Raw genomic sequence first — 115,343 nt, 5'->3', positions numbered from 1 at the left:
ATGAATAATAACGGCCATATATTGCAGAACACCCCGAGTACGCTGAAATTTATCCAGTGTGGACCAGTCTTCATACAACCGATCAAATATTTCTGGGTGGATAGGATATGAAGCACACATGCGCTCGAAATATTCATTCGACTGGGTTTCTACCGGGAAATAACTCGCATTATTGCGGTAAAAATCGCAAAACTGACGGCTTATACCTTCAATTTGTGATCGCTCACCAGAAAACTCAAATAAACGTCTACGAACAATTTCAAAAGCTTCTTCGGTTGCAACTGGTTTCCAGACCGATTCAACGCGGCCAAAATGTTTTTCTAAAGCAACCAGTGTTTTTTGGCCAAATGTATCGCCCACTTCTGTTTCAGACTCAGGCAGCGATGCTAATAAAATAGCATTTGGAACCATTTTAAAAGCTTCAGTAAGTGCTTGAATAAATTTCAAGTTAGCTTCGTAAGAGCCAGCATTTAATTGTTCACCGGGTTTTAAATCGCTGAAAAATTTTTGCAGCTCATCAATAAGCACCACACAAGGTGCGGCTTTCGATAACAGCTCATATAAAATGTCTTTGCCAGGTGCAGTACCATGCTGGTCACTTGCACGCAACATTTCATAACCAGTATCGCCTAGTAGCTGACAAGCCATTTCACCCCATAGGGTATTTGCGACAATATCACCATGTTTTTTGCCTTGGCTGACAGACATGTTAATACCGTCTAACACAGCGATATTTGCTTTAGGTAAACCCTGAATGCCTGCTTGGTCTAATAAAGGAGGAATGCCTTCGAGTTTATTTGAATTTACAGTGCTAGTAGCTAAATGAAGTACAGCCAGCATCGTGTGGGTTTTACCACCACCAAATGCAGTTTGTAACTGTATAACAGGGTCGCCGCCAGTGCCCGACAATCGCTGGGCAACCGACATTAATAACAAACGCATACCTTCGGTAATAAAGGTACGCGAGAAGAATTTTTCCGCATCCTGGTACTCAGGCGTCGCCGTACCATTGGCAACTTGAGTAATATCTGCAGCAAATTCTGATTGTTTGAAACTACCTTCAAGTACATCTTTGTGAGGGCGGGCAATTTCACGCCATGGTTTTAAGCTCATTAGTGTATCCCTCTTAAATATCTATTCCGAACTGTTCTTGGGTATGGCCTGCTTCTAGTGAAGCGGCAACAATGGCATGCCATGAACCAATCAACTCGTTGTAGGCACGGGCTTCTTCTGCCCATTTTTTACGCTCACATAAAGTGTATAAATGGTACGCCAGCTGCCTAATTGGCTCACCGCATTCAGGCATGCGTGCCAGTAATGCCCCGGCAGCAGCTTCACCTTGTTGGTTCAACATTCTAATCATTTGGTGGCACGCTTCCCAAATTGGCATGCGAACATCAGTAGTGGGGTTCCAGTTTTGTGGATATTCACTCCATTTTAATAAGCGTACTTTGCCGCTGGCGGCTTCAATCACACCAGCATCGCGAACACCTTTTACTGAAGTGCCTTTGGCGCGGGCCAAGGTATCTGCTTCACCAAACGGGCCTTCGCCCCAACCATATTGACTAAACCAATCGTCACAAAACAGGGTGCCGGCATCAAAGTTGCCGCTGTCGGGGTTGAGGTAATCGGTAATGGCGCGGTTAATTAAAATCAGTGCATCGTGCACACTCATTTTACTGCCATCTTGGTTGAGTACTGCAGCGTATTTGGAATAGATGGCCATACCCGGGCCAATAGCGGCTTGGGCTAAATCCACCGGCGCAATAGGGGTGGCACCTGTTTCGCCGCCGATCATAGCTTCTAGTGCATCAGGCATTTGGTTGCGCAATTCGCGTTGAAATTCTCGACGGGATATGGATTCGGCTTCAATTTCACGTTTTTTGCAGACTAAAACGACAGAAGATGCCAGTGCATTGGTGCCAGAGCCAATCATTCTGTTGGCCATCTCGGTGCGCATTGGCCAGGTGCCATCAATCGAAAAACCGGCTTGAATGACCGCCGCTAAAAAGGTCTCCCATCCCGTATTGGATGTACTACCTTCTTTGGTTTCAGATTGTTTAAATGCGTAATAAATAGATACAGGAAAAGCTGGGTGACCTTTTTCTGCCATATTATGAATGGCTTGTGTCATGCCATCTAAAAAGAAAACTTCAGCTTTTTCTTTTGAACCATGCCTATAAGGTGTTGCGACTAATTCCTCGGCCTTAGGTACGGTTAGAGTGGCGAATAAATTAGGGTAAATAGCTCGAAGTGAACGACGCATCCAAATATAGAAAAAGTCTGATAAATCGGCGTAACCAATATTGTCATAATATGGAGGATCTGTTGATATTACTTTATTTGTACTTATATTTTGTGTCGCGGCATCCTGCTGTTCAGCGAATCCTTGTCTATTTCCAGGCGTATGAGCTAGAGCTTTAGTAGTCCAATCTACCATTGCAATCCAATTACCAGAAGACTTGCAAAAAGGATTTGCTTCCGCGTAATCCCAAACCATAGGAATCGCTTGACGGCCAAATGTATTTCGCATTTTTTCACCAGAAGAATGCCAGCTACAAATAGAAGACCAGTAATCAGAAACTTTATCGGACACAAATCCCAAATAGACCGCTAACGCATCACCATAAGCAGTTGCTCCTTTGCCACCACCATCAATACCCAATCCATCATCGGCCATGCCTGCGGCTTTGGCATCGGCAATAGCTTTGTTCCTGGCTTCTTGAACTAAATCAGAAAAAGTCGTTAGTGCTACAAGCTGGCGGGGGGTAAACAAATCACCAAAACTACTCATACCATAATTAGGTGTTTTGAAATCACGTGGATTTACAGGTAATGTGTGTTCTGGCTTCCATTCAGGTTTAGCTTTTTCTGCTATATCTATCATTTGTTGAGTTGGGGAAAGGTAGACTCTGCCTCCTTTGCCTTCAGCAACTATAGCCATCAATCTTTCGCTTAACTTCCCAGCTTTTCCTTCTGCACGAATATGAGTAAATGGCATTGCAGACTGCGAGAGAATGCAAGTACCTCCAGTTCTTACAACAGTACCCTCAATAGCATCTTTAGGCATTTCTCCTGATCTGACTTCAAAGCGATAATTGCCATCTTTTATTACAGGATCAACCCAAGCTTCCTTACCCTTTTTACTTGATAGCACGAATGAACGAGCCAAAGGCACATCCACATGACTAAAAGCAGGGTTGGGGCTTTTTACAGTACGCGCCCATAGCCAGGCAATTACGGTTAATTCCTGCTCTGCATAAGGCTTTAAATCTGGTCGTTCGGTAATCATCTCATTGGTGATTTTGACTTTGGGGTATAAATGCCCAATCCGCTTAAAGGCTTCTTCACGCATCCAGTGGCCATAGCGGCGAACATCTTCGGCTAAACCTTTAGCACCACTCCAATCTTCATCTAATTGTTTGCCAGGTCGAATTTTGTCTTTACCTTTCGAGCCCAATTCTGGAATAGGGCCAATCGGTGCCTGTCCCGCAAACTTAGGTGGTATCTCGATCATCGCTTTGTTGATCATTACTGCCACTGGGTTTAAATCACTGGCGTAACTTTCTAGCCCTAAGCGTTGTGCTTCTAACGGAATGGCACCACCACCGGCAAAGGGGTCGTGAAAAGCCGGTAGTTTTTCTGGGTTAAATAATTCTTCTGCTTGCGGGTGGTTACGGTTTAAATGGCAGGTCTCGCGCCAGCTTTCTTTAATGGCTTCGCGGGCACGGTTAAGCACTTTTTCGTTATTTGTATTTTCCCACTTCACTAAATCGCGAATAATTTGAAACAGTTTTTCGCGCTTTATTTCTGCGCTTTTTTTATTCACGCCGTATTTAAAACCACTGTCTTGCTGGTAACCTGGGTCATTGACCATTTGCGCAAATATCACCGCACGCGCTGCCGCCAAAGGCCGACGCGCCCACCATAAATGCAAGGTACTTGGGTGGCCGTGACGAATGGATTTTTCTCGCGCGGCGGCAACGTTAATATCATCTAACGGTAGCGCTACTTCGATGAGTTTTTTGGGGCTGTAAATTTTGTATTCTCTGGCGTTGCTCATAATATTCTCTGTGCCATTTTCAGGCGGGCAAAAGCACATGTTTGATGGCAGTAGTAAAAGGAAAATCTTTTATTTGTTTTAATTCATCTTGCAGTAGCGGTAACCAGTCAGCTTCGTCAAATTCTGCTGCGTAAGTTGCAAGGGCTTCTGCGGTTTGTAAATAGCCTGAAATGGCTGTTTCTCTGATTCGCCGTAGCGGGCCATTTAGGTTAAAAATACGGATGGTTTCCGCTGCACGATGTTTATCTGCAGGGCTTAAATTTTTGATGGGCACTGCATTGCCGTCTGGCAGAAATGTTATAAATGCTTCTGGATCTTCTACATCCATCTTAATAAGATCTTGATGGTTGTAAGGTGGCAAGTCATCTTTGTGTTTGCCGCAGCTGCTATGGCGATTACAAGAACCAAATAGATTGTCCCACAAAAAGGTGTCTTGAGGATGGCTGCGTCGCTGTCTGAAATGTTCAATATGCGAATTACTATTACCTAAGTCAGTTCTAATTGTTGATTCACAATAGGCGCAGCGGTGCTGTTGCATCTGGTCCAGTTTGAGCCATATTGCGTTTTTATGGTCTGGCGTAACGCGGTTCCATTGATCTCTACCGTGCTGGTATTGATTTAAACAAGCGGGTTGTCTGGGGCGAATTAACTTATGCATTTTCGCCACCGGGTCTATGCTGATTGCGTTTTGGTAGCTTGGCTTTCATCTGCTGCAATCGAACTAAACGCTCACACTCTCTCCATTCTTGATGAGACTCACCAAAATGTTGAAGTATTTTTTCTTTTAGCGCTTTTCCATGGCTATTTTCATGGTTGTTTTCAATGATTAACTGCTTGTATTGAGAGAGCCAATGAGCTTCTTCTACATCTGGTATTGGGTCGACTAATTGCAGCTCGGCCATAATATCTGCACTGGCTACACCTTTGCTTTGTGTTAATGGTGGCGTTGCGCTTGAAAGAATTAAATCTGTTTCTGAATCTGAATCTATTTCATGCCTTATTATACGAATGCTTTCAGCGGGTACAGTCGATAGCACTTGTGGGCTGTGTGTAGTTACAATAAATTGAATATTTGGAAAGGCTTGCTGCAAAGAAGCGACCACTGTTTGCTGCCATTGTGGATGCAAGTGCATGTCAACTTCGTCGATCATTATAACGCCAGGGGATTGTTTAGCCGCTTGGTCTTGTAAATGCCCATTTAAAAGCACGCAGCGATAGGCGATATCAGCAATCATAGCCAGCATGTTTTTAATGCCGTCACTTAATTGTGATATTTTCATTACACCGAGTTTAGGATGTTTTAATACGAGAGATTTATCGTATTTTTCACTGTATTGTAGATGTTGCCAGCCAATAGGTTTTAGTACTTCATTTACTGCATCTTGCACAACTTTAACTGGACGACGCAGTTCATTAGGCACTTCAATAAAGGTTGCACCGCTTTCTAATTGCTTTATCTGGTATTCCATTACTTTTAAATAGGCTGATGTAAACCAGTCTTGAAACTGTTTAAAGCTGGATGCGGGGTCTAGGCAGTCGCGATAAGCGAAGGTTCGAATCTGCTCATTGTTTTTTTCTGCTTTACCTTTTTTGCTATCAGTTAGGCGTTTTTCTCGCCATAGCCGCCCCGTGCCGTAGTATCCAAATACTGGTAATGTTTTAGGTGTAGCACTTAGGTCTCGAATGGCTTTCTGCATTTCCTTAGCCGAGTTTTTTAATGCTTTTGTGCCTGTATCATCTTTAGTTTGTGATTTTTTAGCTTCACTATCGCGATATCGTCTCCAAGTATGCAGGCCATTTGAAGAGCTACTCTCTGCTACGACTGATGAAGGAAACTGCCTAGCCATTTCATCTAGTGCACCAAATACAGGTGATTTCTGATCTGTAGATTTTAATATATGTACGTCATCAATTGTGATTGTATTTGACGGATCTACATAAGGTGTTTTTGCTAAATCAAATTGACTGACATAAGGCCAAAGTGCTATGCGAACCGCATCTAAAATTGTGGTTTTACCTTGACCATTATTTGCCGCGAGTACAGTGGTCTTGGGGTGAAGTTCGATTTCCAATTGCTGATAACAGCGGAAATTTTCAAGGCTTATTTTTTTTAATTTCATAAACTTTGCTCCGGACTTATCGCCTTTGAAAGCAGTTCGCTTAAGTCATAATTAATACTGGCTACGCCAAAATCAGGCTCCACTTTAAACGGGTTTTTGATATAAAATGGGCCTTTAAATGACTCGTTATCAACAATTACGATGGCCAAAATAAATTTATCTGACTGATTTAGCGCGTAAATGATTTCATTGCGGCTTACTGTAATTGTGCTCTGCCCTTTGGCTCTGCCCTTTACCTCGATATGTCGATCAGGCTTGATTGAGCCATCTGTATTCACTGGAGGCCGTGAAGTAATATCCCAACCACATTTTTCAGCACCTACATCGGTCACTGTGTGACCAAAAACCTGCTCTGCCTGCATGACAGCGCTCATGGCAACTTGTTCAATGCGTGCTCGTGCGACGGCATCTACCGCAAATTGAGTTTCGCCTTTCCGCATGGCCAATAAACCTTGGGGAATGACTAAGGCGCCACCGATAACAATGGGCGTGCTGGATACAACATTTTTGAGTTCTTCTAATTCTGACTGTCGCTGTTCAAGCCTTGCTGTCAGGTCATCTACTCGCCTTCTGGCCATTTCTGGTTGCATTCGGGGGCGTTTACCGGAATCTAAGTCGTCTTTCAGTTTGATATAACGATCTGACCAATAATTAATTTCTTTAATTAATCGCTCGTGCACCGCAGTCATAGTTTTATTTGCCTGACGTTCTCGGCGATCTTTTATTTCCGCATAGTGCTCGGGCACCAATTTTTGTGAAGCATGATTAAGTGCCAAAGCTTCTAGATTATTATTTAACCAGTCTGCTCGGAGAATGTCGCCGACTAATTTGTGGTCAAATTCATCTATGGGCTGTAAATCCAGGTGTGGTGCCCAGCCAGCATTGATAGCAACGCCTTGGGCGTTGATTTCGACAAACTGTAACCGACGCGATGCTATGGCATTCGTGGCACCGGTTTCTCGAATACTATGGTCCACCATAAACAGTACGCGAGGCGCTGTGTTGTCATCATTTGGGTCGACTAATATAGCACCTTGCTTTAGCTTTGTTCTGTGTGCTTGTAGCACTAGGTCGGTCACTGAGTGCATTAAAGGATGTGCGGGGTGAACCATATCAGCCATTGGCTTGTTGCTGAGACGTACATGTTGTTTTTCAAAGCAAATTCGTTCGTACTTTTTTAGTACTGGTGTGCGTGTTTCGCCGATCACTCGATCTCGTTCACGAATGGCTGCGGGTACGTGACGTATTTCGTATCGGCCAGTCTCTCGTGGACGGAATTCACCTGTAAGAGTTTGAAATGCTTCTGTGAAAAATGCGCGAATAAAGTAAGGTTGCAATTTACGGGCTTCGGCTTTTTCCATTTCTTCTTTTACGGCATAAAGTTCTTCTAGTCCCATGTGTTGGTCGACCAATGCATTTCGCCTGATGATCTCTTTTAGGTGCTCTGCATCTAATGCACCTTCAATTACCTGATTCATTTTTTCTTTTACTTCAGGATCTTCACCATAGCGAATTGCTTTAACCAGCAAATCTTTAAGGGAAACATTATCAAAAGCTTCACCAAGCACATCAAAAACTTTGCCGCCTAGGGCTTCTTTTTCGATTTCGATTTTATCGAAAAGTTTTTGAAAGACTTCACCTTCACGTGTTTCATTAGCAACGATATTCCACAGGTGGCAAACTTCAGTTTGACCGATGCGGTGAATACGCCCAAAACGCTGTTCTAGTCGGTTTGGGTTCCAAGGTAAGTCATAGTTCACCATTAAGTTCGCATTTTGCAGGTTGACACCTTCGCCTGCGGCATCTGTTGCAATAAGTACAGTGACTTCAGGATCATTACGGAATTCTTCCTGAATTTTTCTGCGTTCATCACGGTTGGTGCCACCATAAATTTTGCGAACGGCATTGGTGTCACCGAGCATGCCGCTGATACGTGTGATCAGATAATTCAATGTATCTTTGTGTTCTGTAAAAATAATGAGTTTTCGGCGACTGCCGCTAGCTCTGAACATCTCGGGATTATCTTGTAGTAAGCAAGATAATTCTTCCCATTTTTTATCATTACCTGATTGCACTACTTTTAATGCTTGGTATTCTAGATCTTTAAGTATCAATATTTCTGCTTCGAGCTCAGGGATTGTTTCGGCAGCTGAGGCTTGATCAACTACTTGCTCGGCATAGATTTCATACTCTTCTGCACTTAATTCATCATCAAGATCATCAAGATTTTCTGGTAGGTCGATTTGTTTCTTTACACTGTATTCACCAATTGTTTCGGCGATGTCTCCAGCGGCGGATTGACCACGTGCGAGAAGCCTGGTTTCTGTCAGACGGTCTTCTAAGCGTTTACGACGGCGTTTAAGCGATTGATAGATTGCTTCGGGGCTGGATGCCAAGCGACGTTGCAGCATGGTTAATGCAAAGCCGACGTTATTTTTCTTTTTGCCGTCGAGATTGTCTGCTCGGTTCATTTCTTCACGAACATAGGTCGTCACCTGTTCATAAAGTGATGCTTCCATGGATGAAAGTTCGTAATTTGCTGTATAAGCACGGCGCTCAGGGAAAAGAGGGGTGCCATCAAATTTGAGTAGTTCTTCTTTTACCATCCTGCGCATCATATCTGTTACGTCGACCTTATGTGCACCTTCCCGGAATTTCCCATAAAACCTATCTGTATCCAGCAAAGATAACCAGACTTGAAAGTCTTCTTCTTTGCCGTTGTGTGGGGTGGCGGTCATGAGCAAGTAATGCCGAGTAATCGAACCGAGTAATTCACCTAATAGAAATCGTTTGGTTTTGTTTACTTTGTTTCCAAAATAACTGGCCGATAATTTATGGGCTTCATCAACGATGATGAGATCCCACTCAGTGTTTTTTAATTTGTTTTGAAAATCTTCATTTCTAGATAATTGGTCTAGTCTGCAAATAAGTTGATCTGATTCATTGAAATAATTACCTGAAGCACATTGTTCTTGTTTTTCTTTGCTAAATATATCAAAAATCACGCCGAATTTTTCTAGTAACTCATCTTGCCATTGTTCAGTTAAAGAACCTGGAGAAACAATCAAAATTCTTTTAGCGTCTGCACGCATTAGCAGCTCACTAATTAATAAACCGGCCATGATCGTTTTTCCTGCACCAGGATCATCGGCCAAAACATAACGCAATGGTTGTTTGGGTAGCATGTGTTCATATACAGCCGAAATTTGATGCGGCAAGGGTTCAACGCTAGAAGTATGTACGGCCATCATTGGGTCAAATAAGGCTGCTTGTGAAATGCGATATGCTTCTAGACCCAGTTTAAATTCTGCTCCTGGCGCATCAAAAGCCCAAGGGCGACCGGCAGTTGCTACTGATAAACGAGCTTCATCTGAGCGAAATAGCATTTGCTCGCCTAACGCGCCTTGGCTGTCCTTGTAATAGACAGTGATAGCAGCTTCACCAATAGGCTCGATTTGTACAATACGGACAATTGTATCGGCCAGAATACCTTGGACTTGTGCGTCTTTTTTGATGTCTTCTAATTTCAGCATTTAAATCCTCTCAATCATCCATGATATGAGTTGCGTAGTTGTTACCCGTTGCAAGAATGAGATTGTCGAGCCTCTTCAGTGCATCCTTATTTGCTAGCCAAAGATGAAATCCCGCTAGAGAACTATTGGGTTGGTCAGAGCAATCTACATTCCAATAGCGTAAAACATAGCCTGCAATAGCTGCTCGAACTTCTATTTTAAGTTCTCCGTTTTGCATTGCATACTCATGCTCTATAGTTTTTGGATGCTCTAGCTTTGGATGTGCTTGAATGCGTAATTCAACAATTTTATTCCACTGATCATCAGCAGTTTTGGTTTGATCCTTCGAGGGCGTTTTATCAATGAGTTGTGGCAACTCGATTCGATTGATTACAAAATCGGCAAATCGTTTCTGTGATCGGTCATAGCCTCGAACATGCCAATGTAGTCCATTATTAATTAAAGCAAAAGGGGTGATTTCCTTTTGAGATAATCCACTGGTTAGCGAGTGGTAAGTTATCTTTAAAATTTTCTTCTGATAAATGGCTTTAGTAATGAGCGCCAGTGATTGAAGATCTGGAGCATTCAAGAGTACTGGAGATATACAAGGAATTAGTGGTTCTTGAACCCCTAGAAAATCATCCCCAAAACCATGAAGAAGGCTTGCTAATGTTTGGTTTGCTGTATATTCAAATAGTGGTGCAAAGCAGCATTTTATGTTTTCGCTTTGTCGTTGAATATAGCTTTTGCCTTTGGTGTCATACTCGATATTTTTTGGTGCAATTTCTTTATATAATGACAGGTCACGTGATGCGGCGGCTTCTTTAATACCAAAGCGAGCAACTAGATCGGCCCGATTGATTGTGCCGTAGAAGAATAAGCGGAAGTCGATATAAAATAACCGCGCACGTTGGGCTTGGGTGACTTCAAGCAAGCGATTAGGGGCATGATTGTTGGCTGAGGGATAGTAGTCTTGAGTAATGGTTTCGTTCATGTGCCCTGCTTGAAAACATCATACCTAGATGAAGGTGATATTTATCTGCTTTCGGAGGTGTTTTGTATCGCACAGTCGAGTGTGTGTCAATATGATAACCACCATCATTCGTATTGGGTTGCGTTAAAACAAGTTTATTAACAGTCTGTAAGGGTTCTGTTTGTCAGAAATAGATGATGGTTTGCGCTAATCTCTTTTGCGATTGAAGAATTTACTAGAAAAGCCTCTTCAGTAAAACGGCGGGTGTGAACTATGGGAAAGATGCAATTTTTAACTACATGTTAGAGGCCTGATAAATGCCAATAATAGCCAGTTATAGTGAAGATAATATCGGTTGCACCTTTCTTGTGATGCAAGTTAGTGCGTTTAAAGCGGTATAACATTAAATTTATTTAGCTAAAAAATACAAAAAAATTGAAAATTAAAAAACAATTTGAATCAATCTGACAATGTATGAAAAGGGTGCTGTAGTTGATTCGTAAAGATATTTGCATTTCTCTAGAACACATAATGTATTATATGTATCGGTCGATAATGTAAGTGGCTTTTTGTTTTCTCTAAATGTAATTTTAATTGTTTTTGTTTGCAGTAGTTGCTCTTGGTTGTTTTTCAATAAAGAAAAGATGGGCGAATACCGCAGAATTAAGCGCGATTTGGAAGAGGCTTTTGATATTGAAGTGCCAGCTGTCGAGGTTAAATCAGTTTATGCAAGCAGTGACTTGATCTCAATCTGAAGCTTCCTGAAATGGTGCGACACTGTCGCACTATTTTTTGATTAAGTAATAAGTTACAAAGCGGTCGATATAATATATCGATAGGGTTTGTCTTTTAAAAAATCAGCCAATAATTCTGGCCGGGTTTGCAGGATAGTAAGCGCACTTTCAAACCAGCGTTTGCGCTCGGCAATTAGGTTGGTGCTTTTATTTAGCTCACGCCATCGTTACGCAAAATATTGCAATAATTTCAGACTTTTTGCACCAAAGTAATGTATTAATTAATTAGATTCCTTTAGCGCATACTTCTTTTGTGCTTCATCGATCGCGCGTTGCAAGCGGGTGTACAGTACTTCGCGCTCGGGTAATACGGTGAGGTATTCCGTTACGTGAATACCGGCATCATCCAGCTGTAGCAATTCAATTTGTTCTTTACGGTTTTCGGCGCAGAGAATAATGCCCAGTGGAGGTTCTTCGCCCGGCTGACGTTTGTGTTGATCGAGCCAGCGCAGGTAGAGTTCCATCTGCCCTTTGTAGTGAGCTTTAAAACGACCGATTTTTAAATCAATCGCCACCAGCTGTTTCAACTGCCGGTTGTAAAACAGCAGGTCAATGTAGAAATCGTCGCCATCGATCTGGATGCGCTTTTGCCGAGCGATAAAGGAAAAGCCTGCACCTAGCTCTAGTAGAAAACCTTCAAGGTCACGCAGAATTGCGTCTTCAAGATCTTTCTCTAGGTAATGGTCATTCAACTGTAAAAGTCCAGCACATAAGGGTCTTTTAGTACTAGGCTGGGTTCCATGCGGTTTTTCTCAGCTAGGTTTTGTAATTCTTGTTAAATCAGCTTTTCCGGCTTTTTTGACAGCGCGGTACGTTGATACAACATGGAGTCGATTCTTTCTGCCAACCCCCGTACGCTCCAGCCTTCAATGCGGCACATTTGGGCATAGAATTCCCATTGCAACGGGTCTTTCATGGGGATCAGGGCGATAAGGTGGGTCCAGTTAAATTGTCGCATCAGCGATACGACAATTTCTTGCTCCGGGAAGACCTCGGCAAACTGCATCATCCGGCGCAACTGCTTATCAGAAAAGCCCCGGCCAAACTCATTGGTCAATTGTCGCGCCAGTGTGACGACAATCTGCTTGCCGTATTCAGCTCGTTCACCACCCAGCACTTCTTGATTGATTCGCTAGCCGATCTGCCAGTACATAAAAGTCAGGGAGGTGTTGACTGCTGTTGTAGTTTTTTGACGAGAGTCGGTAATGAGGGTGTAGAGTTCAGAAAATAGCTTGGGTGTTGAAGAGGTTATTTCTGCCATTTAAGTAGTCCTCATTATAAAATCAATCCAAAGCTGGTCAGGATTATCTTTATTTGTACCCAGTGCAGAGCAAGAAAACTAATCTACGAGCTTTGATTGTTTTATTTAACCATTGCTGGATTTTTTAAAAGCTGCACGCAACGAATTTTAAATAGGCGCTTTTGGCCTTATTTTCCAGAAGCGTTACTTGAGTATATTGATATCAGGTTGAAAGTTAAGCGTTATCCAGTCAAATTTTCGAATAATGCCAATTTTAGACTTAGCGACTGATCTCGAAGAGATAAATTAAATAATATCGATTTAACGAATCTGCAGATACAAAAAAGGCCTGAAATTTAATAATTTCAAGCCTTTAATGTGAATTTGGTGGAGACGGCGGGAATCGAACCCGCGTCCGCAAATCCTCTGCCCTCGGTACTACATGCTTAGTCAAGTCTTCAAATTTAACCGCCGATTATCCGACTGACAGGATGCACGGAAGCGAGCCCTAAGATTTTCGATCTCACTAGTCGGGCACTAGCGAAACTTATTCTGTGTTAATTGTCTACCTAGAGCACCCCACAGACAAACCGTCTAGGTAGTCAGCAGCTGTTAAGCTGCTAAAGCGTAGTTGTCGTCGTTGGCAACTAAGAATGTGCAATTATGGATTAACGAGGGTGATTGCCCCCTCGACATGCACCTAAGGTTTTGTAACCCACGTCGAAGCCATGTCGTCCCCAAAACCAAGCTGATCACTGAAACCCAGAGGGTTCCCGAAATCCAGCCAGCGGAGTGTAGCCCAATTGATATAGGGGCTCAAGCGGAGATTAGGGGTGTTGTGATATTAGCTTTGAGGAACGAAATCAATGGAGGTTAGATAGGCGTAGTGCTACCCAGTACTTTCTCAACAAAATCAAAAATGTGTTGGGTGGTATGCAAGGGAATGATTTAAGGGCCGTGGAAATAAATAATTTTTCTGTGTTCTCTCGTAGGTCATCCCTGAGCCTCGGCGAAGCGTGACAATTTGTTGGCAAGTCGCTATTCGCTTCGCTCATGACGACCTACATTAAGGGTGTTTATTTCTTTCTACGCTCCTAACTTACATGTTGCATAGATCCTGCACTTCCTTGTGCAGGATGATGGTGCTTAACAATAGTGCTGGGCACCGGAACTGATTGCACAGAGCCATTAATTCTCTTTCATGATCCGGTTTTTCTGACGATCCCAATCACGTTCTTTTTCGGTGGCACGTTTGTCGTGCTGCTTTTTACCCTTACCCAATGCCAGTTCGACTTTAACCATGCCTTTTTTCCAATAGACTGCGGTTGCTAGCAAAGTGAAGCCTTTGCGGTCGATGGATGATTGCAGTTTGTAAAGTTCTTCTGCATGCATCAGAAGTTTTCTGGTGCGGGTCGGGTCGGGGAATATATGGGTGCTGGTGGTGTTCAATGGGCTAATGAGTGCGCCTAATAAAAAGGCTTCGCCATTTTTGAAGATCACGTAGCAATCGACCATTTGTAGTTTGCCTTCGCGGAGGCTTTTGACTTCCCAGCCTTGTAACGCAATGCCGGCTTCAATCCGATCTTCAAGAAAGTAGTCGTGTTTGGCCTTTTTGTTTAACGCAATAGTGCTGCTTGGTGCCTGAGGCTTTTTCTTTGCCATGAATCCTAACGCCTGTCTCAAGAATGATGTGGGCTAAAGTAGCAATTCGCTATTGACTAATCGGTCAGTCTTGAGGGAAATTGCAAAACAGATAACAATACGCCAACAATAACAAAAAGGGGTGAGTCATGTCAGCTGATAGCGGACAGTCAATCCATGGCCAGTGGTCAAATAAGTGGATGTTTATTCTTGCAGCAACCGGTTCAGCAGTCGGGCTGGGTAATATTTGGAAGTTCCCCTACATCACAGGTGAGAATGGTGGTGGCGCTTTTGTACTGGTCTATCTGATCTGTATCTCATTGGTTGGCATACCTATTATGGTCTCGGAAGTACTTCTGGGCCGAGCCGGCAAACAATCTCCAATCAATACCATGATGAACCTGGGTCGCCAATATGGTGGTAGTGGTGCTTGGTCATTTATTGGTTATATGGGCACTTTGGCCGGATTTTTAATTCTGTCTTTTTATACCGTGGTCGCCGGCTGGGCGCTGGCTTATGTGCAGCGCATTGCTTCGCCGGCATTTCATGAGTTGCCTCTAGAAGAGATTAAGGGCAGTTTTAGCGCGTTAGTGTCAAACCCTGGTGAGTTGATGTTATGGCACACCTTGTTTGCCTTAATCACCACAGTGGTAGTGGCACGTGGAGTTTCTGATGGTATTGAAAAGTTAGTTAAGTATTTAATGCCACTGTTATTTGCGCTGTTATGTGTGTTGCTGGGATATGCAGCAACCACCGGGCATTTTGTACAAGGGCTAGAATTTTTGTTTGCGCCTGACTTCTCAAAACTCAGCTGGGATTCAGTACTGGTCGCTTTAGGTCATTCGTTCTTTACTCTGTCTTTGGGTATGGGTGCGATTATGATTTATGGCTCTTATCTGCCTAAAGATATCAATATCGGCAAAACCGTGGTGATCATTGCGGGTATGGATACGCTGGTTGCTTTGATGGCGGGCATGGTGATCTTCCCGATTGTATTTGCCAATAATATGGACCCAGGCGCGGGCCCAGGTTTGCTGTTCTCGACCTTAACGCTGGCCTTCACTAGTATGGAGTTTGGCGGTTTCTTTGGCACTTTGTTCTATCTGCTGGTGGCATTTGCCGGTTGGACTTCGGCAATTTCTTTATTGGAACCAGGTGTCTCTTGGCTGGTCGAAAACAAGAACTGGAGCCGAGCTAAGTCAGCCTGGTTGGTTGGTTTGCTGTGTTGGGTAATTGGTATCGGCACCGTGCTGTCATTTAACGTGTTGGCTGATTTCAAGATTTTTGACCGAACCATTTTTGATAACCTGGATTATCTGACCGCTAACATCATGCTGCCACTGGGCGGATTGCTGATTGCCGTATTTGCCAGCTGGTTTATTAGCCGGGAAATGCAAACGCAACAGTTGGATGGTAAGGGCGGTTTGTTTACCATATGGTTGTGGACCAGCCGAGTGGTTGCACCCGGTTTGGTATTTGTCATCTTCCTTAATGCATTAGGTTTGCTGGGATAGATGGGTAACTTTTTGTTTTTGGTTAATTAATTTCGGGAGCAGTATGCCGAAAGTTGTACATTCAGCGCTTTTGCCGTTTACCGCGCAGCAGATGTTCGATCTGGTGCATGATGTGGAGCAGTACCCAGAGTTTTTACCCTGGTGTCGCGAAGCCAAAGTCATAGAGCGTCACGGTGAAGGTCTGGTGGCAACACTAGAATTGGCCAAAGGCGGATTGCATAAATCATTCACCACCCGTACCCGGGTGGTGGATGGTGAGTCAATTCATATTGAATTGGTCGAAGGTGGATTTAGTCATTTGACGGGTCATTGGGTATTTCGCCCATTGCAGGCCCAAGCATCTAAAGTTGAGGTTGAAATCGACTTTGGCTTTTCTAACAAAATGGCTAACTTGGCATTTGGGCCAATTTTTAATGGCATTTCCAATGGTCTTTTAGATGCTTTTAGTAAAAGAGCGCGTCAGGTTTATAAGTCTGCGTTCTAGTTTTTAAATGAAGATAATGGTGGTGCTGAAGTGTTAAATATCGAAGTGGTTTATGCACTGGAGCATCAACAAAGTTTGCTTTCAGTAAAGGTAGAAAAAGGGGCCGATGTTCAGGCTGCGGTCGAAAAATCTGGCATTTTGAACAAGTATCCGCAAATAGAATTAGGCAAAACTCCTGTGGGCATTTTTTCTAAAAAATGTAAATGGGATGATTTGCTCCGTGATGGCGACCGAATTGAGATCTACCGGCCATTAATTGCCGACCCGAAAGAAGTTCGTAAGCGCCGGGCTGAACAGGCCAAAGCCGCTAAGCAATAGCATGTATTGATTAAAAACGCCGGTGAATCACTCGATTCACCGGCGTTTTTATTTCCAGGGAAGGAATGTATGTCGATAGGAGGCAGGAAGCCGGATCGACGATTTCCAGGGAAGGAATGTATGTCGATAGGAGGCAGGAAGCCGGATCGACGATTTCCAGGGAAGGAATGTATGTCGATAGTAGGCGACTTACAGGATGTAAGAAGTGCAGAAAATGCACGGAGCAATTTTCTGTCAGGAAGCCGGATCGACGATTTCCAAGGAAGGAATGTATACCGCAAGGAGGGATGGATCCATTAATGCTGAGTTGCCATCCTTGGCGACTGGGTTCTGGCATCCCCGCTCGGAATGACGGGTTCGGAGCGTGCCGCAGGACTCGTCTCTAGTCACATGAAAGTGGTGCTACTTTATTGTTGGAAAAATGAGTCAGCTGCAACATCAACAAGCCATTGCCCAGTCAATCTTCAATCGGCTTAAAACGGGCATTGTTCTGTTGGACTGTGAAGGTAAGCCTGTATTCAGTAACAGACCGGCTAAAGATTTATTGCAAGGGCATGCAGCAGTGAGCATGATCGAGCCAAGTTTTGTGCTGACGTCGGCAAAACTTCAGGCCAGATTAAACGCCAAATTAAAAATCTGGTCACAAGGGATTAACGCCGAAGCTGAAACACTGTTATTGCAATCGACAGATAATATATCTGATTCAGTTGCAGCTATCGCTGGCCATGTTGCTGAAGGTGCGCAACCGATACGGGTCTGAGTGCTGCATCGAAATGGCCAGCTGATGACGTGTTTGTTCGTTATATGCTTGAGAAGGTAATTGAGGTTCAATCACACTGCTTAGGTCGCATCCGTTTAACCCAATAACCAAAGTTACAAACAAAATAAACTGTCGATTTAACTGCATAATTATATCCAAACCACTTCGAGCGAAACCTTGCACCTTGAGGTGGTTTGGGGGTGCTCGTTTGGCTAATGCTTTTTGCTGCAGATAATACGGAGTTATGCTAAAAGTATTTCCCCTCACCTGAGGGGGATCTCTTGAAGAGTGCCGATTTGATCACATTAATCGGTTATTTTATTCGCTCAGAATTGCTGCAAAATCAAAAGCATTATGAAGTGCAGGTATATACCCTTCGTATTTGAGGGTGCTAGGGAGTTGGCTGCTTTCGCTCACCCCAATCATTTACAACCCTAAGCTCGTGGGGCTTCGCTCTCTTGCGGCCTACCAGCATCTCCAATTACTTTGGGCATAGTAATAATAATGAATCATGCGCAATTGATCCCACTGATCTATAAAACCGCGATTGAACAAGGTGCTTTCATTCAGTTAATGGATGCGCTGACCGATCCAGCGGCTTAAGCAATTATATGGTTTGACCCCGGTTGAAGCTGATATCACCTGCAGGTTAGCGACTGGGCAAACCATCGATGAAATTGCCGAGCAGCGCAGTAGCAAGTCGCGCACCATTCGTGGTTATTTAAAAGCAATCTTTGTTAAAACCGGTGTTAGCCGTCAGGCCGATTTAATTTCTTTGGTGCTCAATGCGCCGCTGCAGGTGACCGATGCCAAAAAAATAGTCATGCAGTATGGCAAAGATGGTCTGGTGAAATTACCGGAAAAAAATATTTCCTATCGAGAATATGGGCCAAAAAATGGCAGGCCGATGGTGCTCTGTCATGCATCGTTAAGCTGCCGTTACGGCGTGCCATTGCATTTACCTTTGCTAGAAAAATACCAAATTAGATTGATTGTTCCTGAGCGAGGTGGGGTCGGTTTATCTAATGGTGCGCCGTATCAAAAAATTACTGATTTCGCGGCAGATTTTCGAGCACTGGTCGAGCATTTGCAGTTGAAAAAAGTCGATGTAATTGGTGTGGTGGCCGGTGGTGCCTATGCATTGAGTGCGGCTTGGCTGTGTTCGGATATCGTTAATCGAGTTTTATTACTAGAAGGCTTTGCGCCGAATATTGCTGAGCACACAATTAAGGGTGCGCCGGGATACTTTAGAATGATGCCGAGGTTAATTCGTTATTTCCCAAAAGTCAGTGAGCGGTTGATGTCATTTCAATTACGTGATTTTGCCAATGACTGGCAAAAGGCATTGCAGCACACTAGTAAGTTATTCAATCCATTCGATGCGCAAATTTTATTGCGAGAAGATGTTCGTGATTTTGCATTGATTGAAGCAATTGAGAATAATCGACAAGGTGTTTCAGCGCTAATTCGGGATATTTTATTAGTGCATGCTGACTGGCAGATTCCTCTGGAAGACATTAAGTCGCCTTGTTATATCGCCTATGGTAATGCCGATCCTGTAGCAGCCTGTTATGCCGAAACGTTAATTCAGCGATTGCCAAATACCAGACAGGTTTTTCGGGAAGATGAAGGCTTTGCCAGAATGCTTTATTTGAGTTTTTTCGAGATTATCGAGCAAGCGGGTTGGGTTGAGGTTAAATCTGAAAATTTGCCGGCAGAGAAAGTGGGCGATGGAAATTTATATCCGGCATAGATTAAATTCAAAACGTTGTGATTGGTTGGTGTTAAGCACAACCTCAAAACCAATCTCCAGATAGCAGTTCGCCCTCTTAGTCTGAAAAAAATCGGGCTAAGGGGGCAAACTGATTTGAAGCTTGCATCTAACTTATAGCTTGGCTGAACTATCTACCTTGCTACGATCAATTATATGCAACTGGCCATTTTTGAAATGTAATGTCAGGCGACTGTATTGATTTGGCTGGCGTTCACTGGTCAAGCTGTAAACGTATTCCCAATGCCCTGAGTCTTCCATTGAACGGAAGCTTGGGCTGCCAAGCAGATAGTTGACCTGTTCAGGGGTCATGCCTTGCTTGAGTTGCTCGATCTTGTCAGTCGGTGGCAAAGTGCCCTGGCGAATGTCGACCGTATAAATCAGTGAGTCAACCCAACTACAGCCGCTAAGGCCGAGGGTAAGTGCCATAGCCAGTGGCAACATCAGCTGGCGCATGGCGCTACTCCTTGGAAACTTTTGGACGAACGTACAACACCAGATTGTGATCGATTAGCTCAAAGCCTTCCGCTTCAGCAAGTTCTTTCTGGATTCGCTCGATCTCTTCGCTGTGAAATTCTACTACCCGGTTAGTTTCCAGGCAGACCATATGGTCATGGTGCCCACCGCGAGATAGTTCAAACACCGAGTGGCCACCATCAAAATTGTGGCGCAGTACGAGTCCGGCATTTTCAAACTGGGTTAATACTCGATATACCGTGGCCAGACCGACATCTTCGCCAGCTTCCAGAAGTGCCTTGTAGACATCTTCGGCGCTGACATGTCTTTGCTCGGTAGTCTCAAGGATCTGCAGAATCTTGACTCTTGGCAGGGTCACTTTGAGTCCGGCCTTTTTCAGTTCCTGATTTTCCAAAACAATCCTCTTGAATTCTGGTCCTGATGCTACTGGGTGCGAGTAGTCAGACAAATCACACATTAGAGCGCCATGATAGGTGATTAAAAGAATAGTGCCAAGTTGCAACTAAATGCAGTTATCAAACTCCGTTTGTCGCGGCAGTTTTCTGCATGAAAGGCACTCTAACAGCCAATAGGCCTTAGCTGACAGACCAATTTACTGACAGTGGGCGTGCAAATTGTCTATTTTGTAGTGTTATCAATAGTTATCGCCAAGTAGGGATTGGTTACAACTATATCGCTTTTATTCACTTCGTAGCGCATCTTCTAGCAAAGTCGTCGCATGTTGAAGGCCTTGGCGGGTTATTTTTCGACCGCCTAGCATGCGGGCTATTTCCTCAATTCTTTGTTGGGAGGAAAGGCTATCGAAACGGCTGTAGGTATTTTTCTGATCACTTCGCTTGGAAATTTTCAAATGCTGATCACCGCGACTGGCAACTTGTGGCTGGTGGGTGATGCAAAGCACTTGTTGCTGTTTGCCTAATTCTTGTAACAGCTCACCAACCGTTTCGGCCGTGGCACCGCCAATACCCACATCGACTTCATCAAAGCCTAGCGTGGTGTGGCTGCGTGAATCGATGGTGCTGACTTGTAGCGCCAAGCTAATTCGAGATAGCTCGCCGCCAGAAGCAATTTTGCTGATGGGACCCATCGGTTGGCCGGGGTTGGTGGTGCAAAGAAATTCTGCCTGCTCTAAACCACTCGGTCCGGCAGGTTTTGCTTCTAGAGCGACTGCGAACTGGCCCTTGGCTAAATCTAACTTACCCATCATGCGGCTGACTTTGCGAGATAGTTGTTCGGCAGTGGCCTGCCGCGACTGGCTAAGTTGCTGTGCTTGTAGCATGTAATGCTGTTCTAGCGCGGCAATTTGCTCAGCGAGCTGTTCACAATTTAAATCCACTTGCTCTAGTTGTATTAATTCATCATTTAATTGCTGCTGAATTTCATTTAATAGCTCCGGTGCACAGCGGTGCCGTTTGGCCAAACTGTAAATTTCAGATAAACGTTGGTCAACAAATTTCAGCCTTTGCGGGTCTAGGTTGCAGCTTTGACTGTAGTGATTGAGCTCGCTGGCCGCTTCGGCTAGCTGAATATGTGCGCTATCTAGCATTTGGCAAATCGGCTCAAACTGGGTTTCGGTTGCCTTTAACGGCTCTAGCTGTGCCTGCAGACGTTCAATTTCGTTAACTAAACTGCGTTGGCTGCTATCGAGTTGTTGGCCGCAACTTTTTGCAGTGGTGGCGAGCATGCTGACGCTGGATAGTTTTTTTTGTTCTTGTTCCAATTGTGCAATTTCATCGGTTTGCAATTGAAGTTGGTTGAAATCTACCAATTGAAAATTAAGAAATTCAATTCTTTGACCGCGAGTTTGAATGCTATTTTGCAGCGCTTTGAGTTGTTTGAGCTGCGATTGCCAATTACTCCAAGCCTGCTCAACCAGTTGCAGTTGAGGCAATAATTTGCCGCTATGGTCGAGCAATTCTGATTGGGCTTCGCGCTTGAGTAGCAAGTAGTGTTGATGCTGGCCGTGGATATCGAGCAGATAGCGGGAAAAATCACGAACCTTGGCTAACGGCAGCAGGCTGCCATTAATCCAACTGCGAGAACGACCTTCCGGGGTGATGACTCTTCGCAGTACACATTCGTGGTCGCTATCCATTTCATTGTCTTTGAGCCATTGCATTGCTTCTGGTAGTTGCTGCAATTCAAAGCTGGCGCAAATCTCTGCTTTTTCAGCACCGGGCCGCACCGGGTTTTGTTCTAGCCGGCCGCCGCATGCCAGTGTTAGGGCATCTAACAAAATAGATTTGCCAGCACCTGTCTCGCCGGTTAGAACGGTTAAGCCTGGTTGAAGGTCCAGTTCCAGATGGTCGATAATCGCAAAGTTTTGAATGTTGAGTAGCTTTAGCATGGTGTTCAAGCTCAAATCGGTGCGGCGGGATACAAGTTCGCCAAGACTGTATAAATGATCAGTTGTTTTGTAGCACAGGAATAAGACTGTGTAAATATACAGTATCGTAATGGAAGGTAAATTATTATGTCTAAGTAGCTAAAGGAGAGCTAAAAAAACGTGTTGAAATAATTCCTGAATTATTCAATCAAGATTCCGAGTAATTTTTATAGTAAAAACAATATGCTAATAAAGTTGATGCCTTGTTCCTTGTTCCTTGTTCCTTGTTCCTTGTTCCTTGTTCCTTGTTCCTTGTTCCTTGTTCCTTGTTCCTTGTTCCTTGTTCCTTGGTTGGTCATTTCTAATGGTTTGCGCAGGAGGGCGAAAATATTACTCACAACAATAAATTTTTGATTTTTTTGAAAGTTTTTTTTGTGGTACTAGCGGTTGTTTCAGAAAAAAATGTTTTAACCCTTGCCCTTGCCCTTGGTTGTTAGCACTTGATTTGTTATTTATATAATATATGAAGTTTTTATAAACAAAACACATTGTATTGCTTTGTTTATTTTTAAATCGTGAGTGGAATGATGAACCAAAGTTGTACGGTATATTTGTGGTTACCGAAAGGGGCTTCTAAGAGCGTTTTTTCAGGGAATGCGCTTTCCAATATGATGCGGCATGTTGGAACTGTTGGTCATGCAGCGATGCAGATTGGGGGCCACCTCGATACAGGAAAGTACGTTTGTTGGTGGCCTGATCATACTATTGGTCATTCTCATGTTTTGCCTGGGGTGAAGGCGCGGGCGAGTCACTTTTCAGCGGAAGATGATTTTAAAAAAGAGAAAACGCGACCTAGAAATAAAAAAATAAATGACCTATCAATGATTTTGCGTCAATTTTCATCTGAAGGGTTTTCAGAAGAAATGGTGGTGAATATGTTTCATGAGAATATGTTGCATACTGCGATGGGAGTGTCAGAGCAATATATTGATAATTGGTTTGAGCGTGGCCATAACGAAAATGAAGCGGCATTTATTGCCACTGTTATGAATAGTATTAAAGCAAAGAAAGAAATGGCTTTATCTAATTTAGACAAATCTTTTCATGCTAGACCTGATTTTTCAGACCGTTTGCCGTGGCAGGTTAATATTGATGGGCTAGATGAGCAAGCGATGGCAACTGAATGGCAAGCAATTCGAAGTAAGCCAGGTGCACATTATCGGCTTTTTAGGAAGAATTGTGCCACGGTTGTTCATCGAGTATTAGCTGCAGGAGGCGGTGATCAGCGTGCAGGTTGGCGTGCCAGTCATAATTTGATCTGGACGCCTAGTGCGTTGATGACTTATTGCATTAAATTACAAAGATCAAAGAATAAGAGCAAGGAAGCTCTCTATTAATTGTTATTCCACTGCAATTTACTGCGAAGTACTTGAAAGTAATTCTGATCATGCGGGTGAATGAGCTTTAACCGATTAGCCTGCTTTTTAATTAACACGCGATCACCGGGTGCTAAAGGCAAATGCACTTGGCCATCGCAGCTTAATTGCGGGCTGGTTTCATTGTTGTCGGTAATTAGTAATTCAATTTGACTGTCGCCGGGAATCACAATCGGTCGACTATTTAAGGTATGAGCATTCATTGGCACTAATGAAATTGCATCAATGGTCGGGTGCATAATCGGTCCGCCAGCGGATAATGCGTAAGCGGTGGAGCCAGTAGGCGTGGCAACAATAATCCCATCGGCGCGTTGGCGATAAACGAAGTGATCATCGACGGTGACTTCAAACTCGATCATTCGCAAGATTTTGCCAAGGTGCAGCACGATGTCGTTAAGTGCTCGCCCTTCGCCAACCTTTTCACCGTTACGTATCACTTGGCATTCAATTAAAAAGCGCTGCTCTTCAACGTATTTACCATCTAGCACCTGATCGACCAGTGAAAACATGTCATCAGGGTGAATATCAGTGAGAAAACCTAATCGGCCGCGGTTGATGCCCATTACTGGCACATTATGAACCGATAGGGCGCGAGCGGCATTTAACAAACTGCCATCACCACCAACCACTAGAACTAATTGGGCTTGTTGGCCCATTTCTTCTCGGGAGCTGGTGAGATAGTTTTCAGTATTTTCAAAGCCATGTTCCTGGAGTGCCGCAGCAGTCACTGCTTCCAGAATCACACTGATACCTCTGGCTTTTAGGTGCTGGCAAAGTGCGCTGACAGTATCTAATGCTTCCTGATTGCGAAACTTACCGATTACGCCGACCTGGCTAACTGACTGCATGACGGATCCTGACTGAAGTGACTCATCGCATTATGGGGTAAAAAGGCACTAAAACAGAAGAGATTCATAAACTGCAAAGAAAAACCCTTGAATCAAATCTGCTGATCCCCATATAGCCTGTCAGTGAATTGTCGACTTTATATTCTAGATATTGGTGACCCCATGAACGACAAGACAGAGGCTCAGCAAGAGCAGTCTATCGAGAATGAAGCGCAACAGCCTGAACAGGTTGTTGAAGCTGAAATAGAAGTTGAAACTGTTGCCGAACAGGCAGAGTCAGCTGAAGTAGATTTGCAGGGCCAATTAATGGCTGCGCAGAAGAAAGCACAGGAAAACTGGGATCTTGCATTACGCGCCCAGGCTGAAATGGAAAATATCAAACGTCGCGCCGAGCGTGATGTTGCTAATGCGCACAAGTTTGCATTAGATAAGTTTGTTGGCTCGCTGTTACCAGTAGTCGATAGCCTTGAAAAAGCATTGGAAAGCATTGCCGAAGACGATGAAGCCAACAAGGCAATTCGTGAAGGCACAGAAATGACGTTAAAAATGTTCACCGATAGTTTGAGCAAATTTGGCGTGGTTCAGATCAATCCAGTAAGTGAAGTATTCAACCCGGAGCGTCATGAAGCGATGGCAATGCAGGAAGTTGCTGGTTCTGAAGCAAATACAGTGTTGTTTGTGATTCAGAAAGGCTACCTATTAAACGAGCGTCTGGTCCGTCCGGCTCGGGTAATGGTTGCCAAATAGATAGAAAGCAAACAGCAGAATAGCTCTGAAAAAAATAAGGGCTTGAACTGAAAAACGCTGTCCCCATATCAGGGGCAGACTTTAACAAGCGTTAACAGATTTAATCGGAGAAGCCATACCATGGGCAAAATCATTGGCATCGACCTGGGTACCACCAACTCGTGTGTGGCAATCCTTGAAGGCAAAGACTGTAAAGTAATTGAGAACAGTGAAGGTGATCGTACGACCCCTTCCATCATTGCTTATACCGACGACAGCGAAATTCTGGTCGGCCAGTCTGCAAAGCGTCAAGCGGTTACCAACCCGACTAATACTTTGAATGCGATCAAGCGTTTGATCGGTCGTCGTTTTGAAGACGACGTAGTGCAGAAAGACATCTCTATGGTGCCTTACACCATCGCTAAAGCCGATAACGGCGACGCATGGGTAGAAGTAAAAGGTGAGAAATTAGCACCGCCACAGATTTCTGCAGAAATCTTGAAGAAAATGAAGAAAACTGCCGAAGATTTCCTAGGCGAAACAGTTTCTGAAGCAGTTATTACGGTTCCTGCTTACTTCAACGACTCACAGCGCCAAGCAACCAAAGATGCTGGCCGTATTGCGGGTCTAGACGTAAAACGCATCATCAACGAGCCAACTGCAGCAGCACTGGCTTACGGCATGGATAAGGCACGCGGTGATTCTACCGTTGCTGTTTATGACTTAGGTGGTGGTACTTTCGATATCTCTATTATCGAAATTGCAGAAGTTGATGGCGAAAGTCAGTTCGAAGTATTGGCAACCAACGGTGATACATTCCTTGGTGGTGAAGACTTTGACATGGCAGTTATTGACTACCTGGCAACAGAATTCAAGAAAGACCAAGGCATCGACCTGAAAGGCGATCCACTGGCAATGCAGCGTTTGAAAGAAGCCGGCGAGAAAGCGAAGATTGAATTATCTTCTAGCCAGCAAACTGAAGTAAACCTGCCTTACATTACTGCTGACCAAACCGGTCCTAAGCACTTAAATGTAAAAATTACCCGCGCTAAGCTGGAATCTTTAGTAGAAGATCTGGTAAACCGCTCATTAGCACCTTGTAAGCAAGCGCTGAAAGACGCTGGTTTAGCAGCATCAGAAATTGATGACGTTATCTTGGTTGGTGGTCAGATCCGTATGCCATTGGTTCAGCAGAAGGTTGCTGAGTTCTTTGGTAAAGAGCCACGTAAAGACGTTAACCCTGATGAAGCTGTTGCCATGGGCGCAGCGATTCAAGCGGGCGTTCTTTCTGGTGACGTTAAAGACGTATTGCTGTTAGACGTTTCTCCACTGTCTCTGGGTATCGAGACTATGGGCGGCGTAATGACTAAGCTGATCGAGAAAAACACCACGATTCCTACCAAGAAATCGCAGATTTTCTCGACTGCTGAAGACAATCAAAATGCAGTAACCGTTCACGTACTGCAGGGCGAGCGTGAAGTGGCTTCTGGTAATAAATCTCTGGGTCGTTTCGATCTGGCTGATATCCCACCAGCACCACGTGGCATGCCACAAGTTGAAGTAACCTTTGACATCGATGCTAACGGTATCTTGAACGTGTCGGCTAAAGATAAGGCGACCAACAAAGAACAGTCCATCATCATCAAGGCTAACTCTGGCTTGAGCGATGACGAGATCGATCAGATGGTTCGCGATGCTGAAGCTCACGCTGAAGATGACAAAAAGTTCCATGAACTGGTTAATGCACGTAACACTGCAGACAACATGGTTCACGCAACGCGTAAATCTTTGGGTGAAGTGGAAGATCTGTCAGACGAAGAAAAGCAAAGCATTGAAGATGCAATTGCAGCAGTTGAAGAAGCTCTGAAAGGCGACGATAAAGACGACATCGAAGCTAAGACTCAGACTTTAACTGAAGTTTCAGGCAAGCTGGCTGAAAAACTGTATGCCAAGCAACAGGCTGAAAACCCTGAGGCAGCAGAAGGCGCGCAGCAAGCTCAAGGCGCAGCACCAGAAGACGACAACGTCGTTGATGCTGAGTTTGAAGAAGTTAAAGAAGACAAAAAGTAAGCACGGCTGCTAATGGTGATTGGCAGTCAAGCAAAGAAGGCCAATCGCCATAAGAAACGCAGCCGTTAATAGCGGCTGCGTTTTTTTGGTTTGTTCGCGCGAAACATTTTTTCGCTATTACAGACGCTGGTTTGTCTGAAGACAGCTATTGATTGAGACGGTTATGTCAAAAAGAGACTTTTACGAAGTACTGGGCGTAGACAAAAGCACCAGCGATGCAGACCTGAAAAAGGCCTACCGCCGTTTGGCAATGAAGTACCACCCAGACCGTAACCCGGACGACGCCTCTTCCGAAGAGCGCTTCAAAGAGGTTAAGGAAGCCTACGAAATACTGTCTGACAAGCAAAAGCGATCGGCTTATGATCAATATGGTCATGCAGGTGTCGACCCACAAATGGGCGGTGGTCATGGTGGTGGTTATGGCGGCGCAGGCTTTGGCGATGTTTTTGGTGATGTTTTCGGTGATATTTTTGGCGGTGGTGGTCGCGGTGGCCGGAGCCAAACACAACGAGGCTCCAACCTTCGCTATAACCTGAATCTGACTTTGGAAGAAGCGGTTCATGGTTGTAACAAAAAAATTCGGATTCCCACATTAGTCGCTTGTGAGCCGTGTAATGGCACTGGCTCTAAAAAAGGCTCATCACCTAAAGCGTGTGGTACTTGTGGTGGTCATGGCCAAGTGCGGATGCAGCAAGGATTCTTCTCGGTTCAGCAAACTTGTCCGGCTTGTCATGGCCAAGGTCAGGTAATTTCTGATCCTTGTAATAGCTGCCATGGTCAGGGCCGTAAAGAAGATTCTCGCGTATTGCAGGTTAAGGTGCCTGCCGGTGTCGATACTGGTGACAGAATTCGACTGGCTGGTGAAGGTGAAGCGGGTGTTGGCGGCGCGCCTGCCGGTGACTTGTTTGTTCAGGTTAACGTTAAAGAACATGATATTTTTGCCCGTGAAGAAAGTGATTTGTACTGTGAAGTGCCCATTAGCTTTGTGACCGCAGCATTGGGTGGTGAACTGGAAGTGCCGACTTTAAATGGTCGAGTGAAGTTAAAAATTCCAGGGGAAACTCAGTCTGGTCGTATGTTCCGTTTGCGCGGTAAAGGTGTTAAAGGGGTTCGCGGCGGGCCGGTAGGTGATTTGATGTGCCGGGTTGCAGTAGAAACGCCTGTCAGCCTGACGACTAAGCAAAAAGAATTATTGCAAGAATTCAATGATTCGATGGGTGGAAAACACCATAAGCACAGCCCGAAATCTAAGAATTGGTTTGACGGTGTGAAAAAGTTCTTCGGCGATCGCTAATTAGCTTTGTGATCGTTTCGAGAATACTTCAAAATAGCTCGCCATAAGGCGGGCTATTTTTATTTCCAAGGATGGAATGTATGTCGTAAGGAGGCAGGGAGCCGATACGACGATTTCCAAGGATGGAATGTATGTCGTAAGGAGGCAGGGAGCCGATACGACGATTTCCAAGGATGGAATGTATGTCGCAAAGAGGCAGGCTGCCGGTGCGACGGCTGCCATTTGTGACGTGATCAATTACATGGCATCAGTCATTCGAGTATGGGTATCGGAGCTCAGTTGCCATGAATGGTAAATTCATCAGGCATCGAGAAGTTGCTAGATTAACTTCCCTGTCGCTGGGTCCTCGCCAATCCCTAGCGAGAATGACGTGGCCCACCAATAAAGCTTGAGGAATTGATGGCTTTGTTGGTTATTAAAACAGAACTATAAATCAGGAGTCACTATGCAGCGTATCGCAATTATCGGCTGTGCCGGTCGAATGGGCCGGGTGTTAATCGAAGCGGTCAGCGAAAGAGCCGATATGGAAGTGGGCGCAGCAGTTGAGCGGCCAGACTCTTCATTGATTGGTGCTGATGCTGGAGAGCTAGCGGGTCAGGGGAAGATCAATGTTCAAATCGCCGGTAGTTTATCTGATGTGCTAGACGATTTTGATGTGTTGATCGATTTCACCAGCCCAGAATCTACCTTAGAAAATGCTCGTTTGTGTGCTTTAGCTGGTCGTAAAATGGTGGTGGGCACTACCGGACTAACCGACGATCAAAAAGCCGAGTTAGCGCAATCTGCTGAAAAAACAGCGATAGTTTTTGCGCCGAATATGAGTGTCGGGGTTAACTTGTGCTTTAAGTTGCTTGAGTTAGCGGCTTCAGTATTGAATGAAGGCTATGACATCGAAGTATTAGAAGCACATCATCGCCATAAAGTTGATGCACCTTCTGGTACTGCATTAGGCATGGCCGAAGCCGTGGCTAAAACGCTGAATCGTGATCTAAATAAATGTGCTGTTTATGGCCGTGAAGGTCAAACTGGCGCTCGTGATCCACAAGAGATCGGCTTTGCCACGGTGAGAGCAGGCGATATTGTTGGTGATCATACGGTAATGTTTGCCACCGAAGGCGAGCGCGTAGAAATTACGCATAAAGCTAGTTCGCGAATGACTTTCGCTAAGGGTGCAACCCGTGCTGCAGCTTGGTTAGAAAATCAGCAGCAAGGTCTGTTCAGTATGCAAGATGTATTGGGATTAAATTAATATCGGATTGAAGTAATCGATATTTTTTTCTTGCTAAGCCCCGATCAATAAATCGGGGCTATTTAATAAGAATCATTTCAGTTTTTTAGATCGCTAATGGCTGCTGTTAATGCTCGAGAGAATTTGTCAGTGTTGCTTGGTGAGATAATTATGCTTCTGTTATCTATCTGTACTTTTATTCTTTTTAGCGATAAGGCGGGCGAACTCAGCATTGTCTTGCTGGGCTCTATAGTCAGTTGACTATTGCTATTAAATGCAAGTTTCCAACGAAATATGCCGCAATAGATAACTAAAGCTTCAGGTCGGATGGTATATCTAGTGTGTGCTAAGAAAGATACTGGAAGTATGCCGCCGAATATTACACTAGCCCAAAAAGTTATGGGTTGGCTGTAGAAGCTCGCTGTTGCCTGGTATGCGCTATAGAGAATGACACCTGTCATTAGTACAATAAACCACAGGTCGATTTTTGAATTAAAGGTTTTCATCCAAATCCCCTACTGTCTTATTCTTTTATAACGGGCTCGCGGTGAATTGTAATTCAGATTGGGTGTTTTTTTTTGATCTGGGTTATTTTATTTTGGCTTTGTTGATTATGCTTTTTATTTGAATGATTTAAAGAGGTAATGTGTGTTAAGTCCCAATCGAGTTTTAGTTGAAAAATTTCCTCTGTTGCAATCATTAATTAATCTTGAAGAAACTTGTTGGTTCAATCCAAAAATCACCAGCTTTACTGAAGCATTGCCTGATGTTGGGCTAACTGCCGCCGATATTAAAGATGCTAGTGACCGTTTGCAGCGGTTCGCACCATACTTGGTAAAAGCCTTTCCGGAAACTGCGGAAACAAACGGTATTATTGAATCTGACGTTGTAGAAATTTCTCAGATGAAAAATATTCTACAACAAGATTGTTCAACCGAGATAACTGGTCGACTGCTGCTAAAAAAAGATAGTCATTTGCCAATTTCCGGGTCGATTAAAGCACGTGGCGGTATTTATGAAGTATTGACTCATGCTGAAAAACTGGTAATCAAGGCCGGTTTGCTCAGTATTGATGATGACTACTCAAAGCTGTTTTCAGATGACTTTCGAAAATTTTTTAAAGGCTACAGCATTGCCGTCGGCTCAACCGGAAATTTAGGGCTGTCGATTGGTATTATTAGCGCAAAATTAGGCTTTGTCGTTTCGGTGCATATGTCTGCCGATGCCCGTCAGTGGAAAAAAGATAAGCTGCGTGCTCATGGCGTGACAGTTGTTGAATATCAGCAGGACTATGGCGTGGCAGTTGAGCAAGGCAGAAAAGAAGCTGAGAAAAACCCCAACTGTTTTTTTATCGATGATGAAAATTCCCAAACACTTTTTTTAGGCTATTCAGTTGCCGGTGAACGCGTAAAAGCACAATTTGATTCAGCTGGAATTAAAGTTGATACGCAGCATCCATTATTTGTTTATTTGCCTTGTGGTGTTGGTGGTGGGCCTGGTGGTGTGGCCTTTGGTTTGAAGATGGCTTTTGGCGATAATGTGCATTGTATTTTTGCCGAGCCAACTCACTCACCTTGTATGCTTTTAGGTGTTCATACTGGATTGCATGATCAAATTTCAGTGCAGGATTTGGGTATCGATAATCGCACTGCAGCTGATGGTTTGGCAGTTGGCAGAGCTTCTGGTTTTGTTGGGCGGGCAATGCAGCGATTGCTGGATGGTTACTACACCATTTCTGATCAGCGCATGTACCAGCTGTTGGCAGAATTAAATTCTCAAGAGAAAATTCGGCTTGAACCATCGGCATTAGCAGGAATGATTGGCCCAGCGATAGTGCATTCTAATGTTGAATATTTACACAGAATGAATTTTACGGACGAAAAACTAGCTAATGCAACGCATCTAGTTTGGGCTACTGGCGGTGGAATGGTGCCGAAGATTGAAATGGAAAAGTATTTGTCGAAAATAAATGATTAATTCTTTTTTTAAATAAAAAACCCGATGATTTTTCAATCACCGGGTTTTTTGTATTTGAGGTGCGGCGCTAATTAGTTAGCGATGCGCTCATATACATATACTTCGTGGATTTCACGATCATAACGTGGGTAATGGCCTTTTGGCATACCCAGTACAACACGTTTGCCGCGGTTAAACAAAACCATCATCTCACCGGTTGTTGGGTCGATAGTCAGGCCTTCAATTTCACCGTTTTGCTTCACTTCGGTAAATTTCTTTTCCTGAACAACAGAAGCGTAAGCTTGGTCGGTTACGTTAACCCGGTACATATTGTCTGCAGCGTTATCGTCAGCAATGCCGTCGTCAGCTGTCAGGAATACGTCGCCGTCATTAGCCAGCATGCCTTGGCAGTACTGAGGTACTGGCTGCATGTGAACCTTACGCAAGTATTTTCCAGTAGTCAGGTCATATTCATAAATATAACGACCAGATTCACCGCCGACCCATGAGCACATCCACGCGGTGTTTTTAATACGGTCAACTGCTAATGCAGCAACTTCACGCTGACCTGATGCAGGATCAAAAGCAAATGAACGCTTGAACTTGAGTGTTTTAGCATCATGAACTGCGATCTGGATGTCTTTGCCCGCACCATCTACAAAAAATTCTGCAGAAATATACAAGTCATCACCGACTACATCGATATCACCGATGTGGTTGGCTTCCAGAGGATAGCCTTTGAATGGCTTTAAGTTCTTGGCCATTAACTTGCCTTGCTTGTCATATTTGAAAATAGACTTGCTACCGCTGACGAAAATAAAATCTTCGTTTGCAGCAACGCCTTGACGGCCAGCAACTTCGAAAGAACTTTTCAGTTTGTATTCATATTTAGGCAGCATGTCAGACATATCAGCGGCCATTGCGCTAAAAGACATACCGGCAGCAGCCAGACTCAGCATTAAACCTGTTACAAGTTTCTTCATGTTTTCCCCTGCGAATACCTTAAAAGCAAAATGCTCAACTCGATTTAAAATCGATTAGCGAGCTTGGGCAAAATACTATTGAGCTTTCAGTTGGCTGGCTTGATGTGAATCAATCGCTAGAAATAAAATGATAAAATGTCGGGAATAATGCATATGAATTTTTGGAATATGCGCGTTTGTGAAAAGTAATGAAAGTTAAAGTCTTGCGTTCTATATGATCGCGAAAATATTGTTATAGCGATCTATTGTTTTTTGCGTTTACGGTCGCAAAAAGGAATCTTAGGTCGTGCATTTTCTTTTTGTTAACGAATATATCAGCTGAATATTCTCTAGGGCGCCGGACCACTAGTTTGGAATGAAATCAGACAACTTGTTTCGATCCAATTGAAATAAAGGTAAATTTCTGGATTGTGCAAGATGAAGGCTTAGGGTAAGATGCGTCCAATTTGCTTGGCGGGGATACAATTTTTCGTCATGCTAATTATTTATTTGGCATAAAAGCGGGGTTAGGCGCATTATTTGGGCTGTCTCGCTTTTTTTACGCCTGAAACGGGCTATAGAACAGAAGTATAAGGGAGGCCGAACGTTGACCACACCAGCCATTCTTGCCCTAGAAGACGGCAGTATCTTCCATGGGGTCTCAATAGGGGCCGAAGGACAGACCGTCGGTGAAGTCGTGTTTAATACATCGATCACTGGCTATCAGGAAATCCTGACTGATCCTTCTTACGCGCAACAAATCATCACGCTCACTTATCCGCATATTGGCAATACAGGTTGCAATAGCGAAGACCAGGAAGCGGTACAACTGCATGCCTCTGGACTGGTTATTCGTGATTTACCTCTGTTAGCCAGCAACTGGCGTAGCGAGCAATCGCTCGATGCCTGGTTGAAACAACGCGGTGTAGTGGCGATTGCCGAAATAGATACTCGACGATTAACTCGCTTGCTGAGAGATAAAGGTGCATTAAATGGATGCATTTTTGCTTGTGAAAAAGCAGCAGATCCAGCAGGACAGCAACAAGCTTTAGCTGCGGCTAAAGCATTTGCAGGTCTTAAAGGCATGGATTTGGCGAAAGAAGTTACTACCGATGAAAACTACCTTTGGCGAGAAGGCAGTTGGGATTTGGTAAAAGGCTATCAGGATTTATCGGATCAACCGACAGATTTCCATGTGGTGGCTTATGACTTTGGGGTCAAGCGAAATATTCTCCGCATGATTGCTGACCGCGGCTGTAAGCTGACGGTAGTACCTGCTAAAACACCTGCTGCTGAAGTGCTGGCGATGAATCCCGATGGGGTGTTCTTGTCCAATGGACCGGGTGATCCTGAGCCATGTACTTATGCAATTGAAGCGATTCAACAAATCTTAAAGACCGATATTCCGGTATTTGGAATTTGTTTGGGACATCAGTTGTTGGCGCTGGCTTCAGGTGCACAAACCATGAAGATGAAATTTGGTCATCATGGTGGCAACCACCCCGTACAAGACTTGGATTCAGGTGTGGTGATGATTACCAGCCAGAACCATGGTTTTGCGGTGGACGAAGCAAGCTTGCCAGAGAATTTGCGCGCAACTCATAAATCCCTTTTCGATGGCAGCCTTCAGGGCATCCAACGAACAGACAGACCGGCATTTAGTTTCCAGGGTCACCCGGAAGCCAGTCCGGGGCCGCACGATGTGGCGCCACTGTTTGATCATTTTATTCAGTTGATGCAAACGCATCAAAAGCAAAGCTGAAGCAGGATTTAAGAGGTTTGCCCGCATGCCAAAACGTACAGATATAAAAAGTGTTTTGATCATTGGTGCCGGGCCGATTGTTATCGGTCAGGCCTGTGAGTTTGACTATTCCGGTGCCCAGGCGTGTAAAGCGCTGCGTGAAGAAGGTATTCGGGTTATTTTGGTCAACTCTAACCCAGCGACCATCATGACCGATCCGGCAATGGCCGATGCCACTTATATCGAACCGATTGAGTGGCGCACGGTTGAAAAGATTATTGCCAAAGAACGGCCAGATGCCATCTTGCCAACCATGGGCGGCCAGACTGCACTGAATTGTGCGCTGGATTTGAACCGGGAAGGCATTCTCGATAAATATAATGTCGAGTTGATTGGTGCCAGTGTTGATGCAATCGACAAGGCTGAAGATCGGGATCGTTTCCGCGAAGCAATGGTTAAGATCGGCCTAGATATGCCACGCAGTGAAATCGTCAATAACATGGAAGAAGCGATGGATGCGGTGGAGAAACTAGGTTTCCCATCGATTATCCGCCCTTCGTTTACCATGGGTGGTTCTGGCGGTGGTATTGCTTACAACCGTGAAGAGTTTGATGAAATTTGCCATCGCGGCTTTGATTTATCTCCGACTAGCGAGTTGCAAATCGATGAGTCAATCATCGGTTGGAAAGAGTTTGAAATGGAGGTGGTTCGTGACCACAAAGACAATTGCATTATTGTCTGCTCGATTGAAAACTTCGATGCAATGGGTGTTCACACCGGTGATTCGATCACGGTAGCACCTGCGCAAACTTTGACTGACAAAGAATACCAATTGATGCGTAATGCATCGATTGCGGTATTGCGTGAAATCGGTGTTGATACCGGTGGATCGAATGTTCAGTTCGGTGTGAGCCCTGTGAATGGCCGCTTGGTTGTTATCGAGATGAATCCTCGAGTGTCTCGTTCTTCTGCTTTGGCTTCTAAAGCGACCGGCTTCCCGATTGCTAAAATTGCTGCCAAGCTGGCGATTGGTTACACACTGGATGAATTGCAAAACGATATCACGGGTGGTCAAACGCCTGCATCGTTTGAGCCTTCAATCGATTATGTCGTTACCAAAATCCCTCGTTTTAACTTTGAAAAATTCCCCGAAGCTGAGCCACGTCTGAGCACTCAGATGAAATCGGTCGGTGAGGTGATGGCGATTGGCCGAACCTTCCAGGAGTCTTTTCAAAAAGCATTGCGTGGTTTGGAAACAGGCCTTGATGGCCTAGATCCAATTATTCAGCCGAAGTCAGATGAAGACTTCCTGTTTATGCGCAATGAAATTAATCAGCCAGGACCGGAGAGATTCCGTTATTTGGCCGATGGTTTCCGTGCCGGTATGACCGCTGAAGAATTATTTAAAATCAGTCATGTTGATCCGTGGTTCTTGGCGCAAATGGAAGATTTGTTGCTATGGGAAGCTAAGGTTGAAGCGCTTGGTTTTGATAAACTAGACCAACCGACGATGCGTCGTTTGAAGCGTAAAGGCTTCTCTGATCGTCGCTTGGCTAGCTTGTTAAGTGTATCGGAGCAGCAGGTGCGCGAGCAGCGTCATCAGCAAAAGGTATTTCCGGTATATAAGCGCGTTGATACTTGCGCGGCTGAATTTGCTACCGACACGGCTTACTTGTATTCCACTTATGAAGAAGAGTGTGAAGCGGCGCCAACCAGCAACACCAAATATATGGTGTTAGGTGGTGGCCCTAATCGGATTGGCCAAGGTATTGAGTTTGATTATTGCTGTGTACATGCAGCAATGGCGCTTAAATCTAAGGGTTTTGAGACCATTATGGTCAACTGTAACCCTGAAACTGTTTCTACCGATTATGACACTTCAGATCGACTCTATTTCGAGCCGTTAACCTTGGAAGATGTACTGGAGATTGTTCGTATTGAACAACCTGCCGGTGTCATCGTCCAATATGGTGGTCAAACGCCGCTGAAGTTGGCGGAAGATCTGGAAGCCGCTGGTGTACCGATTATGGGAACACCGCCTTCGGCAATCGATCAAGCTGAAGATCGTGAACGTTTCCAGCAAATGATTGAAAAGCTCGGTTTGCTGCAACCACCTAACCGGACTGCTCGTAGCCTGGAAGAAGGCTTAGTTCAGGCAAATGAAATTGGTTATCCGCTGGTAGTACGTCCATCGTATGTACTGGGTGGTCGGGCAATGGAAATTGTTCATAGTGATGAAGATTTAGCTCGCTATATGACTACTGCAGTTAGCGTTTCCAATGACTCGCCCGTATTGTTAGATCGATTCCTTGATGATGCAATCGAAGCAGATGTTGATGCGATTTGTGATAAAGACGGCAATGTTTTAGTTGCTGGCATTATGGAACATATCGAACAAGCCGGTGTTCACTCAGGTGACTCTGCCTGTTCTTTGCCGCCTTATAGTTTGGGGCAAGAAGTCCAGCAGGTCATGCGTGAGCAAGTGGCAGCAATGGGGCGTGAATTAGGTGTTATCGGCCTAATGAACACTCAGTTTGCGATTAAGGGTGACCAGGTTTATATCCTGGAAGTAAATCCTCGCGCATCGCGAACGGTTCCTTTTGTTTCTAAAGCAACCGGCATGCCAGTGGCCAATATTGCGGCACTTTGCATGGCGGGTTATACGCTGCCTGAATTAGGTGTAGAAAAAGAAATTATTCCACCTTATTTCAGCGTCAAAGAAGCTGTGTTGCCGTTTGCTAAGTTCCAAGGTGTTGATCCAATTCTTGGCCCGGAAATGAAGTCGACCGGCGAAGTTATGGGGGTAGGTGATACCTTCGGTGCAGCATTCTATAATGCAGTACTGGGTGGAAACCAAACCTTGCCAGAATCGGGCCGGGTATTAATCAGTGTTCGTGATGCTGATAAGCCAGCTGCAGTTGTAGCAGGAAAAATGCTACTTGATCTTGGTTTTGAATTGGTTGCTACCGGAGGCACTGCTGCTGCATTGCAAGAGGCCGGTTTGGAATGCATCCAAGTGAATAAAATGCATGAAGGTCGCCCGCATTTGGTAGATATGATCAAGAACGATGAGATCGCTTATGTGGTGAATACCACAGAAGGCCGTCAGTCGATTCGAGATTCCTTTGATATCCGACGGTCTGCATTGCAGCATCAGGTGAGTTACACTACAACGCTTGCTGGAGCCCGAGCGACCGCTTTGGCGTTAGCTGACCGGCTAGATAGCCCGGTTCATCGGCTCCAAGATTTGCATACGAAGGTATCAGGATGAATCTAGTTCCCATCACAGTTGAAGGTGAGAAGGCACTGCGCGATGAGCTGCAGAAAGCTAAAACCATTGATCGCCCGCGAATTATCGAATCGATCGCAGAAGCACGCGCTCACGGTGATTTGAAAGAAAATGCTGAATATCACGCTGCGCGTGAAGAGCAGGGTTTTTTAGAAGGTCGAATTGCTGAAGTCGAAGGTAAGTTATCTAACTGCCAGATTGTCGACATTAGTCAAATGACCAATAATGGCAAAGTGATTTTTGGGTCGACAGTGACCTTGGTAAATGTCGAAACAGAAGAAGAAGTTGTCTACAAGATTGTTGGTGACGATGAAGCCGACATCAAACAAGGCAAAATCTCCTTTAACTCACCGATCGCTCGTGGTGTAACCGGTAAAGAAGTTGATGATTCAGTCAACATTCAAACGCCGGGTGGTGAAGTGGAATATGAAATTGCAGCAGTTAAATATAACTAGTATTTAACCAAGCATTTCAAAAAAACCGTACAGGAAACTGTGCGGTTTTTTTTGCTCAGAGAAAATAGCAGCAATCTATTATGTTTTGTAGGTAATAAGCTGACAATGCGGCAATATACTTGGCAAGCAGGCCATGGATATTAGCCCGTTTGTTAAGATACCTACCAAAATATAAAAGAGGGTAAAATGGAATATTTCATCGATGCATTTAAAAAAATTATTCAGATTTTAAAGGAAGAGCAAGAAGGAAAGCTTACTGGATGTTTATGCTTTTCTATCTGATTTTTTATGTAGCTTGCATTGTACTTGATGTAATGGTGGAGACTGGCGGCATAATCGCAATGGTATATGCTCTGGTAATGTTGGTTCCATCTGTTAGCTTGGCCGCTAGAAGATTACATGACATGAGTCGAAGCGGGTGGTGGCAGTTATTGGTGCTTATCCCATTGATTGGCCCAATTGTTTTGATTGTTTTTCTTGTTCAGGATAGCCATGATGCGAATGGTTTTGGAGTCAATCCTAAGCTGGCAGCTCAGTAAAAGGTGATTTGAATGATAATATTCGCTTAAGGTGAATTAGATTCGTCTTGACGATTTCATTCTGAAATAAAAAGGCCAGAAAATGCTGGCCTTTTTATTAACGATGACTGTTGGTAATTTACCCCAACTTATTTGGCAGCCACAATGAAATTGCTGGAATATAAGTAATCAATATTAGGAAAATCAGCAGCAGTGACAACCATGGTAATGCTGCTTTAATCACCCAGCCAATTCCCATGTTGGTTATGCCTGCGGTGACAAACAGGTTGAGCCCAACTGGCGGTGTTAGCATACCAATCTCCATATTGACCACCATAATGATACCCAAATGGATCGGATCGATGCCGAGCTGAACCGCGATAGGAAACAGAATGGGTGCCATAATCAGCAAAATAGCTGATGGCTCCATAAAATTACCGGCCATTAATAGCAGCAGGTTAACCACAATTAAAAAGCCCCAAGCGGGTAATCCCCAGTTTACAATGGTTTCTGCAATAGCATGTGGAATGCGCTCGGTGGTTAATACATGGGCAAACAGCATTGCATTGGCAATAATAAACAACAGCATCAAACTGACTTTACACGCATCAAGAATGACTTTGCGTACTTCTTCGTTGGCAAAAGATGTTGTGACTGAATAGGGCAGCTGCCATACCGCGCGAACTGATGCCGCTGCAATTGATTCGTCTTGTTTCTTCCAAGGCTCATTTTTAAGTGGGCCTAAATCTCGGTAGCCAAAAACAGCAACTAAAAATGCATAGACAGCTGAAGCAGCGGCAGCTTCGGTTGGGCTGGCGACGCCACCATAAATGCAACCCAGTACTAAAATTATCAGCATTAAACCGGCTAAAGCTTTAGAGCCGGAGATACACCATTTTTTAATGCCAGGAAAGGGTTGAGCCGGTAGTTTTTTAATTCGGGCGACGATATAGATGGCGATCATCAACATGCTACCCATCATTAAACCAGGAATTAAACCGGCCATAAACATTTTAGAAGCCGATACTTCTGTTGCGGCTGAATAGACCAGCATGACAATGGAAGGTGGAATCAGAATGCCTAAGGTACCGGCATTGGCAATGACGCCGGCGGCAAAAGCTTTGGGGTAGCCAGCGCGGACCATTCCGGCAATAACAATAGAGCCGATGGCTGCAACGGTGGCCGGTGAAGAGCCAGATACTGCAGCAAAGATCATACAAGCCATAACAGAAGCAATTGCCAAGCCGCCACGAATATGACCGACTGAATCAATTGCAAAATCAATAATTCTTCGAGCAACACCACCAGTCGATAGAAAAGCCGAAGATAAAATAAAGAATGGAATCGCTAGTAGAGTGTAATGTTCTGAAGTTGCTTCAAATAGTTTAAGTGCAACAGAAGCTAGCGAGTCATTAGAAAATAATAAAATAGTAGCGATGCTAGAAAATCCAAGAGCAATCGCAATAGGCATGCCAATTAGCATACAAAGCAAAAGTGCTGTGAATAATGTTGCTGTAGCCATTAGCGAACTCCCTCTGATTTAACTTCTTCATCGGTTTTTTGTGCCAGTTCTAGGCTTTCTTTGGCTTCGTCCGCTAATTTAAAGCCATCTTGCTTGTCGGTGATAATATTCCATAGCAATATTAAAAAACGAATAGCCAACAATACAAAGCCTATAACTAAAACACTCATGGCAATCCATTTTGGAATCGGTAAATCTTCCATTTCCAATTCAATCAGTTTCATTTTTGCCAGGTAAATCCAGCTGCCATAGATAAACAAACCGCAATAGATCAAGCAGCAGGCGACTGCAATGCTAGATAATATTTTTCGAGGTAGCGGAGGCATCAGTCGAATGAACGCATCTACGCCGATATGGGCGCCAACCCTAATGCCGTAGGAAGCACCTAACAAAACAAACCAAGCTGAAATATAGAGTGTGACTTCTTGAGCCCATAAAAGACCGGTATTAAAAAAGAAGCGCAGTACCACTTCGACAGCAACCAAAGCAGTCATCAGGCCTAATAAAGTGCAGAGAAGGTTTTCTTCAAATCGATGTAGTTTTTGCAGCATAATATTGCTCCATCCTGCAGGCACAACAATCTGTGCCTGCATTTTTAAAATAGCTGCTAATTATTAGACTTGATTGCTGCGCGAATAACGTCTTTACCGATTTCACGCTCAAACTCTTTCCAAACTGGCTTCATTGCATCAACCCACTGCTGGCGTTGACGGTTAGTGATGGTTAGTACTTCGCTTTTGCCAGAATCAATAATTTTTTGACGATCTTCGTTAACTTTACGTGCGGCAATTGAATTACCGTGAGCAATTGCTTCATCGAGAGATTTTTTAACGATAGGGCGAATATCTTTTGGCAAAGTTAACCAGAATTCGGCAGAAGTAACGATTATGTAATCGAGAAGGCCATGGTTTGATTCAGTAATATAAGGTTGTACTTCAAAGAATTTTTTGGAGTAGATGTTAGACCAGGTATTTTCTTGTCCATCAATTGCGCGAGTTTGCAACAGAGTAAACACTTCTGAAAAAGGCTTTTTAACCGGTGTCGCATCAACTGCTTCAAACTGTGCCGCTAAAACATCGGATGCCATGATACGGAATTTTAAGCCATCGATATCTGCTGGTGTTTTTAATGGGCGGCTAGCAGACAACTGCTTTAAACCATTATGTAAATAACCCAAGCCAACTAAGCCTTTTTTCTTTAGCGAGGTAAGTAGCTTTTGACCGGTAGGGCCTTGCTGGAACCTGTCTACCGCTTCCATATCTTTAAACAAGAATGGTAGATCAAAAACCTGCAATTTTTTGGTATATTTTTTAAATTTTGACAGCGATGGCGCAGCTAATTGAACGTCGCCAAGAATCATTGCTTCCAATACTTTATTATCACCAAAGAGTTGAGAGTTTGGGAATACTTTGACTTGTACTTTTCCTGGAAGCCTCTGTTCAACTAGCGCTTTGAATTTGAGTGCCATTTGGCCTTTTGGCGTGTTTTCTGCAACTACATGAGAAAATTTTATTTCAATTGGTCTGGCTTGTAACAAGCCTGACGCAATAAGTGTCGTGGCAGCAGCGATGGTGATTAAGGAGTGCTTTAATAGCTTTCGCATCTTCATAATTTGGCTCCGAATCGTTGTTTTATGCAGCATTGAAGAGCGCATCAAATCTTGGTTGTGCAGCGTTCAAGTAAGGTTTGCTTGCCTTGAAACAACCGAGTTGAGCAATGTGCTCTCGATATTTACTATTGGTGTTGGTTGCTGATAATAAATGCTAGATACGTGCCAGAATCAAAAAAAGTGATCTAAAGTATCGCTGGGTAAGTGTTTGCTGGAGTGCTGAAATCATGCCAGTAAAATGAAAATTGGCGGGAATCCGCCAATTTTATAAAAAGTAATGGGTGGATTGTCACCCAAACAAAACATTGTAATGCAGATGAGTAGAGTCTCTGTCAAAAGAGGTGTGCTTTATTCTGCCGATTTAAACATTTCTTTGTTTAATTGATGTTTTTTCATTTTGTCATAAAGGGTTTTTCGTGGCAGGTCTAGCACTTCCATTGCTTGTTTGAGATTGCCCTTGCTTGACTCCAGCGCCTGTTCTAGCAGACTCCGTTCAAATTGTTCTACTTGATCTGATAGAGATGAAAGTCCATTAGGTGAACTCACTGCGGCAGAAAAATCAAAAGGAGTATGGCTACCCATTAAGATATAGCGTTCAGCTAAATTACGCAGCTCGCGAACATTGCCCGGCCATTGATGTTTGAGTAATGCCTGACGTTGTTCAATAGATAAGGGTACGATTTCACTCTGATATCGTGCTGAAGCAATTAAGGTAAAATGTTGAAAAAGCAGTGCTATATCTTCGGACCTTTGTCGAAGTGGTGGAATATGTACATTGACTAAATTCAATCGATAATACAGATCGGATCTAAAACTGCCTTGGTCACTTAATGCCTTTAAGTCGGTTTTGGTGGCAGCGACTATTCGAATATCGAGTGAGATACTTTTATTAGACCCTAGTGGTTCTACTTTTCTATCTTCCAACACCCGCAGAATTTTCACTTGAAGTGATATCGGCATGCTTTCAATTTCATCTAGAAACAATGTGCCGCCATTCGCATGTTCAAACTTACCCACACGTTTTTTACCTGCACCGGTAAAAGCACCTGCTTCATGGCCAAATAGTTCTGACTCGATCAGGTTTTCTGGAATCGCACCACAGTTAATAGCAACAAAATTATGTTGTTGGCGGTTAGAGTGCTCATGCAAATAACGAGACACTAACTCTTTGCCTGTGCCTGTTTCACCTTCGATTAAAATATCTGCAGGTGCATTAATTACTCTTTTTAATATTTGCCGTAATTGACGCATTGGCTCGCTATTACCGAGAATTCTCGGGCCAGGAGCGGTATGGGCTTCTATGTCGACTTTTAACTGGCGATTTTCCAATACCAGCTGACGTTTTTGCATTGCGCGTTTTACCGCGTCCAGCAAGCGATCGTTAGAAAAAGGTTTTTCTATAAAGTCCCATGCGCCATCACGCATTGCTTGAACGGCCATGCTGATATCACCATGGCCAGTAATCAAAATAACCGGTAAATCTTTATCCCTTTGGTTGATCTGCTGCATTAATTGCAAACCACTCATACCCGGCATAGAAATATCAGTAATTAGTAGGCCGACTTGTTCGAGTTTTTGATCTTTTAATAAATGCTCACCGTTCGCAAAGCAATCAACTTGATAATCTTCTAATTCAAGCGTTTGTCGTATTGAATCACGTAAATAAGCTTCATCATCGACCAGTAAAATTCGAGGTTGAGGGTTAGGTAGATTACTCATATTGGAAATTTGATTTGTTGAATTCATAAATTATCGGCTTTAGCCAGTTCCATGGTGAAACAGGCTCCTTGTTGAATATCACTTTCGACAAATAAATTACCGCCAAGACGCTGCATGATTTGCCTGGAAATTGGCAGTCCCAAGCCAAGCCCTTCACCGCTGCCTTTGGTAGTAAAAAATGGTTCAAAGATATGTTCAATATCGTGTTGGCTAATTCCGCAGCCGTTATCCAGTACCGATAATTGCCAGCTATTGCTGGTTTCAATTAAATGAATTTCAATTTCAGGCCGAACGAGTGGTTCGGTTGTATCGGTTTCTGTTTCCAATTGTTTTGTTTCAAAGTTTTCTAAGGACTGCACTGCATTGCTGAGCAAATTGACCAATACTTGCTGCAGTAGAACCGAGTCACCTTTAACCAGTACTTTTTTATTGATGTTTGGTAGTCGTAATTTAACTTGTTGCTTTTCTATTTGTGGGTGAATAATTTTAATGGCGGCAGTGATTGAATTATTTAAATCCAGTTGACTGATATTGCCGGGACGCTTGCTAGAAAATATTTTAAATCGGGCAATGATTTCTGCCATGTGACGACTGAGTTCGACCACTAACTGCAAGTTGCTTTGTACTTTATCATACTGTTCTTTTTTCAATAGTTTGAGTGCATTTTCTGCGTAATTACTCAGAGCAGTTAACGGTTGGTTCAATTCATGATTGATGCTGGCAGACATTTGCCCTAACAATGCCATTTTGGCCGTTTGTACTAATTCATCGCGAGTTTCTTGCAAACTTTCTTGGGCTTGCTTGCGTATTTGGATTTCTTTTTTTAGTTGGACATTACTTCCCAATAACTCGTGAGTACGCTCTTCTACTCGAACTTCTAGCTGATTTCTAGCGAGGGTTAAGCGTCGCTCGTTACGAATGCGTTCTCGCAGAAATGCCGCTAACAATGTTAGTAGTGTTAGTACCACCAAGCTGAGTAGAAAAACTAATAATGTTTGGTTAGCCGGATAAGTCATGCGACTAAATAGATGAAGTCGCCATTGAGTGTCGGGCATATCAACTTGTTGGTGCAGTAAATGAAAAGCTGCTTGTTTATCTTGTGGGGCAATTTTAATCAGTTGCTTGTTATGCAGTGTTTGTAGTAAAGGCTCAGGTTTTACAAAAGGCAAAGCAGAAATGGTCTTGTCGGGGTAGCGTCGGCTGCTGATTAGTTGTTTTTTTTGTGCATCTGTAAGTGGTTGTAATGATTTTAAACGCCAGTCGGCTTGAGTTGAAATAAATAGCACGCCATCTGGATCTGAAGCGGCAAGGACTAATTGTCCTTGGTCCCACGGGCTTTCCCATTGGTCTTCAATATTAGAAAGATCGTAACCATTCAGCACAATTTAATATAAAAATCGCTTGACAGGTTTTTTTGATATTTTCCCGAATTTAAGCACCTCTTTCAGAATACCACTTAAACGCCGCATTAAACTGCTATTAACACACCTGATTATCAATGTTTTTTGCTCAGAATAGCGCATCAGCATTCCGCTTCTAAAAAGTCGCCACAGTAAGCCTCAGAGACAAAAAAACCACCCTGAAAACCTGTGCGATAATAACCGCATGGACTCAATCGAAATTAATAAAACCATCGCTGAAACCGAGCGATTGTTAGCCAAAAGCAAACGCTTACCGCCCGAACTGGTGGCGATGGTTCGTATGCTGATGCTCGTCGTTAAGATATTGCTTGATAGCAAAGGGCTAAACAGCAAAAACTCCAGCATTCCGCCATCGGCAGATCCTAATCGAGAAAAGAAATCGGGCACCAGAAGCAATAGAAGCCCAGGAGGGCAGCGGGGCCGTAAAGGCAGTAACTTATCACCGGAGAAAGACCAAGATGAAGTGCTGGATATTACGATTGATCGTAGCCAATTGCCGAAAGGAAAATACCGTGTTGTTGGCAGTGAAAGCCGCCAAGTAGTTGATGTTCGTATTACCCGATATGTCACCGAATATCGGGCGCAGATTCTACAAGACGAGCAGGGTAACCAGTTTGTTGCTGAGTTTCCGCAAGGGGTCACTCGGCCAATACAATATGGCAATGAGTTTAAAGCCAACGCGGTTTATATGTCGAGCTACCAGCTGATTCCTTATGAACGGACTCAAAAGCACTTCGCTGAGATATTGGATGCGCCAATCAGCACCGGTAGCCTTGCCAATTTTAATCAGGAAGCTTTTCATCGACTGAAGCCATTTGCTCAGTTAGTACCGGCTATTTTGCGTGCTGGAGATTTGATTCATGCCGATGAAACCGGCGTCAATATCAATGGTAAACGAAAGTGGCTACATGTCGCGAGCAATGACCGCTGGACGTGGATTGAAGCGCATGAATCAAGAGGTATCGAGGCAATGGAAGCGATCGACATCTTGCCTAAATTTACCGGTTTATTGGTACACGATCACTGGAAAAGCTACTACCGATTTGTGCTGTGCTTGCATGTATTGTGTAACGCCCATCATGTACGTGAATTGGCGCGAGCCCATGAGCAAGATGGCCAGCAGTGGGCCAAGGCAATGGAAGATCTGCTTTATGAAATGAATACAGCAGTCAATGAGGCGGGGGGTGAGTTGGATGAAAAGCAGTGTCAAAAATGGGTGAAGCGATATCGAAAAATATTAAAAGCAGGTGATCGGGAATGTCCGGCACCTGAGCCAAAAAAAGCGGATAAAAAAGGTCAATTAAAACGAGGGAAATTAGCACGAAGTAAATCGAGAAATTTATTAGAACGGCTGCGGGATTTTGAAGCAGACGTGCTGCGGTTTATGAGTAATACCCGAGCACCGTTTACCAATAATCAGGGTGAACGGGACTTCCGTATGAGCAAGGTTCAGCAGAAGATATCAGGCTGCTTCCGCTCATGGGATGGCGTGAAAGCGTATTGCAGAATCCGGAGCTATATATCGACCTGCCAAAAACATGGGGTCGGTGTTGGGGAGGCTTTGTCGTTATTATTTGCGGGTAAATGGCCGGACTTTATTCAGAAGAAATTGGATCGGTTGGTGTGACATGCTGAATGGTTACGAAAGATCAACCTTAACCACAACAACGCCAATTGCATCGGCACCTTGATAGATAGCTCTTGAAAAATAGTAACCGCGTTTTAGTGAAGTGGTGCCTAGTGCAAAATATTGTCCGTTACCGTTTTTAATTGCTTGAGTAAAATAAGGACGAAAAGAAAAATTACGACCAACAAAACTGTTGTTACTTCGCCAATCGCTGGAAGATATCGTAGTGCCCGCTTTATTCATCAAATAAATAGTGTCGCTTTCAGTGACATGGCGAACTTCTTCTAAAAACTGATTGGCTTGCTGTTGCGGATTTAGCCCAGATTCATTGGCTAGCGCGTTACTGAGTAGAGAGTGTTGTGCCAGAAGACCAGGTAAATATTTATGCCGATCTAGCAGGCTATCAAGACCTTTGCGAAATCGATACAGTTCTGCCAACGATTCCTTGCGGTGGTTATCTAATGATTGCTGCCAAGCAATTGCCGCCAAACTGGCAGACAGAGTGGCAATCATTAGGCAGCTCATGAATAAAGCGCTTTTTTTTCTCAAGATTGATTGTCCTGGGCTGATGCTACAGCGCTAGTTTTGCAGCTGTTGTTATTCAAACAGTATTAGATACGAAAGTTCAATGTCGATTAGTGCTGGTGCTGTCTGCCAGTTGAGTCGTTTAGTAAAGAGAGTATCGGCAGGTGAGCGGGTTCAAACTGTTAGCTTTTGTGTTGATTGTCAGTTTCTGACAGAGCAGCGCGCCGTGACAAGTCTGGCAGATGGATGGAAACTGGTCATACCTGTATGGCGGTTTTTGGCGCTATATCGTGACAAGCCAAATCGATTGTCGGAGCGATTCAAAGCATTGTGACTACCTATCAGAAATTTTTATGAAGATTTTTTTACAAGAGCATTGCTGGTAAACCAGTCGCTTTAAATGCGAGGTTTGCCACTAAGGAATCGATCGCTTATGCGCCTGTTGCGGCGTTATTCGATTGGCGCTTGACCAAATTGTGAATCACTATATATTGTGTCGGCGGTTCTGGTTTGCCTCACCATCTGGTGGAATTGAAATGGCGTAAGGCTATTGCATTTACTTGCAGATTCAGGCAAGGCAACAGGGAAGCCCGGTGAGAATCCGGCACTGACGCGCAGCGGTATTGGAGAACAAAAATGGCATGGCCAGCAGGCCAGGCACTGTTCATCAGGGATGTATCTATGAATGGGAAGCCGCCATGTAGGTGTCACAAATGATCGAGAAAATCATCATCAAGTGACGTGCTCCTAAGTCCGAATACCTGCCAGATCGACACAGTTTCACGCGGTCTTACACCGCTTTTACAGATAGTGTCACTCAGCGGAGCTGAGCATCATATTTTCTAGTCCTCGCGAAAAGGGCAGGGAAGCTAGCAAGACAATAAGACACCGATATTCGGTGCCTGTCTGCGAGCTTGTAGCTGCCCCGTGTGGAATTTACGCGATAATAAAGGAGCTGCAATGTCCCCAAGCCGATCTTCCAATGCCCTTGCATCAGATAACTCTGTTGTTTCCCTGAACCAGAAATACGGTCAGGCCTCAACTGATTTATTTCAGGTTCGCAAGCGCAGTGGGGAAGTCACCACTTTTGATGCAGAAAGAATTCGTGTTGCGATTAGCAAAGCTTTTTTAGCAGTTGAATTCCCTGAAAACAGTAATGCCATTATTCCCGAGCGTATCCATCAGATTGCCGACCAATTAACCGCTCAAGTATTGTCTGTTTTCTTTTCGCGCATGCCGACTGGTGGCACTTTAGACATTGAGCAAATTCAAGATCAGGTTGAGCTGGCATTAATGCGCGATGGACACCAGTTAATTGCACGTGCCTATGTTTTATATCGTGAAGCGCATGCATTAGCACGTCAGGCCAGTAAAGAAACTCAAGATCAAAATGAGCCAGAACCGGCTTTTGAAGTACAAGGTGAAAATGGCCAAAACTGGGCTATTGATCGTCAGTCGTTGATTGAATTGATAAAGCCTCTGGCAATTGGTCTTGAAGCCGTCGACTTAAAAGAATATACCGCACTGATATTCGATAGTTTGTACCAAGGGATTGCCCAAGCAGAGTTGGAAAGCTCTTTATTAATTACGGCCAGTTCTTTGATCGAAAAAGAACCTGAATATGATGCATTGGCTGCACGCTTGCTGTTATCTCAAATCAGGCAGCGGGTGGCAGGTACTTTACAATTAACCGCTATTGATGCTGATGCATTGGCAACAGTTAAAGCCAGCTTGGCAATCGGCATTGAAAACAAATTAATTAACCCTCAGTTGGCAGAATTTGATTTAGCTAAAATTGCTGAAGCGATTAATTTTGAAGCAGATAAACAATTCAGTTATTTAGGGCTACAGACGATTTTTGATCGTTACTTGTTGCATGTAAATGATCAGCGAATTGAAACACCTCAACTATTCTTTATGCGAGTCGCAATGGGGCTGGCATTAAATGAAGCAGATAAAGAAACACGAGCCATTGAGTTTTATCAGTTGCTGTCTAGCTTTGACTACATGGCATCAACTCCTACTTTATTTAACTCCGGTACCTTGCGTTCTCAACTGTCATCTTGTTATTTGACGACAATTCCGGATCATCTGGATGGTATTTTTGATGCATTAAAAGACAATGCATTATTGTCGAAATGGGCCGGTGGTTTAGGTAATGATTGGACGCCAGTGCGTGCGTTAGGTGCTCATATTAAAGGCACTAACGGAAAATCACAGGGTGTGGTGCCATTCCTTAAGGTAGCTAATGACACTGCGGTTGCAGTCAACCAGGGTGGCAAGCGAAAAGGCGCAGTATGTGCTTATTTAGAAGTTTGGCACTTGGATATCGAAGAGTTTCTTGAGCTACGCAAAAACACCGGTGATGACCGTCGCCGTACCCATGATATGAATACTGCTTGTTGGGTACCTGACTTGTTTATGCAACGGTTGGAAGCTGGCCAGTCATGGACTTTATTTTCACCCGATGAAGCGATCGATTTGCATGATTTATATGGCAAAGCCTTTGAAAAACGTTATCTGGAATTGGAAAAGCTAGCTGAGGCAGGTGAATTACGACAGTCACGGCAAATAGCAGCCAAGGATTTATGGCGTAAAATGCTGGGCATGTTGTTCGAAACCGGACATCCGTGGATCACCTTTAAAGATCCATGCAATTTACGCAGCCCACAGCAGCATACAGGTGTAGTGCATTCGTCTAACTTGTGTACTGAAATCACTTTAAATACTTCTGATACTGAAACCGCGGTTTGTAATTTAGGTTCGGTTAATTTACCTGCACATTTAAAAGCCAATGGCGATTTAGACTTAGAAAAACTGCAACGGACAATTACAACCGCCGTCAGAATGCTTGATAACGTGGTTGATATTAATTATTACCCGACTGAAAAAGCGAAAACTTCGAACATGCAGCATCGGCCAGTTGGCATGGGCATGATGGGTTTTCAGGATGCTCTATATAAGAAAAGCTTGAGCTGGGATGATCCTAAAACGGCGATATTTGCTGACCAGTCGATGGAAGTTATTAGCTACTTTGCTTTGAGTGCTTCGTCAGACTTGGCTAAAGAGCGAGGTGTTTACTCCAGCTACCAAGGTTCATTGTGGTCAAAAGGTATTTTACCAATCGACTCAATCAACCTATTGGAAAATGCTCGCCAGCCAGGCCAGCTGCAAATGAATTTAACCCAACAGATGGATTGGCCTGCACTGCGTGAAAAAATTGCCGAGCAGGGAATGCGTAATTCTAACTTGCTAGCGATTGCACCAACCGCGACAATTTCTAATATTGTCGGTGTTAGTCAATCGATTGAGCCGAGTTACAGCAATTTATATGTGAAATCTAACTTGTCTGGTGAATTTACCGTTGTTAACCCTTGGTTGGTTAAGGCATTAAAAGCAGAAGGTTTGTGGGATGAAGTGATGGTCAATGATCTGAAATACTTCGATGGTTCTGTGGCACAAATTGAACGGATTCCTGCTGCTATTCGTGCTCAATTTGCCACTGCATTTGAATTAGATTCTGAGAGCATGATTGTGGCAGCTAGCCGCCGACAAAAATGGATTGATCAGGCGCAGTCTCTCAATTTATATATGGGTCAACCTAGCGGCCAAAAGTTAGATGAAATGTATAGAAGTGCCTGGAGACAGGGTTTGAAAACCACCTATTACTTAAGAAGCCTCGGTGCGACTTCAACAGAAAAATCTACGGTGCAGCAAGGTTCATTAAGTAGTGTTGCGCCGGTTGCTCAGCCAGCGATTTGTAGTATTGATAATCCAGATTGTGAAGCCTGCCAATAAAACCTATTTAAATAAACAATATTGATAAAAATTCAGCGCCGATTATATCGGCGCAATGGAGAAACTATGCTGCAATGGGATGAAGTACCTGTCGCCAAAAATAAAGTAACCGCGGCTAAAAAAGCACAGCCAGTAATTCAGTCAGAAGTCATTACGCAAAAAATTATAAAACAAGCATCACAAAAAGCTGCAGAACCACAGCCAGTTCACCAGCAACCGAAAGCAGATCAACCAAGAACTGTTGCTGGTGCTGTGCTGTCTGCTGAAAATAGTGAGCGAGTGAAGGTTGATCAAAAAAGAATGATTAATTGCCGTGCTGATTTAAATCAGCTGGTGCCATTTAAGTATCAATGGGCATGGCAGAAGTATTTAGATGGCTGTGCTAACCATTGGATGCCGCAAGAAATTAACATGGCGGGTGATGTCGCACTGTGGAAAGATCCCAAAGGTCTGAGTGATGACGAGCGTTTAATTATTAAAAGAAGCCTTGGTTTTTTCTCTACTGCCGATTCTCTAGTAGCTAATAATCTGGTGTTAGCAGTTTACCGCTTGATTACCAACCCGGAATGTCGACAGTATCTTTTACGCCAGGCTTTCGAAGAAGCGATACACACCCATGCCTATCAATATTGTGTTGAATCTTTAAGCATGGATGAAGGTGAAATCTTCAATATGTACCATGAAGTACCCAGTGTTGCTGCCAAAGCAGAGTGGGGTTTGAAATACACTGAGCAAATTTCAGATCCTACATTTAATACCGGTACCGATGAAACCGATCAGATTTTGCTATTTAATATGATTGCCTTTTATTGCGTATTGGAAGGTATTTTCTTTTATTGCGGCTTTACCCAGATTTTATCAATGGGTCGTCGCAATAAAATGGTCGGTGTCGCTGAGCAATTTCAATATATCTTGCGTGATGAATCGATGCATGTGAATTTCGGCATGGATATGATCAATCAGATTCGACGTGAAAATCCACATTTATGGACCGAAGATTTCCGAACTAAAGTTCGAGATATGATCAAAGACGGTACTGAATTAGAAATTGCTTATGCCAAAGACACCATGCCACGCGGTGTGTTAGGTATGAATGCTGAATTGATGGAAGAGTATTTACAGTTTATTGCTAATCGTCGAATGACTCAGATGGGAGAGCCGGAAATTTATAATAATCCGCGTAACCCTTTCCCGTGGATGGCTGAAATGATGGACTTGCGTAAAGAGAAGAACTTTTTTGAAACGCGGGTGACTGAGTATCAAACCGGTGGTGCTTTAAGTTGGGACTAGTTTCGCAAATGCTAGATTTATCCAGTAATTAACAGCAAGAGATTAATAGTTGATCAAAGCCCGGAGTTAGGTTAAAAATCTAGCTTCGGGTTTGCTGCATTCAAAGAGAAGTAAAATGAAACTAGATATCGTTGAATCCCCATGTATTGGTCGCTGCTCCACTACCTATGGCGGTGATGAATGCCGAGGTTGTTTCAGAACCGTTGAGCAGATTCGGGACTGGTTCCAGTTGCCGAATGATCAACTGATTGAAATTCAAAAGCAGCGCTTTTTAAAAATAGAAACCATTGCTGCGGAGCATGCTCAAGTGGATGATTTAGATGCATTGGAGCGCGCATTAGAAAAGTACCATGTTCGTTATTACGCCGATGCACCGGCTTTGGTGCAGGTGGTGGATATTTTACGAGGCCGTAATGGGGTGATTGACGGTTTTGTAGAAGATGGCTTTTCACCGTTACAGGCGGGTATCTCTTCGGCTGACTTGTTCAATAAGATTGAAACTGCGCTGCGCAATTCAGTTGATATATAACGCCAAGTCGTCAGGTTTTTCTGGTCGGTGTAAATAAGATTGTTTATCATTTGCGTATCGTTCTCAACAGCTGCAGGAAAGTTGTGAAAATTACACGTTTAATGAAGGCTTCTCTGGTCGGCACATTGGTATTGCTCAGCGTTTTGGCTAGCCCGTTAGCGCAAGCCGAAGCACAGAAAATTCATATGGTGCATCAAACTTCCGATGTTAAATCATCTGATGTCACCCCAGGGCAAACGCATGATCAGGTATTTAAAAACAACAGCTTCTCAAGGTAGCTTTCATTCATGCAAGCTACCAGCCGTTTTCTTTTCATGCTGAGCCTTGGTGTCTTATCGTGCTTCAATAAATTCATTGATACTTGCCGCATAATCGTCATATTTTCTGCACTATAGTCTTTTCTAGCACGTTGTTCGTCTTCTCTGAAACACATGTCCAGCGTCCAGTGCATGATTTCCACCTGCCAATGCTGCCGGGCTGCTGAAAGAACCTCTTCTGCTGATAACTGATTGTTACTGCAAATATAATAATGTGTTTCGAAAGATGTTTTTTCATCGATTGTTCGGCTTCTATCTATCCGGACAATGCTGTTTAGCGATGTCCATTCTGCTCGATTTGGTATTAAGTCAGAGGCATCTGCCACCCAGCAACGACGAATTTCATCCCGGTTTCGATTCTTTTCACTACTTTCAAAAAAATTAATCTCTGGGCGCCTGTAAGCTTTGGGTTTCTTTTTTTCAAAATAATCATGAATATACTCGTGTAATGTAGGCTGATTACCTTTTACTGCCAGCAAATAATCTGCGCCCGATTCAATACACGCTTGAGTGATATCTTTTTGGCAATTTAGCGCATCTGCAGTAATGATACTGCCTTGTGCGTCGATCAATTTCAGTAGGTCGGGTAATGCAGTAATTTCATTAGTTTTTTCATCTACCACTAATTGCCCCAGCACGAGCTGATTTGCGCAACACCAGGCATTCATCATGTGCATTGCGCTCTTGCTATTTCTTTTGTCTTGGCTTCTTCGGGCTGTTTTCCCATCGAGTGCAATGACAGACAATGTTTCTTTATCTACATCTTTGTGTTGTTCAATAAATCCTTGAACCCACTCAATAAAGCATTGCGTGAACTGCTCAGGCCGTATTCTTGAGAATACTCTTCCAAGGGTGTCGTGACTGGGAACGCCATCACTCATATCAACAAACTGACCAAGCCATGCTTGTTTATTTTCAGCAAATGTTTCAATGGTCTCCCAGTCATCTGCACCGCATAGCATGCCGCATAGACTGATCAAAAGAATTTTATCTAGGGAATGAGTGACCTTACCTTTTTGGCGAGGATCTTCGATATCTGAAAAGTAATCAAGAACAGTAGGTGACATGGCTAAACACTAAGATTAAAAATGCCTGTATTCTAACATTTTTTTATGCGTTTGCCCTGGATGTCACCCATATGTTTCGTTTTGAACCCGACTATTTAAGAATTCAACCAGGTGATACGGTTCGTTTTACCGGTTCTATGGGTCAGCATACGGTGACTACGGTAAAAGGTATGCTGCCAGAAGGTGTTAAGCCAGTAGAAATTCATTCTATTCCCAGTAAAGATATAAAGTTTGATGTTCCTGGCGTATATGGTTTGAAGTGTCGGGTTCATAATCGTTATGGAATGGTGGCATTGTTAGTGGTTGGCGATCCATCTTCCAATTTGCAGCAAGCGCGAAAATTTCGTTTAAAGCGTTTTGGTAAAAAACGCATGAATGAATTACTTCATCAGTTAGAACATGAAGAAGTAGAAAAGCTGACAGTTAATAACTAAAAGGTTGCTTTTTCACGCAATTTACCTCTTTAGGCTTGCACTCTCCCTCTTGGTGGATAGACTGTGTCTGTCAAAACGACAGCCCCGCTTGGTTTGGCGACTGGCAGGGTTGCTTCGTTTTATTAGTTAATAATGTCTTATTCAGAATAAATATCTGAAAATGCTGCCTTATTGTCAGGAGAAGTCTATGACACCAGAACAAAAACAACTGGTACAGCAGAGCTGGGAAAAAGTAGTTCCTATTGCTGATACTGCCGCCGAATTATTTTATGGCCGACTGTTTGAGTTGGATCCTTCTTTAAAGCCATTGTTTAGTGATGATATTGCTGAGCAGGGCCGTAAACTGATGACGATGATTGGTGTTGCAGTACGTGGCTTGGATAATTTAGAAGCTTTAGTTCCTGCGGTGCAGAATCTTGGTCGTGGTCACGTCGCCTACGGTGTTAAAGATCAGCACTATGAAACAGTCGGTGCAGCATTAATCTGGACTTTGCAACAGGGTTTAGGTGAAGCATTCACCCCAGAACTGCAAGAGGCTTGGGTAACGGTCTATACCGTATTGGCTGATACCATGAAAGGTGCGGCTGCTGAAGCGGCTTAACTTTCTATTCAAAAATTAGCCAAAGTTTTGTTTGTCAGCGGATTAGCATGAGTTAATGCCGCTGACAAAATCATCTGTTGCAAACGTCATAGTTGCCCGATTTACTTATTTATTGCCTTCTTATATTTCTTTTTCATTATATTAATTCTATCAGTTTAAAACCAACTTTCTGCGTGCGATAAATAGAGCTGGCGGCGATACGCCTGCTGTTAATTTTGTTAATCATTCTATTCAATTCAATGATGCTTGGTCTGGCTGTAAACACTCATTTGCCAAATTTTCGTCAGGCTACAAGAGAAAGTTTAATTTGTTTCAATTTAGGACTAAAAATGCAATAAGGGTCTTATCGATTTACAGCGAAGGCTGACAGGGGTAATCTGTAGTCATTGAATCAGATCAGTCGAACAGCAAATTTCTGTCTTGAATATGCTACTCGATAATTGTTGTTTATTTAGCAGGTTTTGGCTGAGTGAAATATCATTGTTTAAATTAAGTGGTTTTACCATCTAATGATGTATTTTCAGGCTAAAATACATCGGCAGCTTTTGTATTTGTTAATCTAGTCTTTTGCCTTTCTGAATTTTGAAAGTTAGTTAGTAATTTGTAGTTATCCCATCCTTTAGGCTCAGAATGTTTGAGTCTTTTTTTTGTCTTGAAAAAGCCATACCATAAGTTTTTCATATTAATATTTATAAATGGCACTATTGACTTCATTAACAAAAAAATCAAAATGATAAATGAAATATTGAAAAGATGGTGGTCTGTATTGTTTATCAATTTAATATTTCAGTTTTATCTAGGCTATTAGCTTAGGATCATCATTTTGCCTATAGTAAATTGTTTGACCTAGATTTTGTCGATTGCAGATCTTTTTACGTTCAAGGAAAGAACTGAAATGACGCTCTTTCAATCACATTGCCAGATCAGTCTCACTTCAGTTGAAAGCTGATAAACGGCTTACTACAAAGTTTTTGCTCGACGAGTTGAAGCTTTGATTGTTATAACCTGCCATCTTTAGGCCCGCAATGCAGGCCTTTTCTTATGCGCCAGACCTGCCTTAGAGTGAGATTGTAATCTGAACGCTCAAGATGAGGCTTGGCAAACCTATTAAAAATAAGTCGGTAGGCCTACCAGCCGAGGGATGAGTGACTGCTGGTAAAGATAATTTTATGATAAGAAAATCAATTAGCTAATAAATTAGTCAATTTTAGATAAAAGTATTTTTGAGGAGATCAAAAATACTTTAGAAGGAAATGTTCGGCAGTAGCGAGACGTTATTTATTTTTTGTCTTCAGCTTTTTTTACACGAATTTGGTTGTTACCAATTGTTTGGTTGTTGAGGCCTTGCATTGCTGCCTTTGCTTCGCCTGGCTTTGGCATTTCAACAAATCCGAAGCCTTTAGATGCGCCATCTGCTTTGTCAATCACCAGATTGCAAGATTGGACTGTTCCGAACGCTTGAAATAAACCGTTTAACTCTTCTTCTGTGGTTGAACGATCTAAGTTGCGTATTAATAATTTCATATGTATTCCATGAATAGGCTATTCATTAGTGATAATGATGCTATAGCGGTTTGACTGTATGCAGGCTCGGTATGCAGGTATGCAGGTATGTAAGTATGCCTGTTTGTTGTTAACATTCAGATTTTAAAGAAATTTATCTTTTTGCCTTCTGCCAATCCAAGCAAACCTAGCGCACGCGTGTGTCGCCAAGATAACAGGTTTTTTGTTACCTTGGAAATTGAGCTAACCAACCTATTGATATTCATCTATTAATGTCGTTAATCTACTGATTTTCATGCTTGAGTTTGATGGTAAGCAAATAGCACGAGCTTATTAGCAGCCAAGGCTCGAAATTGAAGGTCGATACAACAGAGTGAGTCAGCAATATGAGAGGCAGAGGTGAGTCGTTAATCAGAATATTGACTAAGGCAGTTGATAAGTGCATCGATATGTTAATTTTGCGGCTATATCCAAAAGATGACTTCTTATTCTTTTGATAGCCAAAGTGGTGGTCGAGCCCAGCTTTTTTGAATAAAAATGTTCCGGCTATTGCTAGCCGGAAATAATGAGAAGCGCTTTTTAAATAGTTTTTTGACTATTAATGAGCAGCAGCTATCAGTGCTTCACAGGCCTTGTGTGGGTTGCCGCTTTCATCGTACGCTTTAACCCAGTCAGGGTAGTTGTGAATTACCGGAATCTCTTCTGGGTGGAAGCTAGGTTTGAAGTAACGCAATAGGCTTGGCGTAAAGGAAGATAAAATCCCTTTGTAACCATACATCCAGTTTAGGTTTTTGAAAAACATCTTACGGCGTTGCCATTTAGAGAAGCCGTCAGCTTCTAGCATGTTATCGGCAAAGCTGAACATAAAATACATTACCATCCAGGTGGCATATACCATGGCGCAGGAGCGTTTGAAGTAACCTACTTTGGCAATGCTCTTCATTACATTAAAGGCCACTGAGCGATGTTCCATTTCTTCAATGGCATGCCAAGCAAACAGGGCTTTCATTTTCGGATCCATGCCCGCGGTAGTTTCTTTATTTGAAAAATACGCATCTGCCAGCAGTGCGGTAAAGTGTTCAAATGCGGCAGTTAACGCCAAATTAAACTCTGGGGAAAAACGTTTTTGATCCTTTTGGGTCTTATCTTTATGAAACGCCAGTAGACGCTTCATTGGCATTCCCTGTTGTGCTAATAGCTGGTTGTATTTGGTATGAGCCATACCGTGCTGAGCTTCCTGATGGATAAATTCTTTTACTTCATGCTGAAGCTTAGGATCTTCAATACGGTCATTAAACACACGGACGCAGGCTATAAAATAGCGCTCACCTTCTGGAAAGGTTGACTGTAATGCATCGTGTAGGCGTGTTTTAAATGGATCGTTAGAGTGCCAGTATTTTGGAGTATTTGCGTCCAGGCCAAAATCAAGGTTTTTACGCGCTTCAATACCTGGTTGTGCTGTTTTTTTCATTATTATTGGCTCCTTTTCAGGTAATTAATTACTGCTCGATTCTAATGCAGCATCAACGGTGACTTTGGTTGATATGGTTATTTTATGGATGCTAGAAAATCCTGGTAAACTTTTGCGCTCTCATTTGGAATTTCTACCATAGGCAGGTGGCCAACACCATCAAAAATATGCACAGTTGCTGCGGGCATTAATTGCTTAAAGGCAGCGACGGCTGATACGTCCAATACTCGATCTTCTTTGCCCCACATAATCAGCGTTGGTAGTTTGTGTTCAGCAAACGTTGTTTGCATAGACTGTTGGAAATTGCTTTCGATTAAATGCTGTTTTGTTTCAATCATGTCGCTAAAGATTTTTTTGTTGATATCAACTCGAGCCATTGTTTTTCGGAATAAGGCTGGGCGTAAAGGCCAAGGTAATATCGGTGGTTGGCTCATGGTAAAATCCATGCGAAACTCAAAGCTTTCTTCATCGGTGGCAATTAGCGGGTTAGTGCCTTTGGCAAGTGCTTGGTAATACTCGCTAGGAGTGTCACCATCAACACCGGCAGCATCAATCAAAGTTAAGCTTTTTACTTTAGTTGGATAATTAAAACTAAAAATAGTACTAATTGCTCCGCCCATTGAATTACCGGCAATATGAAAGGTTTCAATACCTAAACCCGTCATGAGAGCATCTAAACGCTCAGCTTGCTTAACAAGACCATAATTGGTAGTGAGTGACTTTTCTGAATCGCCGTGTCCTGCTAGATCTACTGCAATGACATGATATTTTTCATCAAGTGCATCGGTAAAACGAATCCAGTTGTCTTTATTAGCAGAAAATCCATGCAACAATAAAACAGTTTCTGCATTTTCGGTTAAAGTGCTTGGGCGCTCCATATAAGTTAGGGTTACATCGCCCGCCAATGCTGTCTTTACTTCTAAATCAACACTACTTCTGGCAAAGCTAACTGCACTATCGAATAGGCTGTCCTGTTGGTTAGAAGTACACCCAGTAAATAATAAACTGGCGCTGATAATAGAAATGGCGCTGAGGTGGCTGATTTTTTTTATCATTATTATGCTCTTTAGATGAAGTATTAGGCCACGGTATTTTGGTAACGGGTGCTCTTGGATTAAGCGGTTTCTTGTGAATATGTTGTTTTATTAAGTAGACTTTCCGGGTAAGAAAATCTTTAGTCGGTATAGTACTGCTCTGCGGGTAGTGGCGATAGCGATTGATTAAAAATGGATCTACTCAGCATCTTCAGCGCGAACAGGAATAAACTGTACCTAGGTTTGTGCCAAAGTAGCAGGTTTTTGATTAACCTGGAACTCAAGTGGCTTAACGGTTTGGTTATTAATTGTTAGTTTCTAGCAAGTTGAGTATTAATAGCTAGTAGTTGTTGGAAAATGTATCAATGCAACCTTTCAATTGAAGAATAACGATTGCTGGGCGCAGTAATTGAGATGCAGAGACAGAACGTGAATGGTTTCTAAGTAGCAGTTTTAGAACCGTCTTTAGTCAATGGATCGCCTAAAAACGGTTCATGTTCCAGTTGAATAGCCCGCAAGCATTGCGACTATTCGGACGGGTCAGCTTTGTCAGTGAGCGTTTTCGGTAATTGCTTTTTTACTCGAACCCCCATGTCAAGAAACTTTCCAGCCTGAGCGATTAGATTGCCGCGCCCTTGGCTAAGGCTATTCATCGCGTCATCAAAGGTATTTCGTGCGGTGGTTAGCTGGGCATCTGTTTTCTCCATTTTTTCACAAAAAACCCGTAGCTTGTCATAAAGCTTGCCGGCTTGTTCGGCAATTTCTATTGCATTTTGGTTCTGCCGTTCATAGCGCCAAATATTTTCAATGGTTCTCAAGGTCGCCAGCAATGTGGTTGGAGTCACTACAATTATTTTTTGGTCAAAAGCGTCAGTGAATAATTGAGGGTCATGTTGGAATGCTGCAACAAAAGCCGGTTCAATCGGCATGAACATTAGAACAAAATCTAGAGAATTGAGCCCTGAAAGTTGGCTGTAATCTTTATCACTGAGTTGGCGAATATGACGGCGTACCGATTCAACGTGCGCTTTTAATGCAGTCAATGCTTCAGCTTGATCTTCACTGGAGATGTACTTCTGGTAAGCGGTTAGAGATACTTTAGAGTCGATGATGACATCTTTGCCTTCGGGTAATCGAATAATTACGTCAGGTTGACGGCGACTGCCGCTGTCATCTTTGAAGCTCTCTTGTACCTGATATTCCTCGCCCTTACGAAGCCCTGATTTTTCTAGCACTTTTTCTAGTACTAATTCACCCCAGTTGCCTTGAGTTTTGTTTTCGCTTTTTAAGGCGCGGGTCAGGTTAATCGCTTCCTGATTTATTTTCTGATTCAGGTTCATTAATTGAGAAACTTGTTCTCTTAACGAAGCACGGTCTTGGTTGTCTCGGTGGTGAGATTGATCTAGCTGGGTTTTGAACTGGCTGAGTTGTTCTTTAAATGGTGCAAGCAAGGCATCCATCGAAGACTGATTTTTTTCAGTAAAGGTTTTACCTTTTTCTTCAAAAATCTTTTGCGCCAGGTTTTCAAACTGCAAGTTCATTTGCTGTTTGTTTTTTTCCAGAGCAATCAGCTGTTCATTATGCTGCTGGTTTTGCTGACGAGCATGTTCCAACTGCGCGTGTAGTGTGCTAATTGTTTGTGTGGTTTCTAGTTCAAGATTTTGTAGCTGACTTGTCGATGACAGGTTATCTGCCGATAGCCGTTGGGCTGCTAGTTGAGCCTGGCTAAGTAGCGCTTTGTTCTTATTTGAAGCACTTGCTAAAACCACTGAACTAATCAGTAGAATCAGGCTCAATCCGATAAAAATAAAATGAAGATTGTCGAGTGTTAATGTCGTCATGCTAAGTCCGTTTTGCTAAGTCTGATTGATTAAATTCCGACCAGAGTCGTGCGTTTAAAGTTATCCATTATGAACTGGGTGAAAGCTTTAATCCGTGGCTGAGTTTTTTGGTCAGGATGGTAAAGTAGCCATAACTCAGACTGAGGTACTTCGGGAAAATCCATGGTGCTTATCAAGTCAGATGTTTCGCATTGCAAGCCGGGTAATAGTCCAACACCTTGGCGACAAAGTTGCTGTAACGCCAGCATGCTATTGCTGCGGCAAACGATTTGGTCTTTGGACAACATATGCTCCAGTACCGGCATAATCGGGGCTTCACCCAAATCACCAATCCCTAGCAAAAACTTATGTTGTGCTAGCTGCCCTTTTTCCGGGTAGCCATGCTGATCAAGATAATCTTGGCTGGCCCATAAACACCAAGGCTGACTGAATAATTTTTTACCAATCAGGTAATCAGGTGGTCGACGGGTTGCTCGAATCGCAATGTCAGCTTCACGACGTGCAAGATTGTGGCGACTTTCGCTAACCATTAAATCGATATGTACTAAAGGGTGAAGTTCTCTGAATTGGCTAATCACTTGAGGTATTAGTTGCAGTGCAACGGTATCCAGCGTTGAAACCCGAATGTTACCAGCCAACTGATCTTCAGCAGGTGAAGTGGTTTGCTTCAATTGATCGAAATGATCTTCTATTGATTGCGCGTGCTTAAGGATTTGCTCGCCAGCAGAAGTTAATTGATAGCCGGTCGAAGTTCGAATAAATAGACTAAAGCCTAAATCGTCTTCTAGTTGCTTTAATCTCCTAAAAACAGTGGATTGGTTAACCTGTAGCTTCTCTGCAGCACGTGCCAGTGTTCCATGGCTTGATAGCGCAAGGAAAAACCTGAGTTGATTCCAGTCTTGCATAGGCAATTTCGCAATGAACATTTGCTGCAAAGCTTATTCTAAGTTGGCATAAATACCAATATGCTGTGCGTCAGATATCCAGCTTTGTGCTGGCTGAGAATACTGATTTAAACTGATTGAATGCTACGCTGCTAGTTGAAAATCTATGTTTCAGTATCGTCGCAGTCTTAGTAGTAAAACAGAGTTTGGTCTGCGATATGTTTCAAAAGAATGCTTGCAAAGTTGCAAAATAGAGTTGGCTGATACCGCTTGATCTTATTGCTTACTGATAAAAGCAGTTACTCGAAAAAGAAACAAATGTGAAGTTAAATTTGAACGATTTATTTTGATCATTTGTCTGAGTAAGCTGGGCGAGATTCGAACAAAATGTATTTTCTTACAGCGCTTGAGGTATCAACGGCTGCTGTGGTTTATCAAATAACAGTAAAAGCAAGCTTACCCATATGGTTTTCAAAAGAGCCTTTAAAAGGTGAGCTTAAAAAAAATACAGTATAGGAATTTATAATGAAAAGCTGGTTTAAAGCAGGTGCGTTAATTGTTTCTTGTGGTTTATTTGCAGCGGGCGCTCAAGCTGCTCCAGCGGATTACCAGTTTGATCAGGCTCACAGTAAGGTTCTGTTCAAAGTTAATCATCACGGGCTATCCAACTTCCGCGGTCAATTTGCTGATTTTGATGGGCAGGTGACACTGGATCTGGACAAGATTGAAAACAGCAAGTTGGATATTATTATTGATCCTGCCAGTGTTGATACCGATGTCGCTGCGCTAGATAAGCATTTAAAAAATGCTGATTTTTTTGATGTAACTAAATATCCGCAGGCTCGTTTTGTTAGTAAAAATTTCCGTGCAATCACTAAAGCACGTTATGCGGTAGAAGGCGAGCTGACTATGCATGGTGTGACCAAGCCGGTGACTTTGTTTGCAACACTGAATTTTGATGGTCAGCATCCGCTCGGAAAATATGTACCTTCTTATAAAGGTAATTGGGCGGGTGTTTCAGCCAACGCGACTATTTTGCGTAGTGATTTTGGTATGAATACCTATGTGCCAGCTGTGGGTGATGAAATCCAACTGGAATTTGAACTTGAATTAAAGCAAAAGAAGTAAATTAATATGAACTGGCGAAATCATGCAGCAGGTTATGGCCTGCTTTCCAGAGTATTACACTGGCTCATCGCGCTATTTGTTTTTTGGATGCTCTATTTAGGGCTGACCATGCATGACTTACCGTTGGGCTTGGAAAAGTTAAAGCAAATTAACCTGCACAAAGCATTGGGCGTTACGGTGTTTGCTCTGGTGTTGATTCGCTTAATTTGGAAGTTGTCTAACCCATCAGTGAAGGCGCCACCAGGTCAGCCGAAATGGCAGCAAAGAGCAGCTGAAGCAGCTCATTGGAGTCTTTATGGGTTTATGTTGGCAATGCCGATTAGTGGTTGGGTGATGTCAACTGCAGCTGGCTATCCAGTCAGCTATTTTGGATTGGCCAAATTTCCATTATTATTTGAAAAGAATAAGCAGCTGCAAGATATCGGCCATGTTGTACATGAGTTTGCAAGCTGGGCATTTATTGCGGTATTAGTTGCTCATGTCGGTGCTGCGCTCTATCACCACTTTGTAGTGAAAGATGAAGTATTAAAGCGAATGCTAAAAGATTAGCTGTTGGAGTAGTAATCAATGAATGTTTTCAAAAAAGCAGTGGGTTACTCTGCATTAGCATTGACATTATCAGGTATGGCGTCAACTTCGCTGTTAGCAGTTGAAAAACTTACCTTTACCGCGAGTCTAATGGGTGAAGATTTTCAGGGTGGATTTTCTAAGTTCAATAAGAATTTCACTTTTGATGCAGCAAAACCTCAAGCAGCACTACTGGAGTTGCAAGTGAATACTGCCAGCTTTTTTAGTGGTGATGCTGAGCGAGATGAATTGGCGGTTGGCTCTGAATGGTTTGCTGCTTCGAGTTTTGCTACAGCGATTGTAAAAGGTTCTTTAGCGGCAACTACTGTACAACAGCAATATCAATTTAACGGCACTATCGAGCTAAAAGGCCTAATTAAGCCGATTAGTTTTCCATTGCAAATTAGTAAAACATCCACTGGTTATCATTACCAAGGTGAAGCACGTTTGAATCGACTGGATTTTAATGTTGGTACGGGAGAATGGACTGATACTTCAACCATTGGCAATCAAATAAAAATTCAGTTTCAGTTCGACAGTTAGTATTTGATAGCGAATAGTTTCTGAACTCTTTGTCTTCTAGGATAAGTGCGCAAGGCCAGCAACTGCTGGCCTTTTTTATTGCTAGCATTTACTGGTTGGCAAGCTTGATGTATGCTGCAAATCCCGCAATAAAAACCTAGATCGTTATCTATGAATATCAAGCTATTTACAGAGTTAACTGATGAGATAGAAACACAAATCGAGCAGTTGTTTGACCTCTGTGGTGGCTATAGCCAGCGGGTGTTTGACTATATTTTATGTGGAAGAGATGTTCTGTTTTGCATGGCGTATCAAGGTGACATGCTTGTTGCTACATCGATTGGTTATGTCACGCGACCAGGAATTTTTGAGAGTTGGGTTGGTGCGGTACACCCTGACTATCGAAGCAAAGGAATAGGCCTTGAACTGCAACTAGCTCAGCATGCACATTGCCAGGGGAATGGTATTCATTTTATTGAAACCATAACCAGTAATGATAATTTTCCAATGCAGCTGATTAATTTAAAAACAGGAATGAAAATTGTCGGGATGATTTGTGATAAACCCGATGAAATAAAACTCAAATTTACTAAATGCTTGCAGACAATCGATTCAGAATAGTAATGACGGCCTTATATATTTTCGCCATGGTGAAACTGATTTAAATGCACGAGGGTTTTTTCAGGGACTGCTGGATTCGCCTTTAACGGAATTCGGTAGGTCACAAGCTATCGAAGCACGAACAAAAATAGCGAATATCAACTTTTATGCCGCTTACTGTTCTGAAACTATTCGGGCAGAATAAACCATGCAGTGTTTATTGTAGCGTGACTCAAAAGATATTGTTTCGATGCCGTGTTTTTGTGATAAACAATATTCGATGGGTGCTATTTCGTAGAAAAAAATGCCAGGTTAATTCCTGGCATTTTTAATTTATAACAAGAGAATTTTAGTGCTGAACCCGTAACGATAAATCGATTGCTGTTACGTGTTTGGTAATCGCGCCAACTGAAATAAAATCAACGCCGGTTTCTGCAATAGAAGCAATGGTCAATAAATCAACATTACCCGAAGCTTCTAGCTTGGCTTTACCTGCATTGATTGAAACTGCGCTGCGCATATCATCCAGAGAGTAGTTATCCAGCATAATGATATCGGCGCCGGCATTTAGCGCTTGTTGCAGTTCATCAAGGTTCTCTGTTTCAACTTCAACGGGTTTGCCTGGTGCGATCTCTTTGGCTTTTTCAATTGCTTGGGCAATACCGCCACAGGCCATAATATGATTCTCTTTAATTAAAAAAGCATCCCATAAACCAATCCGATGGTTTTTACCCTGACCGCATAAAACGGCATATTTTTGAGCGAGCCGCATGCCGGGTAAAGTTTTTCGGGTATCGAGTAAGCGACAAGATGTGTGGGCAATCGCTTTGGCATAAGCTGCGGTCGCAGTTGCCGTTGCGGACAAGGTTTGCAAGAAATTCAATGCAGGTCTTTCAGCAGTCAATAGTGCCCGAGCTGGGCCGCTAATATTGCACAGCACTGAGTCGGCAGATACCTGGTCGCCATCTTTTACCAGCCATTCAATTGAAAGTGTTGGATCGACTTGTTGTAAGCAGCTTTCGACCCAATCGATACCACTAATAACCGCATTGTCGCGGCATAATACACGTGCGGTACATTGGGTGTTTTGGTCAATTAATTGTGCGGTGATGTCGGCAGACGGGTCGAGCTTTTTATGGGCGGATTGGCCGAGATCTTCTTTTAATGCCAGTCGGCAGTCTCGATCAATCAGGTCTTGGGTCAGATAGTCAGGTCGATTCATGATTACTACCAATACAGCGAAAGCGCATCAGGGTCAGAGATGGCGATATTCTAAGACCTGAAACTACAAGAGTCACCAAAGAACTCGTTAAGCAACTGATTAAAAATCTTATCCGTATAAAACAAAAGGTTTTTCTGTGTTCAATGGACTTTTACAAGCAGGTTTGGCGCATCTTGCAAGTGTAATTTCCCCAAAGTGCTGTAGATCAGGTTATTGAATCAAATTCGCCTGGCCGTAGTTAACCGCGGAGAAAGTGAGAGCTGTGTCCCGTTTGGTAACCAATACCGCTGATAGTATCATGCTCAGGAAGTTGTAATTATGCACCGTAACAGGGGTTAGAAGTGGTTAAAGCCCGCCATATAGAGGAGCGTCATCCTATGAACGATTCCTCTCTCGGTAATGCCAGAGGAAGAGCAGTTATTGACCGGATGAAAGACCCGGTCGGCCAGAAATTATCTGGTTTGCTGGTTCACATGTTGGATCAAGTGGATGATGCTTTGTTTGAATTGGCTGATCGAGCTGTTGCTGGCGACCAAACGATTTACTTCGATGCGATGCGAGAAATTCGGATTCGCCGCAAAGGTCTGCATACCCGTTTTAATCAGGAAGTTGATCAGTATTTTCATTTGATGACGCGTGAGCCTCAGGTTTCGGAAACTGAAGTGGCTGCTGAGCTAGATAGTTTGAGCTTGGTTAAAGAAGATGAAATGGAAGAACAATTGGCGCTGACTGGAATGGTCGAGCGAGTTGTTAAAATATCTACCAATTCAATGACGGTGCTTGACCAACGTACTGCCTGGTTATGTAGTTGTTCCCCTGATGATTGTCGTTCGCTATCTCCCAAAGTGATTGCCGAAGCTTTTTTTGAATCCAGTCGAATACTTGAACTGCCAATTAAAGCTCGAATTGTTCTTTACAAGTTGTTTGAAAAGCATGTGATGCTGCAATTGCCAGAATTTTATCACTGGCTTAACCAGTGGTTAGAGCAAGCAGGTGTATTGCCAGATTTGACGATTGATAGCATGCGCAAAGAAGCTTGGCAGAGGCGTAATGCTGCAGTTCAAGCTTCAGTTCAGAATACAGTTAATTCTGCTGGCCAGCCGTTACCCGAACTTGCAGAACAAGCCATTATTGGTGGTGAAATGCCACCGCAGCAAAATATGCAACCTGTTATGCAGCAAGGGCAACACAACATCATGCCTGCGGTTCAGCAGTTGATGGCGAGCTATCGGCAAGGCCAAGGTGTTAATGAGCCAATGCCGCCGCAACAGGCGCAGATTATTCCACGCGATATGTTGCTTAATGAGCTGACTGGATTGCAAACTAGCCAGCAAATGATTGCAGTTCAACCAAGCCAATTAAAAGAAGTGATTCAAAATCAGATCGCCAATAATATGCCTTCAGCAAATATTGGACGATTTGAATCAGATGCGATTGATCTGATTAGCATGATGTTTGAATTTATTCTTTCTGACAGTTTGCTACCCGATCCAATTAAATCCCAAGTGAGTCGTTTACAAATTCCGGTGGTTAAAGCAGTGATCGCTGATCCGGGTTTTTTCAGTCAGCACGGACATGTTTCGAAAAAGTTAATTAACACCATGGCGCACGCTGGTGTGGGGTGGCATGACGATGAGCGTGGTAAGCGTTTATTGTCTTTTATGACCAAGCAGGTAGATAATATTTTACAGCGCTATCAGCAAGATGCCGGTGTTTTCGAATTGGCAGAGCTTGAGTTAACTGATTATTTGCAAAATGACCAGCGCCGGACTGAGCTGTTAGAAAAAAGAATCCGCGAAGCGGAAGAAGGTAAGGCTCGAAATCAGCAAGCTGTTGAAAAAAATGACAAGATATTAAAGCCATTATTAAGTGGTGCTTTGGCTGAGCCAGTAGCCAAGTTATTACATCACTGGCAGCAGGTTTTAAAAATTGATTGGTTAAAGCATGGCGATGATCCGGGCGGTATTTGGGATAAAAATTGTCAAGAAGCAGCGCTTTTATCTGGGCTTGGTAAAGGCTTGCCAATTAATGCAGGTGAACTAGGGCGACTGGCGGAAGCGTTAAAACAAGGTTTTATGCGCAATGGCTTAGATGAGCCAGAAGTGCGTCGGTTGTTAAAACAAATTCAACAGCCATTGCAAATTCCTCAGCAAGCATGCTCTGCAAATGAAGCGCTTTACCAACCAGCCGACGAAACTACTGGTTTGGCTGCAGATGTAATACCGCAGGCTGATTTGGATGAGCAGGTTGAAGATCAGTCTTCCCAGGCGTTGTTAACTGAACCAGCACCAATGGAGCAATTTATTGCTACGTCATCAGCGCAAGGTGCCGAACAAGCTGTGAGTAATGCGCCGGTTGAGCCGGATATGAGTTCTTGGTTATCGATGGTGGATAGCTTTTGCCGTGGCCAATGGTTTGAATGGCAAGATCAAGATAATAAACTTCGTTGTAAATTAGCGGCAGTTATTGGTAGTAGTGGCCGTTATATTTTTGTCGATCGTAATGGTATGAAAGTGCGAGACAACAATCGTGATGAGCTAGCTCAAGCGCTACAGGCTCAGCAGTTAAGGTTATTAGATGACGCGGCAATGTTTGACCGTGCGCTAGAAGCGGTGATTGTTAATTTGCGGGAAGTGGGTGAAAAAATAGGTTAATTGTTTGTTAGGTTATTTTTATTAACTGAGCTCGTTATACTAAAGGCTGTTTTTACTGAACAGCCTTTTTTAATGGAAATTTCAAACGAGACAGGATTGCTCTCTTTGGCATGTCAATTTGCCAGCGCTCATTTCAGTGAGCGTCCAGATCCAAATGATATTTCTTTATTAGTAATTCATTGCATCAGCTTGCCGCCAGGGCAGTTCGGTGGCAGAGAAATTCATGACTTGTTTATGGGTCAGTTAGATTGTGATGCTCATGAGTATTTTGAGCAATTACGTGGTTTGGAAGTCTCTAGCCATCTGGTGATTAGTCGAGATGGTTCGGTTGAACAATATGTACCGTTTCATCTGATGGCTTGGCATGCAGGTAAAAGTGAATTTAATGGTCGTCAGCGCTGCAATGATTTTTCAATCGGTATTGAGTTGGAAGGAACTGAAACTGAAACCTATACCGATGCTCAATATCGTTCGCTTTCACGAGTAACAAAGTGTTTGCTGGATCACTATCCGGCGATAAACCCTGAGCGCATTGTTGGTCACAGTGATATTGCTCCCGTTCGCAAAACCGATCCCGGTCAATTCTTTGATTGGGAAAGATATATGCGAATGCTGGAGTCTGAGGATGTTGACCACGATTGATCTGTTGCGCCACGGGCTACCTGAAGGTGGCCGTAAATTGCGCGGTGCAATTGATGATCCACTAAGTAAAGTTGGTTGGCAGCAAATGTGGTCAACCGTTGATCAGTATCTTGAAAATCCTCCCTGGCAGCATATTGTTTGTTCTCCATTAATTCGTTGTAGTCAATTTGCTGAAAAATTAGCTGACAAAGCCAATTTGTCATACCAAATTATCCCGGAATTAAAAGAAATTAGCTTTGGGGTTTGGGATGGAAAGTCACCAGAAGAAATCGGTGAAAAACGTTTAGCTGAGTATTGGTTAGACCCTTTGAGGTATGCCCCAGATCAATCGGAAGGGATAGTTGAATTTAATCAACGTATTTTGAATGTATGGGCAAATTTGCTGAATAACTACAATGGACAACACATTTTGTTAGTGGGTCACGGAGCGTTGATTCGTATTTTGCTAGCGAATGTGCTCCAGATGCCGTTACATGCCATTTATCGGATCGAAGTACCCTTCGCAAGTCTGAGCCGTATATTGATTCAGGACAAGGGAGAAAAACCGTTTTCACGGTTGGCATTTCATGCATCCCGTTAATAACTAGCAGCTGCTACCTGTATTCGATTCTGATTTCCAAGGCTGATTTCGCACCACGAAATCTCTATCTGCTCTGGTCGACTAGACTAGGGTTGACCTGGAGCCGGTAGCAGAGTTTGGCCACAAGCCAACAGTAAATAAAATCAGGACCGAGGAGCCTATGGCTGAACTAGATAAATTTGATCTTGATCCAGAAGAAACCCGCGAATGGATTGAGTCCCTACAATCAGTTCTTGAGAAAGATGGACCAGAACGCGCCCATTATCTTCTAGAAGAATTGATCGATAAAGCCCGTCGAAGCGGCGCTTATTTACCTTACAAAGCGACCACCGCTTACATCAATACGATCCCAACCAACAAGCAAACTCCTTTACCGGGTGATGCTTCGATGGAGCGCCGGATACGTTCTCTGATTCGTTGGAATGCCATGGCTATGGTTATTCGTGCCAATCAGAAAACCACAGAACTTGGTGGGCACTTATCCAGCTTTGCTTCTTCGGCGACTTTATATGACATAGGTTTCAACCATTTCTGGAAAGGCCCTGAGGCCAAAGATGGTGCTGACCTGGTTTATATCCAAGGTCACTGTGCACCTGGCATTTACGCTCGCTCCTTCCTAGAAGGCCGCTTGGGCGAAGATGATTTGGAGTTATTCCGTCAGGAAGCCAATGGTAAGAAAGGTCTTTCTTCTTATCCGCATCCTCGACTGATGCCTGATTACTGGCAGTTCTCCACCGTTTCCATGGGTCTGGGTCCAATCCAGGCGATCTATCAGGCACGTTTCCTGAAGTACATGGAAGACCGTGGTCTGATTAAAGCGGGTTCTCGTAAAGTTTGGTGTTTCTGCGGTGACGGTGAAATGGATGAGCCTGAATCACAGGGCGCTATCGCACTGGCAGGCCGTGAGAAGCTAGATAACCTGATCTTTGTAATCAACTGTAACCTGCAACGTCTTGACGGCCCTGTTCGTGGTAACGGCAAGATCATCCAGGAGCTGGAAGGCAACTTCCGTGGTGCTGGCTGGAATGCGGTTAAAGTGATTTGGGGTCGCCACTGGGATCCACTGCTGGCACGCGACAACGAAGGTTTGTTGCTCAAGCGGATGGAAGAAGTTCTAGACGGTGATTACCAGACTTATAAAGCCCATGACGGTGCCTATGTTCGTGAGCATTTCTTCGGCAAGTCTCCAGAGCTGAAAGAAATGGTTGCCGGCATGAGTGACGACGACGTATGGCGCCTGAACCGTGGTGGTCACGATCCTCATAAGGTTTATGCAGCTTATGCTGAAGCGGTTGCCCATAAAGGTCAGCCTACCGTAATCCTTGCTAAAACCATCAAAGGTTACGGCATGGGTGATGCGGGTGAAGCACTGAATAAGGCGCATCAAACTAAGAAAATGAACGAGGAACATATTCGTCAGTTCCGCGATCGTTTTGATATCCCGATTACTGATGCACAACTGGAAGGTGTTCCTTATTACCGTCCAGCTGATGACAGCCCTGAAATGAAATATTTGCAGGAGCGTCGTCAAGAATTGGGTGGTTACTTACCACACCGCAATCAGGCGGCAGAAAAGTTGCCTGCGCCAGCATTAGAAGCTTTTGCCCCATTAACTAAGGGCTCTGGCGAGCGCGAAATGTCAACGACTATGGCATTTGTTCGCATGCTGAACATTCTGACTAAAGATAAGAACCTTAAAGATCGTCTGGTGCCGATTGTGCCAGATGAAGCCCGTACCTTTGGTATGGAAGGTCTGTTCCGTCAACTGGGTATCTACTCATCGGTAGGCCAGTTATATCGTCCAGTAGATGCCGATCAGGTGATGTTCTACAAGGAAGATAAACAAGGTCAGATTTTAGAAGAAGGCATCAACGAAGCTGGCGCATTCTCCAGCTGGTTGTCTGCTGCAACTTCCTACAGCACTAACGGCGTTTCCATGCTGCCGTTCTACATCTACTACTCAATGTTCGGATTCCAGCGTATTGGTGATCTGGCTTGGGCAGCTGGTGACATGAACGCACGTGGCTTCCTGATTGGTGCCACGGCTGGTCGTACTACCCTAGCGGGTGAAGGCCTGCAACACCAAGATGGTCACGGCATGATTCAGGCTGGTTTGATTCCTAACTGTGTTGCTTACGATCCTTGCTATGCACATGAAATGGCAGTGATCGTTCAAGACGGTATCGATCGGATGATGAACCAGCAAGAGAACGTCTTCTACTACATCACCGCAATGAATGAAAACTACACACAACCTGCCCTAGAAGCAGGCACAGAAGCAGGCATCCTCAAGGGTGGCTACAAGCTGAAGTCTGTTGGCGATAAGGGTATTAAAGTCCAGTTGATGGGTGGCGGTACGATCTTGCGTGAAGTTGAAGCGGCAGCTGAAATGTTGGCTGAAGACTTCGGTATTCAATCCGATGTTTGGAGTATTACCAGCTTTAACGAATTGAAGCGTGAAGCCGATCTGGTTGAACGTGAAAATCTGCTGAATCCTGAAGCACCTGTTAAGTTAGCCTACATCACCGAGCTGTTGAAAGATGCTGACGGCCCTGTGATTGCTGCGACTGACTATATGCGTGGTTACCCTGAGCAGATTCGTCCATTCTTGCCGACCGATCCGCAAGGTGGCGAGCGTAAATTCACCGTATTGGGTACTGATGGCTTCGGTCGCAGTGACACCCGTGCTGAATTGCGCGAATTCTTCGAAGTAGATCGTCGTTACGTTGTTTTGGCAACTCTGAAGACGCTGGCCGATCAAGGTCGTATCGAAGCTTCAGTAGCCGCAGAAGCAATCAAACGCTACGGCATCGACAACAGCAAGCCGGCTCCGTGGACTGTATAGTCCGCGGCTTCCGCTAAAGGAGATTTTTCTGGTCATGGTTGAAATCAGGATTCCAGATATCGGTGCTGATAGCTCCGAACTTATTGAATTACACGTCGCGGTTGGCGATAGCGTTGCAGTTGAAGATGCATTAGTGACCTTGGAAAGCGACAAAGCTTCCATGGAACTGCCTTCTCCTGAAGCCGGTGTAATAAAAGAAATTTGTCTGAAGATTGGCGATAAGGTTAGCGAAGGTGATTTGCTGATCAAATTGGAAGTCGCTTCTGCAGCTGTTGAAGCGGCACCGGCAGAAGTTGCCGCACCAGTTGAAGCTGCCAAACCAGCTGAAGCAGCACCCGCTCCTGCGGCGGCGCCCGTTGCAGCAGCTGTTGTTGCTTCTGGCGCACCTGAGCCAGTTACTGTTCCAGATATCGGTTCAGACGGTCAGGTTGACGTTATTGAAGTACATGTTGCGGTTGGAGATGTGATTGAAGCTGAGCAAGCGATCATTACTCTAGAAAGTGACAAAGCTTCGATGGAAATTCCTGCACCTGCTGCGGGTAAAGTGACTGAAATTAAAGTCGTTGTTGGTGATAAAGTTTCACTAGGCGATTTGGTGTTAATGCTAGAGCCAGTTGGCGCAGCATCAGCTCCAGCGCCGGTTGCTGAATCAGCGCCTGCACCAGTTGCACCTGCTGAAAAAGCACCTGTAGCACAAGCAGCCAGTCCAGCAGCAGCGGTTGCGCCGGCCAATGTTCAGCCAGTGAATGCCTTATATCAGGTTTCAAGCAATATCTATGCATCACCTGCGGTACGTCGTTTGGCGAATCGTTTGGGTGTCAACCTGACTCAAGTTAAAGGCTCTGGTCGTTCAGGTCGTATTAAATCTGAAGATGTTGAAGCATTTGTTAAACAAACCATGACACAAGTTCAATCGGGACAAACTCCGGTTGCAACAAGTGGTGCGCCGGTTGCCGGCAATGGTTTGCAAGTTGCTGACTTCCCGAAAATGGATTTCAGCAAGTTTGGCGATGTTGAAGTACGTCCGCTGAACAAAATCAAAAGATTAACTGCTAATTTCTTGCATCGTAACTGGGTAACCATTCCTCATGTGACTCAGTTTGATGAAGCTGATATCACTGAGATGGAAGCTTTCCGCAAGGCCAAAGGTGCCAAGTTGAAAGAGCAGGGCATTCGTCTGACACCATTAGTGTTTATGATGAAGGCTGCGGTTCATGCGTTGCAGGCTGAGCCTGAATTTAATGCATCCTTAGATGAAACTGGCGAAAACCTAGTACTCAAGCAGTACTACCACATTGGTGTTGCAGTCGATACGCCAAATGGTTTGGTGGTTCCAGTGATTCGTGATGTTGACCAAAAAAGCCTGATTGAGCTGGCTGAAGAGTTGGGTGAAATCTCGGTCAAGGCACGTAAAGGGCTGTTAAAGCCTTCAGATATGTCTGGTGGTTGCTTTACTATTTCTAGCCTCGGCGGCATTGGTGGTACCTCATTTACCCCAATTGTTAACTGGCCAGATGTCGGTATCCTCGGCATTTCCCGTAGTCAGATGAAGCCTGTCTGGAACGGTAAGGAATTCGAGCCACGCTTAATGTTGCCATTGGCGTTGTCTTATGATCACCGCGTGGTTGACGGAGCACAGGCTGCACGATTTATCGTCACCTTGAGTGCTGCGTTGAACGATCTGCGTAACCTGCTGCTGTAAAGGATCGGTTAATGGAAAAAATTACTACTCATACCGTTGTTCTGGGTTCTGGCCCAGGCGGTTATTCTGCTGCTTTCCGTGCTGCTGACTTAGGTCTGCAAGTTACTTTGGTAGAAAAGTTTTCTGAAATTGGTGGTGTTTGCCTGAATGTTGGTTGTATCCCTTCCAAGGCATTGTTACATGTTGCCAAGGTTAAAGATGAAGCTGCGCAGGTATCAGAGCACGGTATCAGCTTCGGTGAGCCGACAATCGATATTGATAAGGTTCGTGCTTGGAAAGATTCAGTTATCACCAAGTTAACCAGCGGCCTGAAAGCGATGTCAAAGCAGCGCAAGGTTAATCTGGTTCAAGGTGTTGGCGAGTTTACTGGCTCTAATACTTTGCTGGTAAAAGGCCCAGAAGGCGAGACTGAAATCACCTTTGAAAATGCCATCATTGCTGCGGGTTCACGCCCGATTGATTTGCCATTCCTGCCTAAGGATGACCGAATCATTAACTCTACTGGCGCTCTAGAACTGAAAGATGTTCCTGAGAAAATGCTGGTAATCGGTGGTGGTATTATCGGTTTAGAGATGGCGCAGGTTTACAATGCGTTGGGCTCTAATATCAGTGTTGTTGAATTGCAGAACCAGATTTTCCCTGGTTGTGATAAAGACCTTGTTCAGCCGCTGATGAAGCGAATTAAAAAGCAATACGACATCATGCTGGAAACCAAAGTCGTTGCTTGTGAAGCTAAAGAAGATGGCCTTTGGGTTACTTTCGAAGGCAAAAAAGCACCTGCTGAACCCCAGCGTTATGACAAAATCTTGCAGTCAGTGGGTCGTCTTCCAAATGGCAAGCTGATTGGTGCTGAAAAAGCCGGTGTTGAAGTTGATGATCGTGGTTTCATCGCATCTGATCGCCAGCAGCGCACTAATGTGCCGCACATTTACGCGATTGGTGATATCACCAGCAACCCAATGTTGGCGCATAAAGCGGTTCCAGAAGGGCGCTTGGCAGCAGAAGTTATCTCCGGTGAGAAGAACTATTTCGAAGCGTCGGTAATTCCTTCTGTTGCTTATACCGATCCAGAAGTTGCATGGGTAGGTGTCAGTGAGATTCAGGCTAAAGAACAAGGCTTGAACTACGGTAAGGGTGCATTCCCATGGGCTGCTAGCGGTCGTGCTCTGTCAATGGGTCGTGAAGAAGGCTTTACCAAGGTGTTGTTTGATAAAGATACCCACCGTTTAATCGGTTGCGGCATCACAGGTAGCCACGCAGGCGACTTGATCGGTCAGGCATCATTAGCGATTGAAATGGGTTGTACTGCTGAAGATATCTCTTTGACAATTCAGCCCCACCCAACACTGACTGAAACCTTTATGATGGCGACAGAAGTGTTTGAAGGTACAGTAACTGACTTGTTTATTCCAAAACGTAAAAAGTAATTGGAATAAATTAAAGTTAAATAAAAAGCCCGGATGGTTTTAAATCATCCGGGCTTTTTATTGCTGGCAATAAATTAATTAAAACAAAAATCAATCATCACTAGATTATATTGTTTAGCGAAAGCCATTTTTTTCAATAAATCTTTTTTTTCATCAGCAGTAAAATTATCTTTAAAGCCTTTGATGGGTTGGCTGCCACATTTATTGATTGCAGCCTGTTTTTGTTCTACAGCGATTCCCGGAATTGGATTACCTCGGATCGGCAAATACAATAATCGGGTGTCACCTTTTTCAGCGCTGGCTTTGGCTAATTGCTTAGCTGAAGTTTCCAATAGCTGTTTGGGTTGGCTTTCAGTGGCAGGGCTATTACTTTGTGCCTGCAAAGTGCAGGCACAAAGTAAAAGAGATACCACAACTACGGTTAGTAGTTGCTTCACTATTTTCTCCTGAATGCAGGCAATAGCAGTAAGGCTAGTGCCCATAATGGCAAGCTACCGCCGCCGCTTTGTTTGTCGTCATCACCCGGATCGGTTGGTTCTGGATCAACAGGAGCCGGTTTGGTTACAGAAACTTGTAAATCGAAACGACTAGACGTTTGTTCGCCACCACTAACTTCAACTGGAACGGTTAAGAAACCGCTAAAGCTACTAGAAGCAGTAATCGTATTACTTACCACGCTGTAGTTATTTCCTGGGAGAATATTCAAAGTGTATTGAACACTCGTTGATTTTCCAGAAAGTTGTAAGTCTTCAACAGAAAGCGTTAATGTTTTACCCGACTCAACAGTTAAGTCAGATTGGCCTGTAATAACCAGCGGAATAACAGGTGGAATGACTGGGGCAGTTACTTGTACTTTCAGGTTGAACAGCGCAGAAGTTTTCTGGCCACCGCTGACTTCTACAGGAACCGTTAAAGTGCCGGAGAAGTTACGGTCAGCAGTAATTGCTGTGCCAGACACGTTGTAATTATTTCCTGGGAGAATATTTAAAGTGTATTGAACACTCGTTGATTTTCCAGAAAGTTGTAAGTCTTCAACAGAAAGCGTTAATGCTTTACCTGACTCAACGGTTAACTCGGATTGCCCCGTAATAACTAGAGGAATAACTGGAACGGTTACTTGTACTTTCAAGTTGAACAGCGCAGAGGTCTGCTGGTTACCGCTGACCTTAACGGGAATTGTTAAAATACCAAAGAAATTATTGGTGGCGGTAATTGTTGTGCCAGACACATTGTAATTATTTCCTGGGAGAATATTCAAAGTGTATTGAATGCCCGTTGATGTGCCAGAAAGCTGTAAATCCTCAGTGGAAATAGTTAAAGCTTTACCCGATTCGAAAGTTAACTTGGTTTGTCCGGTAATGCTTAAAGGTGCAAAAACCTCAATGGTCATATTAAAAATATTACTGGACGATTGACCATCGCTGACTTGAACGGGGATAGATAAGGTTCCAGTAAACTCATTATCTGGGGTTACTCGTGTGCCGCTAACAGTGTAATTGTCTCCTGATTTAACGATTGCTGTGAAGTTATCGCTATCGGAATCTTTGATGGTTAACTGGCTTGGAGATATCGTGAATGATTGGCCAGAGATCACTTCAATGATGTTCTTTTGACCAGTGACCTGCGGTGCTTGGTTGTTGGTGCTGCCGGTAATCCGCAAGGCTGACTTGGTAATTGCAAAGAAAATATTATCGCTGCAGCTAACCATTAATCGAGCATTAGTAGTAGTGATGTTTGGCACTGTGAATAATGCAGCGCCGTTATTCTCAGCTTGAGTAATCAGAATAGGATCGCTCTCGATATCTTTAAGTATCTTTATATCAACGCTTGAGCAGTTAATCGGATCGCGGTTTGTTTGAGCAACATTCCAGCTTACAGACTGTTGGCTGCCAGCCGTCCAGCTTACACTGCTTTCGGGAGATGTAATTTCGAACCCTGAACCTGAACGGACAGTGATTTGACTGGAATCATAGGATACGCCGCCTTTTCCATCTCTGGTAACCAAGCGAAAATTCAAGGTGCGGGATGTTGTTGGGTAGGTTTCCCCTTTGGCAGTAATGCCATTAATGACATCTTCTAGCCTAGGTAGATATCTGACAGGGGTAGCTTTTGGTGGCCAAACTCGAAAAATTGGACCGTTGCCTCTGTCGCGATCGAGGTTTGAGTTAGCGACACCGGTATCATATTGCTCCCAGCTATAGCTTAGTTGATCGTTATCTAAATCTGTTGCAGAACCTTCTAACCGAAAAGGTGTGTTGGCTGGAATAATATAATTCTTGCCAGCGTTGGAAGATGGTTTAGTGTTTTGGTATGATTCTTTACTGAAGCATGTTCCAGAATAACGAACAAAAGTATTTATTTGGGAAATAGAGCGTGTGTGGAAGTAAGGGTCGGAATTTCTCTGTAAATCATCATCTTCGCAAATACCGGCATAGGCCATGATGGTGCTGCCGCTACCAGGTTCGTAGGCTGAGCTATCAGACCGGTTATCGCCGCTACAGTTTCTAAGAGTGCCGTTAAATGTATGCTCTGCACCAAATTGATGGCCAATTTCATGGGCAACATAATCGACATGAAATGCATCGCCTGTTGGTTGGTCAGAGCCAGTGATACCTTCAGCTTTATATCTACCGCAAACGCTACCTAAACTAGCCAGGCCACCGCCGCCGGTGTTAAATACATGGCCTATATCATAGCTGTTAGAACTAATTCTGCTGTTGATTGCAGATGCTGCTTCGTCAATGTCGTAGCTGGTGTTATCAAATGGATCGGTGCGCTTATTGGTGAAAATTAAATCTTGGTTGCCAGCGACCAGTTCAAGTTTTATTGAAAGGTCGCGCTGATAAAGCTGATTGACTCGGTTGATTGCAGTAGTCACTGCGGCCATGCCTTTAGATACAGTGCCACCATGAAACTGGGTATATTCACCACTTGCAGCAACTGCAATTCTAAATTTTCTTAAATCGCTAGTGCTAGTTTGCTGTGGGTCTTTTGCTGCTGCCTGGATGTTGTCTAGGTTTAACTCACCAATTACCCGATCAGAGAAATTTCTATTGGAAGGCTTTAAATAGCGATAACTCTTATATTGCTTATCAGTTTCAACATGAACCGGATCGATATAAACCAGCTGTTGTTTGTTGCTGAACATGGCGTGAAAGCCTTGCGGTGTTATATCGAACCGCCCCACATTGCTAGGGTTTCCAATTTGATGACCTTTGAAGGTTCTGATTTTCGGAAATTCACTGGCGAGCTCTGGCGCCATAATACTGTCTAGCTTGACTTCAAAACGGATCATTCCACCTTCTGGAATAGGTAATTCCAAAATAGTTTTGGTCAATCCAGGCTGGCTGAGTTGTTGGCGAAGTTGTGCTATATCAGCAGTCAAAAATCTTTCATTGCCACTAGTACTGATTGGGGTATCGATTGATTGTTTGTTTGCTATTCGATTGTCTTGATCAGTCCAAATACTTGCTGCTTGAGCGGTGTGTGCGCAAGGAACAATGGCACATGCCAGTAGCCATTTCTTTAACATAAATATACCTTTTTAAACTTCGTAACTTTCCTCCAATTGTGACAAGTATTCACGGCTTGTAACAGGTTTATTAATCAGCTTTTTGACGAATAGTATGAAATCCACCCCATATTCTGACCATAGTCGTGACCCAGCACAAACCACCAAATAACCACGCGGCTATTGAGAACCAGTTAGGGAATAGGCAGATTAAAAAATAAAAAGCAATTGTTTCAGTACCCTCGGTTATGCCTTCTAAGTAGTGAATTGATTTGTTAGAAAATTGAACCCTGTTTATCTTGTGTTTCTGCGCCAAAATGGCAAAGGCAAGAAAGGAACAGCCTGTTCCGATAAACGAGAAGATAAGAAACGCCGAAGCTAGTGCGTTTTGCTGTGGGTTGGCTAATGCAAAGCCAAAAATAACCGCAGAATAAAAGATGAAATCTAAAACAATATCTAAATAGCCACCATGATCAGTCGGTCCTTGTAACCTAGCTAAGGTGCCATCAAGCCCATCGAGTATTCGGTTCATTGCAATTGCAGTTAACGCCCAGCCGTATTGCTCAAAAGCCAGTAGTGGTATACATAGCATGCCGATAGCAAAACCAAACAGTGTTATCTGGTTGGCAGTGATTCCAGTATTGGTAAGCAATTTGGCAAGAATGTTTAAAGGTTTTTGCACCAGTGGGTGTGCATATTTATCCAGCATAATTGATTTACTTTTCTCTAATTTATTAAATGAAAATATCTGATCGTGTTTAGATCGATTCGATTGTTGTTAGGAAAATCTTATTAAATGATTGGAGTTGGCTATATCAGCTTCATCATGGGTAACCAGCAAGGCAGGAATGTTACGTTTTTCAATCAGCTCGAATACGCTATGACGAAAACTGTGCCTAAGTCGACTATCGAGCTTTGAAAATGGCTCGTCGAGTAAAATGGCTTTTGGTTCGGCTAGCAACGCTCTCATTAAACTAACGCGCGCCCGTTGACCACCAGAAAGCTTGGCAACATCGTAGTTTTCTAAACCTGATAGTTCCGCTTCTTCGAGTGCTTGTTCAATCCGCTTTTGTTTTTGTTGCTTAGACAAGCTGCTGGGTAATGCAAAGGCCAAATTGCCAGCAACATCCATATGCGGGAATAACAAATCATCTTGAAACAACAGCCCAATGTTACGTTGCTCTATCGGTAAAAGATGGATTGCTTGTTGGTTAAGAAAAACTTCACCGCTTAATAAAAAATCACCATCTTTGCCGTGGGATAACGCACCACATATCGCTTTAAGTAAAGTAGATTTTCCGCAACCGCTCGGCCCCATGATGCTCCAGATTTCTCCGGCACAAATTTCCAAATTAAATGAATCAATAATTGATCTTTCATTGAGTTGGATTGAAAGGTTATTAATCGTCAGGCTCACGGTTTTTCTGCTCCAGAGGCAAGTTGTTTCAAAACATTTCAATCGCTAAGGTTTTCCATTTAATAACAGCTGGCTGCGATGGCGATAGAAAAATCGTGGTAACCAGATTGCAAGCAGCCAGATCACTACTGGAGCGAGCATCTGTAGGCAGGCATAGAGTGCTAATAAGCGCCGATTGCCGCCGGAAGATAATGCGACAGCTTCGGTCATTAAAGTTGAAACTCTGCCGCTACCCGCAAATAGAGTAGGAATATATAAAGCGCAGCTTACCGCAAACCCCAGCGCAAAAGTGGTCAGCAATGGCTGCAACATCATCGGCAATCTTATTTGGAGTAACGCCTGCCAAGGTGTTCTGCCTAAAGCTCTGGCAGTCAGTAATAACCGAGGGTCCAATTGCTGCCATGGGCCGGATAACGAAAGCATGCAATATGGAAATACAAACAGTAAATGAATCAGTGCTACGGTTAGCAAATAGCCGTCAATCGAACTCCATAAAAGTAGCTTTTGAATGCCGGGAATAAATATTAACTGTGGCAATATTAAGGGTAAATATAATACCACTTTCTGTGTTTTTTTTATTTTTAATCCGCTTTGCAATACCAGAATACTTAATGCCAGCCCGATAGTGGTGCTGATAAATCCAATGGTTAGGCTGTCAGCCAATACCGGCAATAGCTGTTCCAGATAACGTTCCCATGATTTGGTTGTTAGTTGTGGTAATAAATCGGGAAATGGCCAACGCCAACTAAATGAGCGTAAAACAATAACAATTAGCGCTAAACCAGCTAATGCTAGCGGTAATATTGATAATCCGTGAAACAGCATAGCGAGAACGCGGTTGGGCTTGCTTCTTGTTGTATTGAATAGCCAGAAACGTTTAAATGCTGTTTTAAATAGCTTTTCACTTAGCAGCCAAATAATAACTGCGATAGCAGACAAGCTGACTAACAATAAACTAGCTGCGGCAGCGAGTGCTTCGCTTTCTAATAATGGGTCTTGCAACCAGTGCAATAGCTGTACTTGAAAAACAGGTGGCAGGTTGGGCCCAATAATTAGTGGTACTTCGACCACTGAAATTGAAAAGAGTAAAACAATAAATAATGGGCTGCGAATAATTAGGTAAAGTTGCGGCCAGATTAATTTAAACCAACATTGAAAAGGGTGGTAACCTAGCGATCGGCCGGTGACTAATAGTTTATTTATTGGAAGTTGGCTGCAGCCATTAATACTCATTAAAATTAAAAAAGGCGCTTCTTTTAGCCATAAAGCAACAATCAGACTAAACCCATAAGGGTCGCGAACACTTAGCCAGTCAGGTGGAATATCCCAGCCCATTAGCTGTGCGACAAGCCGCATAATCCACCCGCTAGGCGCCAATAGAAATAATACACCTATGGCAATCGCTGAATGAGGAATGGCTAAAACCGGGGAAATAATACTTCGGCCGCGAAACCATTTGCTGCGAATGCTAATAAAACAAAAAGCGGTTGCCAGTGACAAAAAGGTCGATGCCAAGGCGACCCATAGGGTCAGCCCCAGCATTGAAAATAAAGCAGGGGTCTGAAAAAGCACCGGCCAAATTTGCCAGTTCAAAGCGTTGCTTAATGTCAGCGCTGTTCCTGCAACCACCGGCAGCAGCAACAGCCAAATAATCATTTTGGCAATGGCCATTAACGATAGCGTTCCAGCCAAGCCTGCTCTAATGCTTCAACCCAACTAGCGTGGGGTTCTGGTAAGGTTTTCCCTAGCTGCTCTGGTCTTAGGGTTGCAACACCTAATGGTAATTGAGCAAACTTTTTCTGCCATTTTTCTGGCAAAGCATTAATGGCTAATATAGTTGGGTCGCCAACCTCTTCTGGGTTAGCTTTATTTAACTGTGCATCAGGTGATTGCATAAAGTTAATCACCACCTGAGCGGCAGCGCTGGCTTCGGCATTAAATGGAATGGCCAAAAAGTGAGTGTTGCCGATGCTGCCATTTTTCATTACAAAGCTGCGGGTGTTATCTGCTAATTCACCCTGGGCAATGGCATTGCTCGCTGCATTAGGGTTAAAGCTGAAGCTTATATCTAGCTCGCCATCATCCATTAACGGAAATAATTGGCCGCCGCCAGTAGGGAAATCACGCCCTTTACGCCATAACTGCGGGTGCAGCTGATCTAGATATTTCCATAAGGGCGCCGTGACCTTGGTGAAATTAGCCTGAGTAACCGGTGCTTGTAATACGTTGGGTTGCTCGGTTAGTTCGGTCAATACTTGCTTTAAAAAAGTCGTACCAAGAAATGCCGGAGGCGCCGGATAAGTAAAACGCCCTGGGTTTGCACTACTCCATTGCAATAAATCAGTGATTGATTGTGGGGTTTGTTTTACTCGTTTGCTGTTATAAACAAATACTAACTGTGCCTTGCCCCATGGTGCTTCCATGCCATCGACCGGTTCACCAAAATCGAGGGTTAAACTCGGCCGATTGGCCAAATCCATATAGCGTGTGGCAGGTAATTGATTACTGAAGGGACCAAATAGCAGGCCTTTGTTTTTCATCGCACGGAAGTTTTCACCGTTAATCCAAACCATATCGACACTGCCGTTAGATATTTTACCGGCCTGTTTTTCGGTCAAGATACGACTCACTACCGGTGCAATATCATCAACCTTGACGTGCTTTAACTGGATTCCATATTGTATTTTTATCTGTTTGGCTACCCAGCGAATATGGTCGTTAATTGCTTCGCTACCACCCCAGGCATTGAAGTAAACAGACTGCCCCTTGGCTTGTTGCAAGGTTTGCTGCCACTGGCTTGAGCTTTCAGCCAAGGGTTGCAGCGCTTCGGGCTTTGCCGCCATGGCGTTAGAAAAAATCGCATTAAAAAACAGCGTGCTGCAGCAAATTGCCAGGCCAATAGCCCGCTTTGCTGAATGGGATCGTCGTTTGAAAATCATGGTCGCTCGCAACAAAAGCCATAACAGAGTTGCCGCTATTGTAATCAGTCGAGTTTGCGATGCCAGCTTTTGCTCGGTAAAGGTAGCAATGGCGGGATGAATAAAATGATCTTTTCAGATGCTTGTCCCAATGTGCTTTCTATAGCAACAGAGCTAAAAGTTATTTACCGGGGTCGTTGCTCGATTTGATTTCAAGTTACCATCCTTGGCACATGGATTCCGGCTTCTCGGCTTTAGCATGACTTCCCGCCCGGAATGACGGCTCAGAGCGAGTGGCTGTCGTCGAAGCAATCAGCTACCACGTCATACTCGCCAGGGAGGGCGGGTATCCATATGCAGGGAGAGTAAGGTTCTAAAGCTGACTGAAATATTCAGAGATTTTCCAGAGTATTATTTAACACCATCAAAATAATTTATTTTTAATGGATTCGAGACATCAGGAATATGGGATATGCGCTTTTATTAATCTGACCATTTATTTAACGGATGCCCTAAAGTGGGTTTCGATTCATCCCGCTAACAATATGCTGGAATTAATGCCACCGTTGTGAAAATAAGCGTTCAGAGCTGATCCGTTGAAATCAGATCTGGAAAAGCAGGTTAAAAATGCCTTGGAATGACCAGTTACCTTGTAATCGCATACCGTACCTAGAAACAACACTCGTATCGAGGGCGCTATATATACAACGTTGCTAGCGGTCAAACTTAACCAATATCATCCGTATATGTTGTTTTGATGCTTTGGCGTTAAATTGTTTTGTTTCAATAGGATAAGGCTTATCAAGAACGATACTTCTGTTGAGCATAAATTTGATGACATTTCAGTCAATTGACATGTCTGGAATTGAGTTATACCGTCGCTGACAGATAGTGAAAGTAACTTCAAAGTAGATAGCTAGCGGCTTGGCAATCAGCTAAAGCTGAATCCTATTTTCATATCTATATCAACCTATAAGGAATCAGATTCGTATAGGCTGCTGTTATGAGAGCTAAATTGGAGAGTTAATGAATACAATTGAATGGATATCTCTGCTTTCTAGCATTGGAGCTTTGTTAACAGCGATTATTGCCGCATGCACTTTATTTGAACTCTATAGGCAACGAAAGTCTAGCTATAAGCCTGACCTTAGTGTTTTACAAAATGATTTCCAACTACGTCCTAGCAAAATTTCTGATGTCGAGTTAGCTATGGAGTGGGGGAAACACAACGAAGAAGAAAGTAATCTGGTTTATTTTGCTGGATTGACGGTAGTAAATGTAGGGTTTGGAGCTGCCAAAAATGTTACTGCAAAGTGGATTTTTGAAAGAGATAAATTTCTTGACGAAGTAAACGATCTTGCGCAAAAAACACATCAATCATTCTATATTGAAAAAACCGAACACATGCTTTCAATAAATAAAAAAGGAAGCGGTCAATTTATGGTGAATGCAAGCCCTAGATCTGAGGAGTTTGAATATCTATTACCTCTAAGCCAAGACAATACCGGTAGAGAAGTAAGTTTGCCTCCATCATATGCGTTACTGGTGTCTGCCTACCTATCGTTAAAAGCTTACAATGAAATGAAATTTTATGATCTCAAAATTCCAAATATAACACTAGAGCTTTCTTATTCTGATATTGGTAAAGGGGCACACAAAACTAAGCACAAAATAGAATGTGAAGTAACTTCAATTACAACAAGAGAAGGTAAATTACCATCTGAGTTTGGGGTTCGCTTACAAGAAATCTCATAAAGTGAATGACGCCACCTAAAGTGAATGACGCCACCCAGAAAGTGAATAACGCCACCCAAGATATGACTTATACCCACCAAAAAATATTCAATTTCTCATGCGGTTGTAATTGGTTTAACCTATTGCAATCGTTGAAGTTTGCAGGAGCGGCGCTTGAAAAAGTTGTCATTTTCACATCATGCCATCACCCAGAGCGATTCTATACGATCCGAAAGAAAATCCATTTCTCCATGTAATTTCGCGTTGTGTTAGGCGAGGGTGGTTGTGCGGAGAAGATCCAACACTACTCAAAAAGCACCGTAAAAATTACGACCATCGCCGCCAGTGGATTGTTGATCGACTCAGCCAAGCGTTCGCGGTTGATATCGCAGCTTACGCCGTCATGAGCAACCACTACCACCTGGTGGTTTTTGTGGATGTGGAGCGCGCGAAAAATTGGAATATTAAGCAGGTGTTGTTGCAATACTGCAAGGTATTCGAAGCACATCCATGGGTTAAAGATTATCTCGACCCTGACAAATTTCACACGCTGACTCAAATACAAATTCAATGGGTTGAAGAAACTGCTGATACTATTTACCGCAAGCGATTATATTCCATTAGCTGGTTTATGCGCTCAATTAACGAGCCGCTGGCACGAATGGCCAACGCGGAAGATCAATGTAAAGGTCGTTTTTGGGAGGGGCGTTTTAAGGCGCAAGCGTTGCTGGATCAACAAGCCCTGCTAACTTGTATGGCTTATGTCGATCTTAACCCGCTTCGTGCCGGTATTGCACAAACGCCAGAAAGTTCGAATTACACTTCGGTTCAGGCTCGGCTAGAAACAGAACTTGCCGAAAGTAACCTGCGACGAAACAAGAGTCCCAAAAACAGAAAAAATAAAAAATGTCGATATGATTATAATTTTGCTCGGTTAAAACCTTTTGTCGATAGCAAAGTGCAACCCAATATTAATATTAAAGATCAAGTTCACTCTCTGCCATTTAAACTAAAAGATTACTTGGAGCTGGTAGATGCCAGCGCTCGCATGGCAAGAAATGATAAAAAGTATCATATGGATAGTTTTCTCCCCCCCATTTTTGAACGCTTAAACATTGAAACCGAAGCTTTGTGGTGGGCCACTACTATGAGTGGTCGTAGCAAGGTAATGGCCAGTGCTTGGCAGTTTGCCTATGCGATTGGTGATGCAGTGAGCCTGAAGCAGTTCCGCCAGCGAGTGAAGCAACAAACCGAAGATTGGCGTGCGCAACAGGCGGCTGGAGATCAACCACCCCCTTGATTATCGGTTTAGTTTGATCGACCAAGCCTAATCGTTAAAAAATAAAAAATTGATAACCGGAATATATCCGGTTTTTGTCGTGCAATAAAACCAAGAAAACAGAAAGAATATAGCGCGCTACTCGAAACTGGGTAAGGTTTTAATGTTTGTGTTAATGAAAATTATCATCAGAAAAATTGATTTCGGTATCGTTATAATTTTGGGTGGCGCAAATAAAAAGGCGATCCGAAGACCGCCTTATACAGTCATCAAACTTAAATATTACGCATTAGCTTTTGCAGTTTCTAAGTCTTCTGACTCAGGTTTATTTGCTTCTGCGGCATCTAGCATTTTACGAATCACTTCTGAAGCCACCATGGCTAATGCTGCCATAACCACTGCGAGAACGGTTAGCAGCATAAAGTAATCGCCGTAGGTGTTTTGAACGATTTCTTGGGTGATCTTCTGACCTTTTTCCAAGGCAATTGAAGTGGAGAATACCGCGCCGACAATGCCGCTTAATGCAATTGCGACTGAAAACAGGCTGACTGAAAAGTTTTCAATATGCTTTGGCGTGACCGACAGAATAAATGCCACTACTAAACTGCCTACCACTACTTCAGCAAATGCCTGGAAGAAGTGAATGGCTAGGAAAATTTCTGGGCGGATTACTGCATCTTCACTGACACCTAAAACAGCCAAGGTTAAAATTCCAAAAGCGATGGCCGTCAGAATAAATGAGAAGCCCACTTTGGTTGCGGTAGAAAAATTAATGCCACGTTTTTCTAGGTTAGAAAAAATCAGCGCAATAATTGGCCCTGCCACTATGCACCACAATGGGTTCATCGCCATGGAGGCTTCGGGGGCAATTGGAATAAAGCCGAACAGATCGCCACGCATTGTGTTGATGGTTACCATGGTCATAGAGGTCATCATTTGGCCGTAGTAAACGAAAAATGCTGTAGTTAGAGCGACCATAATTAAAATGGTGCCCATTTTTAATTGGTCGGATTTTTCTGATTTGATCATCAACCAAATAAAGTAGCCAATTGCGGTGACACCAATTGCATAAACAATGTTTTTACCGATGTCCATGTTGGCGAACATAAAGAATACTAGGCCGATCATTGCGATAGAAATGGTAAGAAATGCCAGCCAGTTTTTTTTGCTGACCGGTTGAGCTTCGATTTCAGAAGCAATGCTAGAAAACTTACTTTTGAAAGCTATTAATGTTGAAACTGCGATAAAGGCCATGGCAGCAGATACAGCAAAGCTGCCATTAAAACCAACCGCTAAAACCATTAGTGGGAATAGGTACTGGCCAAGGAATGCGCCCACATTGTTAACCGAATAGTTGACTGGGAAGCCATTCTCAAAATCTTCACCAGACTTAAAAGTACGGCGGAACAGGCTAGGGTAAGACGGTGACATTAAACCGCGCGCGTAGCTTGCTAGTGCAATGCCTGCCAAACTGAGCGGAACACTGGCGGCCGATGCGCCTAAAACTAACAAAACATAGCCGACTGAAAAACAACCGTAGGCAATTGTGAGTGAACGGTAAGCGCCGAGGAATTTATCGGCAATAAAGCCGCCAGCAATCGCAAACAACGGCCCGATGGATGAAAAAGCACCGACCACCATCATGGTTTCGGCTTCGCTGTATTTCAAATCTTCTAAAAAGAAGCGGGTTAAAATAATCATCACACCGTAAAATGACAGGCCAAATAACATTTGGCAGCCCATCATTGCTTTATTCAGACGATTCCACATATCGACTCCAGCTGAAATTGTTGCGAACTAATGTGTGAGAATGCTTCAGATAGCTATCAGGCATCCAATAGATAGAAATAATTTATATGAAATATCATGACGAACTGTTGCTTTGAGACAGCTTTAGGCTTTTTGTTGTAAGCGAAGATTTAACTGTTTTCTAATTGATGAATTTTTATGTCACTTTTTTATCTTTATTCAATATTTTTTATGTGAATGTTTTGTTGGTTATAGCTATTTTTTCTATCTGTTGTGATTTAAGTGGTAGCGCAAGATGAAATTGTTGGGTGCGCCTTAAGGCTTACCCAACCTTTAGTTCGACGTTAAGCGAAATATCAGACTGATATTAATGAAAATCAATCGATTTTCGTAGCCTGGGTAAGCCTGCGGGCGCACCCGGGTTTATATGTGCCATACCTGTTAATAGTGGAAGAACAGGCGCAACGATGAATACCTCAAAATAATTATTCTCTTTTCAAAACCCTGCCTTTCAAGACACTCTCTATCAAATCGAAAAGGAAGCGTAAAACGTTTCTAAACCAGCCCTTCGGCGATCTCTAAGCAAAACCTGTTCATTGTTAGCGCTTTTTTTAAAGGAATAACTATCAATACAAAGATCTGCCTTGATCATGATTCGCCCAGAGACCCTGATACTCATATCTTGAAGTGGCTCGGGTATGTGTCATAATGCGCGCCATTTTGGCCATCGCTCGATGCGGCACTTTTGCTGCAGTGACTGAGCGTTGTTGCTTGTTTTATCAGTCAATTGGAATCCTGCTTTGCTTACCGCTTCTAATATCACGATGCAGTTTGGCGCCAAGCCACTGTTTGAAAATGTTTCTGTCAAATTTGGCAATGGCAATCGCTATGGCTTGATCGGTGCTAATGGCTCGGGCAAGTCAACCTTCATGAAAATTTTAGGTGATGACCTTGAGGCAACTCTGGGCAATGTTTCCAAAGATCCCCATGAGCGAATTGGTAAGCTGAGCCAGGATCAATTTGCTTATGAAGAATACAGTGTCATCGACACGGTAATCATGGGTCATGTCGAGCTGTGGGCAGTGAAGTCAGAGCGGGATGCAATTTATGCTAACCCAGATATGACGGAAGAAGATGGTATTCGTGCCGGTGATTTAGAAGCTGAATTTGCTGAAATGGATGGCTACACCGCAGAGTCTCGCGCCGGTGAGCTGTTGCTGGGCGTTGGTATTCCGGTGGAGCAGCATTTTGGTTTGATGAGTAATGTTGCACCCGGTTGGAAATTACGTGTGCTGTTGGCACAAGTGCTGTTTTCTGATCCAGATATTATGTTGCTCGACGAACCAACCAACAACTTGGATATCGATACCATTCGATGGTTGGAAGATGTGCTGAACCAGCGCAACTGCACCATGATTATTATTTCCCACGACCGCCACTTCTTAAACAGCGTTTGCTCTCATATGGCAGACCTGGATTATGGTGAACTGCGGGTTTATCCGGGTTCCTATGATCAATATATGACGGCATCGACCCAGGCGCGTGAGCGATTACTATCAGAAAATGCCAAGAAGAAAGCGCAAATTTCTGAATTGAAATCTTTTGTTAGTCGTTTTTCTGCTAACGCTTCTAAGTCTAAGCAAGCAACATCTCGCGCCAAGCAAATCGATAAAATCCAACTGGAAGATGTTAAGCCTTCTTCGCGTCAAAACCCGTTTATTCGTTTTGAACAGAGCAAGAAGCTGCACCGCTTGGCACTGGAAATTGAAGGCATGGCGAAAAGCTATGATGAGCCAGTGTTTAAAGATTTGAGCATGATGGTTGAAGTGGGTGAGCGCATTGCGATCATCGGCCCGAACGGTGCCGGTAAAACCACGCTACTCAAATGCTTGATGGGCGCGACAGACTTAACTGCTGGTGAAGTGAAGTGGTCAGAAAATCACGCGATTGGTTATTACGCTCAGGATCATGCCTCAGACTTTGAAGGTGGTGAGCCTTTGCTGGATTGGATGTTCCAGTGGGCTCAAGAAGGTGATGACGAGCAAGTCATTCGCGGTACTTTAGGCCGTTTATTGTTCTCACAAAAAGAAATCGATAAATCAGTTAAAGTGATTTCTGGTGGTGAGCAAGGCCGTATGCTATTCGGCAAAATGATGCTGCAAAAGCCTAATATTCTGGTGATGGATGAGCCAACCAACCACCTGGATATGGAATCAATTGAATCTTTAAACCTAGCGCTGGAAAACTACGAAGGCACCTTGTTATTCGTCAGCCATGACCGCGAGTTTGTATCCTCGCTGGCAACCCGGATTATCGAATTAACGCCTACTGGCATTGTTGATTTCCACGGTACTTATGACGAGTATCTAAAAAGCCAAGGAATTTAGTATTTACCCTTAGCTATTGGTTAAAAAATGGCGAACCTAATCGGGTTCGCCATTTTTTTTGCATTTAATTCACGGAATGCTTGTCGGCCTACAGGAATTGCTTTAGATTTCATTCCAAGACGATCGGTCACTTATTATTGAGCAGGTGCTTTCAAGCAATGGCAAGACCCAGACGCAGTGAAAATACCCGAATAGCGTTGTTGCAGCTTGGGGTTGAGTTGTTAGCTGAGCATGGTTATAGCGGTACCGGGCTGAAGCAAATCCTCGATGCTGCCAAGGTGCCTAAAGGGTCTTTCTATAACTACTTCGCTAGCAAAGAAGCCTTTGTTGCCGAAGTGATCGAATTTTATATGCAGAATCTGCTGGAAATTTTTGATGGCATGGTGGCGAATTCCAACCTAACACCTCTGCAGACGATTCAGCAGATCTACACGGTTTTTGCTGAGCATTTATTGCAGCAAGGTTGCGGTCATGGTTGCTTGATGGGTAGCTTGGCTGGAGAGGTCGGAGGCACCAGTGAATTGTGTCGCCAAGCCATGCAAAAAATGTATTCGCAATGGCATCAGCGATTTTCAGCAGTAATTGATCGTGCGCAGCAGGCGGGTGAAGTGAGAGATGATCTATCAGCGGTGACACTAACCGATATATTCTGGAACCAGTGGGAAGGCGCAATGCTGCGAATGCAGTTTGAGACTTCTGCCGAGCCATTGTTGCAATCATTGGATATGACGCTGAATCGGTTGTTTAAGCCACTGGCTGCTTGATAAACAATTTATATTGGAGCCAGATGTAACTGCATTTGGTTTTTTTTGAAATCAATTAAAAGACGACCGGTCTAGTTCAAAAATTCCGGTGGGAGAATAAAATGAATCAAGCAATTACTCTGGCTACACCACTAAAGCTGGCCAACGGCGCTGAAATCAATAATCGATTTTTTAAATCGGCAATGAGTGAGCAGCTGGGTGATAAAAATCATAACCCACGTTCCGGGTTGGCAGATGTTTACCGTCGTTGGGCCGAGGGTGGTGTTGGGTTAAATATTACCGGCAATATTATGATTGACCGAACGGCTTTGGGTGAACCGAAGAATGTGGTGCTTGATCAGAAAAGTGATTTATCAACCTTTAAAAAATGGACCAGTGCAGCAACCGCTAACGGGTCGCATTTATGGGCGCAATTAAACCATCCCGGCAAACAAATCCCTTCGTTTTTAACACCTGAACCAGTTGCCCCTTCGGCAATTCCGTTAACCGGTGGTTTGGAAAAAGTATTTAACACGCCAAGAGCACTATTAGATAGTGAAGTGGAATCGGTCATTCAATCTTTTGCTACTTCGGCCGCTTTAGCAAAGGAAGCTGGTTTTACCGGGGTACAAATTCACGGTGCGCATGGTTATTTGGTCAGTCAGTTTTTATCATCACGCCATAATCAGAGAGACGATCGCTGGGGGGGGGCGATGGAAAATCGTATGCGCTTTGTATTAGAAGTTTATAAAGCGATGCGAGCTAAAGTGGGTGAAGACTTTCCAATCGGCATTAAATTAAACTCTGCTGACTTTATGAAAGGTGGTTTTACCGAAGAAGAGTCGATGCAAGTGGTAAAGGCTCTATCCGAAGCTGGAATCAATTTAATTGAAATCTCTGGTGGCACTTATGAAAATCCATCGATGATGGGTTCTAAAAAGAACAAACCAAAAGCCAGTACCGTTCAGAGAGAAGCTTATTTTCTGGAATATGCTGAAAAAGTCCGCAAGTTAGTCAAAACACCATTAGTAGTTACCGGTGGCTTTCGTAGCTCGCAGGCAATGACCGATGCAATTCAATCGGGTGCTACCGATATGGTGGGCATTGCCCGGCCACTGACTTTAATTCCAGATCTGCCAAAAAAAGCGATAGCTAACGACCAATACAAAACAAATTTTAAAGAGCCTACTACCGGTTTTAAATTGGTAGATAAGATGATTATGATAAATATTGTTTGGTATGAGCAGCAAATTCATTTAATGGCTAAAGGCGGCAATCCTAAAGCTGACTTGTCTGGCTGGAGTACTGTTTGGATGACTTTAAAAAGCATGGGTGCGCAAGCATTTAAAAAGCGTCGGGCTTAATTTTCTTCCATACTTTGATATGTTTTGCTAATATCGCAGCGTTTTTAATGGGAGAATATAATGAAAAAAGTAGTATTGTTGTTATCCTCTGCGTTTCTTGCGACCTCGGTAAATGCTGAAAGTGGTTTTGAGGTCGGGCTTGGGTTTGCTTCACGTTCAATAGATTCATTTGCCACTAATGGGTCTCGGTCTGAAGCGTTGAGTGATAGTGACTCAGGTGCTTCATTGACTTTAGGTGCAAGTCAGAAATTAGGAAGCAGCCAATTTGGTGTGCAAGTTGTTATTCCAAATTCTGAAGATGATTGGTATCACCTAGACGGTTTTTATAACCATTATTTAACTTCGAATGCTTATGTTGGAGGAGTGCTTGGTTATATGTCTTTTAGCTCTGAGTATAGAGGGCTTGAGGTCGACTACTCAGGTGTTTCTGCTGGAGTAAAGACTGGCTATAGCTTTTCGGATAAGTTGTCTATGGATCTGACGTACCGATTTTTAACGGGTGACAAAGATAAACAAAACTTTGACTTTGTAGGGGTTACTGTAGAGTCGGAGATTACTGAAATTTTAGAGCTCTCATTAAGGGCCCATTTCTAAATAAAAAAAGCGCAGTTTTTATGCTGCGCTTTTTCAGTTTTCAAGATCTGATCGGAAAATTCAATTAACCTTTCAACTTAGCTTTCAGCATCTGCGTCAGCTGGCCTGGGTTGGCCTGGCCTTTAGATGCTTTCATTGCCTGACCAACAAAGAAACCAAATACTTTTTCCTTGCCGGAGCGGTATTCTGCTAATTGGTCTGGGAATTGAGCGATAACGCCGTCAATTAATGTTTCAATTGCACCGGTATCGGTTACCTGCTTCAGGCCCTGCTTTTCGATCACTTCATCAGCGTGCCATTCAGTAGTAAATTGACCGACTCCTTCCCAGAGTGCTTCAAATACTTTCTTGGCGATCTTTCCGGAAATAGTGTCATCTGCAATGCGTTTGACCATGCCACCCAGCTGCTCTGCAGTAACCGGGCTGTTTTCCAGCTCAACCGATTCCTTGTTCAGCTTGGCGGATAATTCACCCATCACCCAGTTGGCGGTTAGCTTGGCATCGCCAGAAATTTCGGTCGCTTGCTCGAAATAAGCGGCCATTTCTCGGGATGAAGTTAATACGCTAGCGTCATATGCTTTCAGGCCATACTGGTCGATGAAGCGCTGACATTTGGCTTCTGGCAGTTCAGGCATTTCAGAACGAATTTGTTCGATCCACTCATCGCTGATGATAATCGGCAATAAGTCAGGGCAAGGGAAGTAACGATAGTCGTTAGCTTCTTCTTTGGAGCGCATGGAACGCGTTTCGTCTTTATCGGCATCATAAAGACGCGTTTCCTGTACCACTCTGCCGCCGTCTTCAATTAATTCGATCTGGCGATCAATTTCAAAGTTAATTGCTTTTTCAACAAATTTAAAAGAGTTAACGTTTTTAACTTCGGCGCGAGTACCAAATTCTTCTTGCCCTACTGGGCGAACCGATACGTTGGCATCGCAACGGAAAGAACCCTCGGCCATATTGCCGTCAGAAATTTCTAAATAGCGTACTAGGGCGTGTAATTTCTTTAGGTAGGCAACCGCTTCTTTGGCGCTGCGAAGATCTGGGTCAGATACGATTTCCAGTAATGGCGTGCCGGCACGGTTTAAATCAATACCGGTCATGCCTTGGAAATCTTCATGCAGAGATTTACCTGCATCTTCTTCTAAGTGTGCGCGGGTAACGCCAATGCGTTTGGTTTCACCGTTTTCCAGTTCGATATCCATAAAACCAATACCAACAACTGGGAAGTCCATCTGGCTGGTTTGGTAGCCTTTTGGTGAATCTGGGTAGAAATAGTTTTTACGGTCAAATGCATTGCGTTTGCCGATTTCGGCATCAATTGCCAAAGCAAAACGCACCGCTTTTTCTACTGCTGTTTTGTTAACAACGGGTAAAACACCTGGCAAGCCTAAATCAACTTCACAGGCTTGGGTGTTTGGCTCAGCACCATAAGCAGTCGAAGAACCAGAAAAAATCTTTGACTTGGTATTAAGCTGAACATGAACTTCAAGGCCGATCACAACTTCCCATTGCATTAGTTGTTCTCCTCTTGAGCCATGTCTGGGCATTGCTTGTGCCAATCAGTGGTTTGCTGATATTGGTGGCCAATATTTAATAGGGTGCTTTCATCGAAGTGGCGACCAATTAATTGCAAGCCCACTGGCATCTCATCGATAAATCCACAAGGTACAGAAATACCAGGCAAGCCAGCCAGGTTAACGCCCAGTGTAAAGATATCAGCCAAGTACATAGAGACCGGATCTTTTGACTGGGTGCCAATTTCATAGGCGGCAGTCGGTGCGGTTGGGCCAGCGATTACGTCGACTTCTTTTAATGCTTGGGCAAAATCGTTGCTTAGCAGGCGGCGAGTTTTTAATGCTTTATTGTAATAAGCATCATAGTAACCCGCAGATAGTGCGTAGGTGCCGATCATGATTCGGCGTTGTACTTCCTTACCGAAGCCTTCGCCACGAGTACGCTTGTACATGTCTTCCAAATCGACCGGGTCTTCACAGCGATAACCAAAGCGAACGCCGTCAAATCGAGACAGGTTGGTTGAAGCTTCTGCAGGTGCCAAAACGTAATAGGTAGGAATGGCCAGCTTGGTATTTGGCAAGCTGATTTCCTTAACGATGGCGCCTTGTTTTTCAAGTTCGGCAACTGCGGCACGAACTTTAGTAGACATCGCTTCGCTCAGGCCTTCGAAATATTCTTTTGGCAGGCCGATTTTCAGCCCTTTAATTGAATTGCCTAGTTTTGCGGTGTAGTCATCAACCGGCTGATCCATGCAAGTGGAGTCACGATGGTCGTGACCGGCCATTGCATTAAGCACCATGGCGCAATCTTCAGCAGTCTGTGCCATAGGGCCAGCCTGATCTAAAGAGGAAGCAAATGCCACCATACCCCAGCGAGAAACGCGACCGTAGGTTGGCTTGATGCCGGTAATGCCGCAGAAAGCTGCCGGTTGGCGAATGGAGCCGCCGGTATCTGTACCGGTTGCCACTGGAGCTAAGCGAGCCGCAACTGCAACGGCAGATCCACCAGAAGATCCACCAGGAACCAAGTTCACGTCCCATGGATTGTGTGCCGGGCCGTAGAAACTGTTTTCGTTGGAACCACCCATGGCGAATTCGTCCATGTTGGTTTTACCCAACATGACCATGCCAGCGCTGCGCAAGTTAGCAGTGACGGTAGATTCGTAAGGGGCGATAAAGTTATCGAGCATTTTGGAAGCACAGCTGGTTTTAACGCCTTGGGTGCAAAACAAATCTTTATGCGCGATGGGCAAGCCAGTTAATGGGCCTGAAGTGCCAGCAGCGATAGCGGCATCAGCAGCGTCGGCCTGCTCAAGTGCTAATTCTGGGCATACGGTAATAAAACTGTTCAGCTCTTCATCAAGATCTTCGATGCGCTGTAAATAATGTTGAGTTAGCTCGCGAGAAGTAAATTCTCCGGCTTTTAACCCTTTGGCCAATTCGGCCAATGATTTCTGAAACATCCTGACCTCTTACTCGACGACTCGTGGAACCAAAAACAATCCCTGCTCAACAGCAGGTGCAACGGCGAGTAATTGCTCACGACGATTCACTTCGGTGACTTCGTCTTTACGCAGTAACTGCACCGCATCATGCGGATTGGACATAGGTTCTAAATCACCAGTGTCGGCTTGCTGTAGCTGGTCTACCAGTTCAAGGATGTTGCCAAGGTCGCGGGTGTAGCCTTCGATGGCATCTTCCCGAATGGCCAGGCGCGCCAGATGGGCGATCCCCTGCACCTGAGATTGATCAAGTGACATGTAATGCCTGCCTGAAGTTATCAAAAATCAAAGCCGGATAGTTTAAAGCAAGACAGGGGTAGGAGTTAAGTGATATCGGTGTGCTATTTGATTTATCGTCTTAAACGATGGTTTCTTGCGGAAGTGGCGTTAGTGGTGTTCGGAAATCAAATAGTAAGACTTGTCGCGTTCTAAACTCAGGTAAATCAAGCTGATCAAGCGCTTTTTGCCAAAACAATTTTGCAATATGCAGTGTCTCGGCTGGGCACTTATAATGGCCGGTAGTATTGTTGAGAATCAGCGTTTTATTTTTCCAGCGTGCGACCCCTGCGGCGATAACAGTTTGTCCAGCAGCTGCATAGCAGTGTGTCGAAATTGCATTTTTTCCAGCAGGTAACTGATCAAAAAACCGAGTGCTCTAAGCTGAAAGCTCACAAGCCGCTGAAGGGCTGTATCGCGCTAATTTTAGTCTGTTTGTTCGAGCTTCAGTTAAAGATAAAAAAACCATCAGTGGTGACAGTAAACTTTATTGAATTTCCAGATAGCATCCATTGTTTGAAGATTTCAATTGCTCCGGAGGAAGTTTGTTGGGCAGGTAGTACGATTCTCGGGATTGAAGCTTGTTGTTGCATTAATAGCTGGCGGTGTAACGCTTCTTCAGCACCCCAGCTTCCTGACATGGTTTGGCTGTAGTTGCCAGAAGCATATTTTGCAGTGTGTTCGAGTAAGCTTGATTCAACCGACGTTAAGTTGAATGGACTGGCGCCACCGAGTGTCAAGGGGGTGATTTATTGTGAGCTTGACGGGGTGCTGTTGACATAGAATGACTTGTGCGCAGGTGAGCCAGCACCAGATCCTGAATCGATGCTAAAATTCCGATCAAAATTAGAGTCGGATGGTGGGTTCTACTGGCGGGTTGTATTTTCAGTGGTGCTGATGCAACAACAAAATAATCGAAACAATGGCATAAAATTTCAAGTTGGTTTTTCAAATTGATGTATTTTTAGCTTAGGTTTTTGATTCGATTATGCTTATTAATACTAGTTAGAATGTGATCTCACGGACAAACTCAATAGTTTGTCCTGATTTAGCTCAGGCAGCGCTTGGCACAATAAATTGCTAGCTTGCCGGATTAGAGGCCTATTGTTACATTAACGGCAGTTTTTTACCTTTCACTATGGATCCATGCGCCATACTCCTTCTTTTTCCAGGGATGGCAGGGACTGAGGTCACATGTTCAAGAATCTCCGCGGTCTTTTTTCTAATGACCTTTCTATCGATTTGGGTACAGCAAATACACTGATTTACGTTCGAGGCGAAGGCATAGTACTAGATGAGCCTTCCGTCGTAGCTGTGAGGACCGATCGAGGCGAGAAGCGCGTTGCAGCCGTAGGTGCTGATGCGAAAAGAATGCTGGGTAGAACGCCAGGTAAGATTACCGCGATTCGCCCAATGAAAGATGGTGTGATTGCAGACTTCTACGTTACAGAGAAGATGCTGCAAGAATTTATCAAGAAAGTGCATACCAATAATTTCCTGCGCCCAAGTCCTCGAGTGCTAGTCTGCGTACCTTGCGCGGCAACTCAGGTAGAAAAGCGTGCCATCAAAGAATCAGCATATGGCGCCGGTGCTCGGGAAGTATTTCTGATTGAAGAACCAATGGCTGCAGCAATTGGTGCTGGAATGCCAGTTGAAGACGCCTCTGGCTCAATGGTTGTTGATATTGGTGGTGGTACTACCGAAGTCGCAATTATTTCACTTTCAGGTGTGGTCTACGGCGATTCAGTAAAAATTGGTGGTGACAAGTTTGACGAGGCCATTATTTCTTATGTGCGTCGTAACTATGGCAGCTTGATTGGTGAGGCGACTGCCGAGCGAATCAACCATGAAATTGGTAATGCTTATCCAAGTAAAGATGTACTTGAGATTGAAGTGCGTGGCCGAAATCTGGCAGAAGGCGTACCAAGAAGCTTCACTTTGAATTCCAATGAAATTCTCGAAGCTTTAACCGAGCCATTGCAAGGTATTGTTCAGGCAGTCAAGCGTGCGCTTGAGCAATCACCGCCTGAGCTGGCTTCAGATATTGCTGAGAACGGTATTGTTTTGACCGGTGGCGGCGCATTAATGCGTGGTATCGATCGCTTAATCCAAGAAGAAACAGGCTTACCAGTAATTGTTGCTGAAGATCCACTGACCTGTGTTGCTCGTGGTGGTGGTCGTGCGTTGGAAATTATGGATGCCAACGGCGGTGATCTTCTAGCAACTGAATAACTTCAGCTGCTAAAGCTAGCCGCCGCAATCGGATGAAAATTCAGATGATTGTGGCGGCTTTGTTGTAATTATCATTAATTTTTTTGTCGTGGCAGTGCGCATGGCGATATTTAAAAATACTAAGGTATTCAGTCATCAAACTGATATTCACGGAAGGTCCTGCACTATTACTGCGATTGATTGCTTTGCTGATGCTGGCAATTGGAATGATGCTGCTGGACAGTAATTTTGGCTATTTGGATCCGGTAAGAGCCCGTATCGGTTTGCTATTAACCCCTCTGGAGCAGTTTGTCGCTTTGCCTGCGACAGTTCATGAATGGTCCAGTGATAAATTTGTAACTCGCTATCAATTGCAGTCTGCCAATGAACGGCTTCGGGAAGAAGCACTGATTTTACGGACGCAAAATCAAAAGATCGCCTCGCTAGAATCTGAAAATATTCGACTACGCCAACTGCTTAAATCATCACAGCGCGCGGGTGAAAAAGTGCTGGTTGCTGAAATCCTTACCATCAGTCCAGACCCGCTGATTCATGAAGTAACCATCAATAAGGGTGAAAGCGAAGGCGTCTATCTTGGCCAGCCGATTGTGGATGCTTACGGAGTGATGGGGCAAGTGGTGAGAGTTACTGCTTACACTGCTCGGGCATTGCTGGTAACAGACTCCAACCATGCACTGCCAGTGCAGGTGAACCGAAATGGTGTGCGAGCCATTGCCGCAGGTTCTGATGCTGGTAATTTATTGCTGCAATACGTGCCACAAACTGCAGATATCAAAAAAGGTGACTTGTTGGTGAGTTCCGGTTTGGGCCAGCGTTTCCCGGTAGGCTACCCGGTGGCAGAAGTGGTGGAAGTGTCAAGTTCACCAGAGTCGCCTTATGCCAAGATTGTTGCAACGCCAAAGGCAGATTTAAACCGTAGTCGAGAAGTATTGCTGGTATGGCCAGGTTACCGAGATTCATCTGGGACAGCTGATGAGTCTTGAAAAGAGCAATGGTCGATTGGTTGTGTTTTTTACCTTAAGCATTTCTTTGATTCTAGCCATCCTGCCGATGCCCCAGCCATTAATGTGGTTAAGGCCTGACTGGGTAGCGCTAGTGTTGCTGTATTGGGTGTTGGCATTACCACACCGGTTTAGCGTAGGCTGGGCGTGGGGCTTTGGCCTATTGTTAGATGTTTTATTAAATAGCCCTCTTGGATTGCATGCCTTTTCGTTGTCGATTATTGCTTATCTGGCAAGTTTGCTACATCAGCGGATTCGACTGGCGCATTGGTGGCAACAGGCTTTACAAGTGATGGTGTTGGTCGGTATACATCGGCTGATTTTGTTATATGGCAATGTACTTTTGCTCGGTGAGCAACGGCCGTTAATTTACTGGGCTGCCGTGCCTGTTTCCGCGATGTTATGGCCATTTGTTTTTACTTTATTACGTGCAGTTAGAAGGGGTTTTCGAGTCCAGTGAATCAGCTTTCAGATTTTTGTCTGGCATCCAGCTCCCCAAGACGGGTTGAGCTTTTAAAGTCGATTGGATTGGAATTTGCCCAGTTAGCTGCAGATATCGATGAAACACCCCGCCCAAGCGAGCCATCTGAAGAATATGTTTTAAGAATGGCGATTGAAAAAGCTCAAGCAGTTTTGCCAAAGCTTGAGATAAAAATGCCAGTATTGGCTGCTGATACTTCAGTAATTTTAGATGGAAAAATCCTCGGTAAGCCCATTGGCCGTGAAGATGCTTTTTCTATCTGGCGTGGTTTATCTGGCCGAAACCATCAAGTGGTTTCCGCCGTTGCATTAACCGATGGCCAGCAGCTGCTTAGCCAAATCAGCGTGACTAAAGTGCGCTTTAAAGTGTTGACCCAGGCCGAAATGGAATATTACTGGAATACCGGAGAGCCAGCCGATAAAGCCGGTGGTTATGGTATTCAGGGATTGGGCGGGATATTTGTTGAACATATTGAAGGTAGTTACAGCGGTGTAGTGGGCTTACCACTATTTGAAACCTGTAATCTGCTAAAAGAATTTAAAATTTGCCAAGTGGGGTAGTTATGCACGGGGAAATTCTGATTAATGTCACCCCGAGGGAAACTCGAGTGGCGCTAGTAGAAAATGGTGTGCTGCAAGAAGTTTTTCTCGAGCGAGCGCATTGTAAAGGTTTGGTCGGTAATATTTATAAAGGAAAAGTCTCTCGAGTTTTACCGGGGATGCAGGCTGCATTTATTGATATTGGTTTAGAGCGCGCGGCGTTTTTGCACGTGTCTGGATTAATACCGACTTCCAGTGATGAAGATCCAGATAGCGAGCTAGCGAATCAGGAACCAGAATCTATTACCAAACTGCTCCATGAAGGTCAGGATGTTTTGGTGCAAGTCACTAAAGATCCATTGGGCAGTAAGGGCGCTCGTTTAACTACTCATTTGTCGATTCCTTCTAGTTATTTAGTTTTGATGCCATATACCCAGCATATTGGGGTATCGCAAAAAATTGAATCACCAGAAGAGCGGGATCGGTTAAAGAAAGCAGTTGAAATCGGAGATCCAGACCGAGAGTATGGCTACATTGTCCGAACTGCCGCTGAAGGCGTTAATGAAGAAGCCTTAGCTGCAGATTTGCAGTTTTTGCATCGGTTATGGAAGAACATTCGCTATAAAATTGATCGAACTCCGCGCGGCCAAGTAGTTCATGAAGATCACCCCTTAGCTTTAAAAGCAATGCGTGATTTGATTACTCCATATGTCACTAAAGTAAAAGTAGATTCGCGGGAAAATTTTGAAAAGGGTAAAGCATTTTTAGAAGAGTTTCTGCCAGAGCAAGCAGCAAAACTGGAATACTATCCTGGTGAGCGACCAATCTTTGATCTCTATTCCGTAGAAGATGAAATCCAGCGCGCATTAGAAAGAAAGGTACCGTTAAAGTCTGGTGGTTATTTAATTATCGATCAGACCGAAGCTATGACAACGGTTGATGTAAATACCGGTGCTTTTGTTGGTCATCGCAACCTTGAAGAGACCATTTTCAAAACCAACCTAGAAGCCACTCAAGCGATCGCTCGTCAATTGCGGTTAAGAAATCTTGGCGGCATTATCATTATTGATTACATCGATATGGAAGATAATGGCCATAAACGTCAGGTAGTTCGCAGCTTTGAAAAAGCGTTAGAGCGTGATCATACAAAAACTAGTATTTGCGATGTCTCGCCGTTAGGTTTGATTGAAATGACCCGCAAGCGAACTAGAGAAAGTCTTGAGCATTTTCTATGTGAGCCTTGTCCGCTATGTGTAGGCCGTGGATCGATTAAATCCCCTGAAACATTATGTTTTGAAATTTTGCGGGAAATTTTGCGAACTGCTCGAGCCTATCAAGCTGATGGTTATATGGTATTAGCCAGTCAATCTGTGATTGACCGCTTATTGGATGAAGATTCAGCGAGTTTAGCGGAACTGGAAGATTTTATTGGCAGTCCGATTCGTTTGCAGGTAGAGCCCTTGTTCCGGGAAGACCAGTACGACATCGCCCTTGGTTGAGTTAATAATTAAATGAATATGCCTGTCGCCGAAAAAAGGGCGATTGTATTAATACTTGAACGATTGCTGCTGGTTTGGCTTTTAATTGTTGCCCTTGGTTTGGGATTATTTCGGTTGGGGTTATCACCACTATTGGAATCTTCGCAAGCTTTAGGGTGGGCAGTAAAAAAAGCAACAGAAGTTGAATTTTCTTTTTCCAGCTCGAGTGTTAATTGGCGTGGCTGGAAGCCATGGGTCATCAGTGAAAATGTTCAGTTAGGCGATTTAAAAATTGATCGGTTAGAGCTGGAGCTTGATCCGTTTCAAAGTCTTGCCACAGGCGAGTTGGTCTTTACTCGCTTTAGCTTGCATGGGCTAGATGTTCTGGTGGAGCAGACCGAACAAGGTTGGCAACTATTAGGGAAAACTCAGTTAACCGGTAGCCCTGAGTCAGTATCGAGCACAGTAACTACTGATGAAAAACCCGTAGATAAAAATCAGTTATCAAAAATTGTCCAGAAGTTAGCTAGTTTATCGGGTAAAGATTTCCAAAAATTGCAACAGCTTCGTCAACTTGAAGAATTAGATGTTTCAGATGCTCGGATTCGAGTGAAATTAATTAATCAAAAAGAGATTGTTTTTGATGAATTATATTTCAATGCAGCTGCGGCTAAAAATGATAAATATCAAATCTTGTTTCAAGGTTCTTGGATTGGAGCCCAGTGGCAAGCTCAGCTCGAATTAAATGAGCAGGGCGGTCAGGGGTACTTTAAATTACCTGAGCATCTTCCTCGCCAGTTAAGTCAGTTTCTTGATCAGTCTTATCAATTAGATGGTCGATTAAATAACGGTGTTTGGTTTGAGTGGAATCAAACTGGTAAAGCATCATTACTTGCTGACTTTTCATTAGAATCGCCTTCAATGTCCGATGGATCTAGTGCCCTTTTGCTGCAGCAGCTTCAAGCGCGTTTAGAGTTAATGTTAGACGGTCAGCAGTTAATGGTGCGGGTTCCTTTGTTTCGCTGGTCAGATGAGATGCATCAAGGCGAACTAGTAAATTTATCTATCGATTTAACGCAACAAGGGCAAATTCAAGCATCTTTGCAGCAAGCTAAGTTAGATGGATTTGAGATTTTCTCTCGAGTGCCGGGGCTTCCTGCAGCTGCAAAAAACTGGCTGGATGAAGGTTTTCCTAAGGGAAAAATTCGCCAGTTACAATTTAGTGTTAGCCCGGAAGGAGAAATGCTATCTGCAGTTGAATTAGATGGTATTTCTGTGCGTTCAGTAGGTGGTATTCCTGGCGTAGAAAATCTTTCTGGAACATTTGCAGCGGCCAAATCGGGGGTGTTGCTTGAGCTAAATAGTCAGAAAATGAGTCTTTTGACTGACGAATTATTTCGCTGGCCTTTACCCATGGAATACGCCAAAGGCATGTTTGCATGGCAACCGACAGAAAATGGCTGGCTGTTAAAAGGCAAGGGGCTAGATATACAAACCCCCCATGCCAGAGTAACGGGTGAAGTCTATTTAAAAGATTCACCAGAGCGGCCATTATGGTCATCTTGGTTGTTTAGTTTGCACCAAGCACGAGCAAATCAAGTTGGTTTGTATTTACCGTCGGGCATTATGGGGCGAGGTCTAGTTCGTTGGTTAGATCGAAGCATTCTTGACGGTAAAGCTGAAGGTGGTGTGATAGTTCAAGGGCAGTTAGCAAATTTTCCATGGCATCAGCAGCCGGATGGTTTGTTCGAGGTCAGAGTTGATGCGACTGATGGAGAGTTTCAGTTTTTGCCAGAGTGGCCAGCTTTGCATGATGTCGTTACTGAATTAGTGTTTCGTGGTAATGGCATGGATATTACTGCAACCCATGCAAGGCTAGATGCTGGTGCCCAAGCGGATGCCGGAAGGGTCTGGATTAATAATTTTTCAGAGCCAGATTTACAGCTACATGTTACGGCCGATGTTAAAGGGCCAGTTAAGGCCGGGGTAAAGTATATTCGCACTTCTCCGTTAAATAATATTCTCGGTGAAGTATTTGATGCGCTAGAGCTAGATGGAAAATTGTCATTAGCATTAGGGTTAACGGTTGGTTTGGAAGATGGTGGAGATACCACTGTTGTGGGTGATATTGACGTCACTGAGGGTCGTTTCAGTGTGGTTGATCAGCCGATTAGTTTAACCGATGTTAGTGGTCAAATGAGGTTTAGTGAAAAGGATTTTAACGCGACGGGCTTGCAAGGCATATTTTTTGATCAGCCAGCAGAAGTGACAATTGATTATCGAGATAATGCGGCTCAAATACTGCTAGAATCTTCAATGGCTATGGCAAACCTGCCAATACTAGTGCCTGACCTAGAATTTCTTGGAAAAATACCGGGAAAAACTAATTTTACTGCGAGCTATTTAATAGACACTGAAAAACAGCGATTAGATATTTATTCTGACATGAAAGGGGTAGTACTGCCGTTTATTACACCTTTCTATAAAGAAAAAAATCAAACAGCAGCACTAAAGGTTCGCTATTATCCTGAATTGCTCAAGGCTGAGGTTGAGCTACAAGATAGATTGAAAATGATTTGGCGAAAAGGCGAATTAAAACAAGAAGGGGTTTTAGTTTTAGGTGATATTCCATTGGATAAAAGCTACTACCCGAAAAATCAGCTCCAGTTAAAATTAAAAGCTGAATCGCTAGATATTGTAGAATTGGCAGACAATCTTGTGTGGCTATTTTCAGATCAAAAACCTGAAAAAAAATCTAAAAATTTAACTGCTTTCGAGCCTAGTATAATTGAAACAGTTGCTCAATCAGCTGCTAATCAAGTAGCCGAAAGAATTGCGATAGATGAGCAAGTTGAACAAATTTCTAGTGCAGCATTAGATGTTTTTTCTAACCTTGAGTTTGAGGTTGCTTCGGCAATAATTGCAGATCAAATCATTACCAATGCTAAGGGGGATTTGTCGGGAACGCCATATAGTTGGGCGTTAGAGCTTGCGAGCGATCAAATCATAGGCACCGTAACTAAGCAGCCGATGTTGTCTTATCAGGTTGATTTAGAAAAATTACATTTGCTAACTGAATTAGAGCAGTCCCAGGCTGAAGTCGGCTCGCAAGTCACTCTGGCAAATAGCGAAAAACCAACGCGCTGGTTTGATGACATCGAAGTGGGATCTTTACCTGCAATGAAGTTTTCCAGTGATGATTTGCAATTTGAACAAAAAAACTTGGGTAAAGTGAGTTTTAACTTATTGGCAGAACATGGTGGTAATCAGCTGCAAGATTTAATAGTAAATGCTGCTAATTTAAATATAACTGGTTTTGCTAGTTGGGGGGCGGGTTCAGATCGCCAAAACCATATTCGTTTAAGTAAAACTCAATTGGATTTCCAGCTGACTAGTGAAAATACTGGCGAAGCATTGGCAGACTTGGGTGTTTCAAAAACATTGGCCGCTGCTTCTGGCCAAGGACATCTTTTACTAAGTTGGCGTGGTTCTCCGTGGCAATTTGATTATTCTAGATTGAACGGTAGCCTACGCTTTAATGTAACTAAAGGGCGTTTGTTAGATATTACCAATGTTCAAACGGCAGGGCGGTTAGTCAGCTTAATTAACTTAAAAGCATTGTTGAGGCGGCTGCGTTTTGACTTTACCGATTTATATAAAGATGGCTTTAGTTTTGATCGATTAGATGGTGATTTCAATATTGATCATGGTAATGCTTATACAAATAACACGGTAATTGACGGCCCAGTTGCTAAAGTTCGCTTGTCAGGTCGAACAGGCCTTTTTGCGAGGGATTATGAACAGGTTATTCGAGTTATCCCACCTGTAGGTAATTCACTGGCTTTTATTGCAGCACTCGCTGTAAACCCCGCCGTAGGTTTGTATTTATGGTTTGGTAATCGGCTATTAGATAAGCCGTTAGAAAAAGTCAGCGAGTTTGATTACCGATTACATGGTAGTTGGGATGATCCGCAATTAGATCCAATATCTTCAGAGAAAGCGTCTGTTCCTGCAGGGCAGGCAAAATAATGGATTTAGAAAACAAATCCATATTGAAAGTGGCTGCGCTGCAGATGGTTTCCAGTGATAATTGGCAGGACAATCAGAAAAGCGTCGAAGTCTTATTAGAAAAAGCTCAGCAACAAGAAATCCAGTTGGTTTTATTGCCAGAGAATTTTTCATTAATGGCGTCTTCTGCTGGTCAAAGATTGCAGCATGCGCAACAAAGCCAGCAGTTAATTCAAGCTTGGTTAAAAGAAGCGGCAAAGAAATATAATCTATGGATTATTGCAGGCAGCATGCCAATTTCTAGTCCAGAAAATAATCGACATTATGCTGCGATGCAGGTGATTTCAAATTCAGGTCGGCTAGTCAAGCAATATAACAAAATCCATTTGTTTGATGTTGAAGCGGGTGGTGAGCAATATCGAGAATCTGGTTATATTTATCCGGGCGAACCTGAAGCAGTAGTGGTAGAAACTCCATGGGGGAAAGTCGGGTTATCCATTTGTTATGACTTGCGCTTTCCTGAATTGTATCGACAAATGGCCGCTCAAGGCTGTTTCTTGATGGTGAATGCGGCGGCATTTACTCAGGTGACTGGCAAGAAACATTGGCAATTATTGCTGCAGGCTAGAGCGGTTGAAAACCAGTGTTTTGTATTGGCAGCCGGGCAGGCCGGCGTGCATGCGGATGGCCGAGAAACCTGGGGGCAATCGATGGTGATTGACTATGATGGCAAAATTTTAAATCAGCAGGCTAAAGGTGAAGGTTTAGTGATTGCCGAGCTGGATTTATCCGTTAGAAAACAATATCAGAAAGTTTTTCCTGTATTGCAGCATTGTAAGCTCTAAAAAACAGTTTGCTTGCTTTAATATTTTGCCGCAACACAGAGAAGTTGCGGCAAAAGTAATTATTTCACCAACTTCGAAATTGCCTGCTTTAAGGCGGTAACCTGTTTGCCAGGTTTTGGTATTTGACCTTCTTCTGTCGGCTTCATTTCTTTTGCCGCATTACGCAATAATTGGTTGATTCTTTGACGATCCGCGTGCGGATATTCGTTCAACAATTCAGTTAATGCTTGCTTGCTATCAGTAAGCAAACGCTCAACCCACAACTCTGCTTTGGTCGGTGGTACAACTGGTTTTTTTGGTTTGCTAAGCTGGCCGGCCTTGAGACGAATCATGGTGCTTTTGATTTCATCAAAGTCATATTTGCTAAGCAATCTGCCGAGATACTGGAAATGCCGCTTTTTAGCGATATTGGCAGTAATGTTCAAGCTATCACTCAATGCCTTTAAAACGGTATCTTCCAGAGGCAAACGTTTCCAGCTGGCCTTTGGCAAAGCAGCCAATTCTTTACCTAGCTGTTGAAGATCTTTCATCTCCTGCTTGACTCGGGTTTTAGAAACCCGCTCACTATCATCTTCCGGCTGTACCGGGTTCAGATCTTCAAAATCTTGCATATCTCTCACAACTTAAACTGAAAATATAAAATGAAAATTAAATAAGTAGCAGGGTGGCTAGTCCAAGGAAGGAGAAGAAACCTACTACATCTGTCACAGTGGTTAATGCCATAGAGCCAGCCAAAGCTGGGTCGATATTTGCTTTTTCCATTGCGATCGGTAATAAAACGCCGGCGGCAGCTGCAATCGATAAATTGATTAGCATTGCCATTGCCATTACGCCACCTAAGGCGTAGTCGTCGTACCAAAAGGCTGCAACGCCGCCAACCACCAGCGCCCATAATAATCCATTCAAGGCACCGACTGCCATTTCTTTGCCGAGCATCCAACGAGCGTTGGAATCACCAATTCGACCGAGTGCCATACCGCGCACTACCAAGGTTAAGGTTTGGCTGCCTGCGATGCCGCCCATGCTGGCGATAATCGGCATTAAAACCGCCAATCCAGCAACTGCCTGAATTGTCGGTTCAAAAATTTTAATTACTGCTGAAGCCATTAATGCCGTCAGCAGGTTTACTCCTAGCCAAAGTGCTCGGCGGCGTGCTGAGCTACCGACAGGAGCAAAAGTATCTTCATCTTCATCAAGACCTGCACTACTTAGCAGTGAGTGTTCGGCTTCGTCTCGAATAACGTCAACTACGTCATCGATGGTGATACGACCGAGTAGTCGATCTTCATCGTCGATAACCGCCGCTGAGATTAAATCTCGGCGTTCGAATAATGTGGCAACTTCTTGTGCGTCAGTATCGGCTGGAATCGCTTCGATATCGTCGCGCATTGCACTGCGTACTAAATCATCTTGGTGGCGAGTTAATACATTCGCTAAAGGCAAAACACCTACAAAACGATCGCTGCTATCAACCACAAATAAACTATCGGTGGCTTCGGGTAGTTCACCGCGCAGACGCAAATACCGCAGTACTACTTCCAATGTTACATCTGGACGTACTGTGATGGTGTCGGTGTTCATCAAACCACCGGCAGTATCTTCCGGGAAAGACAATACCGTTTGCAGTCGCTGGCGATTTTGCTCGTCCATTGACAGCAAAACTTGTTGGAAAACCTGATCCGGTAATTCTTGCAGGATGTCTGCAATGTCATCAGTTTCCAGGCCTTCGATAACCGCAGCGACTTCATCTGGCTGCATTCGGCTGAGGAAGCTTTGTCGAACTTCATCGCCCAGGTATTGCAGTACATCACCCTGGAAGTCTTCGCTGAGCAATTCCCATAAAACTTTGCGGGGTTTGCCTGGCATAGATTCCAGTAGGTGGGCAACTTCGCTACTGTCCAGACCAGCGAGCAACTGACGGGCATGGTTAGCCGCGCCCGAATCCAGGGCTTCATGTACTGCCTGAAGTTGAAGCTGTAGATCCTGCTTTTCGATGCTTTCCGGCACAGTTAATCCCCCGGATGCTGGCTCTGGTAAGGCCGATTTGTGACTAGGGCAAGATGATCGGGGATCCTGGATATTGATCCAGGTTGGTCATGCCAATGGGTGTATTTAATACCTTGGCAAAGCCCCGAAACGCTGACTTATAATGCGGTTTACTGCGTCAAGCTCGCGCGGCGTAATGATAGAGCATCCGTTGAGGATTCGAAAGCTCTGGATGCTGCTTTAAGAGGTTTCTTCCTGCTCGTCAAAGCCAGAGGCAATTAACTGATGAATTGCTTTTAGCAGAGGTTCAGCGTCATCACCGCAAGCAACCAACTCTAATACTGAGTTTACCGGCGCGCCGAGAGTGAGCAGGTTGATGATGCTATGGCCATCGGCGGAGCGGCCGTTAAAGTTTACTTTGAGTGATGAATCATACTGACTGGCAACGGCCACTAGTTTGCCGGCTGCTCGAGTGTGGAGACCTTTACGATTACAAAGTGCCACAGATATGCTGCTGGTTAGGCTGTTCATGGATTTTGTTCCCTGTGTCGAATCATGACCTTGCAATGTTGCAAGTCGGCGAATTCCTTGCCGAGTGTTTGGGCGATAAACACCGAACGATGCTGTCCGCCAGTACAACCTATAGCAATGGTTAAATAGCTGCGGTTGCTAGCAACGGTCGATGGGATCCAGTTTTTAAGTACATTGCGCAGGTCATTCAGCATCTGCTGAACCTCTGGCTGACTGGATAAGTAATTAGCTACCGGTTCATCTAGTCCGGTGAGTGGCCGCAATTCTGGTACCCAATGTGGGTTTGGCAGGCTGCGCATATCGAATACAAAATCGGCATCGCTAGGCAAGCCTTTTTTAAATCCAAAAGATAAGAATTGCACCATAGTTTCACCACCCGTATCAGCTAATCTTTTTTTAATTTCACTGCGCAGCTGATGGATGCTTTGGTGGCTGGTATCAATACGAAAACTGGCGCTGGCGGCAATAGGCTCTAACCGCGGTCGCTCCAGATTGATTGCTTCGGTTAGAGATATTTGTTCGCTCGACATTGGATGCTTACGACGGGTTTCACTAAAGCGTTTTAGTAAAACGGCGTCTTCTGCGTCCAAGAACAAAGTGCTGCATTCGGTACCTTGGCTTTGTAAATTCTCCAGCAATTGTTGGTAGCAAGAAAAATCTTCAGCCAGATTTCGGCTATCGATACCAAGGGCAATTTTTGAATAGCTATGCTGCTGTTCAATGAGTTGAGTCAGCTGAGGAACCAGTGCCAGAGGAAGATTATCGACACAGTAATAATCGAGATCTTCAAGGATCGATAAAGCAATACTTTTGCCGGATCCAGATCTGCCACTGACTATCAGCAATTGACTCATGCACTCGCTCTCGGTTGGTCCAGTTCGCATACCAGCCGATAGAGTTCTTTTGAATCACTGGCGGCACGCAGTTTTTGTCGGGTTTGTTCGCTATCAAGTAACTGGGCTAATGCTGATAAGGCTTGCAAATGTTCATCACAGGCTTGTGTTGGCACTAGCAAAGCAAATATTAGATCAACCGGTTTTCTGTCTGGACTGTCAAAATCGATTGGATCATCGGTTTTGATCAGCACAGCCAAAATGTCTTCAATACAATCACAACGGCCGTGGGGAATAGCAACGCCATTTCCTAACCCAGTACTAGAAAGTTTTTCACGTTTGGTTAGATGATCAAAAACATTTAAAGCATCAATTTCAGGGCGTGTTTCGGCGAGTACTTCACTCACTAAGTGAAGTACTCGCTTCTTGCTAACCCCTGTTACGCCACAACGAGTACGCTGAGGCGTCAGAATATCAATTAACTGCATTGCTTCCAGTGTCAGAGGCCTTAATGCCCCTGCCCATGATTATGTTGTAAGTGTTTTTCCTTATGCTTGATTATCTGACGATCAAGCTTATCGGTCATCGAATCTATCGCACGGTACATGTCATCTGATTCGCAGTTGGCAACTAGTTGAGCGCCTTCTACGTTCATTTGAATTTCAGCCGTATGGCGACCTTTTTCAACGTTCAAGACAACATGTGTGTTACTGATCTTGGATCCGTGGCGGCGGATTCTATCAAGTTTTTCCTCAATGTGTTCGCGCAACGCGGGAGTAACTTCCAAATGGTGCCCTGTGATGTTCAGTTGCATAGCTTCTGCTCCTGTTCAGATTAATTGTTTTCTTTCATTGGAGGGTGGTATCGATAAAGATTCCCGATATTTAGCGATAGTGCGTCGGGCAACTTTGATACCTTGTTCTTTTAATAGCTCGGCAATTTTGTTATCGCTCAGTGGTTTTTTGGCATCTTCTGCAGCAACCAGCTTTTTAATCAAGGCACGAATCGCAGTAGAAGAGCACTCGCCACCACTGGTGGTATTAACATGGCTTGAGAAGAAATATTTTAGTTCGTAAATCCCGCGAGGGGTATGCATAAATTTTTGAGTAGTGACTCGAGAGATGGTTGATTCATGCATTCCTACCGATTCTGCGATGTCGTGCAACACTAATGGTTTCATTGCTTCATCGCCATATTCTAGAAAACCTTGTTGGTGTTGAACAATGTCGGTAGCCACTTTGAGTAGTGTCTCATTGCGGCTTTCAAGGCTTTTTAAGAACCAGCGGGCTTCTTGTAAATTATCTTTTAAAAATGAATTGTCGCGGCTGTTATCGGCGCGACGAATCAAAGAGGCATAGCCATCGTTGATTCGAATTTTTGGTGCCGTATCCGGATTTAATTCTACCATCCAGCGGTTATTGCACTTGCTGACAAAAACATCAGGCACCACATAGCTGGTGTTATTCGTCGCGATATTGCCACCCGGTCTTGGGTCTAACCCTTGAATTAATTCCAACGCCAGTTTGAGTTGTGGCTCTTTGATACGAGCTAGCCGCATTAATTGACGATAATCCCGGCTGCCGAGTAATTTCATGTAGCGGTCAACAATATTGATCGCATCGGCGCGTGAAGGGATAGTTGAATCGAGCCGTTTTAACTGGACCATCAAGCAATCGCGCAAATCGATAGAAGCACAGCCAATCGGATCAAATTGTTGGATACGATGGCGAATCACTTCAATCTCATCCAAGTTCAGCAATTCTAATTCATCTGCAGGGAGCAGCTCTTTCAATTGTTGATTGACCGTATCGAGAATCTCTTGGCAGCTGGTCTGCAGATAACCTTGCTCATCAATTGACTCAATGATTGCTTCGGCAATCAATTCATCTTTAGGATTGAAATGGGCGACCGAACTTTGCCATGACAAATGTTTTTGTAGATCTTCATCGGCAGCGGCATTGCTTTCAAAGTCGCTATTGTCTTGGGCGGAAGAGCGAGAAAGGCCAGAGCTAGAAGGTGATGAGCTTTGGTAGATATCATCCCATTGGGTGTCGACCGGCAAATCTGGTTGAATTTCTGTGGCAGCGCTCAAATCAACCGAGTTATCAATGGCGCTCTCAGATTCATTTTTTTGCGCGGTTTCGGCAGCGTCTGCTTCAGCATTGACCGATGGTTCAGCATCATTTTCGGTCAGCTCCAACATTGGGTTGCTGTCGAGATTCTGCTGAATTTCACTTTGTAGGTCGAGTGAAGATAACTGAAGAAGGCGAATCGCCTGCTGCAGCTGGGGCGTCATATTGAGGCTTTGGCCGACGCGAAGTTGTAGCATAGGTTTCATGCTGATCCCGCATAAACTGCAATGACTGAAAGTTACCTTTTTCGGTGCGTTTCAGCAAGCTTGCACGTTAGTCATTTTTATGATTCAGGCATTGAAATATAAGGTTTTCAAAGCACTGTGTCATGAAAATTGCATATAGTAAGAAATGGGGTTGCTTTTAGCGGAATACACAGTTGATGCAGCAAAAAACAACGATTATCAGATGATCAATAATCTACTGGTTGGATGCTGCCCCGACGGTATCGATGATCATGGTTAGATCGCAGCTATTAAAGACTGAAATCATCACCGAGATAGACTTGTCGAACTTGAGGGTTTTGCATTAGCGTTTCTGCATCACCTTCGGCAATTACATGGCCGTTGCTAACGATATAAGTATGTTCACATACCGACAAGGTTTCACGAACACCGTGGTCGGTAATTAATACCCCAAGGCCGCGGTCGCGTAATTGTTGAATGATCTTTCGAATGTCATTGACCGAAATAGGATCGACACCAGCAAAGGGCTCATCAAGCAAAATAAATTGAGGTGCTGCCGCTAATGCACGGGCGATCTCAACCCGACGCCTTTCTCCGCCAGATAATGCCATGCCAGCAGAATGTCGAATATGAGTCAGCTGGAAGTCTTCCAGTAAATGTTCGAGTTCTTTACGTTCTTCAGCGGCAGTTAAATTTCTTAGTTGGAGAATCGCTTTAATATTTTGTTCGACCGACAACTTGCGAAATATCGATGCTTCCTGGGGTAGGTAACCAATACCACGGCGCGCGCGATGGTGCATCGGCATGCCAGTCAGATCTTCATCACCCAGAATAACCTTGCCGCTATCGCAAGGTACTAAGCCAACAATCATATAAAAACAGGTGGTTTTTCCAGCGCCATTGGGGCCGAGTAAACCGACAATTTGGCCTGGTTTTACTTCAATAGTGACATCGGCAACCACCTGGCGAGGGCCGTATTTTTTGGCCAGGTTTTGCGCCTTAAGAACCTGCATTGCTGCTCTCATTTTGATTTAAAGATTCGGCGTTGTTTGGCTCAGAGGTAGTTGATGTATCGCTATTGTTGTTAGGCACCAAATTCAGTTGTGAGCTCTGGGGCTGCAAAATAATGGTGGCGCGTTCGCCTGGATCTTTGCCGCCACTGGAGCGAACCTGATGAGTTCGGCTGTCGTAAGTGATTTGCTGTGCGTTCACTATCGCATTACCCGGATGAATCAGTTGCGCGTCTTCAGAAAGCTCAATCACACCTTTGACAGACTGGAAAACAATCTTTGCTGCTGTTGCGGTAATGGTTTCTTGCTGTTCGTTGAGTTGCTGTAGGTAAACAGGCTCGCCAATCGCAACAATGCGATCGAGGTTACCGTTGCTGTTTTTGTGAATGCGTAACTCATCAGCAGTCAGGGATAGAGAGCCCTGGCTTAATTCAACACGGCCACTATAAATATCGATTCCCTGGCCCTGATTTAATAAAGAACTATCGGCCTGAATCTGTATCGGTTGATCAAAATCGCTGTTAAGGGCGGCGGCTGGTTGGCTGAGTAGAGTCATCAGCAACAGGATTGCCGGATATTTCATATCTTCCCCGGGTGTTGGCAAGGAGCTGCATGGTGCCAGCTTCAAGGTCAATTCGCATCCCTTGGCCGGCCAAGCGGTATTGGTCGCCGCTTATTGTAACTTCTTTATCAGTTTGTGCACGTTGCTGCTGCTGTAAATAGCGCAACTGCTCGGTTTTCAGGGCAGAGCCAAAATCTTTGGTGCTGGACATCACAACATTACCGCTCAAGGTAAATTCATCGCTTGAGGGTTCTATCTGAGCAATGTCAGCCTGGATTAACCAACCTTGGCTGCTTTTGATTTCTGGTGCCTGAATTTGACTGGAGCCATCTTGCATTTGCTGTAACGATTTACCAGACAAGTTATCGATTGCCCGTCCTTGGCTATTGAGTCGGATTTGCTGAAATTGCTGCATTTCTTGAACCACTTCAGGCTGCGCCGAGCGGTCCAGGATCACTGTATCGATAGCTGCTGGCTTGAAATACCAGCCAGCGGCTATCACAGCAATAACCGCCGCAGTAGTAAATGATCGTTTTTTCATAACAAGCAACCAAGATTTTTTTTTGGTGCATCAGTAGTTGCTGTTTGAATGGTTGTTCGAGTGTTGATTAGGCAACTCCCGCTCTAAGTAAGTCATGCATATTCAAGGCACCGACCAGTTGTTTCTGCTGATCAGTCACTAAAAATGAATTGATCTTATGCTGTTCCATCAATTGCAGTGCGCTGGCTGCTAGGTCTTCGGCATCTAAAGTTTTGCAGTTCGGCGTCATAATTTCAGATACTTGAGTGTTACTCAGGCTTAATTGATCGTCTAGCATTCGGCGTAAATCGCCATCGGTCAAAATACCCAGCACCCGATTTTTTCCATCAACCACTGCAGTCATACCTAGGCCTTTGCTGGTCATCTCCATCACGGCATATTTTAACGAGGCA

The 115,343-nt window shown here is 43.9% G+C and carries 98 protein-coding genes, 1 other RNA gene and 1 riboswitch (2 of these 100 cut by a window edge); of the genes, 48 read left to right on the top strand and 51 right to left on the bottom strand.

Going from position 1 to position 115,343, the window contains the following annotated elements; genetic code table 11:
• The 10 genes from DC094_RS03025 to smpB form a co-directional block, all read right to left on the bottom strand.
• Positions 1–1,113: the beginning of an ATP-binding protein gene (locus DC094_RS03025; protein WP_116685595.1), read on the bottom strand. The gene continues 1,695 nt to the left of window position 1, outside the view; only the first 1,113 of its 2,808 coding nucleotides appear in the window; the start codon lies at positions 1,111–1,113; its stop codon lies off the left edge, out of view.
• 13 nt (positions 1,114–1,126) lie between these two features.
• The gene (locus DC094_RS03020) at positions 1,127–4,063 is read right to left on the bottom strand and encodes a DUF1156 domain-containing protein (RefSeq protein WP_116686185.1); all 2,937 of its coding nucleotides are present in this window, start codon (positions 4,061–4,063) and stop codon (positions 1,127–1,129) included.
• A gap of 19 nt (positions 4,064–4,082) precedes the next feature.
• Positions 4,083–4,721, bottom strand: coding sequence for a retron Ec78 anti-phage system effector HNH endonuclease PtuB (gene ptuB / locus DC094_RS03015; protein WP_116685594.1), 639 nt, complete (start codon positions 4,719–4,721; stop codon positions 4,083–4,085).
• Entirely contained in the window at positions 4,714–6,183 is a 1,470-nt protein-coding gene (locus DC094_RS03010; RefSeq protein ID WP_116685593.1) for an AAA family ATPase, read from the bottom strand. The genes ptuB and DC094_RS03010 overlap by 8 nt, the downstream gene beginning before the upstream one ends.
• Positions 6,180–9,716, bottom strand: a complete 3,537-nt coding sequence (locus DC094_RS03005; RefSeq protein ID WP_116685592.1) for a helicase-related protein — start codon at positions 9,714–9,716, stop codon at positions 6,180–6,182. The genes DC094_RS03010 and DC094_RS03005 overlap by 4 nt, the downstream gene beginning before the upstream one ends.
• Before the next feature lie 10 nt (positions 9,717–9,726).
• Entirely contained in the window at positions 9,727–10,689 is a 963-nt protein-coding gene (locus DC094_RS03000) for a BrxR family transcriptional regulator (RefSeq protein ID WP_116685591.1), read from the bottom strand.
• 994 nt (positions 10,690–11,683) lie between these two features.
• The gene (locus DC094_RS22810; RefSeq protein ID WP_339374114.1) at positions 11,684–12,154 is read right to left on the bottom strand and encodes a PDDEXK nuclease domain-containing protein; all 471 of its coding nucleotides are present in this window, start codon (positions 12,152–12,154) and stop codon (positions 11,684–11,686) included.
• Positions 12,155–12,237: 83 nt separating this feature from the next.
• Positions 12,238–12,579, bottom strand: a complete 342-nt coding sequence (locus DC094_RS22805) for a DUF1016 N-terminal domain-containing protein (protein WP_339374113.1) — start codon at positions 12,577–12,579, stop codon at positions 12,238–12,240.
• Positions 12,580–13,087: 508 nt separating this feature from the next.
• Positions 13,088–13,441: a transfer-messenger RNA gene (gene ssrA, locus DC094_RS02990) on the bottom strand.
• Between the two features lie 449 nt (positions 13,442–13,890).
• Positions 13,891–14,364 (bottom strand): SsrA-binding protein SmpB, encoded by a 474-nt coding sequence (gene smpB / locus DC094_RS02985; protein ID WP_116685590.1) that lies wholly within the window; start codon positions 14,362–14,364, stop codon positions 13,891–13,893.
• A 128-nt stretch (positions 14,365–14,492) separates the two neighbouring features.
• Between smpB and DC094_RS02980 the strand changes: the two genes are divergently transcribed.
• The 5 genes from DC094_RS02980 (at position 14,493) to DC094_RS02955 (ending at position 19,172) form a co-directional block, all read left to right on the top strand.
• Positions 14,493–15,857 (top strand): sodium-dependent transporter, encoded by a 1,365-nt coding sequence (locus tag DC094_RS02980; protein WP_116685589.1) that lies wholly within the window; start codon positions 14,493–14,495, stop codon positions 15,855–15,857.
• Between the two features lie 43 nt (positions 15,858–15,900).
• Positions 15,901–16,341, top strand: a complete 441-nt coding sequence (locus tag DC094_RS02975) for a type II toxin-antitoxin system RatA family toxin (protein ID WP_116685588.1) — start codon at positions 15,901–15,903, stop codon at positions 16,339–16,341.
• A 30-nt stretch (positions 16,342–16,371) separates the two neighbouring features.
• Positions 16,372–16,659 carry an RnfH family protein gene (locus tag DC094_RS02970; RefSeq protein ID WP_116685587.1) on the top strand — a complete coding sequence of 96 codons (288 nt, stop codon included), beginning with the start codon at positions 16,372–16,374 and terminating at the stop codon, positions 16,657–16,659.
• A 421-nt stretch (positions 16,660–17,080) separates the two neighbouring features.
• Complete coding sequence (locus DC094_RS02960) at positions 17,081–17,419, top strand: hypothetical protein (protein WP_116685585.1); 339 nt, start codon at positions 17,081–17,083, stop codon at positions 17,417–17,419.
• Positions 17,420–18,035: 616 nt separating this feature from the next.
• Positions 18,036–19,172, top strand: coding sequence for an alpha/beta hydrolase (locus DC094_RS02955; RefSeq protein ID WP_116685584.1), 1,137 nt, complete (start codon positions 18,036–18,038; stop codon positions 19,170–19,172).
• A 132-nt stretch (positions 19,173–19,304) separates the two neighbouring features.
• On the opposite strand, the gene DC094_RS02950 is transcribed toward DC094_RS02955, so the two are convergent.
• The 3 genes from DC094_RS02950 to recN all read right to left on the bottom strand — a co-directional run bounded on the left by DC094_RS02950 (position 19,305) and on the right by recN (position 22,014).
• Entirely contained in the window at positions 19,305–19,646 is a 342-nt protein-coding gene (locus DC094_RS02950; protein WP_116685583.1) for an outer membrane protein assembly factor BamE, read from the bottom strand.
• A gap of 4 nt (positions 19,647–19,650) precedes the next feature.
• Entirely contained in the window at positions 19,651–20,067 is a 417-nt protein-coding gene (gene fur / locus DC094_RS02945) for a ferric iron uptake transcriptional regulator (protein ID WP_241503974.1), read from the bottom strand.
• A 279-nt stretch (positions 20,068–20,346) separates the two neighbouring features.
• A complete protein-coding gene (gene recN / locus DC094_RS02940) occupies positions 20,347–22,014 on the bottom strand; it encodes a DNA repair protein RecN (protein WP_116685581.1) in 1,668 nt (555 codons plus the stop codon).
• A 563-nt stretch (positions 22,015–22,577) separates the two neighbouring features.
• Here recN and DC094_RS22990 point away from each other — a divergent pair.
• On the top strand, positions 22,578–23,390 hold the full coding sequence (locus tag DC094_RS22990; RefSeq protein WP_133245451.1) for a hypothetical protein: 813 nt from the start codon (positions 22,578–22,580) through the stop codon (positions 23,388–23,390).
• Here DC094_RS22990 and DC094_RS02930 read toward each other — a convergent pair.
• Positions 23,387–24,277 carry an NAD(+) kinase gene (locus tag DC094_RS02930; RefSeq protein WP_116685579.1) on the bottom strand — a complete coding sequence of 297 codons (891 nt, stop codon included), beginning with the start codon at positions 24,275–24,277 and terminating at the stop codon, positions 23,387–23,389. The genes DC094_RS22990 and DC094_RS02930 overlap by 4 nt on opposite strands.
• Before the next feature lie 162 nt (positions 24,278–24,439).
• On the opposite strand from DC094_RS02930, the gene grpE reads away from it, so the two are divergent.
• The 4 genes from grpE to dapB all read left to right on the top strand — a co-directional run bounded on the left by grpE (position 24,440) and on the right by dapB (position 29,616).
• A complete protein-coding gene (grpE, locus tag DC094_RS02925) occupies positions 24,440–25,024 on the top strand; it encodes a nucleotide exchange factor GrpE (protein ID WP_116685578.1) in 585 nt (194 codons plus the stop codon).
• A 120-nt stretch (positions 25,025–25,144) separates the two neighbouring features.
• On the top strand, positions 25,145–27,073 hold the full coding sequence (dnaK, locus tag DC094_RS02920) for a molecular chaperone DnaK (RefSeq protein WP_116685577.1): 1,929 nt from the start codon (positions 25,145–25,147) through the stop codon (positions 27,071–27,073).
• A 163-nt stretch (positions 27,074–27,236) separates the two neighbouring features.
• The gene (gene dnaJ / locus DC094_RS02915; protein WP_116685576.1) at positions 27,237–28,367 is read left to right on the top strand and encodes a molecular chaperone DnaJ; all 1,131 of its coding nucleotides are present in this window, start codon (positions 27,237–27,239) and stop codon (positions 28,365–28,367) included.
• Positions 28,368–28,812: 445 nt separating this feature from the next.
• Positions 28,813–29,616 carry a 4-hydroxy-tetrahydrodipicolinate reductase gene (gene dapB, locus DC094_RS02905; protein ID WP_116685574.1) on the top strand — a complete coding sequence of 268 codons (804 nt, stop codon included), beginning with the start codon at positions 28,813–28,815 and terminating at the stop codon, positions 29,614–29,616.
• Positions 29,617–29,693: 77 nt separating this feature from the next.
• Here the strand turns inward: dapB and DC094_RS22800 are convergent, their stop codons facing one another.
• On the bottom strand, positions 29,694–30,056 hold the full coding sequence (locus DC094_RS22800) for a PH domain-containing protein (protein ID WP_369406196.1): 363 nt from the start codon (positions 30,054–30,056) through the stop codon (positions 29,694–29,696).
• A 187-nt stretch (positions 30,057–30,243) separates the two neighbouring features.
• Between DC094_RS22800 and dsdA the strand changes: the two genes are divergently transcribed.
• Positions 30,244–31,572, top strand: coding sequence for a D-serine ammonia-lyase (gene dsdA / locus DC094_RS02895; RefSeq protein WP_116685572.1), 1,329 nt, complete (start codon positions 30,244–30,246; stop codon positions 31,570–31,572).
• Positions 31,573–31,643: 71 nt separating this feature from the next.
• Here dsdA and DC094_RS02890 read toward each other — a convergent pair whose 3' ends face one another.
• Positions 31,644–32,534, bottom strand: a complete 891-nt coding sequence (locus DC094_RS02890) for a hypothetical protein (RefSeq protein ID WP_116685571.1) — start codon at positions 32,532–32,534, stop codon at positions 31,644–31,646.
• Between the two features lie 586 nt (positions 32,535–33,120).
• On the opposite strand from DC094_RS02890, the gene carA reads away from it, so the two are divergent.
• The 4 genes from carA to DC094_RS02870 all read left to right on the top strand — a co-directional run bounded on the left by carA (position 33,121) and on the right by DC094_RS02870 (position 38,537).
• Entirely contained in the window at positions 33,121–34,275 is a 1,155-nt protein-coding gene (gene carA / locus DC094_RS02885; RefSeq protein ID WP_116685570.1) for a glutamine-hydrolyzing carbamoyl-phosphate synthase small subunit, read from the top strand.
• 25 nt (positions 34,276–34,300) lie between these two features.
• A complete protein-coding gene (gene carB, locus DC094_RS02880; RefSeq protein WP_116685569.1) occupies positions 34,301–37,525 on the top strand; it encodes a carbamoyl-phosphate synthase large subunit in 3,225 nt (1,074 codons plus the stop codon).
• Positions 37,522–37,998: a transcription elongation factor GreA gene (greA, locus tag DC094_RS02875; RefSeq protein WP_116685568.1), complete on the top strand. Its 477-nt coding sequence runs from the start codon at positions 37,522–37,524 to the stop codon at positions 37,996–37,998. Before carB ends, greA begins: the two co-directional genes overlap by 4 nt.
• A 260-nt stretch (positions 37,999–38,258) precedes the next feature.
• Positions 38,259–38,537: a DUF805 domain-containing protein gene (locus tag DC094_RS02870; RefSeq protein WP_241503952.1), complete on the top strand. Its 279-nt coding sequence runs from the start codon at positions 38,259–38,261 to the stop codon at positions 38,535–38,537.
• Positions 38,538–38,655: 118 nt separating this feature from the next.
• On the opposite strand, the gene DC094_RS02865 is transcribed toward DC094_RS02870, so the two are convergent.
• The 5 genes from DC094_RS02865 to DC094_RS02845 form a co-directional block, all read right to left on the bottom strand.
• Positions 38,656–40,038, bottom strand: coding sequence for a TRAP transporter large permease (locus DC094_RS02865; protein WP_116685567.1), 1,383 nt, complete (start codon positions 40,036–40,038; stop codon positions 38,656–38,658).
• Positions 40,038–40,631, bottom strand: coding sequence for a TRAP transporter small permease (locus tag DC094_RS02860; protein WP_241503950.1), 594 nt, complete (start codon positions 40,629–40,631; stop codon positions 40,038–40,040). The genes DC094_RS02865 and DC094_RS02860 overlap by 1 nt, the downstream gene beginning before the upstream one ends.
• 14 nt (positions 40,632–40,645) lie before the next feature.
• Positions 40,646–41,647: a TRAP transporter substrate-binding protein gene (locus DC094_RS02855; RefSeq protein WP_304598344.1), complete on the bottom strand. Its 1,002-nt coding sequence runs from the start codon at positions 41,645–41,647 to the stop codon at positions 40,646–40,648.
• Between the two features lie 348 nt (positions 41,648–41,995).
• On the bottom strand, positions 41,996–43,393 hold the full coding sequence (locus tag DC094_RS02850) for a sigma-54-dependent transcriptional regulator (RefSeq protein WP_116685566.1): 1,398 nt from the start codon (positions 43,391–43,393) through the stop codon (positions 41,996–41,998).
• Positions 43,390–44,748 (bottom strand): sensor histidine kinase, encoded by a 1,359-nt coding sequence (locus tag DC094_RS02845; protein WP_116685565.1) that lies wholly within the window; start codon positions 44,746–44,748, stop codon positions 43,390–43,392. Before DC094_RS02845 ends, DC094_RS02850 begins: the two co-directional genes overlap by 4 nt.
• A gap of 223 nt (positions 44,749–44,971) precedes the next feature.
• Between DC094_RS02845 and tnpC the strand changes: the two genes are divergently transcribed.
• Positions 44,972–46,414: an IS66 family transposase gene (gene tnpC, locus DC094_RS02840; protein ID WP_116685564.1), complete on the top strand. Its 1,443-nt coding sequence runs from the start codon at positions 44,972–44,974 to the stop codon at positions 46,412–46,414.
• 12 nt (positions 46,415–46,426) lie between these two features.
• Here the strand turns inward: tnpC and DC094_RS02835 are convergent, their stop codons facing one another.
• On the bottom strand, positions 46,427–46,939 hold the full coding sequence (locus tag DC094_RS02835; RefSeq protein WP_133245450.1) for a PDC sensor domain-containing protein: 513 nt from the start codon (positions 46,937–46,939) through the stop codon (positions 46,427–46,429).
• A gap of 103 nt (positions 46,940–47,042) precedes the next feature.
• Between DC094_RS02835 and DC094_RS02830 the strand changes: the two genes are divergently transcribed.
• From DC094_RS02830 to DC094_RS21830, 5 genes are all read left to right on the top strand, one after another.
• Positions 47,043–47,273 carry a hypothetical protein gene (locus DC094_RS02830; RefSeq protein ID WP_116685562.1) on the top strand — a complete coding sequence of 77 codons (231 nt, stop codon included), beginning with the start codon at positions 47,043–47,045 and terminating at the stop codon, positions 47,271–47,273.
• Positions 47,274–47,472: 199 nt separating this feature from the next.
• A riboswitch (cobalamin riboswitch) is annotated at positions 47,473–47,722 on the top strand.
• 177 nt (positions 47,723–47,899) lie between these two features.
• Positions 47,900–50,737: a ribonucleoside-diphosphate reductase subunit alpha gene (locus DC094_RS02825; protein ID WP_116685561.1), complete on the top strand. Its 2,838-nt coding sequence runs from the start codon at positions 47,900–47,902 to the stop codon at positions 50,735–50,737.
• Positions 50,738–50,803: 66 nt separating this feature from the next.
• Complete coding sequence (locus DC094_RS02820) at positions 50,804–52,027, top strand: ribonucleotide-diphosphate reductase subunit beta (RefSeq protein WP_116685560.1); 1,224 nt, start codon at positions 50,804–50,806, stop codon at positions 52,025–52,027.
• Positions 52,028–52,142: 115 nt separating this feature from the next.
• Positions 52,143–52,556, top strand: coding sequence for a DUF1289 domain-containing protein (locus tag DC094_RS02815; protein ID WP_116685559.1), 414 nt, complete (start codon positions 52,143–52,145; stop codon positions 52,554–52,556).
• Between the two features lie 83 nt (positions 52,557–52,639).
• The gene (locus DC094_RS21830; protein WP_133245449.1) at positions 52,640–52,834 is read left to right on the top strand and encodes a hypothetical protein; all 195 of its coding nucleotides are present in this window, start codon (positions 52,640–52,642) and stop codon (positions 52,832–52,834) included.
• Here the strand turns inward: DC094_RS21830 and DC094_RS02810 are convergent.
• Entirely contained in the window at positions 52,801–53,940 is a 1,140-nt protein-coding gene (locus DC094_RS02810; protein ID WP_116685345.1) for an ISAs1 family transposase, read from the bottom strand. The two genes, DC094_RS21830 and DC094_RS02810, sit on opposite strands and share 34 nt — an antisense overlap.
• A 71-nt stretch (positions 53,941–54,011) precedes the next feature.
• Here DC094_RS02810 and DC094_RS02805 point away from each other — a divergent pair, with 71 nt between their 5' ends.
• Both DC094_RS02805 and DC094_RS02800 read left to right on the top strand, forming a co-directional pair.
• A complete protein-coding gene (locus tag DC094_RS02805) occupies positions 54,012–54,374 on the top strand; it encodes a plastocyanin/azurin family copper-binding protein (RefSeq protein WP_133245448.1) in 363 nt (120 codons plus the stop codon).
• 187 nt (positions 54,375–54,561) lie between these two features.
• Complete coding sequence (locus tag DC094_RS02800; RefSeq protein ID WP_116685557.1) at positions 54,562–54,975, top strand: globin family protein; 414 nt, start codon at positions 54,562–54,564, stop codon at positions 54,973–54,975.
• A gap of 1,278 nt (positions 54,976–56,253) precedes the next feature.
• Here the strand turns inward: DC094_RS02800 and DC094_RS02795 are convergent.
• From DC094_RS02795 to DC094_RS02775, 5 genes are all read right to left on the bottom strand, one after another.
• On the bottom strand, positions 56,254–56,499 hold the full coding sequence (locus tag DC094_RS02795) for an RNA recognition motif domain-containing protein (RefSeq protein ID WP_116685556.1): 246 nt from the start codon (positions 56,497–56,499) through the stop codon (positions 56,254–56,256).
• A gap of 577 nt (positions 56,500–57,076) precedes the next feature.
• Positions 57,077–57,949 (bottom strand): metal-dependent hydrolase, encoded by an 873-nt coding sequence (locus DC094_RS02790; RefSeq protein WP_116685555.1) that lies wholly within the window; start codon positions 57,947–57,949, stop codon positions 57,077–57,079.
• A gap of 77 nt (positions 57,950–58,026) precedes the next feature.
• Positions 58,027–59,004, bottom strand: coding sequence for an alpha/beta fold hydrolase (locus tag DC094_RS02785; RefSeq protein WP_116685554.1), 978 nt, complete (start codon positions 59,002–59,004; stop codon positions 58,027–58,029).
• Positions 59,005–59,510: 506 nt separating this feature from the next.
• A complete protein-coding gene (locus DC094_RS02780) occupies positions 59,511–60,824 on the bottom strand; it encodes a DNA recombination protein RmuC (RefSeq protein ID WP_116685553.1) in 1,314 nt (437 codons plus the stop codon).
• 29 nt (positions 60,825–60,853) lie between these two features.
• Entirely contained in the window at positions 60,854–61,750 is an 897-nt protein-coding gene (locus DC094_RS02775) for a LysR family transcriptional regulator (protein WP_116685552.1), read from the bottom strand.
• A 483-nt stretch (positions 61,751–62,233) separates the two neighbouring features.
• On the opposite strand from DC094_RS02775, the gene DC094_RS02770 reads away from it, so the two are divergent.
• The 5 genes from DC094_RS02770 (at position 62,234) to DC094_RS22795 (ending at position 64,730) form a co-directional block, all read left to right on the top strand.
• On the top strand, positions 62,234–62,836 hold the full coding sequence (locus DC094_RS02770; RefSeq protein WP_116685551.1) for a YceI family protein: 603 nt from the start codon (positions 62,234–62,236) through the stop codon (positions 62,834–62,836).
• 6 nt (positions 62,837–62,842) lie between these two features.
• Entirely contained in the window at positions 62,843–63,385 is a 543-nt protein-coding gene (locus tag DC094_RS02765; protein ID WP_116685550.1) for a cytochrome b, read from the top strand.
• Positions 63,386–63,403: 18 nt separating this feature from the next.
• Positions 63,404–63,946: a YceI family protein gene (locus tag DC094_RS02760; RefSeq protein WP_116685549.1), complete on the top strand. Its 543-nt coding sequence runs from the start codon at positions 63,404–63,406 to the stop codon at positions 63,944–63,946.
• Positions 63,947–64,096: 150 nt separating this feature from the next.
• Positions 64,097–64,546, top strand: a complete 450-nt coding sequence (locus tag DC094_RS02755) for a GNAT family N-acetyltransferase (protein ID WP_116685548.1) — start codon at positions 64,097–64,099, stop codon at positions 64,544–64,546.
• A complete protein-coding gene (locus DC094_RS22795; protein WP_116686182.1) occupies positions 64,536–64,730 on the top strand; it encodes a histidine phosphatase family protein in 195 nt (64 codons plus the stop codon). Before DC094_RS02755 ends, DC094_RS22795 begins: the two co-directional genes overlap by 11 nt.
• Positions 64,731–64,874: 144 nt before the next feature.
• On the opposite strand, the gene nadC is transcribed toward DC094_RS22795, so the two are convergent.
• Positions 64,875–65,747: a carboxylating nicotinate-nucleotide diphosphorylase gene (nadC, locus tag DC094_RS02745; RefSeq protein ID WP_116685547.1), complete on the bottom strand. Its 873-nt coding sequence runs from the start codon at positions 65,745–65,747 to the stop codon at positions 64,875–64,877.
• 377 nt (positions 65,748–66,124) lie between these two features.
• Between nadC and DC094_RS02740 the strand changes: the two genes are divergently transcribed.
• The 6 genes from DC094_RS02740 (at position 66,125) to lpdA (ending at position 75,597) form a co-directional block, all read left to right on the top strand.
• Positions 66,125–68,401 (top strand): DUF1631 family protein, encoded by a 2,277-nt coding sequence (locus tag DC094_RS02740; protein ID WP_116685546.1) that lies wholly within the window; start codon positions 66,125–66,127, stop codon positions 68,399–68,401.
• A 72-nt stretch (positions 68,402–68,473) separates the two neighbouring features.
• Complete coding sequence (ampD, locus tag DC094_RS02735; RefSeq protein WP_116686181.1) at positions 68,474–69,043, top strand: 1,6-anhydro-N-acetylmuramyl-L-alanine amidase AmpD; 570 nt, start codon at positions 68,474–68,476, stop codon at positions 69,041–69,043.
• Positions 69,027–69,623, top strand: coding sequence for a histidine phosphatase family protein (locus DC094_RS02730; RefSeq protein WP_116685545.1), 597 nt, complete (start codon positions 69,027–69,029; stop codon positions 69,621–69,623). Before ampD ends, DC094_RS02730 begins: the two co-directional genes overlap by 17 nt.
• 160 nt (positions 69,624–69,783) lie before the next feature.
• On the top strand, positions 69,784–72,468 hold the full coding sequence (gene aceE, locus DC094_RS02725; RefSeq protein WP_116685544.1) for a pyruvate dehydrogenase (acetyl-transferring), homodimeric type: 2,685 nt from the start codon (positions 69,784–69,786) through the stop codon (positions 72,466–72,468).
• A gap of 34 nt (positions 72,469–72,502) precedes the next feature.
• Positions 72,503–74,170: a dihydrolipoyllysine-residue acetyltransferase gene (gene aceF, locus DC094_RS02720; RefSeq protein ID WP_116685543.1), complete on the top strand. Its 1,668-nt coding sequence runs from the start codon at positions 72,503–72,505 to the stop codon at positions 74,168–74,170.
• A gap of 11 nt (positions 74,171–74,181) precedes the next feature.
• Complete coding sequence (lpdA, locus tag DC094_RS02715) at positions 74,182–75,597, top strand: dihydrolipoyl dehydrogenase (protein WP_116685542.1); 1,416 nt, start codon at positions 74,182–74,184, stop codon at positions 75,595–75,597.
• 74 nt (positions 75,598–75,671) lie between these two features.
• Here the strand turns inward: lpdA and DC094_RS02710 are convergent, their stop codons facing one another.
• The 6 genes from DC094_RS02710 to DC094_RS02685 all read right to left on the bottom strand — a co-directional run bounded on the left by DC094_RS02710 (position 75,672) and on the right by DC094_RS02685 (position 83,368).
• Entirely contained in the window at positions 75,672–76,034 is a 363-nt protein-coding gene (locus DC094_RS02710; RefSeq protein ID WP_116685541.1) for a hypothetical protein, read from the bottom strand.
• The gene (locus DC094_RS02705; protein WP_116685540.1) at positions 76,034–79,129 is read right to left on the bottom strand and encodes a reprolysin-like metallopeptidase; all 3,096 of its coding nucleotides are present in this window, start codon (positions 79,127–79,129) and stop codon (positions 76,034–76,036) included. Before DC094_RS02705 ends, DC094_RS02710 begins: the two co-directional genes overlap by 1 nt.
• A gap of 70 nt (positions 79,130–79,199) precedes the next feature.
• Positions 79,200–79,817, bottom strand: a complete 618-nt coding sequence (locus tag DC094_RS02700; RefSeq protein ID WP_116685539.1) for a CDP-alcohol phosphatidyltransferase family protein — start codon at positions 79,815–79,817, stop codon at positions 79,200–79,202.
• 69 nt (positions 79,818–79,886) lie between these two features.
• Complete coding sequence (locus DC094_RS02695; RefSeq protein WP_116685538.1) at positions 79,887–80,525, bottom strand: ATP-binding cassette domain-containing protein; 639 nt, start codon at positions 80,523–80,525, stop codon at positions 79,887–79,889.
• Positions 80,526–80,570: 45 nt separating this feature from the next.
• The gene (locus DC094_RS02690) at positions 80,571–82,196 is read right to left on the bottom strand and encodes an ABC transporter permease (RefSeq protein ID WP_116685537.1); all 1,626 of its coding nucleotides are present in this window, start codon (positions 82,194–82,196) and stop codon (positions 80,571–80,573) included.
• Entirely contained in the window at positions 82,196–83,368 is a 1,173-nt protein-coding gene (locus tag DC094_RS02685; protein WP_116685536.1) for an ABC transporter substrate-binding protein, read from the bottom strand. The genes DC094_RS02690 and DC094_RS02685 overlap by 1 nt, the downstream gene beginning before the upstream one ends.
• Between DC094_RS02685 and DC094_RS02680 the strand changes: the two genes are divergently transcribed.
• The 3 genes from DC094_RS02680 (at position 83,367) to DC094_RS02670 (ending at position 86,477) form a co-directional block, all read left to right on the top strand.
• Positions 83,367–83,564: a hypothetical protein gene (locus tag DC094_RS02680; RefSeq protein WP_116685535.1), complete on the top strand. Its 198-nt coding sequence runs from the start codon at positions 83,367–83,369 to the stop codon at positions 83,562–83,564. The genes DC094_RS02685 and DC094_RS02680 overlap by 2 nt on opposite strands.
• A 905-nt stretch (positions 83,565–84,469) precedes the next feature.
• Positions 84,470–85,198: a hypothetical protein gene (locus DC094_RS02675; protein ID WP_116685534.1), complete on the top strand. Its 729-nt coding sequence runs from the start codon at positions 84,470–84,472 to the stop codon at positions 85,196–85,198.
• 178 nt (positions 85,199–85,376) lie between these two features.
• Positions 85,377–86,477, top strand: a complete 1,101-nt coding sequence (locus DC094_RS02670; protein WP_116685533.1) for a transposase — start codon at positions 85,377–85,379, stop codon at positions 86,475–86,477.
• A gap of 261 nt (positions 86,478–86,738) precedes the next feature.
• Here the strand turns inward: DC094_RS02670 and DC094_RS02665 are convergent, their stop codons facing one another.
• On the bottom strand, positions 86,739–88,226 hold the full coding sequence (locus tag DC094_RS02665) for a peptide MFS transporter (RefSeq protein WP_116685532.1): 1,488 nt from the start codon (positions 88,224–88,226) through the stop codon (positions 86,739–86,741).
• 779 nt (positions 88,227–89,005) lie between these two features.
• On the opposite strand from DC094_RS02665, the gene DC094_RS02660 reads away from it, so the two are divergent.
• The 4 genes from DC094_RS02660 to DC094_RS02645 all read left to right on the top strand — a co-directional run bounded on the left by DC094_RS02660 (position 89,006) and on the right by DC094_RS02645 (position 93,293).
• The gene (locus DC094_RS02660; RefSeq protein WP_116686180.1) at positions 89,006–90,592 is read left to right on the top strand and encodes an ABC-F family ATPase; all 1,587 of its coding nucleotides are present in this window, start codon (positions 89,006–89,008) and stop codon (positions 90,590–90,592) included.
• Between the two features lie 158 nt (positions 90,593–90,750).
• Complete coding sequence (locus tag DC094_RS02655) at positions 90,751–91,356, top strand: TetR/AcrR family transcriptional regulator (protein WP_116685531.1); 606 nt, start codon at positions 90,751–90,753, stop codon at positions 91,354–91,356.
• 101 nt (positions 91,357–91,457) lie between these two features.
• Positions 91,458–92,699, top strand: a complete 1,242-nt coding sequence (locus DC094_RS02650; protein WP_116685530.1) for an NADH:flavin oxidoreductase/NADH oxidase family protein — start codon at positions 91,458–91,460, stop codon at positions 92,697–92,699.
• 60 nt (positions 92,700–92,759) lie between these two features.
• Positions 92,760–93,293 (top strand): hypothetical protein, encoded by a 534-nt coding sequence (locus DC094_RS02645; RefSeq protein WP_116685529.1) that lies wholly within the window; start codon positions 92,760–92,762, stop codon positions 93,291–93,293.
• A 64-nt stretch (positions 93,294–93,357) separates the two neighbouring features.
• On the opposite strand, the gene gatB is transcribed toward DC094_RS02645, so the two are convergent.
• The 4 genes from gatB to DC094_RS02625 form a co-directional block, all read right to left on the bottom strand.
• On the bottom strand, positions 93,358–94,809 hold the full coding sequence (gene gatB, locus DC094_RS02640; protein WP_116685528.1) for an Asp-tRNA(Asn)/Glu-tRNA(Gln) amidotransferase subunit GatB: 1,452 nt from the start codon (positions 94,807–94,809) through the stop codon (positions 93,358–93,360).
• Complete coding sequence (gatA, locus tag DC094_RS02635; RefSeq protein ID WP_116685527.1) at positions 94,809–96,272, bottom strand: Asp-tRNA(Asn)/Glu-tRNA(Gln) amidotransferase subunit GatA; 1,464 nt, start codon at positions 96,270–96,272, stop codon at positions 94,809–94,811. The genes gatB and gatA overlap by 1 nt, the downstream gene beginning before the upstream one ends.
• A 9-nt stretch (positions 96,273–96,281) precedes the next feature.
• Positions 96,282–96,569, bottom strand: a complete 288-nt coding sequence (gatC, locus tag DC094_RS02630) for an Asp-tRNA(Asn)/Glu-tRNA(Gln) amidotransferase subunit GatC (protein ID WP_116685526.1) — start codon at positions 96,567–96,569, stop codon at positions 96,282–96,284.
• A gap of 464 nt (positions 96,570–97,033) precedes the next feature.
• Entirely contained in the window at positions 97,034–97,228 is a 195-nt protein-coding gene (locus tag DC094_RS02625) for a hypothetical protein (RefSeq protein ID WP_133245447.1), read from the bottom strand.
• Positions 97,229–97,781: 553 nt separating this feature from the next.
• On the opposite strand from DC094_RS02625, the gene DC094_RS02620 reads away from it, so the two are divergent.
• The 7 genes from DC094_RS02620 (at position 97,782) to DC094_RS02590 (ending at position 107,171) form a co-directional block, all read left to right on the top strand.
• Entirely contained in the window at positions 97,782–98,819 is a 1,038-nt protein-coding gene (locus DC094_RS02620; protein ID WP_116685524.1) for a rod shape-determining protein, read from the top strand.
• An 83-nt stretch (positions 98,820–98,902) separates the two neighbouring features.
• Positions 98,903–99,802 carry a rod shape-determining protein MreC gene (gene mreC, locus DC094_RS02615; RefSeq protein WP_255420860.1) on the top strand — a complete coding sequence of 300 codons (900 nt, stop codon included), beginning with the start codon at positions 98,903–98,905 and terminating at the stop codon, positions 99,800–99,802.
• Positions 99,792–100,280, top strand: a complete 489-nt coding sequence (mreD, locus tag DC094_RS02610) for a rod shape-determining protein MreD (protein WP_116685522.1) — start codon at positions 99,792–99,794, stop codon at positions 100,278–100,280. Before mreC ends, mreD begins: the two co-directional genes overlap by 11 nt.
• Positions 100,277–100,861, top strand: coding sequence for a Maf family protein (locus DC094_RS02605; protein WP_116685521.1), 585 nt, complete (start codon positions 100,277–100,279; stop codon positions 100,859–100,861). The genes mreD and DC094_RS02605 overlap by 4 nt, the downstream gene beginning before the upstream one ends.
• 2 nt (positions 100,862–100,863) lie before the next feature.
• The gene (gene rng / locus DC094_RS02600) at positions 100,864–102,339 is read left to right on the top strand and encodes a ribonuclease G (RefSeq protein WP_116685520.1); all 1,476 of its coding nucleotides are present in this window, start codon (positions 100,864–100,866) and stop codon (positions 102,337–102,339) included.
• Between the two features lie 12 nt (positions 102,340–102,351).
• Positions 102,352–106,347, top strand: a complete 3,996-nt coding sequence (locus DC094_RS02595) for a YhdP family phospholipid transporter (RefSeq protein WP_116685519.1) — start codon at positions 102,352–102,354, stop codon at positions 106,345–106,347.
• Positions 106,347–107,171, top strand: a complete 825-nt coding sequence (locus DC094_RS02590; protein ID WP_116685518.1) for a carbon-nitrogen hydrolase family protein — start codon at positions 106,347–106,349, stop codon at positions 107,169–107,171. Before DC094_RS02595 ends, DC094_RS02590 begins: the two co-directional genes overlap by 1 nt.
• A 59-nt stretch (positions 107,172–107,230) precedes the next feature.
• Here the strand turns inward: DC094_RS02590 and yjgA are convergent, their stop codons facing one another.
• The 11 genes from yjgA to DC094_RS02535 form a co-directional block, all read right to left on the bottom strand.
• On the bottom strand, positions 107,231–107,782 hold the full coding sequence (gene yjgA / locus DC094_RS02585) for a ribosome biogenesis factor YjgA (protein ID WP_116685517.1): 552 nt from the start codon (positions 107,780–107,782) through the stop codon (positions 107,231–107,233).
• 37 nt (positions 107,783–107,819) lie between these two features.
• On the bottom strand, positions 107,820–109,178 hold the full coding sequence (mgtE, locus tag DC094_RS02580; RefSeq protein ID WP_116685516.1) for a magnesium transporter: 1,359 nt from the start codon (positions 109,176–109,178) through the stop codon (positions 107,820–107,822).
• A 219-nt stretch (positions 109,179–109,397) separates the two neighbouring features.
• On the bottom strand, positions 109,398–109,661 hold the full coding sequence (locus DC094_RS02575) for an HPr family phosphocarrier protein (protein WP_158527196.1): 264 nt from the start codon (positions 109,659–109,661) through the stop codon (positions 109,398–109,400).
• Between the two features lie 23 nt (positions 109,662–109,684).
• Positions 109,685–110,542, bottom strand: coding sequence for an RNase adapter RapZ (gene rapZ, locus DC094_RS02570; protein WP_116685514.1), 858 nt, complete (start codon positions 110,540–110,542; stop codon positions 109,685–109,687).
• Entirely contained in the window at positions 110,539–111,009 is a 471-nt protein-coding gene (gene ptsN / locus DC094_RS02565) for a PTS IIA-like nitrogen regulatory protein PtsN (RefSeq protein ID WP_116685513.1), read from the bottom strand. Before ptsN ends, rapZ begins: the two co-directional genes overlap by 4 nt.
• A 20-nt stretch (positions 111,010–111,029) precedes the next feature.
• On the bottom strand, positions 111,030–111,335 hold the full coding sequence (gene hpf, locus DC094_RS02560; RefSeq protein ID WP_116685512.1) for a ribosome hibernation-promoting factor, HPF/YfiA family: 306 nt from the start codon (positions 111,333–111,335) through the stop codon (positions 111,030–111,032).
• Between the two features lie 15 nt (positions 111,336–111,350).
• Positions 111,351–112,859 (bottom strand): RNA polymerase factor sigma-54, encoded by a 1,509-nt coding sequence (locus tag DC094_RS02555; RefSeq protein ID WP_116685511.1) that lies wholly within the window; start codon positions 112,857–112,859, stop codon positions 111,351–111,353.
• A 269-nt stretch (positions 112,860–113,128) separates the two neighbouring features.
• Positions 113,129–113,851 carry an LPS export ABC transporter ATP-binding protein gene (lptB, locus tag DC094_RS02550; RefSeq protein ID WP_116685510.1) on the bottom strand — a complete coding sequence of 241 codons (723 nt, stop codon included), beginning with the start codon at positions 113,849–113,851 and terminating at the stop codon, positions 113,129–113,131.
• Positions 113,838–114,431, bottom strand: coding sequence for a lipopolysaccharide transport periplasmic protein LptA (gene lptA, locus DC094_RS02545; protein ID WP_116685509.1), 594 nt, complete (start codon positions 114,429–114,431; stop codon positions 113,838–113,840). The genes lptB and lptA overlap by 14 nt, the downstream gene beginning before the upstream one ends.
• Positions 114,370–114,951, bottom strand: a complete 582-nt coding sequence (lptC, locus tag DC094_RS02540; RefSeq protein WP_116685508.1) for an LPS export ABC transporter periplasmic protein LptC — start codon at positions 114,949–114,951, stop codon at positions 114,370–114,372. Before lptC ends, lptA begins: the two co-directional genes overlap by 62 nt.
• 67 nt (positions 114,952–115,018) lie before the next feature.
• A protein-coding gene (locus DC094_RS02535; RefSeq protein ID WP_116685507.1) for a KpsF/GutQ family sugar-phosphate isomerase crosses the window boundary here: on the bottom strand, positions 115,019–115,343 show its end. The gene runs 650 nt beyond the window's last position; the window shows 325 of its 975 coding nt (coding positions 651–975); its start codon lies beyond the right edge, outside the window; its stop codon occupies positions 115,019–115,021.

It is taken from the genome of Pelagibaculum spongiae (assembly GCF_003097315.1).
Classification (GTDB): Bacteria; Pseudomonadota; Gammaproteobacteria; order Enterobacterales; family Pelagibaculaceae; genus Pelagibaculum; species Pelagibaculum spongiae.
Note: the sequence above shows the minus strand (reverse complement) of the source record. Positions and strands in the feature narration are given on the sequence as shown.

What these genes read in the sequence shown, in the direction of transcription:
- DC094_RS03020 (WP_116686185.1), bottom strand. Translation starts at nt 4,063, where the DNA reads ATGAGCAACGCCAGAGAATACAAAATTTACAGCCCCAAAAAACTCATC.
- ptuB (WP_116685594.1), bottom strand. Translation starts at nt 4,721, where the DNA reads ATGCATAAGTTAATTCGCCCCAGACAACCCGCTTGTTTAAATCAATAC.
- DC094_RS03010 (WP_116685593.1), bottom strand. Translation starts at nt 6,183, where the DNA reads ATGAAATTAAAAAAAATAAGCCTTGAAAATTTCCGCTGTTATCAGCAA.
- DC094_RS03005 (WP_116685592.1), bottom strand. Translation starts at nt 9,716, where the DNA reads ATGCTGAAATTAGAAGACATCAAAAAAGACGCACAAGTCCAAGGTATT.
- DC094_RS03000 (WP_116685591.1), bottom strand. Translation starts at nt 10,689, where the DNA reads ATGAACGAAACCATTACTCAAGACTACTATCCCTCAGCCAACAATCAT.
- smpB (WP_116685590.1), bottom strand. Translation starts at nt 14,364, where the DNA reads ATGGCAAAGAAAAAGCCTCAGGCACCAAGCAGCACTATTGCGTTAAAC.
- DC094_RS02980 (WP_116685589.1), top strand. Translation starts at nt 14,493, where the DNA reads ATGTCAGCTGATAGCGGACAGTCAATCCATGGCCAGTGGTCAAATAAG.
- DC094_RS02975 (WP_116685588.1), top strand. Translation starts at nt 15,901, where the DNA reads ATGCCGAAAGTTGTACATTCAGCGCTTTTGCCGTTTACCGCGCAGCAG.
- DC094_RS02960 (WP_116685585.1), top strand. Translation starts at nt 17,081, where the DNA reads ATGAGTCAGCTGCAACATCAACAAGCCATTGCCCAGTCAATCTTCAAT.
- DC094_RS02950 (WP_116685583.1), bottom strand. Translation starts at nt 19,646, where the DNA reads ATGCGCCAGCTGATGTTGCCACTGGCTATGGCACTTACCCTCGGCCTT.
- recN (WP_116685581.1), bottom strand. Translation starts at nt 22,014, where the DNA reads ATGCTAAAGCTACTCAACATTCAAAACTTTGCGATTATCGACCATCTG.
- DC094_RS22990 (WP_133245451.1), top strand. Translation starts at nt 22,578, where the DNA reads ATGATGAACCAAAGTTGTACGGTATATTTGTGGTTACCGAAAGGGGCT.
- DC094_RS02930 (WP_116685579.1), bottom strand. Translation starts at nt 24,277, where the DNA reads ATGCAGTCAGTTAGCCAGGTCGGCGTAATCGGTAAGTTTCGCAATCAG.
- grpE (WP_116685578.1), top strand. Translation starts at nt 24,440, where the DNA reads ATGAACGACAAGACAGAGGCTCAGCAAGAGCAGTCTATCGAGAATGAA.
- dnaK (WP_116685577.1), top strand. Translation starts at nt 25,145, where the DNA reads ATGGGCAAAATCATTGGCATCGACCTGGGTACCACCAACTCGTGTGTG.
- dnaJ (WP_116685576.1), top strand. Translation starts at nt 27,237, where the DNA reads ATGTCAAAAAGAGACTTTTACGAAGTACTGGGCGTAGACAAAAGCACC.
- dapB (WP_116685574.1), top strand. Translation starts at nt 28,813, where the DNA reads ATGCAGCGTATCGCAATTATCGGCTGTGCCGGTCGAATGGGCCGGGTG.
- DC094_RS22800 (WP_369406196.1), bottom strand. Translation starts at nt 30,056, where the DNA reads ATGACAGGTGTCATTCTCTATAGCGCATACCAGGCAACAGCGAGCTTC.
- DC094_RS02890 (WP_116685571.1), bottom strand. Translation starts at nt 32,534, where the DNA reads ATGAAGAAACTTGTAACAGGTTTAATGCTGAGTCTGGCTGCTGCCGGT.
- carB (WP_116685569.1), top strand. Translation starts at nt 34,301, where the DNA reads ATGCCAAAACGTACAGATATAAAAAGTGTTTTGATCATTGGTGCCGGG.
- greA (WP_116685568.1), top strand. Translation starts at nt 37,522, where the DNA reads ATGAATCTAGTTCCCATCACAGTTGAAGGTGAGAAGGCACTGCGCGAT.
- DC094_RS02870 (WP_241503952.1), top strand. Translation starts at nt 38,259, where the DNA reads ATGTTTATGCTTTTCTATCTGATTTTTTATGTAGCTTGCATTGTACTT.
- DC094_RS02865 (WP_116685567.1), bottom strand. Translation starts at nt 40,038, where the DNA reads ATGGCTACAGCAACATTATTCACAGCACTTTTGCTTTGTATGCTAATT.
- DC094_RS02860 (WP_241503950.1), bottom strand. Translation starts at nt 40,631, where the DNA reads ATGCAGGCACAGATTGTTGTGCCTGCAGGATGGAGCAATATTATGCTG.
- DC094_RS02855 (WP_304598344.1), bottom strand. Translation starts at nt 41,647, where the DNA reads ATGAAGATGCGAAAGCTATTAAAGCACTCCTTAATCACCATCGCTGCT.
- DC094_RS02850 (WP_116685566.1), bottom strand. Translation starts at nt 43,393, where the DNA reads ATGAATTCAACAAATCAAATTTCCAATATGAGTAATCTACCTAACCCT.
- tnpC (WP_116685564.1), top strand. Translation starts at nt 44,972, where the DNA reads ATGGACTCAATCGAAATTAATAAAACCATCGCTGAAACCGAGCGATTG.
- DC094_RS02835 (WP_133245450.1), bottom strand. Translation starts at nt 46,939, where the DNA reads ATGAGCTGCCTAATGATTGCCACTCTGTCTGCCAGTTTGGCGGCAATT.
- DC094_RS02830 (WP_116685562.1), top strand. Translation starts at nt 47,043, where the DNA reads ATGTCGATTAGTGCTGGTGCTGTCTGCCAGTTGAGTCGTTTAGTAAAG.
- DC094_RS02825 (WP_116685561.1), top strand. Translation starts at nt 47,900, where the DNA reads ATGTCCCCAAGCCGATCTTCCAATGCCCTTGCATCAGATAACTCTGTT.
- DC094_RS02820 (WP_116685560.1), top strand. Translation starts at nt 50,804, where the DNA reads ATGCTGCAATGGGATGAAGTACCTGTCGCCAAAAATAAAGTAACCGCG.
- DC094_RS02815 (WP_116685559.1), top strand. Translation starts at nt 52,143, where the DNA reads ATGAAACTAGATATCGTTGAATCCCCATGTATTGGTCGCTGCTCCACT.
- DC094_RS02810 (WP_116685345.1), bottom strand. Translation starts at nt 53,940, where the DNA reads ATGTCACCTACTGTTCTTGATTACTTTTCAGATATCGAAGATCCTCGC.
- DC094_RS02805 (WP_133245448.1), top strand. Translation starts at nt 54,012, where the DNA reads ATGTTTCGTTTTGAACCCGACTATTTAAGAATTCAACCAGGTGATACG.
- DC094_RS02800 (WP_116685557.1), top strand. Translation starts at nt 54,562, where the DNA reads ATGACACCAGAACAAAAACAACTGGTACAGCAGAGCTGGGAAAAAGTA.
- DC094_RS02795 (WP_116685556.1), bottom strand. Translation starts at nt 56,499, where the DNA reads ATGAAATTATTAATACGCAACTTAGATCGTTCAACCACAGAAGAAGAG.
- DC094_RS02790 (WP_116685555.1), bottom strand. Translation starts at nt 57,949, where the DNA reads ATGAAAAAAACAGCACAACCAGGTATTGAAGCGCGTAAAAACCTTGAT.
- DC094_RS02785 (WP_116685554.1), bottom strand. Translation starts at nt 59,004, where the DNA reads ATGATAAAAAAAATCAGCCACCTCAGCGCCATTTCTATTATCAGCGCC.
- DC094_RS02780 (WP_116685553.1), bottom strand. Translation starts at nt 60,824, where the DNA reads ATGACGACATTAACACTCGACAATCTTCATTTTATTTTTATCGGATTG.
- DC094_RS02775 (WP_116685552.1), bottom strand. Translation starts at nt 61,750, where the DNA reads ATGTTCATTGCGAAATTGCCTATGCAAGACTGGAATCAACTCAGGTTT.
- DC094_RS02770 (WP_116685551.1), top strand. Translation starts at nt 62,234, where the DNA reads ATGAAAAGCTGGTTTAAAGCAGGTGCGTTAATTGTTTCTTGTGGTTTA.
- DC094_RS02765 (WP_116685550.1), top strand. Translation starts at nt 62,843, where the DNA reads ATGAACTGGCGAAATCATGCAGCAGGTTATGGCCTGCTTTCCAGAGTA.
- DC094_RS02760 (WP_116685549.1), top strand. Translation starts at nt 63,404, where the DNA reads ATGAATGTTTTCAAAAAAGCAGTGGGTTACTCTGCATTAGCATTGACA.
- DC094_RS02755 (WP_116685548.1), top strand. Translation starts at nt 64,097, where the DNA reads ATGAATATCAAGCTATTTACAGAGTTAACTGATGAGATAGAAACACAA.
- nadC (WP_116685547.1), bottom strand. Translation starts at nt 65,747, where the DNA reads ATGAATCGACCTGACTATCTGACCCAAGACCTGATTGATCGAGACTGC.
- DC094_RS02740 (WP_116685546.1), top strand. Translation starts at nt 66,125, where the DNA reads ATGAACGATTCCTCTCTCGGTAATGCCAGAGGAAGAGCAGTTATTGAC.
- ampD (WP_116686181.1), top strand. Translation starts at nt 68,474, where the DNA reads ATGGAAATTTCAAACGAGACAGGATTGCTCTCTTTGGCATGTCAATTT.
- DC094_RS02730 (WP_116685545.1), top strand. Translation starts at nt 69,027, where the DNA reads ATGTTGACCACGATTGATCTGTTGCGCCACGGGCTACCTGAAGGTGGC.
- aceE (WP_116685544.1), top strand. Translation starts at nt 69,784, where the DNA reads ATGGCTGAACTAGATAAATTTGATCTTGATCCAGAAGAAACCCGCGAA.
- aceF (WP_116685543.1), top strand. Translation starts at nt 72,503, where the DNA reads ATGGTTGAAATCAGGATTCCAGATATCGGTGCTGATAGCTCCGAACTT.
- lpdA (WP_116685542.1), top strand. Translation starts at nt 74,182, where the DNA reads ATGGAAAAAATTACTACTCATACCGTTGTTCTGGGTTCTGGCCCAGGC.
- DC094_RS02705 (WP_116685540.1), bottom strand. Translation starts at nt 79,129, where the DNA reads ATGTTAAAGAAATGGCTACTGGCATGTGCCATTGTTCCTTGCGCACAC.
- DC094_RS02700 (WP_116685539.1), bottom strand. Translation starts at nt 79,817, where the DNA reads ATGCTGGATAAATATGCACACCCACTGGTGCAAAAACCTTTAAACATT.
- DC094_RS02690 (WP_116685537.1), bottom strand. Translation starts at nt 82,196, where the DNA reads ATGGCCATTGCCAAAATGATTATTTGGCTGTTGCTGCTGCCGGTGGTT.
- DC094_RS02680 (WP_116685535.1), top strand. Translation starts at nt 83,367, where the DNA reads ATGGCGTTAGAAAAAATCGCATTAAAAAACAGCGTGCTGCAGCAAATT.
- DC094_RS02685 (WP_116685536.1), bottom strand. Translation starts at nt 83,368, where the DNA reads ATGGCGGCAAAGCCCGAAGCGCTGCAACCCTTGGCTGAAAGCTCAAGC.
- DC094_RS02675 (WP_116685534.1), top strand. Translation starts at nt 84,470, where the DNA reads ATGAATACAATTGAATGGATATCTCTGCTTTCTAGCATTGGAGCTTTG.
- DC094_RS02670 (WP_116685533.1), top strand. Translation starts at nt 85,377, where the DNA reads ATGCCATCACCCAGAGCGATTCTATACGATCCGAAAGAAAATCCATTT.
- DC094_RS02665 (WP_116685532.1), bottom strand. Translation starts at nt 88,226, where the DNA reads ATGTGGAATCGTCTGAATAAAGCAATGATGGGCTGCCAAATGTTATTT.
- DC094_RS02655 (WP_116685531.1), top strand. Translation starts at nt 90,751, where the DNA reads ATGGCAAGACCCAGACGCAGTGAAAATACCCGAATAGCGTTGTTGCAG.
- DC094_RS02650 (WP_116685530.1), top strand. Translation starts at nt 91,458, where the DNA reads ATGAATCAAGCAATTACTCTGGCTACACCACTAAAGCTGGCCAACGGC.
- DC094_RS02645 (WP_116685529.1), top strand. Translation starts at nt 92,760, where the DNA reads ATGAAAAAAGTAGTATTGTTGTTATCCTCTGCGTTTCTTGCGACCTCG.
- gatB (WP_116685528.1), bottom strand. Translation starts at nt 94,809, where the DNA reads ATGCAATGGGAAGTTGTGATCGGCCTTGAAGTTCATGTTCAGCTTAAT.
- gatA (WP_116685527.1), bottom strand. Translation starts at nt 96,272, where the DNA reads ATGTTTCAGAAATCATTGGCCGAATTGGCCAAAGGGTTAAAAGCCGGA.
- gatC (WP_116685526.1), bottom strand. Translation starts at nt 96,569, where the DNA reads ATGTCACTTGATCAATCTCAGGTGCAGGGGATCGCCCATCTGGCGCGC.
- DC094_RS02625 (WP_133245447.1), bottom strand. Translation starts at nt 97,228, where the DNA reads ATGTCAGGAAGCTGGGGTGCTGAAGAAGCGTTACACCGCCAGCTATTA.
- DC094_RS02620 (WP_116685524.1), top strand. Translation starts at nt 97,782, where the DNA reads ATGTTCAAGAATCTCCGCGGTCTTTTTTCTAATGACCTTTCTATCGAT.
- mreD (WP_116685522.1), top strand. Translation starts at nt 99,792, where the DNA reads ATGAGTCTTGAAAAGAGCAATGGTCGATTGGTTGTGTTTTTTACCTTA.
- rng (WP_116685520.1), top strand. Translation starts at nt 100,864, where the DNA reads ATGCACGGGGAAATTCTGATTAATGTCACCCCGAGGGAAACTCGAGTG.
- DC094_RS02595 (WP_116685519.1), top strand. Translation starts at nt 102,352, where the DNA reads ATGAATATGCCTGTCGCCGAAAAAAGGGCGATTGTATTAATACTTGAA.
- DC094_RS02590 (WP_116685518.1), top strand. Translation starts at nt 106,347, where the DNA reads ATGGATTTAGAAAACAAATCCATATTGAAAGTGGCTGCGCTGCAGATG.
- yjgA (WP_116685517.1), bottom strand. Translation starts at nt 107,782, where the DNA reads ATGCAAGATTTTGAAGATCTGAACCCGGTACAGCCGGAAGATGATAGT.
- rapZ (WP_116685514.1), bottom strand. Translation starts at nt 110,542, where the DNA reads ATGAGTCAATTGCTGATAGTCAGTGGCAGATCTGGATCCGGCAAAAGT.
- ptsN (WP_116685513.1), bottom strand. Translation starts at nt 111,009, where the DNA reads ATGCAGTTAATTGATATTCTGACGCCTCAGCGTACTCGTTGTGGCGTA.
- hpf (WP_116685512.1), bottom strand. Translation starts at nt 111,335, where the DNA reads ATGCAACTGAACATCACAGGGCACCATTTGGAAGTTACTCCCGCGTTG.
- DC094_RS02555 (WP_116685511.1), bottom strand. Translation starts at nt 112,859, where the DNA reads ATGAAACCTATGCTACAACTTCGCGTCGGCCAAAGCCTCAATATGACG.
- lptB (WP_116685510.1), bottom strand. Translation starts at nt 113,851, where the DNA reads ATGCAGGTTCTTAAGGCGCAAAACCTGGCCAAAAAATACGGCCCTCGC.
- lptA (WP_116685509.1), bottom strand. Translation starts at nt 114,431, where the DNA reads ATGAAATATCCGGCAATCCTGTTGCTGATGACTCTACTCAGCCAACCA.
- lptC (WP_116685508.1), bottom strand. Translation starts at nt 114,951, where the DNA reads ATGAAAAAACGATCATTTACTACTGCGGCGGTTATTGCTGTGATAGCC.